Below are 99,461 nucleotides of genomic sequence, written 5' to 3'. Positions count from 1 at the left end.
CTGTCGCGTGAAGATCAACTTCCAGATCAAGGGCGTCTGCCTAACGGCAGACTGTTTCGCCTTCGGCGAGTTACTTGGAAAAGCACCCCAAGTAATCAAGGGTGCCTGCTCCTGGTTGGGCTCCTCCTTCGTCGGAGTACCTTCACTCCGGTCTCGCTCCGTTCAGCCTGCACCCAAGTCGCGATTGGCGGTGTCTGGACCTTCTGCGCAGGAAGATCAAAAGCAGATCAAAAGCCCCCCGGCTATGCGGGTCCTACAGACTGCACGCACTGCTTTTCGTGGGACTGGCTTTAGCCGGGAAGAGGCCGGCCTGATCACCCCCAATTTTGCTGAATGCACATGCTGCTCTTAGTGGGACCGGCTTCAGCCGGGAAGAGTCCAGTGAATGCACCATCAATCTTGGCCGTTGAAACCGTCTCCAGACTCCACGCGCTGATCGTTCCCACGCTCCGCGTGGGAATGAATCCTGTGACGCTCCGCGTCCACCCAGCCAGCTACGCCGCCCTGCTTTCACTCACCCGCGTTATAGACCGGGTAGTCGATATACCCCTTTTCCGTCCCGCCATACAACGTGGCCGGGTTGACGGGGTTGAGGGGCCAGCCGTTGGCGATGCGTGCCGGCAGGTCGGGGTTGGCGATGAAGGGGCGGCCGAAGGCGATGAGGTCGGCGAGGCCGGCGTCGATCAGGCGGTTGCCGCGTTCGGCGGTGTAGCGTCCGGCGTAGATGATGCGTCCGCTGAAGGCTTCGCGGATGGCTCTGCGGAAGGTTTCCGGCAGTTCGGGGGCGTTGTCCCAGTCGGCTTCGGCGATGGAGACGTAGGCGACGCCGGCGTTCTCCAGGACTTTGATGGCTTCGACGTAGGTGTGGTGCGGGTCGCTTTCCACCAGACCGATGTAGACGCGTTCTTCATCGGTGCTGGCAAACAGCGGCGAGAAGCGCACACCCAGCCGGTCCGCGCCCACGGCCTCGGCGACGGCAGTCACGATCTCGCGCAGGAACCGCAGACGGTTTTCCAGCGAGCCGCCGTATTCGTCGTCGCGGTGGTTGGCGTGTTCGGAGATGAACTGGTTGACCAGATAGCCGTTCGCCGCGTGGATTTCCACGCCGTCAAAACCCGCTTCGATCGCGTTTTTCGCCGCCTGGGCGTACAGCTTCACCAGCTCGCGGATTTCTTCGACGGTCAGGGCGCGAGGCGTCGGCGGCACCACGAGTTGCCCTGCGCCCGGCGCAGTTTCGATGAACGCCTTGGCGTTGGCCGCCGGGATCGCCGAAGGGGCAACCGGCGCTTCGCCATTGGGCTGCAACGCGTGGTGGGACACGCGACCCACGTGCCAGAGCTGAGCAAAGATCACGCCCTCTTCCGCGTGTACCGCGTCGGTCACCTTGCGCCAGCCTTCGACCTGCTCGGCGCTGTACATGCCCGGCGTCCACGCATAACCCTGGCCGCGCGGCTCGATCTGCGTGCCTTCGGTGATCATGAAACCGGCGGACACCCGCTGCTGGTAGTAGGTCGCCATCAGGTCCGAAGCGATATCCCCCGGTTGCATGCTTCTCTGGCGGGTCAGCGGCGGGAACGCAATGCGGTTTTTAAGTACGTGCCGACCGAGGTTAACCTGGGTGAGCAAGGGTTGAGGGGACATCGGTGATACTCCGTTCAAGTCGTTGAAAGTTATGACCAGATCGGCTGGCGTAGACCAGTCGTCTAGTAGATGGCCGGGAGTCTAAAGCGCGCTTGCAGACCCGGCAATGTCAGATCCGCAATGATTACGGACATCACCCCCGAGACAGAGCCACTTGCAGAATCTTGCGCTTTTGACCCCTCCCACCCTGGCGATCCGTTGCACTCGGCAATCGCGCGCTTATGATTCCGGGCATAGACGTTGGGCAACCTGACACCGCAACAACGCGGTTCATCGGTCGCCAACCCATACTCTGAACAGGCACCCCATGAACATCATCCGCAGCAAAGACTTCACCGGTGACCGCGCGTGGGCCGCGCTGGACATTGCCAACATGAACGGCATCACCACGCGACTGCACTGGACGGATCAGCCGTACAAATGGCACGTCAATGACGGTCAGGAGGTGTTTGTGGTACTGGACGGGCAAGTGGAGATGCGCTTCAAGCAGGACGGCGTCGAGCAGAAAACCGTGCTGCACACAGGCGATATTTTCTACGCCTCCATCGGCACGGCCCACGTCGCCCATCCGCTGGGTGAAGCGCGCATTCTGGTGATTGAAAGCGAGGGCAGCGTTTGAGACCGGCCGCGTGACACCGCATGTCCCCCGTAGGACCGGATATCTCCAGTAGGACCGGCTTTAGCCGGGAAGGCGTCAGGGGTCACACCGCAACATCGAGGCGCTCGTACCGGCCCCTTCCCGGCTGAAGCCGGTCCCACATGAACAACGCATGCATCCAGTGGGACCGCGCCCCCCCTGTGGGACCGGCTTTAGCCGGGAAAGCGTCAGAGGCCACACCGCAAGAAATGACGGCGTACGCACCGGGCCCTTCCCGGCTGAAGCCGGTCCTACAAAAACAACGCATGTATCCAGCAGGACCGCGTACCCCCGTAGGACCGGCTTTAGCCGGGAAGGCATCGGATATCACACCGCTAAACCCAGGGTGTTCGAAATGGCCCCTTCCCGGCTACCAGCCACAAGCTCGATCAATCAAGGCTTCCACGCACCGCCTTCAACGATCACCGCCGACGGATCGGTGTCCGCCGCCAATTGATCCCGCACGTACTGGTTGTACAGCGTGAGCAGGTACTTCTGCTGGCCGAGGCTGGCCAATTCCGTGTTCACCCAATCGCGCAGCTCGATATTGCCCTTCTTCACCGCCGGGGCGATCGGCGCTTCGTCACCGAGTTTCTGCGCGAGCACGCGGTAGCCCGGGTTTTGCTTGGCCCAGCTGAACAGCACCAGGTTGTCCTGGGCATAGGCATCGCCCCGTCCGTTGGCCAGCGCCTGCAACGACTCGGAATTCTTCTCGAACTTGAGCAGCTTCCAGTCCGGGTGATTCCTGGTCAGCCAGATATCCGCCGTGGTGCCGGTGGTGACGATGACGGTCTTGCTCGCCAGATCGTCCAGCGTCTTCACCGGGCTGCTGTCCGGTACCAGCGCCTGCACTGCGACGCGCAGGTTGGGGTGGGTGAAGTCGACCACTTGCGCGCGTTCCGGCGTCACGGTCATGTTGGCGAGGATCAGGTCAACCTTGTCGCTTTGCAGAAACGGAATGCGGCTGGCGGGCTCGACCACCACGAACTCGATCTTCTTCTCGTCGCCGAGCAGGTCCCTGGCGAAGCGCCGGCCCAGGTCGGTGTCGAAGCCGACGTAGTCGCCTTGCTCGTTGACGAACCCGAACGGCGGTTTGTCGCTGAAAACGCCGACAATCAGCTTGTCGCGCGCCTTGATTTTGTCCAGTGAGCCTTCGGCATGGGCGACGGCGGAGCCGACCAGCAATCCGAGGGCGAGCAGTGGCAGTACGAGGGCAGATTTAAGGGTCACGATGTTTTCCTTTTTGGCATGTTTTCTACGTAAGAGAATTTCTCCAGGAACTGCTGCGCGCGTGCGGTCTGCGGGGCGCTGAAGAAGGATTCGGGGGCGCTCTGTTCGGCGATACGGCCGCCGTCCATGAACAGGATTCGATCGGCCACCGCGCGGGCAAAGGCCATTTCGTGGGTGACGATCAACAGGGTCATGCCGCTGCGGGCCAGGTCGAGGATGACTTCCAGCACCTCCTTGACCATCTCCGGATCAAGCGCAGCCGTGACTTCGTCGAACAGCATGACCTTCGGATTCATGCACAGCGCGCGCACGATGGCGATGCGTTGCTGCTGGCCACCGGAAAGCTCGCGCGGGTACGCGTCGCGCTTGTCCAGCAGGCCGACGCGTGTCAAAAGACTCTCGGCCTGTTGCTGCGCGTCGACGCGTTTGCGCTTCTGCACGCTCAGCGGCCCGAGCAAAATGTTCTCCAGCACGGTCATGTGCGGGAACAGGTGATAGCTCTGAAACACCATGCCGATCTGTTGCCGCACCTGGCGCCAATCGGTAGTGGCCGGCAACTCCTGGCCGGCAAAGCGGTACTGCCCGGCATGGCCGAGTTCGAGACCGTTGAGACAGCGCAGCAAGGTGCTTTTGCCGCAGCCACTGGGGCCGAGAATCACCACCACTTCGCCTTCGCGAACGCTCAGGTCAACGTCTTGCAACACCGGCACCGAACCGAAGTTTTTGCTGAAGCGGGTCAGTTCTATCAATGCGCTCATGAATGATTCCAACGCCGCTCGAGCACCCGCGAAGCGGCCGACAGCGGATAACAGGCGAGAAAGAAAAACACGAACAGGAAGCCGTAGATCAGCACCGACTCATAGGTCCGTTCGATGATTTGCTGGCCGATCTTGATCACGTCGACGACGCCGATCAGCACAGCCAGGGAGCTGGTTTTGATCAGCCGGGTGAAGACGTTGATCAGCGGCGGCGTCATCCGCCGCAACGCCTGGGGCAGCAGCACCCGGCCGTAAAGCTGCAACTGGCGCAGGCCGATGGCCAGGCCGGCTTCGCGCTGACCACCTGGAATCGAGCGCAGCGCGCCGCGCACCACTTCGCCGGTTTCACTGGCGCCCCACAATGACAACACCAGCACCGCGCACCAGAAGCCAGGGATGCTCCAGCCGATAAAAATCGGCAAACCGAAAAAGAACAGGTACAGCCAGACCAGCACCGGAATCGCCCGGAACAGCTCCAGGTACACCCGCAGCACCCCGTCGATCCAGCGCACGCCAAGATTGCGCAGCACGCCATAGATAAAACCGCCGACGCTGCTGAAGACGATCGCCAGCAGCGAAATACCCAGCGTGCGACCGATGCCCTGGGCCAGTTGCGGCGCGGACACCCACAGCAATTCAAGACCCGAACTGGCCATGCTGGAGCCTCCTTTCAATCAGCCGCAGCAGCAGCGACATCGGCACGAACAGCAGCACGCACAGGCCGGTCATGACGGCGAGCATTTCGTAGGTTTTGTAATACAGCGCGATGTAGCTCTTGGTGGTGTAGAGAATTTCCGGCACCGCCACCGCCGAAACCACGGTGGTTTCCTTGAGCAGAAAGATGAAATTGGCGAACAGCGCCGGCAGGCTGAGAATCCCGGCCTGGGGCAGGATGACGTGACGCAGCAGTTGCCAGCGCGACAGGCCGATGGACAGCCCCGACTCGATCTGCGATCTGGGCACCGCGTCGATGCCTGCGCGCAGGATCTCGGTCAGGTAAGCGCCGCCCATGAACGTCATGGCAATGATCGCCGAGGCAAACCCGGAGAGGCGGATCCCCAGCGCCGGCAATGCGAAGTAGATGAAAAACAGCTGGATCAGCAACGGCGTATTGCGCGCCAGCTCCACGTAGACGCGCACCAACGGGCGCAAGATTGGCCAGCCGAACGCGGTAATCGCGGCATTGATCAGCGCCACGCACAGCGACGTGCCGATGGCGATGAAGCCCACCTGCAACGTGACCCCGACGGCGCTGACGAACGCGGGCAATGTGGACAGGGCGAATTCAACATCGAACGCCATATCAACCCAGGCCCTGTGCGATGCGGTGCTCGCCATCGACGGGCTGATCGGTGCTGGCCGGTCCCGACGCTGCAAGGCTGCGCGGGTTGGAGGATGGGGCTGTAGACACATTAACTCCTGGCAATGACTGCAAAACGCGCCCCCATGGGCGGGTCGACGCGCGGGTTGGTTTTCGGTGATTGCAGGCTTTATGCCATGCAGCGAAACCTCCGTATCGGGGGCTGCTGACACGCACGACGAGGCGTAACTGTTTGTTTTCCATCGCAAGTGATGGAGGGGTGTTGCCTGAGCAACAGTGCAGGCAGCGGCTGTGGAGCCCGCGCAGTCGGGCAAGGCAGGCTCCGGCCGTTCGGGCCATAAGCCAAGGCATTGTCACGGCTGCTTTTTATGCGCTCCTCGCATCACGGTTCGCCGGATCCCGCGCCATGGGCATACGCCTTGCTATCTCCAGAGCATTCCGCGCTGCAGAGGCCTCCCGCCGACTGAGCCGTGCCGCGCGTCGCGTCCGTCCCGAACCGATTCAGGAGCCTCCCCATGACCCAACGCACTGAAACCCTCAAGCTCGGCCTGTTCCTGCGGGCCACCGGGCATCACATCGCCGCGTGGCGCGACAGCGGTTCCCAGGCCGACGCCGGCATTCGGCTGGAGCACTTCGTCGATCTGGCGCGCAAGGCCGAGGCGGCCGGGTTCGACACGCTGTTCCTCGCGGACAGTGTTTCCGTCAGGGGCATCGATGCGCCGACCTTCGACCGGGTCATCGCGCCGAGCCTGAGCTTCGAGCCGCTGACGCTGTTGTCGGCACTGGCCACTGTCACCTCGCGCATCGGTCTGATCGCCACGGCCAGCACCAGCTACAGCGAGCCGTTCAACCTGGCGCGCCAGTTCGCCTCGCTGGACCAGATCAGCGGCGGTCGCGTGGGCTGGAACCTGGTAACCAGCAGCGACCCCGACGCGGCGAAGAACTTCGGCGGCGGGCATCAGGGCGAGCAGGCGGCGCACGCTGACCGCTACAGCCGGGCGCGGGAATTTCATGAGGTGGTCGACAAATTGTGGGACAGCTGGGAGGACGACACGCTGCTGCTGGACAAGGACAGCGGCGTGTTTCTGGACCGCAGCAAGCTGCACCGGGCCGACCACCAGGGCGAGCACTTTCATGTGCGCGGACCGCTGAACGTGCTGCGCTCGCCCCAGGGCAAACCGGTGCTGGTGCAGGCGGGGGCATCGGATGATGGGCGCGCGCTGGCGGCCGCGACCGCTGAAGCGATCTTCGCCGCGCACCAGAATCTCGGCGACGCCCAAGCCTTCTACAGCGACGTCAAATCCTGCGCAGCGGTACTGGGGCGCAAACCGGAGCACATCAAGATTCTGCCGGGGGTGACGATCTTCACCGCGCCGACCTCAGCCGAAGCCCACGCCAAACATCAGCGCCTGCAGAATCTGGTGCACCCGGAAGTCGGCCTGAGTTTGCTGTCCGGACTGCTCGGCGGCGTCGACCTCTCGCATCTGCCACTGGACGGGCCGCTGCCGCAAGACCTGCCTGCCACCAACGCCTCGAAAAGCCGCCAGCAGTTGATCCTGCAACTGGCCGCCGAGGGGCTGAGCATTCGCGAGCTGTATCTGCGGCTGGCCGGCGCGCGGGGTCACTGGACACTGGTCGGCTCACCCGAGGAAGTGGTCGATCAGCTGCAAGCGTGGTTTGAGGGGTATGGCGCCGACGGCTTCAACATCCTGCCGCCGACCTACCCCGAGGGGCTGGACGATTTCATTGCTCTGATACTGCCGGAGCTCAAACGCCGCGGCCTGGTGCCCGCCGATGGCCCGACCGGCAAGACCCTGCGCGAACGGCTGGGCCTGCCCTACCCGGCGCACCCGGCGACGCTCACGCGTGGAGTTCTGCTTGCGGTGTGACGCATGACGCCTTCCCGGCTAAAGCCGGTCCTACAAATGTGACCGCGCTCATTCCGTGGGACCGGCTTCAGCCGGGAAGAGGCCAGTATGTACACCATCAGTTTGCGGTGTGACAACTGACGCCTTCCCGGCTAAAGCCAGTCCCACTATGTGATCGCGCTCATTCCGTGGGACCGGCTTTAGCCGGGAAGAGGCCGGTATGTACACCATCAGTTTTGCGGTGTGACGACTGACGCCTTCCCGGCTAAAGCCAGTCCCACTATGTGATCGCGCTCATTCCGTGGGACAGGCTTCAGCCGGGAAGAGGCCAGTATGTACACCATCAGTTTTGCGGTGTGACAACTGACGCCTTCCCGGCTAAAGCCAGTCCCACTATGTGATCGCGGTCATTCAGTCGGACAGGCTTCAGCCGGGAAGAGGCCGGTATGTACACCATCAGTTTTGCGGTGTGACAACTGACGCCTTCCCGGCTAAAGCCGGTCCTACAATGTGATCGCGGTCATTCCGTGGGACCGGCTTTAGCCGGGAAGAGGCCAATGTGGGCACCCTCGATTTATGCACTGTGCACACCGACGCCTTCCCGGCTAAAGCCGGTCCCACTGGGCCGTTGAGGTGGGGACCCTGACAGACATCGGGGTGCCCGTTCCTGCCAAAGCGGCCTCGCCGCCGTTTCAAGCCGGACACGCTGCGTATACTCAAGCGCGACGAAGCACAGGACTTCGAACCGCCGGGGGCTACGATGCTGGACGAACATCAATCTCCTCTCTATAGCCGCTTCCCGCAGCCGGCGGAACAACACTGGCCGGACGCGATTCGGCACCCTTCTCTGCACCCCCTTGCGCACCCGACAGCGCGTCTCACTGCCCTCTGCGATCAGGACGCCGCCGCGCAAAGCGATTACGCCCAAAGCCTTCATGCCCGGAAGATGGCCGAGTTCAGCGCCTCCATCGCCCATGAAATCTGCCAGCCCCTTCTGGGCATCGCCGCCAACGCCGCCGCAAGCCTGCGCTGGCTGCAGCGCGACGTGCCGGATGTCGAAGAAGCCATCGCCGGTCTGAAGGACATCCGCGCCGGCTGCGAACGCGCCGCCAACATCGTCAAGGCCCTCGGCGCGCTGGCCCGTCAGGCGCCATTGCAGCTGCAGGCCCTGAAGATTGACGACGTCATTCGCGAGGCCATTCGCCTTACCCAGCCTGCGCTCACGGCCCAGCGGGTGCGGCTCGAAACCGGTTTGTTCGTCGATCAATCCATCGTCGCCGACGCCGTGCAGTTGCAGCAACTGCTGGTCAACCTCATCACCAATGCCGTGGAAGCCATGGCCGGTCCTGGCCGCGACGCCGCTGTTCTGCGCATCAACTCGTTTACCCTCAACGACGGCGTCGAAGTGTGCATTGAGGACAATGGCCCGGGCATCCCGGCAGACCGTCGCGAGCAGATCTTCAGCGCGTTCTACACCACCAAGAGCAGCGGCCTCGGCGTCGGGCTGGCGATCTGTCGCTCGGTGGTCGACGCGCACCACGGGCGTATCTGGGCACAAGCCTCGGCCAGCGGCGGCGCACGCATCCGTGTTCAGCTGCCGACGTGCTGTTACTGAAAGGCTGCCGTCAAGCGAGCCACGCCCTCGATCACGCCTCATCAAGCCCTTTTCGATCAACCGCGATGACGGGTCGCACTCCTCCAAACGCCAATCATTCACATTCATTCGCGCAATCCTCTAGAATGCCGCCTGGATTCAGGCTCGTGCCCCCTGCGCTGGCAGTGGCGGTATCAGAAAGGCGATCAAGGCATGCGCGACATTCCAAAGCAGAAAACGGTGGCGGTGGTGCTGTTCAACGACGTGCTCATGCTCGACGTGACCGGCCCCATGGACGTTTTTTCGATTTCCAATCGACTGCTGGCGCCGGAAAAGCAGTACCGACTGATCACTGTGGCCGAACCCCCGCTGCTCATCCGCAGCTCTTGCGGGCTCAAGGTTCAGGCGGACCTGACGCTGGACGATCTGCCGGCCGACATCGACCTGCTGCTGGTCCCCGGCGGACCGGGCGCCTACGGCGTCAGCCACCCTCAGATTACCGCCTGGCTGCCCGCCGCTGCTCAGGGCGCCCGACGTTTCGGGGCGATCTGTACTGGCGCGTTTTTGCTGGGTGACGCCGGCCTGCTCGACGGTTACCGCTGCACCACCCACTGGAACTACGTCGAGCGCCTGGCCCGGCGCTTCCCCGCTTCCCGCGTCGAAACCGAGCAGATCTATGTCGTCGACCGCAACCTGATCACCTCCGGCGGTATTACCGCCGGGATCGACATGGCCCTGGCGATCGTTGCGCAAGACCACGGAAAAGAGGTCGCTCTGGAAGTCGCCAAAGTGCTGCTGGTGGTGATGAAGCGTCAGGGCGGGCAAACGCCCTATGGCCCGCTGCTGGCGGCGGTGCCCCGGGATGACAGCGCGATCGCCCGGGTGCAGGCCTACATCGTCGACCACATCGATGAGGCGTACACCGTGCAACGCATGGCCGACCTGGCAGCGATGAGTCCGCGCAATTTCGCCCGGGCGTTCCAGCGCGAAGTCAGCCTGACGCCCATGCAATTCCTGCTCAACGCGCGCATCGATCATTCACGCAAACTGCTCGAAGGCAGCGACCTGCCGCTCAAGGTCGTGGCGAGTCGCTGCGGCTTCGGCAGCGCACGGCACATGCGCAAGGCGTTCGGTGAGCGCATTGGTGTGACGCCCGGCCAATACCGGCAACAGTTCGGCGGCGACTGAACGAGTGCGCACGTCAATCATCAGATGTTCAAGGGTGGCCGTTGCGCCGCCCACTCGCAAACACGCTCGCAGGCATGCACACTGCAGTGCTTATCCGACACACACCGTTCACTCGCTGGAAGGACTTGCCCATGACCACCCATACCGAAACCGCGCTGCTTGCCGGAGGCTGCTTCTGGGGCATGCAGGACTTGTTGCGCCGCTACCCCGGCGTGCTGTCGACCCGGGTCGGCTACTCCGGTGGCGACGTTGACAACGCCACCTATCGCAACCACGGCACCCACGCCGAAGCCATCGAAATCGTCTTCGATCCCGAGAAAATCAGCTACCGCGACATTCTCGAATTCTTCTTTCAGATTCACGACCCATCGACCCCGAACCGTCAGGGCAATGACAAGGGCGTGAGCTATCGCTCGGCGATTTTCTACCTCGACGAACAGCAGAAAGCCGTGGCGCTGGACACCGTGGCCGATGTCGATGCCTCAGGCCTGTGGCCGGGCAAAGTCGTCACCGAAATCGCCCCGGCCGGGCCGTTCTGGGAAGCCGAACCCGAGCATCAGGATTACCTGGAGCGAATTCCAAATGGCTACACCTGCCATTTCGTTCGCGCTGGCTGGAAACTGCCTGTGCGCGACAAGGCCACCACGTCCTGATTGAGCGCCATCTGCCGGGGACCGCTGTGCCAGAGCAGTCCCTCAATTGGCCCCCGGCAGGCGCACGCCGCCGGACCACGCGTCACAGTGCATAAACTAATAACCAAACGATATTTAGCCAATTCTTTTTAGAACCTTATGATTCGTGGCTTGCGCCCTCGCGCCTCATTCACGCCACGAGTCCGCCATGCTCACTCCTCGCACAGCCGCTGGCACCATCCTTCGACACACATTACTCAGCGGACTGATCGCTGCGATGGCGAGTGGTGTCGCGCTGTCGGCGAGTGCTCGAGAAACGGTGCGCATTGGCTACCAGAAGTCTTCCACTCTGATCACCCTGCTCAAGACCCAAGGCACCCTTGAAGAGGCGTTGGGCAAAGACAACATCGACATCACCTGGCACGAGTTCCCCAGTGGCCTGCCCCTGCTTGAAGCCTTGAACGTCGGCAACGTCGACATCAGCGCGGACGTCGCCGATACCGTGCCGATCTTCGCCCAGGCCGCGAAAGCCAAGCTCACCTATTTCGCCCAGGAGTCGCCCTCGCCGGCCGCCCAGGCCATCGTCGTGCGCAATGACTCGCCGATCCGCCAGTTGTCGGACTTGAACGGCAAGAAGGTCGCCGTGACCAAGGCTGCCGGCACCCATTACCTGCTGATCGCCGCGCTGAACAAGGCCGGGCTGTCGTTCTCCGACATCCAGCCGGCGTACCTGTCCCCGGCAGACGGCAGGGCGGCGTTCGAGAATGACAAGGTCGACGCCTGGGTGACCTGGGAACCCTTCCTCACCAGCGTGCAGCGGCAGTTGCCGACACGCACGTTGACTGACGGGGTCGGCCTGGCCAGTTACAAGCGCTATTACCTGACCAGCACGCCCTACGCCAAGGCCCATCCCGAAGTGCTGAAGCGGGTTTATGAACAATTGCAACAGGCGGGCGGCTGGATCAAAAGCCACCCCCGCGACGCCGCGCAAGTGCTTGGCCCGCTGTGGGGCAATCTGGACGTGGAAACCGTTGAAGCCGCCAACGCCCATCGCAGTTATCAGGTCGAGCCGGTGAAGGCAGACCAACTGGGCGAGCAACAGAAGATCGCTGACGCCTTTTTCAAGGCCGGGCTATTGCCCACTGCTGTGGATGCCAAGGACGTGGACATCTGGACGCCATGAACGGAGCACCTGGCGTTGCCAACCGCTGCACCTGACCCTTCATTCCCACTCTTGAGCGCACTTGATGAAAGGCTTAAAACCGCTGTCGCTGTCTGCCGTACTCGGCTCCGCCCTGCTGCTGAATGCCGTGTTTTCGTTCTCCGCCGTCGCCGGTCTGCTGGACAAGGGCCGCAGCCAGGGCCTGACCGCCGGCATCGCCAACGAGCAACCCTATGCGTACGTGGGCACTGACGGGAAAATCGTCGGCGCCAACGTCGAAATCCTCCGGGCCATTCTGGAACCCTTGGGCATCACCAAGGTTGAACTGCCGATCACCGAGTTCGGCTCGCTGGTGCCGGGTCTTGCGGCAGGTCGTTTCGATCTGATTGGCGCCGGCCTGTTCATCAACCCGGCGCGCTGCAAAGTGATCGGTTATTCCAACCCGGTCACCCGCTCCGGCGGCGCGTTTCTGGTCAAGGCCGGCAACCCGCTGAACCTGCACAGCCTCAAGGACGTCGCGGCCAACGGCAAGGCGCGGCTGGCGACCCAGCCCGGCAGCAATCAGGTGCAGGAAGCCAAGGACAGCGGCATCAGCAATGGCAACGTCGTGCTCTTCGACAAGGACACCGAAGCCCTCGCCGCGTTGCAGGCCGATCGCGTCGACGTGGTGTACTTCCCCGATGCCGAGATCATCGGCCTGCTGAAAAAAGCCGAAGGCACGCCGGTTGAACGCGCGCTGCCGTTCGAGCAGATCCCGGACGCCGATGGCAAACCGACCTGGAATTACCACGCCTACGGCCTGCCGAAAAACGATCCGGCGTTCACCCAGGCGTTCAACGAGCAACTGGCGAAACTGCGCGCTTCCGGCGACCTGCTGAAGATCCTGCAGAAATACGGCTACACCGAGAACGAACTGCCACCCGCAGACGTCACCGCCGAGCAACGCTGCAACCGCTGATGCCGATGCCGACGATGATGCAGGTGCTGATGCCTGCGCCATTGTAGGACCGGCTTTAGCCGGGAAGGCGTCGGTGGGCACACGGCAAAATCGAGGGCGCCAGCACGGGCCTCTTCCCGGCTAAAGCCGGTCCTACAGACCGCACGCATTCAGTGGGACCGGCTTCAGCCGGGAAGCTTCTCAATCCTTCATCCGCGACATGACGGCCCCAGCCCATACGAGTACGGCCCATGCTTTTTGATGCTTCCACCCTGGACACCGCGCGCTTCATCGCCCGCCAACTGGCCAACGGCGCACTGGTCACCCTTGAAATCACCTTCTTCGCCCAAGTCGTCGTGGTGGTGATGTCGTTTGTCATCGCGCTGATGCGCCTGTCGCCGTGGCGCGCGCTGCGCTGGATCGCGACGGTCTACGTCGAAATTCTGCGCGGTATTTCCGCCCTGGTGCTGCTGTTTTACCTGTTCTTCATCCTGCCGCTGTTCGGCATCACCCTGGCGCCGATGACCACCGGGATTCTCGGCCTGGGCTTGACCTTCTCCGCCTACGGGTCGGAAATCGTACGCTCGGCCCTGAGCAATGTCGCCCGGGGCCAACGCGACGCGATCAAGGCCCTGGACTTCGATGCGATCACAGCGTTTCGCCGGATCATCCTGCCCCAGGCGCTGCCGTTCATGCTGCCGCCGATGGGCAATCAACTGGTCGAATTGCTGAAGACCACCTCACTGGTGTCATTGATCACCCTCAGCGACCTGACCTTTTCCGGCGGTCAACTGATCACCACCCTGGGCCAGCAGACGCTGATCTGGAGCATAGTGCTGGTGTGTTATTTCGTCATGGCCTGGCCCCTCAGCTGGCTGGTCAAACGCTACGAGCGACGGGTCACCCACTGGCGTCGCGGGGTGGCGCCATGAACTTCGATTACGCCTTCGCCTGGTCCATCGTCCCCGATCTGTTTCAGGGACTGCTGGTGACGCTGCAAGTGGTGATCCTCGGCTTTCTGCTGGCCGTATTACTCGGCCTGCTGCTGGCCATCGCCCAGCGCTCGAAAAGCGCGCTGGTCCAACGACTGAGCGCCGGCTACCTGAGTTTCTTTCGGCACACGCCGCTGATGGTTCAGCTGTACGTGCTGTTCTTCGCCCTGCCCCTGGCCGGCCTGACCCTGCCGGCGATTTCCACCGGAGTGATCGGGCTCGGGCTGTATTACGCGGCCTACATTGCCGAAGCCTTTCGCGGTGCCATCGACGGCGTACCGGCCGGTCAATGGGAGGCGGCCAGGGCTCTGGATTTCGACAGCGCAACCACGTGGCGGCGGATCGTCCTGCCCCAGGCGCTCAAGCCGATGCTGCCGGTGCTCGGCAATTACCTGATCGGCATGTTCAAGGAAACCCCGCTGCTGGCGGTGATCACCATTCCCGAGCTGTTCCAGGCGGCCAAACAGATCGCCGGCATGACCTACCGCTACAACGAGCCCTACACGGTGATGGCGCTGATGTTTCTGGCGATCAGCGTGCCAACCTCCCTGTTGTTCAAATATTTCGAGAGGCGCAGCCATGTCTGATCTCGCACACGCTCTGCCCGGCGCTTCGCCGCAGATCATCCTCAAACAAGTGGTGAAAAACTTTGGCGCGTCCCGGGTCATCGATCACCTCGACCTGAGCATTCCCGCCGGCCAGAAAGTCGCGCTGATCGGCCCCAGCGGGTCGGGCAAATCCACGGTGCTGCGCCTGATCAAGGGCCTTGAGGCCTATCAGCACGGCAGCATCGAGGTGGCTGGCACTGGCCGGGCGCGAAAAAGCCACCGGTGGTGCACCGGGTGGGCATGGTGTTTCAGCAGTTCAACCTGTTTCCGCACCTGACCGTGCAGGAGAACGTCACCGAGGCGCCGCTTCAGGTGCTCAAGCTGAGCCGCGAAGAAGCCCTGGAGCGCGCCCATCAATACCTCGGGCTGGTCGGTTTGAGCCACAAGGCCGATGCCTATCCCGCGCAACTTTCCGGCGGCCAGCAACAGCGCGTGGCGATCGCCCGGGCGCTGGCGATGCGGCCCCAGGTGATGCTGTTCGACGAGGTCACCTCCGCGCTGGACCCCGAACTGGTCGGTGAAGTGCTGGCGGTGATTCGGGCCATCGCCCACGAGCAGCAGATGACCATGCTGCTGGTGACCCACGAAATGAAGTTCGCCCAGGACATCGCCGACCGAGTGCTGTTCATGGAGGCCGGGCGCATCGTCGCCGATGGCTCGCCCACCGAGGTGCTGGTCGATCCGGACAACGAGCGCACTCGCCGCTTTCTCAATCTGGTGGAGCAACGTTGACCGGTTTCGGATGAGGCTCGCGCGACATCGAAAAAAACCCGAACTCGCCGACCGTCGACACATCCAACCTTCATACCCCACAGCGAGGATGAATCCATGAGCAACGACACCCCGGTCGACCCACGCAACGTCGTGCAGCCTGACGCGCCAACCCTCGACAGCGCTGGCAAACCTGTCAACGTCGTACAGCGAGACCTCAACGACCCGGACGACGACACCCGCGCGGTGGACGACGTCATCACCCCGACATCCGTTCGGGAAAAGGAACAGGACGCCGAAGAGCTGAACAAGAAATCAGCTGAAATCGAGCGCAAGGTCGCTGACGGCCGTTGATTCGCCCCAGGGCGGTCCCATGGCCGCCCTATTCCCCTCCCGCACCTTGATTCCCCGCCGTAATTTCCCCTTCATCGATTCAGCTAACTGGCAGCGAAATTATTAGCTGCTAGCGTTGCTTGAGCACCCTCCGTTGCACTGCCACCTGCGCGAGAGTCCGGACGTCGCGCACAAGGCTTTGCGTCAGAGTGGGCTGCCTGCCGCACCCCGCGCCGGGCATACAGATGGACACAGCGAAGGGAGTCACACCATGAAAATGCCGGTGCTCAAGGCACTGATCTGCTGCGCCATTCTGGGGGTCGGCGGTTGCGCCAGCTCCCAGGTTGACCCCAGTCAGTATTCAGGTTTTCTCAAGGATTACAGCCGACTCAAGCCGGCGGAAAGTGCCACGGGCGCGCCGGTCATGCGCTGGATCGACCCTGACGTGAAGCTGAGCACGTACAGCCAGGTGTATATCGAACCCAGTCAGTTTTTTCCCAGGCCGCAGCCAACCGCGGTGATCTCGGCGCAGACCCTGCAGTCCATCACCCGGTACTTTGATACCGCGCTGCAACGCGAACTCGGCAAAACCCTGCGCCTGGCCAGCGGTCCGGGCCCTGACACCCTCGTATTGCGCCCCGCGATTACCGCCGTGTCGACCCGTACCGAAGGCCTCAAGCCCTACGAAGTGATACCCATCGCGCTGATGGCAGCTGCCGTGAACACCGCAGCCGGCGGACGTGACCAGAACGTGGAAATCGCCACCGAGGCGGCGTTTCTTGATGCCGACACCAACAAGGTGTTGGCACAAGTGGTGCGCAAAGGCAGCGGCACGCCCCTTGAAAACGACAAGACGCAGCTGACCCTGGATGCCGTCAAACCGGTGCTCGACGGGTGGGCCAACGACCTGCGCCTGAGTGTCGAGGCGCTCAAGGCGAAGCAGTGACTGCTTCCGATTGAACGCTCTCGCCGGTGCTCAGCAGCGCCCGCACCGCCTCAAGCACGGCGCTGATCTCGAACGGCTTGTCGAAGACCTTGCTGAACAAATCCGGTCTGGCAATCCCCAGATAAGACTGCGCACCGCTCATCAGCACAATAGGGATTTGCCCCAGGCTCTGATTCACGCGCACCGCTTCCGCCAGCTCGATGCCGTTCATCCCGGGCATCATGTAATCGGTGATGATCAGCTGCGGGCGCTCGCGTTCGAGAATGCCCAGGGCCTTCTGCCCGCTGCCAGCGGTGACGGTCAGGTAGCCTTCGTCTTCCAGCGCGAAGCTCAGTATGTCGGCGATGAGGTACTCATCATCGACAATCAGAATTGTGGTCGTGCAGCCCTCCGCGCTGTCGAGCGATCATCGGCTCGAAGACAACCGTCACGCCGTCGCATTGCCTGAATCGTCGAGGGCATGGAACACAGCCTTTTTCACAGTCAGCCCTTGCTCGCCGATCAAGACGTCCAGCAGGGCCGGGTCGTAGGGGTTATCGCGGATTTTGAGGATCGACAGTTGCCGCGTCAGCCCCGCAGTCGATTGCGCGAAGCGGATGAGCATGAGGTTGTCGACGATCCCTGACAGGTCCGGCGCCGGGGCGTCGATCTTGCCGCCGAGCAGGCCGCGGATTTCCCAGCTCGCTACCACCGTGACACCATTGGCACGCAGCTCGCTCATCAGGGCGTTGTAGAGGTCGAGAATCCGCGCCTGATCAGCCGAGGCGCGGGCCATACCGCCGAGACTGTCCAGAAAAACCCGCTTGATGCCTTGTTGCTCGACGATCCGCAGCAGGTCGAGGGCGAGCTTGTCGATCAGTTCGGTGGTCACTGACCTCCAGACGATGTGCAGCGCACCGGAACGTTCCAGCGCCTCGAAATCCAGCCCCAGCGCCGCCGCTTTCAGGCGCAGGCGCTGCGGCGACTCGTAGAAACCGAACAGCAGGCCCGGTTCCTCGGGCGTCGAGCGGGCGAGAAAATTGAGGCCGAACGTGGTTTTGCCGGTGCCCGAAGGGCCGAGGAGCAAGGTCACGGACGACTCCACCAGACCGCCGCCGATCAAGGGATCGAGCGCGTCGATACCGCTTGGGACAACGCTGAATTCTGCACTGTCGCGCAGCGCTGAGTGGGTGATGGTACTTTCAAGGCGAGGGTAGACGACCAGGCCGTTCTCGGTGATTTCGCATTCGTGGGCGCCGGGGATGGCGCCGCTGCCACGGGTCTTGCGCGCCTTGATGCGGCGCACGGAACGGTTGCACACCAGCTCTTCACCCATTTCCAGCACGCCGTCGACCATGGTGTGTTCGGGGCTGCCGTCGTCCAGCTGTGAGCTGGTCAGGAAGAACACCGTGCAACCGGCGAAGGCGGCGTGGCCCTGCAGTTCGGAGATGAAGCGTTTGGTGTTGATCGTGGATTCGGCCTTGGAGCGGGCATTGAGCAGTCCGTCGAGGATCAACACGGTGGACTTCTGGCGGACGATCTCCCGACGCAGCAGTTTGACGACTTCATCGAGGCCGTCGTTTTCCATGGTGTCGAACGCGCTGACGAACTGGATCTGGTCGCCAACGCGGTCCTTGTCGAAGAAGCTCATGGTGGAGAGGAACTGAAACAGCCGTTCGTGGGGCTCGGCGAGCAGGGTCGCGAACAGCACCCGGCCGCCATCGCGGATGTGATTAAAACCGATCTGGTTGGCCAGAATCGTTTTTCCGGAGCCCGGTCGGCCCTGAATGATGTACGAGGATCCGGCAACGAAGCCGCCCATTAGCAGCTCATCAAGCCCTTCAATTCCGCTCTGAAGGCGTTTTAGCTGATTCAAATTTGCTTCCTCCGCCAAGCATTGGCGTCGTGAACGTTGCGGGTTAAGTGCGCGACTCATCACGCATTCTTCCGTTTTTGAGGAAGCTTTCCAAGCGCAATCATCAATTCGCATGACAGTTTCACACGCATTTGCCGACAGATGCGACGGAGAGTCTAGTCGAACGAGTGATTGTCATCCGGCTGAACTGGCTTCGCCTTCCGGGGCGCACCCGTCGGTCTCGGCCCGGGACTGCTCGCTGCGACGCTCGGGATCGTCAGGCTTGATGGGTGCAGACAACGGGTATTCAGGCGTGTCGTCACGGTCTGTTGGCTGATCGTCAGCAGTCCCGCAAACGAGTGAGGGGCTAATGGGGCACATGGTCGCAGGTCCATTGAGGGAGGCACGGCGTTGGAGCCCAGCGGCGGGCACTCGTGCGGTTGATCGGACCAGTGGAGTGAGTGATGTCGCGTGCACTTAGTGGGACTGGCTTCAGCCGGGAAGGCGTCGGGCTAATGGCTGATTTCGGCGCTGGGGGTCGTGGCCTGGAAGATGTCGTGGGTCGGCGTCAACAACACCGTAAAGCAGCATCCCCCGTCATCACGGCTGGTCAGGGTGACTGTCCAGTGCTGGTTGGCGCAGATACGCTGGACCAGCGATAACCCCAGGCCCAGCCCTTCCCCGCGCTGTTCGTCGCCACGCACGAAGGGCTGGAACATGGCCTGCTGTTTTTCCAGCGGAATGCCAATGCCGCTGTCCTCGACACTGAAACCATCGCTGCGCAGGGTCAACTGGATGAACCCCTGATCGGTGTAATGCCAGGCGTTGCGCAGCAGATTGCCCATCACCGAGCGCAGCAAGGGCGCGTTGTGGGTTTCGCCGTCGGTCTGCACCTGCTGGTACATGAACCGAAGATCCTTTGCCTCGATGGGGGGACGCCAGGCCTCGACCAGTTCATCGGCAATCTGCTTCATTGATGAGCGCTGACCCTGGGGAACATGCTTGCCCTCGGTACGGGCCAGCAGCAGAAAGGTTTCGACCAGTTGGTTCATACCCGCCGTGGCCTTGCCGATGCGCTTCACCTGCGTGCGGGAGCGGTCGTCCAGCGCCGGGTATTCCATCAGTAATTCGCAGGACGTCGCCAGCACCATCAGCGGCGTGCGCAGTTCATGGCTGACGTCGCTGGTGAACAGCTTCTCGCGACCCAGCGCGGCCCGCAGCCGGCCCAGGGTTTCGTCGAAGGATTTGGCCAGCGCGCCGACTTCGTCGTTGGCGTAGTCGCTGGCGAGCACCGGCGCCAGTTCCAGCAATTGATCGCGATGGCGCACCTGGCTTGCCAGGCGCGACACCGGCGTGATCACCCGGGACGCGAGCAGCCGACCCAGCAGCACCGCCAACAGCACGCTGAGGAAGAAACCGACCAGCACGACACCGAACAGAATGCGCTCGCGCTTTTCAAACTTGCGCTGATCACGCAGCAGCACGTAGTGGCGCCCGTTCACCTCGGAGACCATGGCGTAATAGGCCTTCTTGCCGCGGAAGAATTCCTGAAACCCCGGATGCAGGTCCTTGAGGTCGTCGCTCATGGCGAGGTCGCCGACGCCCTCGTCGGCGTAGAACAACTCGTCCTTTTCCGGGCGGTGGCGCCAATCGTTGACGCTGTCCACGGCCAGCAGACGGTGCAGATTACCGCCCATGCTCATGGTCGTCAGGCGCTTTTCGACCAGGTGCACGGTGGCGATGATGCCGACGGCGAATACCCCGGCGACCAGCGTGCTCATCAACGCAAATACGATGACAATCCGTTGCTTAAGGCTGTGTTTGATGTCCATGAATGTCCGTGCATGGCGGTACTCGAATCCGGGGCGTTGCCCCACCGGCGGCGATTATCCAGTGCGGGATGTCATGGTTTTGTCAAACGCCGCGCTCTTCCCGGCTGAAGCCGGTCCCGCTGAAAATCAGAGGCCGCATCAGCAACATCCCGACCGCGCACCCGCTCATCAGCAGGCAGGTGACGATAAAGACCACCGGCATGCCGAAATGCCCGCCCAGATACCCGCCGGTCAGCGGCCCCAGCACCTGGCCGATGTACTGGCAGGACGTGGAATAGCCGAGCATGCGCCCGGCCACGGCGTCGGGCACCGAATGGCGAATGATCGCCGCGATGCACGGCAACAGGCCGCCCAGGGCAATTCCCATGAGAAAACGCAGCAGCACCAATTGCCAGGCATGACTGACGAACGCCTGGGGGATCAGCACAATGGCCGCCGCGCTCAAACAGCCGATGACCACCTTCCAGTGACCCACGCGGTCGGCCAGTTTGCCGATGCGCGAGGCCGACAACACGCTGGCCAGTGCAGTGGCCGACATCACCAGCCCGGCCATCAGCGTGACGTTTTCGCTGTGCAACTGGGTCAGGTACACGGTGATGATCGGCTCGATGGACATGATCGAAAACATCACCAGGCAGGCCACGACCAGCATGGTCAGCACCGGCTTTTTGTCCGCGATGACGTCCCACGCCCGTACAGCGGGCGCTTTCGGCATGCCAGCCTGACGTTTGGGGCGGGGCGTTTCCTTCATCAGAAACAGCGTGGCAAGGAAGGTCAGAAAGATCACCCCCCCTGCCAGGAAGAATGTGTTGCGGATGCCGATCAGCGGCGGCAACAGCCCGCCAATCAACGGCCCGGTCAGATTACCGGCCATGATCCCCGACGAGAGCATGCCCAGTGCCCAGCCGGTGCGCGCCTTGGGCGTCTGCGTCGCCACCAGAATGGTCGCGCCGGAGGCATAGCCGCCGAGCAACCCCGCCAGCAAACGCAGCCCGACCAGCTGATAAATGTTCTCTGCCAGCCCGATCAGCGACATCGCAACCGCCATGCCCAGGCTGGCGCGAATCAGCATGAGCTTGCGGCCGTAACGATCACCCAGCCGCCCCCACAGCGGCGCGGTCAGCGCGGCAGACAGAAAGGTCGCGCCAAACGCGACCCCCGACCACTGCACGATGGCGGCCTGATCGCTGACGCCCAGGTGCTCCACGTACAGCGGCAGGAACGGCAGCAGCAGGGTCATGGCAACGATGGTGGTGAATGCGCCGAACACACAGACGGCCAGATTGCGCTGCCAGTGTTTTTCGACGATGGACGGCGGGGGCTGGGCCTGGAATCGGGATCGAGGTTGCGCGGTCATGACGGCTCTACCGTGAACGGAATCCGCTTACGGTAGATCGCTGAAGACCATAAATAAAATTCATGTTTTTCATGCGGGGATTCCAGGCAGGAATAGCCCCTGCCGCTCCTGCCATTTCATCCGGGGTCAGGGCATCAGGGCGACGCGCGGGACCGTGAAACGGAATTCACTGCCGACGCCCTGCTGGCTGGTGGCGGTCAATTCGCCGCCGTGGGCTTTGACGATCCCTTGGGAGATGTAGAGCCCCAACCCCGTGCCGCTCGGGTTGCCTTCGCGTTTGCGCCAGTAGCGCTCGAACACGTGGGGCAGTTGATCGGCAGCAATGCCGTCGCCGGAGTCAACCACACTGACCACCACATCGTCGCCTTCCGCCGCCGCCGTCACGCTGACAGTGCCGGCCTTGGGCGTGAATTTGATTGCATTGCCAACCAGATTGGAGAGCACCTGAAACATCCGCTCGGGGTCGGCGACAATCTTCAGGTCGGGTTCGGCGCTGAACGTCAGGTCGATGAATTTATGCAGCGCCAGCGGTGTGAGCAGTGACCAGGCGTCTTCGAACAACTGGCTTATGTCCAGCGGCTCGGCATCAATGGAGTAGCGGCCCGCCTCGATCCTGGAAGTGTCGAGCAAGTCCTCGAGCAGGCGGGTCATCCGCGCCGAGGCGCGCTGCAGGGTGTCGATGGCCGAGTTAAGGCGTTTCGAGGACGGGCCGATGTCAGCGGCGATTACCCGCTGCATCATGCCGCACTGCATGACAATCACCGTCAGTGGGCTGCGCAGGTCATGGGACACCACGGCCACTAACTCATCGCGAGCGCGCACGGCGTCTTTCTCGCGCAGCACCTGACGCGACAGGTCTGCCTCCAGTGCCGAGCGACGCAAGTCGGACACCGCGTAGACCTCGCCGGCGTTCCAGGTCCTCGCTGTGCCGTCGACCTGCTGTTCCCACGCGGCAAAGGATCCCCGTGGTTGCAGGCGGTCATTGACGCCTCGTTTGGACTGCTGCGGATTGCCGCTCCATTCCACGCTGACCTTGACCTCGGCGCGAAACCACAGCACCGCATTGGCAACCGGCTTGGGCAAGCTGAAGGCCAGCAAGCCGCTCGCCACGTGGGAATAGGCCTGCGCCTCAGGGAACACTGCACCGAGGCTGGCCGTCTCGAACACCGGCCTGGCCCGAGTCTGCAGCCATTGCTGCAACGCGTTCACTTGCTCAGCGCTCGGGCACTGCCCGATCAGATGCACCTGACCGTCGATGACCACCGCCACACCACTGGCGTCGACCAGGGTCAGCAGCGCCTGGGAATGTTCGAGCAGGCCGTGGTAAACGTCGTCAGACGCCTCGTTCATTGCCCGGGACAAGCGGTCGAGCATGTGATGCTTGGCCAGCCGCTGACGCTGGATCTGCTGGTCTTCGAGCAGGCTGATCTGCATCGACAGCACTTGTCCGATGGTTTGGCAGGCCGAGCGCAGCGTGTGCGGAACCTGCAACGGTTCGCGATTGCCGCAGCTGATCAGACCCCACAGGCGGTCGTCCTTGAGCAGCGAAATGCTCATGGACGAGCGCACGCCCATGTTGTGCATGTACTGACAGTGGATCGGCGAAACGCTGCGCAGCACCGCGTAGCTCATGTCCAGCGGCGCACCGTTATCCGGGCGCAGGGCGGGAACCAGGGGCGCCGCCACATACGTGGCGTCGGGGATGATGCGCAGCCAGTTCAGCCGATACAGCTCGCGGGCCTGCTGCGGAATGTCGGTGGCAGGGAAGAAGAGTCCCAGGTAGGCATCCAGTTCGGCGGTGGCGGATTCGGCAATGACCTGCCCGTGGCCTTGTTCCTGAAAGCGGTAGATCAGCACGCGGTCATAGCCGGTCAGTGCGCGGATTTCGGCGACGCTGATGGCGTACAGCTCATCCAGTGACTTGGCTGACTGCAAGCGGCGCAAGGTGCGGGTGAGACGCGGGCCCAGTCCGTACATCGACGCTTGCGTGGCGACGGGTTCCAGTTCCAGAAACAGCAGGCCGTCGTGGCGGTGCAGCAAGCCATCGAAAGCCTGCCCACCGAACGCCATCGGCAACGGATCGAGGCTGTCCAGGTCAGCGTTTTCCTGCACGGCGGCGCGCAAGGCGTCTGCCAGCGACGGGCCCAGCCAGCGCGCCAGCGAGTCGCCCGGCTGCACGTCGCGGGCGATGCCCAACATCTGCCAGGCATTGGCGCTGGCCTGTTGCACGGTCCAGTCGGTTTCGAGGAGGGTCAGCAGGGCGCCGTGGGGCTGAATGGCGCCGGGGATACGAATGGGTTCATTGGCGCAGTTGTCCAGCAGGTCGTCCAGCAGGTGTTCTGTGATCTGAGGGTCGTTAAGCGTCATTCAGCACTCCTGCTTGCTCCAGCCAGGTTTGAAAGCAGTCGAAGGTGGCGCAGCCCGCCTGCACCACCTCGGCGTTGTGCAGCGGCGTATCGAACTCGGCCAGTTGCTTGAGGAAGGCCTTCCACAAGCGCCCGGTGTCGCGACCGTACACGTCCAGAAACTCGCCGCCGCTGTCGGCATCGACGCCCAGCCTGTCGGCGATGATCCGGCGCAGCACCTGCCCCCCGAGCGTAGCCCCCTCCATGACATACATCACGCCCAGCAACTCAGCGATGCTGTCGATGGCAGGCAGCGCGCTGCACCGGGGCAAGGCGTGGATCTGCGTATCGCTCAGCCCGAGGGCGTGCAGATCCTTGATCAGCGCCGGGATTTTCTGCCGCGCAGGGTCAATGGCCTGGGGGGCAAGAAAGCGCTCCATCGCCTGTTGCAGGGGCAGATGGAAGCCGTAATAGGCCTTGATGATCCGTGTGTAGGTGTCGAGATCGAGTCGGGAATGGGTCAGTGGCAGTCTGGCTTCGAGGGCCAGATGCCGGGCAGCGGTCGCCGAGCGCAATTGCTGCAGCACGGTGGTCAGGGGCGATGGGGCGTCTGCGCAGGGCAACTCGGGGGTGATTTCAACCAAGGGCGAAAGTGTCCGGTCTGAGCGGACGTGCCTGAACATGCGGCAGCCGCGGTGTGAAGGCAGGTGATGCGCGCACACTAAAGGAGGCAATGCCCGGCTGTAAATATAGCGGACGGGTAAATGCCGAGGATCGGCCGGGCGGTACGTTCTCCTGTAGGAGCGCGCTTGCCCGCGAAAGGGCCGGTACCTCGGCTGGAGATGCGTCGACTGCCCGACCGGCGCCGTGGGGAATTGCGATGGCAGAGCACATTAACGCCTTGGGGCCAGAGCGAGGATCAGGCCGAACAGTGCGGCGGCGAGCCATCCGATCCACAACGCTCGGCGCTTCTTGATGCGGGGACTGTGGTGCGCAACGGTCGGCGGCGTGCGGCCCGGACAGCTCTGCGATGGAGAGTGCAATGCAGAGTGCGATGATGAACGTTGCCTGCCGTCGGGCGCGACCAGCACCACGGCTTGAGCCTCGCGCTCGAGACGTGACGCCCGCTGCCCGATCTGCTGGAGCAACCCTTCCAGCGCCATGATGGACGCCGGGTTTTGATCGACCAGCGTGCTCCGCAGCTGCTCAAGCTGCGCCTTCAACAAGCCGAGGCCCGCCAGATCGCAGATGTTGATCTCCATTTCCCGCAGCACCGCTTGCCACGAGCCGAACAGTCCGCTGAGGATTTCCGCCCGCGCCGACACCCCTCGGGGCCAGGGTTTGGCGTCTCCCCGCGAAAGGGTTTCCAGCACCGCCACGCCCTCGGACATCCCGTCCATCCCGGCCAGGTGACTGCGCGCCAGGGCATAGGCAGCCGCCGTTTGCAGGTCCGCGCCGTTGCCGGCAAACAAGGCGAGGCAGCACTGCTCGATGGATTGCCAATCAACATCAGGGCAGGCCGGATGACCGAGTCGGGCCATCTCAGTGCACAACGTCCGGTAGTCAGGCAACGCGCGTGGATCACCGCCGGCCCTGATCCCCATGGCAACGCCCTTGGTCATCGGGCTCTCTCTCAGCCTCAAGCAAGGGCCCGCACATCATGGCGCTTGAGATGACGCACCACCGCCCTTCCCTCCGGGCTCAACGTCGTGCCGAACGTCGCGGTGCGCTCGCCTTCCAGCCTCGCGTCGAGGGCGTAGACCAGATGGCCCGGCTGGGTCTGCGGCAACAGCTCGATGTGCAGCGACAACAGCCGCGGCTCGTACTTGAGCAGCGTGTCGGCGATGGTCCGCATCAGCCCATGGGCGGCAGACGGCAACCCTTCGAGCACGGCGCCCATGTCCGGCAGGCCGTAATCGGGCAAGTGCGCGAGGGTGCCTGCGCGGCTGTTGAGAATGCGCTGCAGGTTGTCCAGTACCGAGAGCACGTATTGATCGTCCTCAGGGACCCGGGACAGGTCGAGCTCGCCGCTGAAATTCTGCAGCAGGGTTTCGTACAGCGATGGGTTGAGCTCGCTCATGGCTCAACCCTCGACCAGGGGGCGCAGCGTCAGCCGGCTTTCGCCCAGCTCGATGACCCGGGGCCGGTCGGGGTCGAGGTCATCACGGTTGAGCAGCAAGCGCCAGTCATTGAGCTGCAGATCGGGCTCGCGGAATAACCCGACGACGGCGATCACCCCGGCGTTTTCGTTCAGCGGCACATCCAGCTGCGCGCCCTCCCCCGGCTTGATCACCAGCGACCGCTGATCCAGCAGCTCAGCACCAAGCAGGCGATCGGCGTCCCGCAGCAGGTCGTCATAGGTGGCTTTGTTCACCAACGTGCCATCGCGCAGCTGGTACACCCGCACCATTACCGGTACCGACAACGCGCGCATGTCCGTGCCTTCGGTGTTGAGGGCCACGCGGCCGTCGAAGTCCAGACGCAGCGTTCTGACCTGTTTGTAGAAGATCGCCCTGGTCATCGACGCGGTGGATTCCGACACGCTTTGCGTCACCCCGCACCCGCTGGCGAGGAGCCCGAGGGCGAAGAGGGTCAACGCTCTAAAAATCATACGCGACATGGGTGGTTTCTCTTTCCTGAGGGTTGACGTGGAGCCCTTGATAACGGCCCAGATGAATGATGATGGTGTCGTTTTTCCCGGAAGCACGGCCTTTCAACCCGAGTCCCGCGGTCATGCCCAGCAGCACGCCGCGTCCGCTCAGCGCTGACACCGGCAGGCAATCGATTGGCAACGACAGGCGCAACCGTGCCGTACAGCGCCAGCCCAGATACACCTGCAACAGCACCAGCAGGTCGCTGTGCAAGCCGCCGCCGGGCAGCCATGCCCGCGCCTCGTCGTGGTCGGCGGTGAACAGCGTCAGCATCAGTTCGCTGTTGACGTCGCGGCCGACGCTGCCCAGCGGCGTGCCTTGGGACAGGCTCACCGGCCGCGCGGAGGCCAGGCTGGCCGGCGCGTCGAGGACGATGTTTCGCGGCCAGTGCGGCGCGATCGACGCCTGGGTGTGAGACGCGAGCAAATGCACCAGCGCCGAAATGCCCTCGGCATTGCGGGTTGGCAAACGCATCACGCCAAGCAATGCCAGAAAACGCGAAAGCGGCGTGGCGATGCGTTTCGCTGTGCCGGGGATGCCCAGCCCGATCAGCCCGAACAGGCACTGCGAGGTCGGGTCGGCCCCGGCGGGCGCAAACGAGGCCGGGTAGGAATACTTGCGCCAGATCCGGTAGAACTGGGTGAAGACCCGATGGTTGAAGATGTCGAGAAACCCCTCCAGCGCCTCGTGGCCTTCCCGCCGTTGGGCGATGTCGTCGAGGTAGCGCGTGGGCAGCGGCGAGTCCACGCCATAGAGACCGAGCAAACGGGTGCGCACGGTCGCCGGCAACGGCTGATCCTCGGATGACCACTCCACGGCCTTCAACTCACTGGCCGGAAAGCCCATGCCGGGGTCGGGGCGAAAACGCACCAGATCATCCTTCGGGTTTTCCGTGCTGCCCAACGGCGGCTGATCTGGCGCAACGTTTTCCAGCAACTGGCAGAAGCGGTAGACGCTCGCCTGCGCCACCCGCCCCTGCACCGCATCGAGCCATTCGGCGAGCCTTAACCGGGAATCCGCTGGCTGTGGTTTTCGCTCCATCGCAATCTCCTCCCGGTTGGTTGCAGGATCAGGGTGATCTGGGTGAACAAATGGATGTCGGCGTATAGCGCGAAGAACTTGTTGAGCATTTCGCCGAACAGGCAGATATCGCCCTCGCCGGCAAAACCGTTGGCATCGAGGGTCGCTTCGATGTCCACGCCGCGCAGGAGAAAGCCTTTTTCGAAGCGCTGAATGAGGTGATGACGTACGTCGACGATGGCGTCCAGACGCCGGCGATTAAGCTCGCTGCCGGTCCAGTCGTACAGCGCCAGGGTGCCGCGCAGCACTTCGGCGCTGTCGAGCATCGGCAGGAAGTTCGAGCCCAGATGGCTCAACACCCGCCAGTGAAAACGGTCGCGGCTCGGTGGATAGCACGGCAGGGTCGGCGCACACAGATTGCGCACCCGCAGGCCGGCCTGGGTCGCATGCAACGGCGTGTCGAGGATCGTGCTTTGCAGCGCTTTTCTCGGCAACTGGCCGTTGGTGCCGGTGAGCCGCAGGGACAGGCATGCGCGCTCGGTCAGCCGATCGACGTCCGCGCCCTCGCCGCCCAGTATCAGCCAGGTGTCATGCAGCCCGCTCGCTCCGCGCTTGAGGCGGGTGTGAAAATAACGCTCGGGTGCCTCGTCGCGGAGCATGCCGCCCTTGTGCCGGAAGCTGGAAAACGGCACGTATTCTTCCCGCCCGGAATCCCGGGACGCCGTCACCCGGTCGACGGAGTAGATCTCGGTGTGACCGTCCTGCAAGCGCATCGGCCGCAGCAGGTAGTCGGTCTGCAAAGGGTCAAGCGACAGCGGGTCGGCCTCCAGCGGAAACAGATTGATCACCGGCACGGCGTGCAGGCGAATGTGCTCGCTGCTCAGCGCAAATGCATGGGGCCAAGGCACATTCAGGACGGCCTCGACTTCAAACCACGGCGCGTCGGGCGCGATGCTTATGTGCTCGAGCCCGTGCAGTGTGACGAACATGAATTTCTCGCGAAAACTGAAGTACTCCAGCAGCAACTGATAGCCACTGAACGCGCTGTCGCCCTTGGGCCAGAGCCGGTCGTCGTCCCTGAAACCCTTGGGCGCAAAGCGTCCTTGCAGCGGCTGACGCTGCGCGTCCCCGGGCTGACGCACATAGAGCGCCTGGGTGCCCAGTGTCAGCGCGTGATGCAGCGCATTGGCCACCGCCGGCGTGGCGTTGAGGTACAGCGGGATGCGGCGCAAGTCCAACTGACCCCAGTCACTCAGCGCACCACAGGAAAAACGCAGGCGGATCACCGAGCGACCGTCCGGCTCCTGGGCCAGGCGCACCGAATCCAGGGCCAGCGGACGCAGGGTCAAGTCCTGGGTGGTGGTGTAACTGCAGCGCGTGCGCTGGGGGCCGATGGGTTGCGACTGAATTTCAAAGCCGGTCGCAACCTGCTCGCTCTGCTTCATCTGGTGCACGTCGGGCTGCAGCTCGACGATCGACAGCGACGGAATCGTGCGCAGGTAATGGGGCCACAGCAGGCTGACCAGGCCTTCGGTCAGCTCCGGCAGGTCATCGTCGAGTTTCTCTCGCAGCCGTCCCATGAGGAACGCGAAGCCTTCGAACAGTCGCTCGACGTAGGGATCGTGGGCGCCGGGCTTGTCCAGATTCAACGAGGCGGCGCGGTCGGGAAACGCCTGGGCGAACTCCTTGCCAGCCTCGCGCAGGTAGCGCATTTCCGCATCGAAATACCGCAGGGTCAGATTGTCCGTGTTCAAAAAAACCTCCTGTTAGAAAGTGTCAGCCGCACAGCACTGCTGCGCGCACCGGGTCCATGGCCACCAGAGCCGCCAGCAGCGGCTCCATGCGTTTACCCAGCGCGGCCTTGTCAGCGTCGCTGCGCTGGGCTTTCATGCGCAGCAACTTGAGCAACCGCGCCTTGACTTCAAACACCCGCGCGGGCTCCCACTGGGTGAGCACATGGCCCTGGGCCGTGGCGTCCAGTTCACCAAGCAGGTGCAGCGCCAGCTCGCTTTTGCCGTACTGCTCGGCGACCCGCGCCATCAGCAGGCGCAGCAACCAGCGCTGGCGGCCGTTGTGGATCTCGGGGCGCGTGTCGAGCCAGGCCAGCGCCACCTCAACGCCGTCGCGGTCGGCCTGGGCCAACGCCTCGCTTTCGAGGGCCAGAATGTCGGCCTCGTCCGGCTGGGCGGCCGCCGGCGCAGGCAGCCATGCAGCAGCGCCCTGGGTGCTCACGTGCTGGTCGATCCACTCGCGGGTGGTCTCGTCGGCAAAGGCCGAGCCGTCGTCCCAGCAAAGGGTTTCGAGCCCCGGCAGGCGTTCGAGGAGCATGCCCAGATCCTCCTTGACGATGCGCGCCCAGCCTTCCGACGGCGCGGGTTGCCGGCTCAGCGCCTGATACAGAAACCACTGCAGGTCGAGCCAGAAATGGTTCACGCCTTCGGCGAACATGCGTTCCACTTGATCGAGCAACTCGTTCCAGCTCTGTTGCAGGTACAGCCGTTTGAGCTGCGCGCGGTATTCGCCCCGGGGCGGCGCCAGCCGTGTTCGACCGCTCGCGTCCTGGGGCGGCGACTGGTGCACAGTGTCCCAGCGCAGGCTTTTCATCAGCCGATGGGCCGCCAGCCAGCCCTGGGGTTGCTCGCGCAGATAACTCGCGAGTGCGCGGCCGTTGTCCAGCAGATCGCGGCCCGAGCGAATGGCGCCCAATGCAGGGCCAGCACCGTGGCTGGCGGCTTGCCGGCTGCCTGATTCGCGGCCAGTGGATTCGTGGCTGGCACTGAATTGCGGCACCACGGCATCCAGTCCGCCCGACTGGGCCAGCCGCGCCGACAGCGCCGAGTACAGCGCGGCCAGGTCCGGACGCTGCTCGGCGGGCCAGCCTTCCAGCACATGATCCAGCCAGGCGAGCGCGGCGACCGTGCGTTCGGCCTCGGCCTTCACCACTTCCGGGTACAGCGTCAGGCTGTCCAGCACCTTGGCGCTGGCCAGCCACTCCAGCGCCACCTTGCGACTGTTTAGCCGCGCCGGCAGCACTTCGGTGGTATAGCGCTCAACGATGGCCGCCAGCAGATTCAAGCCTTCCGCCAACCCGGCTTCGCCATCCCGCTGCAGACGCGCCCACAGGTAATAGGTGAGCACGCGCAGGTCCTTGCACGTGCCTTTGAGCAGTTTTTCCGCCAGCACGATGACCCGATCGGCGTCCGCTCCGGAGAGTTTGTTGACCTCCTCGCGCATGCTCTGGAAATCATCGTCATAGCCAGGGTCCTGGCCGGCCGCAGACTCATCGCTGATCGGCGTCAGCCACGATGCCCACTCCGCAGCGTGGGCCTTGGCGAGGCCCACCGCGTCGCGCTCACCCAGTGTCGTGGCGATCAACGCTGGCAGACTCATTCGATCACCTCGGCCCGCGATGACGTTTGTGCGCTGGCGATGCCGTTGAGGAAGATCTGTCGCGGCAGTCTGAAATTGCGCAGTGCGAGCAGGCTCATTGGACCCGCGCCCAGTTCGGTGCGCATGTGCCAGGTCAGGTCCAGGCCATCCGGCGCCGGCACGCTGATGCGGTAGCGGCTGTCGCTGTCGTCCAGTGCGGTAACGGTGGCAGTGTCCAGGAGGCGGATCAGCCCCCAGGCGCCCTGAAAATCCCCATACAAACGCTCGCCGCTGCGCACGCTGGTCCACGTGAGGCTGGCGCCGGGGTAGTCGGTCGTGCCGGGCCAGCTGAAGCGCTGCCAGCTCTCTTTCTGATTGAAGTACTGATGCCGCGCGCCATTGAGCACGAAGGTGGTCTGCACCACGTCGCGCACCGCCTTGCCCTGCAGCTCGAAATTGATGCCCATGCCGCCGTCGGTGTAGAGCACGTCGGCCAGGTGGCTGAGCTGATTGACCGCCGCGAGAAATCTCGGATTGATCATCAGGCCCTGACCGTGGGTCGGGTCCACCCCCCAGCGGCCGCCGTCCTTGCGCAACACGCCGGTCAGCTCCCGCTGCAGGAACTGCTCGATGCGCCCGGAATCGGCGCGGATCATCTTGCCCAGCATCGTCAACGAGGCGTCACTGCCGGTGGCGGCGAAGGGGTAACGGCCGAGAAACGCCGTGTCCCAATGATCGACCACCGCCTGCTGCCACTGCCGGTTCAGCGCCGCCGCCGAGGGATCGAGCACCTTGCCCCATGCCTGATCCAGCGGCTGGACGAACAGCGCGTGGGCCACGCCGTCCCACTCCTCGCCCAGACTGGCCGCCAACAGCTCGCCGTAGGCCCGGGTGTCCGTGAGGTCGATGTTCTTGCCCTGAAACACCGTCTGCGCCATGGCCTGGGTCATGCCTTGGGGATCGGCGGCGTGGCTGACCTGCTGCAACTTCAGGCGCACCCGGGTCACGCGGGTTAGAAAGGCCTGCAGGCTGAGGTCGTCATCGCCGCCCTTGCCTTCCGGGTCCTTGCCCAACAACCCCAGCAGCGGGCCGAAGGTCGGATCCAGCGGCCCGGCCGGCGTGTCGAACTGCTGGCTGATGGCAGGCACCCGCGCCGGACGTTCGCTGCCCATCAACTTCTGCGCCGACTGCACCAGCGAGTCCTTGAGCCCCTGACTGCGATTGCCCGCCTGGCCTTGCCACGCCAGGGTGTTCATGAAGGCAATCAGCGGTGACTGGCGGATGTCGCTCATCAATGTCAGTTGGTCGATGACGTCGGCCAGGCTGTCGGCACGTCGCCACTGCACGCTGTTGAGAAACTCAAGCCAGGCACCGGAGTAATCATGAAAGTAGCGCTCGGTCAGGCGCGCTCTGAGCTGCTCCGGCGAAGTGTCGGCGACGCCGCTGCTCTCACGATCACTCAGCACCCAGTCGATCTGCTCGCGGCGGGCCTCGACGATGTCATCGATCGCCTGACGCACTTGCCCTTCCCACGCCTGCCGGGTGAACACACCCGGCACACGCGCCTCGGTGAAAAACAGAGGCCATGCCTCTTTGTCATCGACCATTTGCTCAACCCCGAGATCGGGAGAGTGGGTCGCGGCGGCCTCCAGCACTTGCTGATAAAGGCTGGCTTCGCCATTGCGCTGGCCCAGTTGCACCAGCAGCACCCGCCGCGCCTGTGCCACCAATGCGTTGTCCGCCTCGATGCGCCACTGCGGATTGGCCGCCAACTGCTCGGCGTAAAACTGCCACAGTGTCGGCGACAGCCCTTTCCACAACCCCGGCGACACGCCCATGCGCGTCGGTTCGGCATGACCGAGGGCCGTGACCAGAAACGCGGCGTCAACCTTCTCCGGGCGGGCCATCATCAGGTAGGCCTTCAACTGCACGTACGCGTTGTGCGCGCCCTTGGCCCGCCGCGGACTGTCGGCGGGCGACGCCACCAGGGCGGCGAGTTGGCGCTTCAAATTTTCCGCCGCCGGGTCCCGCATCAGCCGGTCATTGGCCTCCACGTAACGCGGCCACATGACCGCGAGCAGCGCATCGTTCTGGCTCAGCCCGAAGCGCTGGTACCACGGTTCGCCACGCCGCGCGCGGTCCTTCAGCCGATCCATTTCGAGGATCAGCGCGTTGAGGGCCAGCAACGGCGCATCGCCGTTGCCCGAAGGCTCCACGGCCACGAGCGATGACTGAATATCGAGGATTTGCGCGCGGTGGGTGGAAAACGACAGCGCGAGGCCCGTCAACCAGATCAGCATGGCGCCGAGGGCCAGTGCGTAGCTGACGCGAGTGACCGGCCAGCCGAGGCGGCGGGTTTGCCGCGATTTTTCTGTGAGTACGCCAGCCCACGCCGGCCCCGGCAGCCACAGGTTGCCGACGGACTCGGTCGATAGCGCCGGCAAACTGAACCACAGCCCGCGCAACGGCACGCCCCGCGCGAACTTGCCCAGCAACGGCATCAATGCCTGCCGCCAGCGGGCGATGCCCTCTGCTTTCAGGTTGGAGGACAACCGTGAGAGAAAGTCATGGTCAGGATGGACTGTCAGCTCGGCCAGGCCCATCTGATGCAACGGGTAGTGAATGGGGGCCAACATCGTCTCCAGCTGTAAGCCGTCAAGACGCGGGGGCAACAACAACCCGGCGGGCCCGCGTGCGCGCTTTTGCTGCGTCCATTCGCTCTCGCAGACCTCCCACAGGTGCAGCGGCAACTGCCAGCCCAGGGTCCGCGCCAGTTGTTGCAAACCGGCGACGCCACTGGCCATTGTCGCGGCGTTGGCGCTTTGCTGCTTATCGAGGGCCCAGACCACGCCGTCCAGGCCGCGCCGCTGGGTTACGGCGTGCCAGCGGGTGGCGGCTTCGGCGAGCTGGGATTGCGGGCTGCCGCCCCACAGCAACACGGTGTTCTGGCCTTCGAGCCACTGGGCGTCGGCCAGGCCTGGAGCGATGGCCTCGATCTGTTCGGGCTCCCCGACGACCAGGAGGAAGCGGGTGCGGGTGCGCTGGAAGGCGGTGTATTGGTGGTCGAGGTGCTCCTGGAGTTCAGCGACGCCCGGGAGTTTTTTGGTGTCAGGCGTGGATGACGACTCCTCCGGCGGAAACACGCCGTCGCCCTGCCGCCGCTCGACGCTCAGGCGGCTTTTCATCAGCGCCAGGGCACGAGGGAGGGTTTGCACCAACAGCGCGATCACCATCAGCAACAGAAAGGCCGTGATTTGCTGATGTCTCTCCGTCAGTCCGACCCTTACGCCATAGGTGTAAACAAGCCAGCCCAGCGCCGCTGCGAAGGCGACCAGCCATACCGCGCCACCCGCGCGACGCCAGCCATTGCCGATCAAGTATTTCATGCCATATCTCCCGGTGTGACGGTATTGATCCAGCGGCCTGAGTGTTCGCTGGCCAGTAGCAACAAGGGCTCCTTCGCGAGCCTGGTCATCTCGATGCCCAGCGCTGCCAGCAGCCAGTGACCGCAGGGGCCCGGCACGCCGTTTACGGGTTCCAGAATCCAGCGGTGGTCCACCGCCAGCGCTGCACCCTCACGCGCCGCTGCCGCCAGTAATGTGGTGGTTTCCGGCTGCCAGTCGGCGCGGTCAGCCAGCAGGCCATTGGCTTGGCGAGCTGTGGCCTGAATCTGAAGAAAGCTGGTGAAGTCGGTTTCCAGCGAATCGATGTCGAGGGGCATCGGGCGCAACAGGCGCGCGGCGATGGGCAGCTTGTGGGCTTTGGCGACTGCGTCGGGGCACAGCAGTAGGGCAGCGAGCCCGTCGGAGTAAGCATCTTTGCCGTGGGCCTGGATAACGAGGATGAGCTCAACGGCTTCGCCTGGGGTTTTAAGTGTTTCTTCCATCCAGGCGAAGGAAAGCTGGCTTGTTACGTGAACGCCGGTGGGGGTGGATGACGGGGTGAGATCGGACAGGTGCTGCCGACAGGCGTCGGCCAATGCTGCATGCTCATCCTGTGGCGCATCGGTCAGGACAGTGACACTGAGCTTTTCACTCGGTGGCAGCGGCGCCAGTACTGTCGACAGCGAACCCATCAATTGAGCAAGACCCGCCAGGGCCCGGCCCTTTTGGCCCTTCGGCAGGCCAACGATGCGGCGGGCTTTGCCTGAGTGTGGGACAGGCGTATGTCGCGGTTTCATCATCGCCACCGCAGACAAATGCTCCGGCAAAAGAACCAGACCGGCCATGGCCGCCATGTAACGCTGACCCCATTCCGCCCAGGCGACCTGTGCCAGCCGGGACCGCTCCTGCAGCAGCGTGTACTCATTTAGAGCGCCACCATAGGCGTGCATCCGCGCCGCCAGAGCGAGAATCGCCACCACCACCGGCGACGCGGTGAACGCCCATACGTTTAACGTCTGCAATTCAGGCAGCACCGCGTAGAGCAGGAACATCAGCACAGCCGCTGCCGCCGCTAAAACCACGATCAGCAGCCAGCGAACCGGTGAAGGCGGTTTGGGTGCGAGCCCTGCTTGCACGTATTCACGTTGCCACGCCATCTTCAATCCTTCGCCCAGTCAGGCGCGCTGGAAATGACCTGGCAACCGCACAGTGAGTGACAGCCGTCGACCACCAAGGCACGGCCATCTTCGAAGTAGTCGTCACAGCCCTCCATAATGGGATTAACGCCATGTCCCGGTATGGGACACATGACCATATCCCCCACCAGAGCGACTGCTTTGCCCTGAGTGATATGAGTGGACGACGCGGAAATTACCGCTCCTCCATGGGTGGTCTTGTCACCCAACAATACGAATCCTTGTGACATTAAAAGATCCTTTGCTAATGAATTGATGAAGCCGTGGATTTATTCCGCGCGAGCGGATGCCTGGGCGAGCTCATGCGCTGCGCGTGCTTGTTATACGTGCCGGGTTTTAACCATACGGACCTGAAATCACCGATCTGATGGCCGATATAACGATCAGGCGTGGCAACTGAAGTCGCTTGATATCCTCATCGGTTGGCTTCAGCCTTTAAACGAATGGCCTCAAGCGTGGGAAAATCTGGCGTATCGCTGTCATCAGGGCCCGAAGCCCCGTCTGGATATATAAAGGCAGGGTGAATTCCCATACCTTTGAACTCCGGCTGTTTTGATGTCACGACATACTTGGCGTGAAGCACTGCCTCAACGTTTATGTTTCGCACCTGGGGAGCCAGGTAAGTCTGGTAAGGCACCGCTTCACCCACCAGATTAAGCCTCTTGACGTAATCCTTCTTTGAGACATCTTTTAACCATGGGTAGTAATTATTCTTTATATCAAGATGGGTGCCCACCACGTTTTTAACCCCTTCAGACGGAAAATCCGGATTGTTATGCTGAAACACGACCAGGACATCACCTCCCGTTCCCACTACCGCACCTTCGCCAATGCGCTCAGGCCATTGAGGACGTACCCCAAAATTCACGTAAGCCACGCGCCACCTACACATCCCGCCACTGTCAACAGCGAAATCGGCGTCATAGAAATTGCCCTCCCCACGCCGTTTGAACGCTACACGCTGCTCCCTGATATTGCCGAATACATCAGGCCCCTCATAAACGTTTTCGCAGATCGTCGATAGATAACCCACGGCCATGGGCGGCGGGAATAACCCTTCCGATACTTTAATCGTCATCGTGACTCTCTCCCCCTCCGTGTCCGGATGGAGTTCGTAGTCAAGTGCGCAACCACTGAGTGATGCAAACAGCGAGATGATTATGAGTAAAAACCTGAAGCCTGACGCTTTCTGATTCGGTTGATTGCCCTGAAGATATCTCACAGCGCTGAGAAATTTCATTATTTCGCCTCCGCCTTCAAGCGAATTTTCTGCATTTTTTTAAAGTCCGGCTCAAGTTCCCTGTTGGATTCTTCCGTCCCGTCGGGGTAGCGAAATGTTGTAGTTACGATTTCGTCAGCGCCGCGTTTCTTCGGGGAAGTCGAGGTCACTACAAGATCTGAATGCAGCACTGGCTCAAAATATATGTTTCTTGCATCCCGAGCCCTGTAGATACGATAACTTTCATACTCTTTGGCCAGATTTACACTCTTATCATAGTAACCGAATTCATAGGCTTCGCGTACCCATGGATAGAAGTCCTTTACGATTGACAGGTCCGGCCCTTCGATAAACTGATCAACAGTATTGAAGGGCGCATGCTGCCCGTCGAACTTAACTATAACTGTCCCACCATAATAAGCCGTTACTTTTTTTGCAAAACGATTAGGAATACGATACACGACTCCAAACTCGACGTTATCTAGTTGCCATTCACATTCACCGCCGCCATCAACGAATACCTCCGCCTCGTACAAATCTGTTTCTCCCCGCCTCGTGAACTTCGAATTTTGAAAGTTTGATCCTGGAAACGGCACACGGCCTACACCGGGAAAGTCGACAAACATTCGGCATCTAGCAGACGTGTACTTGACACGCAACGTTTTGGGCTCCAGTTCTGCAGGCACCTTAATAATTATTTTGACCTTTTCACTGTCGGGCGGTGACGTTAGAACGTCGTAGTCCTTTACGCAACCACTTGTGAGAGCGAGCAGTGCAAGGCATAAGAGCGTAGTTTTTGCCGATATCATCGTATGTTTCATATAAGACTCCCTAAAACGAGGTGCAGCACAGCGAGCGGTTTCATTTTTTCGATTCAGCTGCCAAGCGTATTTTTTGCATTTTAGTAAAATTGGGTACTGGCTGCCCGTTGGACTCTACTGTCCCATCGGGGTAGTAAAACTTTATGAAATCGCCTATGACGTGTTTCTTTGGCGAAACGGATGTCACGACCACGTCCGAATGCAAAACCGGCTCAATATATATGCGCCTCGCCTCCCGAGCCTTATAAGTAAGATAACCGCCACCTTCGCTAGAAAGATTTACACGCCTGGCATAACCGCCGATAAATTTTTCGCTTAGCCATGGATAGTAATCTTTGACCACCATTAAGTCTGGACCCACCGCATTCCTTGTTCTTCCGACACTGAGCTGCGCATCGTTACCATCAAACTCTATGATGACCGTGCCGCCTATGCCCTGCGTTACACTTTCCCCGAAGCGACTAGGAATACGGTATTTGATGCTAAATACGATATTACTAAGCCGCCACTTGCAGCGACCGCCTCCATCGATGAACAACCTCGTCTCATAGAACTCTGTGGCCCCACGCTTCGTTAGCTCCGAACCATAACCGTTATATCCTTCCAGGGATTCAGGCCTACCATCACCGTCATGCACAACTTTTCGGCATACAGACGAGCGATACATGACTCGCAGAGGCTGTGGCTCCAGCTCTTCAGGCATCTTTATAACGATTTCGACTTTCTCACCATCTGGCGGCGGATTCATCCTGTAGTCTTTCGCGCAGCCGCTGAGGAAGGTGAGCAATACAAAGCACAAAACCGAAGCCTTCAAGAATGATTTAGCGTTATTCATGGAATGTTTCCCACTACAGGGGGTGGTGCGGTAAGCGATTTCATTTACTTGCTTCCGCCTTCAGGCGGATTTCCTGCATTTTTTTAAAGTCAGCCTCCGATCGCCAATGGGACTGAACGGTTCCATCCGGATAATAAAACTTAGGAAAGTCGCCTTTTACATTCTTCTTAGGGGCAATTGACCTCACTACGTAATCCCCATGCAGCACTGGCTCAAAATAGACTATCCGGGCATCCGGCGCGGTGTACGTCAAATCGCCTCCATCGACGCCGACAAGACTAACCTGCTTGGCGTAGCCATTGATGAAGCGCTCGCTCACCAGTGGATAGTAATCTTCTATAACATTCAACACTGCTTCTTTCACGGTAATTGGGCTGGAGATTTGACGCTGAGGGTTATTGGAATCAAATACCACTATCAATCCACCGCCCACCCAGGTGTCGCATCAACTCCGAATGGAGTGGGTACGCTATATTGAACGCCGAGATCCACATTGCTCAGACGCCATCTGCAAGGGCCACCGCCGTCGACATATAGTTCAGCCTCATACAGATCATTCTTAATTCGCCTTAACATTAGATCGAATCCGTTATAACCATCCAAAGTTTCACGACGCCCGTGTGCATCATGGGTTACGTGCCGACATATGGCAGACCGATACATTACGCGCATAGGCGTCGCCTCCAAGCCTTCGGGAAGTTTAATACTAAAGGAGACCTTTTCACCCTTTGGCGCTGGTGACATGGTGCGGTCCGTTGCACAGCCGCTCATCGAAAGCATTAGAATCATGACTCCCACTAAAAACTTCAAATTGGTCATCCTACCCTTCCGACACATGCTATGAGCAACAGTGAGCCGCTTCATTTTTTTGCTTCCGCTCTCAGTCGGATTTCCTGCATTTTTTTAAAGTTGGGCCTTCCTTCCGGATCGGACTCGACTGTTCCATCCGGATAAAAAAACTTAATGAAATCTCCGACCGCATGTTTTTTGGGCGCTACGGACGTCACGACAAACTCTGGATGAAACATCGGTTCAAAATAAACATTTCTTGCTTGCCGCGCCTCATATGTAAGATAACCGCTGCCGTATCCCGATAAGCTGGCACGCTTTACATAACCTCCGGTATATCTCTCGTTTACCCAAAGATAGTAATCCTTGACGATTCTCAGTTGTGAGCCCTCTACCCTCACAGCTCCCCCCACACGAAGCTGTGGATTATTATGATCGAATACGACAATTACTCCGCCTCCCCCGCCAACTAGAACATTTTCGCCAAAGCGACTGGGGTCACGGTAGGTCACTCCGAACATCACATTACTTAAACGCCATTCGCACGGACCGCCACCATTAACAAAAAGCGTCGCTTTATACATATTTTCTGGTTGACCGCGCTGGAAGACGGTCTCAAAGGAACTGTGTCCGTCGAGCATTTCAGGTCTGCCGCTTGCATCATGACTAACACGCTGGCACTTCGCCGATCGATACATAACACGCATGGCATATGGCTTTAATTCAGCTGGGGCCTTGATGGTAAACGTCACCTTTTCCCCGTCCGGTGGTGGTGAGAGGCTACGGTCCGTTGCACAGCCGCTCACTGAGATCGACAGTGCTATACACAGCAAAGAACCTTTAAGTTGAACCGTTAATTTGCTCATTTGCTCATGCCCGAACACGTGCGATGGAATCAAGACGTTCGAGCGCTTCGACTCCACCATCCAACTCCTGTGTCACCTTCAATGCCGCATCGACTTCCTCGTGCATCGACAGAAACCAACCATTACGCTTATTTTCATCTTTCGGCGAAGTGCTGCCATGTTTTTCCATCTGTTCCTTGAAACGCTCGATCTCAGACGGTACACCAAGCACCGGCTTCCAATCAGGTTTAATCGCTGTAAGTAGTCGGCGGGTTATATGCGACATGTATTCGCCCATCATGTGGTTACCTATACCTAACAGTCCTCCCGGCTTGGGGTTTTTATACGGTGGAAAATATTTTTCAAGCATCTCAGCATTCATACTTTTAATGAACTGGAGTTGGGATTGCCCGCTATTTTCACTTACTGTCATGTTAAGACTTGGCACAAGATATAAGGTTGGCCGCTCGGGCAGTCGGGTTTTTATGGTGTTGTAATAAGGCGCGCCGAGACCATCTTTGCTTCGATATGCGGGGTAGGAAGAGCCACGCCTTTGCGTGTGCTGCTCTACGCGATAAAGCATGGCAATCTCGCCGTGGTGGCCGTACGGATCGCCGGATTTGATGAGATTGTTTATGAGGGTCTGGCCCATCGACCATGTGAAACCCAACGTTGTGCCTAAGGGGCCGTATAGGTTGTAAAGTTGGTTATCGAGGTCCGCCTCAGGTGGAACACTGGGAATGGTGTCAGTGTCATTCACATGACGGTAGTGCCAAAGTTCGTCTAGACCACGTATCGCATTGAGGGTGAACGTACGGGGCATTCCGTAGGTGTACAACAGCGGATTCTGGTCCTTAAGTGTCGCTGAGTGGATCAATCCCAAAGCGCCGCCAAGACTATGCCCACAAACGTATAACTTCCTGCCTTCGAGACGGCTCGGGAGATCGTCCTTAAAGCGGAAGGGAAAGAGTCTCGGCACTACCCTGTATGCCTCGCTGAATCCGAGATGGATACGACCGTCTAGTGCGAGATCCGCGCATGGAACCGAAGGCGCGCATGCAGGCGTCAGCTCAGGCTTGACGGGGCGGAAGGTCAGGTCCGTGCGTAAGTCAGGGACGCTTATCCGATCAAAGTCAGTCCCCCGCCACGCGACCATCATCTGAGTGGAATTTCTGACGTAGAAAAGTTGGGTATCGCCTTCAGGGACGTCTGCTGTTGCGGTGTTAAATACTTCGCAAGGCTGGTAACGATCATCGAACGGTACGTCAGTCACCAGACAGGGCCAATTTTTCCCCCCGTCCCATACCTTGGGAGTTCGCGACAGATCAAGGCACTGCTGTGCAAAAAATTCCTCAGGCGAGCCGTACAAATTTTCCGCGCGATTGCTGTACGACAGAATACTCATCAGTCCCAGGTTGTAGGCATTCGCCAAGCAGTACCCTTTCTCATGATGCAGCACCAACGACCAAGCACGCAGCGGGCAGACTTCCAATACATGCCGGCAGTTCAGCGCTTCGTATTGCACCGTAAACCCTGAAAACTCAGCGTCCGGAAAATGATAAGCCGGTGGCGAATCCTGCTCTGGCCACGGCGGGTTGAACGCCGGCAGCTCATCACACAGTTGCCCTATTCGCAGGTAGTGATAGGCATGCCCCTGCTCAAGTGCCTGTTTTTCCACCGGCGAAAACCCGGGACGCTGCTTTCCGTACAGAGGTTTGCTGTCACTTGCACCCGGCCGCTCGGGCTCCGGGCGCACCGCGCGCAACCGCCGCTGCTGCAGGACTTCGGCCAACGGCGCCGCCGGCATTAGCAGTGTCACGTCGAGTGGATGAAGCTCCTCAAGCCGAATGACACCCTGGGCATCGGTGCTCCCCGAGTACTCAGCAACGCAGCCATCCCGCACTGCCTGATTGGTCGCCCGCCACGGCAGATTAGCCAGCGGCTCGCCGAGTTCGTCCACCAGTTGAAATTCAACCCAATGGGTTTTCTGCGGGCCGATAGCCACGGGTTTGTAGGTGCAAAAAATATCCGTCTGGTGCTGTCTGTCTTTCATGCCGGGTCCTTCCTGATTGAAGATTTGATGCGGTGATAAATGGTCGCGAGCGGCCGCTTGGCATCGGGCGCTGTGTCGATAGCTGGCGCGATGCAGATCGCAACCCATCCGGGCGACGGGGCCCCTGAGCGGTGGTCACTGCTCATCGTGCTTGTCATTGGGAAACTCGATCACCACGTTCCCGGGCAACAGCGTGTGGACCGGAATGGTCTTGCCGTCCTTATCGGTCACGCCGGGGAACCGCTCGCCCTCCTGGGTGGTGATCAGGTAACGGGCGAAGGGCGCGTAACCCTTATCCGGTTCGCTGAGGGTGTAGCCCGCGGAATAGCCCGGCGGTATCGGCGTTGCCGGGGTGGTCAGCGTGGTGGCACCGCCCTTTAGCACGTAAGCGGCCCGGTGATGGATGTTCCCTGGCGCGCCCAGCTCGATTTCGCCATCCTTGATGCGGATGAATGCGCCGCCGCAGCTGAAGACGATTTCTTCGGGCGCACTGATCTCGACACGGCCGGCCAGGCTTTCAATTTTTATCTGGTCATTCGCCAACGCGTGCATCGCGCCGCAGTAGGCATGGAGCTGCATATCCCCATCCACGGCTTTTAGGTCGAAACCTTTGGTCACAGCGCACAGGCTGATCGCCCCCTCGGCCGTGCCGGTGATGTCATGTCCCGCACTGACGTTGGTCGAGCGCGACGACGTGATGGCGACGCTGTCACGGCCGGAGGACAGCAAAACAGCCTCGGGACTGACCACGCCGATGCCGGCCGGTGCATGCAGTAAAAGCCCTGGCTCGGTCAGGTTGGTAAGCGCCGCGGTGAGTTGCTCATGGCCGCTCGTATCGGCGGCAATGGCCTGGGCACTCCGCGCGGCTTGAGCCATGGACCGGGCCAACGACAACGCGCTTTCAAGCTGCTCGATCGCAGCGTCCATATCGAGCTGCTGACCGTGGGCCTTGGTCTGTTCATCCGCACTGATAAACACCCCATGCCCCGCGCGAAGCGCGCCCCAGCCGTCCGTGCGCAACTCAAACCCTTCGCCGCGCTTATCCTTCTCGTTGTCGACCAGATGCCCAAGGTTCAGCTGGCTCTTGCCGCAGTGCTCGGTGCTGAGTTTGATGTGCTCTTTCCCGCGATCATCCTCCATGCGCAGCTTGTTATTCGCCGGCGTGCGCAGGACATTGCGTTTGTAATCGCTGCGCAGCAGCGTCACATGATCGGGATGGCGGCTGTCGTGAAGGGCATGGGCGATGTACGGCCGGTCCGGGTCGCCTTGCTCGAAGGCAATCGCCACTTCGGTCCCGCAGATCAGCGGCAGGTGCAGGCCGTGGGTATCGCCCGCATAAGGTCGGGCCAACCTCAACCACAGGCTTTCCTCACCCAGCTCCCAACTGTCGCGGTCAAACAGAAAGCTGACCTTGTAGCGGCCTTCGCGGTCGATGTGGCTATAGGGATCGTTGGCCAGCGAACTGGTGACCCGCGCCGGAACAGTGCCGGTTATCGCAGGTTTAGCCAGCAACGGCGGCCGAAAACACACGCTCTCGGAATACGGAAGCGCTTCAAAGCTCAACTCAAAACTGCGATCCCGCGCCGCACGCAACCGTAGCCTTGTGAGCACCGCTCCCGGCTCAAACGCCTGCGGTGCCCCACCGGAAATCGTCAGCACCTGCGCCAATCCCAACGAAGCACTGCTGCTCACGCCACTTAAGCGAGTCTGATTATTCAGATATCGCTCATGCCGCAACCGCCCATAGAAAAACCCGCTTTCCCCCAGCAGATCTTCATCCTGATCCAGCTTGTCGCCCAATACGCGATACGGCTCGGCATAGTGATACGCCTCGCCATAAGTGGTCGAGTCACCCCGCGTCTGATCCACATCCCCATCCAGCCAGGCGTTCGCATCCCGATGGTGATACGCCCGAAAATGTACGCTCTGCTCTACCACCTCATGACTGACCTGCAGCCCCCAAACCCCATCCTGGCCGCTGCTGCCCAACCCGGACTGAGGCCGATACGGCAAGCCAACCCGAGGCTTAGCGTAATGATGCTGATCGTCATGAAACTCGACAACCGCAATGCCCAGTCGCTCGTCATTGGTAAACCGATACCAGATCCCCACCTCGGCCAAAAGCCGCGAAATAAACGCCAGATCGCTCTCGCCGTACTGCATCACCTGCTCGCGCGTCGGATACTCCCGCACCAGCGTGAACAGAAAATCCTGCCCCTCAAAGTCATGGCGCGTCCGCAAGATGCTCTCGACAATCTGCGGCACCGACTGATGCTGATAAATCCGAAACTGCCGCCCACGACCCAGCAACGCCAGGCGCGGTTCCAGCGTCACTTCATAGCGCGCCTCGTCAGCCGAACCCGACAACCGCTTGAGCCCGGTAATCACCCCATGCAGCGTCCGCAGTGCTTTAACAGCCGGCACCGGCAACCCAGGAATCGCAATCGGCAACGTATGCGCCGCCGCATGCAAACTGAAATGCGCCTCCTGCCCCAGCATCCGCTCAGCGCCGATATCCTGCTCGGCCGAGGTAAATTCCACGCGGTAATGAAACGGCTGACTCAACCGCTCCTCACCCTCAAAGGCCAGCACATCCAGCGCCAAAGGCAGGTTATGAACGGTAAGCTTGTGACGGCTATGGTCGAAAAACACCCCGATGGCATCGTTCATCATTCGCCCTCCACCGACGCCTGGGCCCCGACAAACTCAAGGGTGATGCCGTCTTCCTCGCAGTGCCCCACCACCACGCCCCGGGTTGCCAATCGCGCGGCCTGGCGCTGCAAAAGCTGCTGACTCAGCACCGGCAAAATCTGCTGATTGAGCAGGCTGTCGATGTTCCGCGCGCCGCTGTCGGGCAGCAGGCACGCCTCCACCAGCGCATCGTGCAGGCGTTCGTCGATCCGGCAGTCCAGTCCGTAATGCCGGCGCAACCGCTCCGCCACTTTGCCCAGCTTGAGTGCGACGATGCGTTTGAGCGCCGGCGTCTGCAGCGGCCGGTAAATCAGCGTCTGAAAACGCGCCAGCAGCGCGGGCTGGAAGTGTTCGCGCAGGACCGGTCGCAGTTGCTCGTGCACTTCACCGTCGAGCGCTTCGGGGTTCGCCAGCAGGTAGTCCTGCAACAGGTCGCTGCCCAGGTTGGAAGTCATGACGATGACGGTGTTGCGGAAGTCGATTTCGCGCCCTTCGCCGTCGCGCATCAAGCCCCGATCGAAGACCTGATAAAACAGGTTGAGCACGTCGCGATGGGCCTTTTCCACTTCGTCGAGCAGCACGACGCTGTAGGGTCGCTGGCGCACCGCTTCGGTGAGCACCCCGCCCTGTCCGTAGCCGACGTAACCCGGCGGCGCGCCTTTCAGTTGGCTGACAGTGTGGGCTTCCTGGTACTCGGACAGGTTCAGGGTGATCAGCGATTTCTCGCCGTCAAACAGGGTGTCGGCCAGCGCCAGGGCAGTTTCGGTCTTGCCGATGCCGCTGCTGCCGACCAGCAGGAACACGCCCAGCGGGGAGTCTTCTTCGGTGAGGCCGGTTTTCGCGGCGCGCAGACGCTGGGCCATTGCCGTCAACGCGCGGTCCTGTCCGATTACGCGGGCGGCCAGGGACTGTTCCAGCGTCAGCAGGCTGGCCTGTTCATCTTTCAGCAGGCTGCTCAGGGGCACGCCGGTCCAGTCGGCGATCACCTGGGCGACGCTGCGATCGTCGACGTCCAGCGACAGCAGCGGCGCATCGCCCTGAACCGCCTTGAGCTGGGCCTGTAGAGCCGCGCAGGTCTCGGCGTCGAAGACCTCGGCATGGCGGGCAGCGAGCAACGTCTGCGCCAGGTCGAGTTCGTTGGCGTGCTGCAACTGCAGTTGCAACAGCTCATTACTCAGGGATACAAGCTGCGCGGCGATGACCGCCAGACGCTCGTCTGCGTTGTGTCCGTTGATGCGCTGATCGTCTTGCAGCGCCTGGCGTTCCTGCTCCAGCGCCGACTGCCGGGCCTTGCTCGCGATCAGCGCCTGGGGTTCGCAATCCAGGCTCATGCGCACCCGGGCGCTGGCGGTGTCGAGCAGGTCGACGGCTTTGTCCGGCAACTGGCGGCCGGGCAGATAGCGGCGCGACAGCACGACTGCGGCCTGTATCGCGGCGTCCTCGATGTGTACGCCATGATGGCTGGCATAGCGGGCCTTCAACCCGCGCAGCATGACCATCGCGGTGGCGTCATCCGGCTCGTCGACCTTGACCGTCTGGAAGCGCCGCTCCAGCGCGGGATCACGCTCGAAGTATTGCTTGTATTCACTCCAGGTGGTCGCGGCGATGGTGCGCAGTTCACCTCGGGCCAGGGCGGGCTTGAGCAGATTGGCAGCGTCGGCGCCTCCCGCCTGATTGCCCGCGCCGATTAGCGTATGGGCCTCGTCGATGAACAGCAGCACCGGGTGCTCGGCCTGCTGCACGGCCTCGATCACGTCTTTCAGACGTTGTTCGAACTCACCCTTGACCCCGGCGCCCGCCTGCAACAGCCCCAGATCCAGCGTGCGCACGCTGACCGGTTTGAGGCTGGCGGGCACGTTGCCCTCGACGATGCGCAGGGCCAGCCCTTCGACCAGCGCGGTTTTGCCGACGCCCGGCTCGCCCACCAGAATCGGGTTGTTCTTGCGACGGCGGCTGAGGATGTCGATGACCTGACGAATCTCGTCGTCACGGCCCAGCACCGGATCGATCTCACCCTTGCGCGCCTTGTCGGTGATGTCCTGGGTGAACTTCGCCAGCACAGGATTTTCCGCAGCACTCATCACCGAATCCACAGGCGCAGCATCGGGAACAAAATCCAGCCCTTGCCCAGTCTGAGGACGCTCATCGGAATGCTCGTCAAGAAACGGCAGCAAATGGCGCAACTGCACCTCGCTCAGGCTGAGCAACGGCCAGGCTTCCACGCACGCCAGCAGGGCGGGGGTTTCGATCAGCGCCGCCAGCACGTGGGCCGAGCGCAGTTGCTCGTTGTCCTCGTCCATCGAAGCGCGCACCCAGGCGTTCTTGATCAGCCGCTGCAGCTTGTCACACAGCTGCGGCTTGGCCTGGACGCTGCGCGGCAGGCGGTCGAGGTGGCCGAGCAAGCCTGTCCACAGCGCTTCGATGTCCCACTCGTAACGCCGGCCGATCAGCACCAGATCACCGTCGCCCTGCCCCAGCAGTTTCAGCAGCCAGTGCTCGATGGTGATGTGGCCGTGGCCGCGGCTCTGGCACAGCGTTGCCGCCGCGCTGAGGGACTGGGCGCAGAAAGGGTTGAGGCGGCGAAGCAAACGGGAGGAGCTCTGTGCCATGGGTCATCGTCCTTGAACGGAAGGAGTAAGGAGCGGCGACGAGACCGTTGAGCGGTCGGCGCCTCGCTGTTTTTTCTGGGGAAATGTGCCGTGCCGATGTGCTTGGCGGAGCGCCCGCGCGCGGACGCTCAACCCAACACACCGCAGCCGGCAGACACGCAAAAGCTGCCTGCCGGCCTTGCAGCGTCAGGCGGTCTGTCGTTCGTTCCACGAGTCGGAGTGGATGATGTTGCCGTCCTTGTAGGTCCAGGTGACCTTCTCGTAGCGCAGCTCGACCATCTCCAGGTGGTTGTACTTCTCCTTGGCCGGGTCTTTGACGTCGTGCATTTTCGGCGCGACGCGGACGACCTTGACGTTCTCCAGCAGGGTGTTGAAGTACTCGACTTCCTGGCCGGCGTCGTCGATGCGGTACCACTTGAACTCGGCGCTTTTCAGGGTCTGGCCGGTGCCGACCGCCTTGTACAGGTACGGGCTGCTGGCATCGATTTCCTTGGTGAACAGGAACGGCGTGTGGACGCGGGCGCCGGTCAATTTTCCGGTGTTGTTGTCGGTGGGGATGTAGACGCTGTGGTCCTGGGCGACCACTTCGACGCTGCCTTCCCGGGACTGCACGTTGACCGAGCCTTTGATGTCAGCGCCGCCGTCATCTTTGAGCCAGAGGTAAACGGGAATTGCCATGTGAAACTCCTTGCTTGGGTTATCGAGTGCCGCGAAATGCGACGGGGGTAGCCGGTCCGGCCCCGGCAGAAAGCGACCCGCAGGCCCCCTCTTCCGGCACCAGACGGATGTCGACGCGGCGGTTGGCCCTGCGCCCTTGTTCGGTGTCATTGCTGGCGATCGGCTGACTGGCGCCATAGCCCTGCACGGCAAAGCAACTGCCGGGAATGCCGCCCATGCGTTGCATCCAGTCGCGCACCGAAGCGGCGCGGTCGCGGGACAGGCGCAGGTTCTGCTCGGCGCTGCCGGTGGCGTCGGTGTGGCCGGTGACGACGATCAGCCAGCCGGGTCTGGCCTTGATGCCGACCAGTGCGTTGATCAGCACCTGGGTCGACTCGGCCTTGAGTTCGGCGCTGCCGATGTTGAACAGCGACAGCGTGTCCAGACGCACCGGCCCGGGCGCCTGCGCCATCTCGGTGGGTGCCCGGTAACGGCCGATGGCGTGCCAGACCCTGATGCGCAGCTGTTCGGCGCGGTACAGGCCCAGGCCCAGCGACCGAGGCTCGCCGTAGCGGTAGTAGTCATCCAGCCGCCGGGCGTGGTCGTGCAGGACGGTCAACGCCGTTTCGCGCAGCGCCACGGCCTGCTGATCCTCGCGGGCGGTTTCGTTGATCGAGGCGTAGCGGCGCAGGTCGTCACCGACCTGACGGATCAGCAAAGTGTTCTGCCGGGCCGAGCTCGACATCGCGACGACGGCGGCGAACGCCGTCAGCCATATGCCGATGACAGCGGCGCGCCTCGCAGCGCTGTTGCCGGTGTGCCGGGGCAACAGCTCAAGTAAAGAATCCGGCACCGGTAAAACACCGCCCGTGCCCCCCGTCAAATGGGTCGGCACCAGCGCAGTCTTCCCCTGTATCGACTGCTGCCAGACGCTGCCCGGAACCTGTTCAGGCAAGCGAGGCACGCGGCAGATCGCGTAAGCCACCGGCAACGGCGTGCGATGCCGGCCGATCCGCGCGAAGTGTGGCGCGAAGTACTGCGCCAGCCAGGCGGCGTGGGTGTTCATTTGAACGGCGATGTGCAGGCGGTCAGTGAGAGCAGCGGCGTTTTGTCTTTGCCAGTCCTCGACGCTGACGCAGGTGCCGTTGTTTCGTACCCGCGCCGATGGCTCGCCATTTTCCCAACTGAACCAAACGGATTCGGTGCTGGAGCCGCCCTCTTCCCCGCTAAAGCCGGTCCCACGAATATCGCACCCATTCAGGGACGCTGGCTGATAGCTCACCACCCACAACGGCAACGTCAGCGCACGCCTGCGGATGAGCGAAAGCTGGTGACTCAGGGCACGGATCTGGCCGGCCAGCACCGCGTTGTCAGCGTGTTGGGCTGGATTGAGCACGAACATGACGCTGAGCTGCGCACGCCATTGCGGACGGACCGCCAGCAGCGCAGCGGCCACACCGGGCAATCGTTCAATGTTCGGCACCCCGACGTAACACCCGCTCGCCGTTGTCCGCACAGCACGTTGCTCTGCAGCATCGACGTCGGCATCCGCATCGCCAGCAAAAAGCGCCGCCGATCCCTCCCCGCACACCAGCACCACGGGCAGGCGGTAGTTACTGCCGGGCAAGGCTCGAAACTCATCCAGCCCCAGAGAGCCACCAAGACGGACCGAGCGTCGACCCGCCAGCAGCCAGCCCCCGGTCACCAGAGTCAGGGCGCCAAAGGCGGCCGAAGCTTGAACGACCAGGCTCAGCGGCAACACGCTGATGACCATCAGCGCCAGGCATCCCGTCCACAGGGCAAGTGCGCGCATCAACTTGAGTGTCATGGGCGCGTCACACCCGCTCGGTCACAAGGGAGGCGACCAGAGCCGCCAGATGAGAATCCAGCAACCACCAGATGCCCGCCAGCAGCAAACCGGCCGCCAGCAGGTGCAGCAACGGTGCGCGCAGCCATGCCGGCAAGGGCTGACGCCCCCTGGCGTCGATCCACGTCGGCAGCGGCTGATCCAGGGTCAACGGCGCGACTCGGGCGGTCAACTCGGCCATCAACTGCTGCCGCTCGGGGTGGTCTGGCTCCTTGTAGCGACCAAGAAAGCCCAGCATCAGGACGCGGTGATACACCCTCAGCACGCTCGGGTCCGCAGACGGCTCGTGCAGCACTTCACGCATTTCTTCGTAGAGAAACTGCCCCGCCTGATGACGTCCGAAGTAATGCGCCTGAAGCGGTTCGTGGGTCCATTTCGCGCGGGCACTGGCATCGGCGTGGGCGAGCACGGTTTCATCCAGCAGCGCGCATTGAGCGTGGCTGATGAAATCGACATTGCGCTGACTGACACCGGCTTGCGTCAGCGCATCGCGAACCTCCACCACCTGCCGGGTGCACAGGTTCCAGAGCGCGTCGCTGTCCGGAGCCGACGCGCCATGGCGCAACTCGACCACCAGCATGTAACTGTCCTGCAGCAGTTGGTCGACGTCGACGGAACGGGGAGCCATTTGGCTTTTCATCGGCCGGCTCATGAGCGCAACACCGCAAACAGCTCAAGCTTGACGTCCGGCAGCGTCGCCGGCACGTAAAACGCGCAGACGCCTTCGGCGAGTACCGCCTGACCGCTCGGATGGGCAAAATCGAGGGCGAAATACTGGTTCTCGAGCCGCAGCGGGATCGCCGCTGGCACGTGACTCAGCGGCTGCAGCGGCACGCCGTCCAGCGCGGCATTGATCAACTGATCAACGTCGTCCGGCGTACCGACTTTGCACAACCGTGGAAACTGCGCCTGCAATTGCGCCGGGGTCTCACGGCAGCGCACCGACAGGTAAAAGTCAGCGGCATCCGCCTCACGCAGACGCGGGTCGTTGAACGTCACTTGCCAGCGACCCGGGATCACCCGCTCCAGCTCCAGGGCAATCACCCGCGACGGCAGACTGGCTTCAAGCAACGTCGAGATCATCTGCATCAGCGGCGGGAACACCGTTTCCAGGTCTTCGTGGCGGTAGGCCGGAATGGCGTCAACGTCGTGTTCGAGGGAGAACGTCAGCAGAGCGCCCGCCAGCTTTACCAGCTCCTGATAGACCTGCTCGGGATGGCGCGCCGGGCTGGCCTTGAAATCGGCGAGCACGGGCTGATAAGTGTTGAGCGCATTGAGCAGCCAGAACAGCGAGACATCGGCGACGGCGAAGTCGGCCATGCGCTGATTGCTCTCGCGGCGCATGCCCATCAAGCGTTGACGCTTGGACGCCAGCTGGGTCAGCAGATTGTCGAGTTGGACCAGCAAACCCGGGTGCCCGGCAAAGCTCAACAGCGGCGGCACGAACGCCTGGTCCAGGCACGCGCGGCCTTGCCCGTCACGCATCAGCCGGGCGACGGGACAGGTCAGGTAATTAGCGTTGTCATCGCTGGCAAGACGCAGGCTGAGCATGTGCTCGAGTACACCGATCGACTGTTGGTCGTCGCCGTAGAGATCCTGCACCTCGCGCCAATCCTGGCGGTAACGCACGGGCCGGTCGGCGCGGGCGTCTTCGAACAGGCAATTGCCGCCGTTGGCCTGCTCCAGCGGCAGGCACAACAGCACTGTCGCGCCCTGCCCCGGTTCGATCCGGATCTGTTCGAGGGCCAGCGCGGCGGGCAGCCGATCAACGCTGTCGGTGTCGATCAGCGTGCCGTCCGGCAACCGCACGCGCAAGGCGGACGCCTTGAGTTTGCCCAGCCGCAGCGCCTCAAGATCAAAGGTCGCCGTCTGCACCCCCCACGGGTGAACCCGCGACAGATGAGCGATGCATTCGTTTGTCCAGGCTTCCCAGCGCGCTTGCTGCTGGAATTGTTGCTGGGACAACAGCGCCCCGGCAGCCCAGAGAGGTCGGTCGATTTTCATGTTGTGCGCACCTATGGCCGACGTCAGGTTTTGGCTTTGGGCATCTGGGAAACCAGCGAAAGGTCCACGTCCATGCCTTCCACCTGAAAATGCGGCACGGCGTACAACTTCACGCGGAAGAAACCGGGGTTGTCGTCGATGTCCTCCACCGTTACCCGGGCGTCGCGCAACGGATGCGAGGCCTGCAAATCGTCCCCCGGGTCGGTCATTTCGGTGACCAGCCCGCTGATCCACTTATTCAGTTCCAGTTCCAGCAGACGCCGGTCCTTGGTGGTGCCGATGTTCTCGCGCTGAATCAATTTCAAATAATGCGCAATGCGCGACAGCAGGAAGATATAAGGCAGCCGCGAGTTGATCCGGCTGTTGGCCGTGGCATCGGCGGTGTCATACAACGCGGGCTTTTGTGTCGAGTTGGCGGAAAAGAAACAGGCGTAGTCGCGATTCTTGTAATACGAGAGCGGAATAAACCCCAGGTTAGCGAATTCAAACTCCCGGGTTTCCGGAATCATCACTTCCGAGGGGATCTTCACCTGACTGCCCGTACCAAGGTCATATAAATGAATCGGCAGATCCGTCACCGCACCACCGGATTGCGGCCCGCGAATTTGCACACACCAGCCATTGGTGACAAAACTCTTCACCATGTTTGCGGCAAACGCAAAAGACGCATTGGTCCACAGATATTTGCTGTGATCGGTGCCTTTGACACTTTCCACATAATTGAAACTGCGCACCGGAATGGTGTCCGGGCCATAGGGCAACCGTCCCAGCACCCGTGGCATGGTCAAACCGATATAACGGGAATCGTCGGTGTCGCGGAATGACTTCCACTTGATGTATTCCGCGCGATCAAAATAATTGCCGATGTCTTTGATGGCGGCAACTTCTTCCATGGTGTCCTTGCCGAAGAATGCCGGCCCCACCGAACCAATGAACGGCATGTGCGCTGCTGCCGCGACCTTCGATATATTGCGCAACAGCGCGATATCTTGCGGACTGCGGTCAAACTCGTAATTGGAAACAGCCGCGGCAATGGGTTCTCCGCCGGGGGTGTCGTACTCCTGGGTATAGGTGTGCATATACAGACCGCTCTGGGCGATTTCGGGAGCATCTTCGAAATCCTGGACCAGATGGTCCTTGCTGATGTCCAGCAACTCGATGCGCACGTTCTGCCGGAAGTCCGTCTGATCGATCAGCGACTTCACCCCGCGCCACGTCGACTCGACCCGCTGGAACTCCGGATGGTGCATGACGGCGTCGAGCTGGCGGCTGATCTGCGCGTCGAGCGAGGCGATGTGTTCGTCGAGCAGGTTTTTGTCGAGGCGCTGGACCTTGCGCGACGAGCCCTTGAGCAGGTTGAGGAACACGCTGACCGCCGCGGTCACGCGCTCATCGGCGGAGATTTCCGACAGCGCTTCATTGTTCTGAAACGCCTCGATGTCGCCCAGGGCTGAAACCGGGTTGAGGTTTATTTTTGAAAACAGCGTGCTATAGACGCCGGTGCTTTCTTCGGACAAAACGGTGCCACCGCCTGATACTGCGGGAGAGTGTTTCGAGGACATATTTGATACCTGCTATCAGAAACCCGAGTGATTAACGCTCTGTGGGTGCGGCGAGCATCGCCAGTTCGGCGCGCAACTCATCACTCAGCGTGTCGTCTTTTACGATGCGTTCAAGTTCATGACGGAACGTCGCGTTGTCGAGCAAGTTTGATTTGAGATCGCGCAGCAGATTGCGGGTCGCCAGCAGCGCGCGCAATGAAGGTATTTGTCTGGCCACGTGTTCCGGCTCGAAGTCTTTCATTTTTTCGAAATTCAAATCCACTGAAGCATCGGAACCGTCGTCGGCAAACGTGTTTTCAACCGTGAGTGTCAATGCAGGGGAAAATTCCGCCAGCACACTGTCGATATTATTTTTATTGATATTGATCTTGGTGCGTTCGGACAAGGGCCGGTCTTCCCGGCCATTGCTGTAATCCCCGAGGACCATCAATTTAAGCGGCAATTCGACTTTTTTCTGCGCACCGCCCGTGTGCAAATCGAGTTTTATATTGACCCGCGCTTTGGGCACTTCATTTTGAAAGCTGTTTGAAGCCATAACTCCTCCGTCGAAAATGCCACACGTCACAATGGGGAATATCTGGATTGCAGGGCCTTTTTATCAGCCGAACGTCCGTGACCCAAGCGGTCAAGTTTTAACAAGTGTGAGCAGCGAATGGGCTGATGAAGTTTTCATCGAATTCGGGAAGCGGCAAGGCTAATTCCCTACGAATAAAAACTCTACCCACCAAAGACAGGAAGAGAGGGGTCCTACGGAAGTCTAGAATCCTTCCTACAAAATGATCCCAGACAGTGGAACGGCTGCAGCATTAAAAAGCGCGGGGAATACAGTGGCGGCGGGTTTTAAAGTACAGATATAAAAAACCGCAACCGGTTGAACAGCATCAGCTGTGCAACACGCCTGCGGCTATTTCGAGCAATTGAATCAGAAAATGTAATCAGTGGTCAGGAACGTCGACTCACGGTTGTGAATGATGTCGCTGATCAGCGCCTTGTTGCTCTCCTGGAACTTGGTCGCCACCAGGGTGCGGATCGAGAACACCCGCAACGCATCGTGCACCGACAACGTGCCCTCGGCGGAATTCTTGCGGCCGTTAAACGGGAAGCTGTCAGGACCGCGCTGGCACTGCGCGTTGATGTTGATCCGCCCCACCTGATTGGCGAACGCATCGACCAGACGCCCGACCTGCTTGGAGTCGTTGCCGAAAATGCTCAACTGCTGGCCGAAATCGGAATCCAGCACGTAGTCGATCACCGTTTCCAGATCGCGGTAGGCCACCACCGGCACCACGGGCCCGAACTGTTCCTCGTGATAAACGCGCATGTCCGGCGTGACCGGGTAAAGCACAGCCGGGTAGAAGAACTGCCCGTGGGTCGTGCCGCCGCCTTCGTTGACCACTTTGGCGCCCTTGCTCACGGCATCGTCCACCAATCCTTGCAGGTAGTCGGTCTTGCCCGGCTCCGGCAGTGGCGTCAGCGAGACGCCCGGTTCCCATGGCATGCCGGGTTTGAGCTGAGCGAGTTTTTCCTCGAACTTTTCGAGGAAACTGCCGACCACGTTTTCGTGCACGAACAGAATCTTCAGGGCGGTGCAACGCTGCCCGTTGAACGACAGCGAGCCGGTAATGGCTTCCGTCACTGCGTTGTCCAGGTTCACATCCGGCAGCACGATCCCCGGGTTCTTCGCGTCCAGACCCAGCGCGGCGCGCAGACGGTGCGGCTTGGGGTGGAGCTTTTTCAGGGCGCTGGCAGCCTTGTTGGTGCCGATGAACGCGAACACGTCGATCTTGCCGCTGGCCATCAGCGCACTGACCGTTTCGCGGCCGCTGCCGTAGATCACGTTGATGACCCCGGCGGGGAAGCTGTCGCGGAACGCTTCCAGCAGTGGACGAATCAGCAGCACGCCGAACTTGGCCGGTTTGAACACCACGGTATTGCCCATGATCAGGGCCGGAATCAGCGTGGTGAAGGTCTCGTTCAGCGGATAGTTGTAAGGGCCCATGCACAGGGTCACGCCCAGGGGCACGCGGCGAATCTGGCCGAGGGTGTCCTGTTCCAGCTCGAAGCGGCTGGAACGGCGGTCGAGTTCTTTGAGAGCGTTGATGGTGTCGACGATGTAATCGCAGGTGCGGTCGAATTCTTTCTGCGAATCCTTGAGGTTCTTGCCGATTTCCCACATCAGCAGCGTGACCACGGCGTCGCGCTGCTCGCGCATCAGTTTGAGAAAGGTCTCGACGTGATGAATGCGGTCGGCGACGCGCATCGTCGGCCAGGCGCCCTGGCCCCGGTCGTAGGCTTTGACGGCGGCGTCCAGCGCGGTCATGGCGGTGTCGGCGTCCATCAGCGGCGTGCTGCCCAGCACCACGGACTCCAGGCCCGAATCGGTCTTCAGCGAGACCGGGCTCAACACCGGCGCCAACGGCCCGTGCCATTGGTGCAGTTCGCCGTTGACCAGGTAATCGCGCTGCTCGATGGCGGGTCCTGCGCGAAACTGCTCAGGGATCTCGTCGGCGCGCGGGTACAGGTTGTCCAGGCGGTTTTGCAGGGTCATCTCATTCACCTCTTCCAGTCGGTCATCGTGCCAAACAGGCTTGACACACTACGCCACAGCCGCCCCCGAATGAAGAGTCGAGACACATGTCACATTCGGGTGACATGCATCTGCACCGGCCGCCGCGCCAGACCGCCCGCTTACGCCACCGCCGTCTGGTTGCGCCCCATCGCTTTGGCCCGGAACAGCGCCTTGTCCGCCAGGCCGAGCAGCCCGTGCACATCCTGACCGGTGTTGCTCAGCGCGGCGACACCGAGGCTGGCGGTGACGCCCTCGTCATGCTGGCAGGTGATGTCGGCGATCGCCTGACGCAGCTGCTCGGCGATGACATGGGCCGCGTCGAGCGACGTATTGGCCAGCAGCAGCGCGAACTCTTCGCCGCCCAGCCGACCGCAGACGTCGCCTTCCCGCACGGACTGACAGATGACCCGGCCGATTTGCCGCAACACTTCATCGCCGGCCTGATGGCCGTGGCAGTCGTTAATGCGTTTGAAGTGATCGATGTCCAGCATCAGCGCGCACAGCGGCAGCCGGCTGCGCTTGCAGGTGTCGTAGGCGCGTTCGGCCTGATGGAAAAAAGCCCGGCGGTTTTTCACCCCGGTCAGCTCGTCGGTCTGTGCGGCGTGGTCGGCGATGCGATGGGCATGTTCCATTTCGCGGCTCAGGCGAAAGGCCCGTTCCATGGCCTGGCACAGTTTGCGCGTCGCGCTGACCACAAATCCGGCAAAGATCAGCGACGCAACCGCCATCCCCTGTTGTGCGGTCTGGGGCTGAAACAGCAGCCAGATCGAGCACGGCAGCAGCACCAGCGCAATTGACACCAGGGTCATCGAGCGGTACGCCGAATAGCAGGACACCGCACTCACTGACATGCCCACGGTGAACAACAGCACCAGCGTCTGGATCAACAGATCCCCGGCCTGCATCAGCGCCAGCGCGCCGCTGCCCCAAATGCCGGCCGACACCACCAGCGTGACCCAGTAAGTGGTTTCCCAGCGCTCGGGGGTTCGGGCGGATTCCGGCACCCGAAAATAAGTGGTCAACATGATCAGGCGAAGGGTGGTGGAGGCGCCCAGCAGCCCTAGCCACCCGAGAATCAGCGATTGCTCCAGGCGCCCCCAACAGATCCACGAGAGCATCACAGCCGCCAGAGCGCTGCCGGACACCGAGAAAAAACTCTGACGGAAGAGCAGCTGCAAACGATCGTTACGCACTTGGGCCCGTATCAGGGCCTCGCACGCCGGTTGAGAATCATGGAGGTACATCGAATTAGGCCGACCCTGGCATTGGATGGGCGCGATTGTGGCATCGCGCTATGACGCTTAACAACTCGCGCGCCAACTAACTGCTGCACCCGTCGACAAGCGCGGCAAATCGCCGGAAAAATGACAGATCGAGCCTGACGGAATCAGCCCTTTAACCCTTTAACCAGAGCACCGACGGCTAGCGGCCAAGCAGTTCCATCAGTCTCAAGGCGTCCCCCGTCGCAGCGCCACTGGCGGTGTTGTCGAAAATACACCACGTCGGCACGCCGCTTTGCGCTTTAGCTTTCAGCTCGGCGGCCAGACGGATCAGACAGTCCTCTTCATAGGCGCTGTAATAAATCCGCGGCGCGCCGTGCAGTCGCCAGTAACGCAACCCCGGCCAGCCTGACGGTTGGCTGTCGTTGCTGAGCCTCGACGGATCGACCGTTGCTTGCGCGATGCGGTAGTGAGCAAGCATAGGCTCGCCCTGCACCCAGCTTTCATGGCGCGGCTCGATGACCACATGCCCTGCAAATCGCTCGCGCAGCCGGGTAAAAAACACTTCCGCCACACCTGGCTCGAACGCCAACGACGGCGGCAACTGCAGAAGCAGGCAACCGAGCCGTTCGCCCAGTTCACCGCATTGCCCGAGGAATTCGTCCAGCGCCTGGGCGCTGCCCTGCAAGCATTGTTCGTGGGAAATGAGCTTGGGGATTTTCACCGAAAAGCGGAAATCCGGCGGCACTGCGTCGGCCCATCGCGCGTAGGTCTGCGGTCGATGGGGGCGGTAGAACGAACTGTTGATTTCTGCCGTGTTGAATTGCCGGGCGTAGCGCTGCAAGTGGGTGCCGTCCCCCGGAAACGCCGGCGCATGCTCGCGGCCCAGACTCCAGCCGGCACAGCCCACGAAGATTTTGTAAGGCGCATTTGAAAGAGCATCGTTCAAAACAGCACCTCCCCGGCTTCGCCCAGGAAGATCTCTGCAGTCTTCGGCCCGATGCCGTTGAAATCCTGCAAGCGCTTTTCAAATTCGCGGCGGTCGGCGCTGGCTTCTGCCATGGCGCTGACCGTGCCGTCGTACTCATCCATCAGCTTGGCCGCCAATGCCAGCAGGCGCACGGCCGTGGATTCGTCGTACCGCGCGTAACCGCCCTCGCCCAGCATCCTGACCAGTTCCCGGTGCGTGCACGCGGCCAGTTTGCCCGGCGTGTCGCGCCCGTGCCGGTCGACGATGACGTGATAGGTCTGCACCGCCGCTTGCGCCCGAATCCGCTTGCCCATCAGGAAACTCGCCAACAACCATTGGAACAGGGCATTTTCACCCCCCTGCACAAGGTCGATACCCAGTTCCTTCGCCGTGACGTTCTTGCCCATGACCGCTCCTCGGTTTTCACCCTTTGAGTGACTTCCAGGAGGGCCGCTGAGTTCGATGTTTTGCCCGGTGCCTGGATCGACAACCCTTAAGCGTTGGAGATCCGGTTGATGCCGATGACCTCGCCGCTCCAGATCATCTCGTAGTGGGCGCTCTGCACGATGGTCGTGACGTGGCGTGGGGTCAGCAGCGCCCAGCAGTGATTGCCTGGCGAGCGCACCGAGCGATAGCGCAGCCCGGCCATCCCGGCCTGCTTGGCGGCCATGCCCAGCACGTGGGATTGCGCGTAGTCGTCAGGCGCATAAACGGGGTCGGAGAGCGGGATTGCGGTGGCGTCAACGCTGCCCTCCTCACTGAAGCTGCAACTCAGGCAGCGGAACACGAAGCGCTCGTACTTCAGCGCCGCGACACGCGACCAGTACAGCTGCTGATGGTGGCGCACTTCGGCGATCGCCGTGTCGACCGTATCGGCCAGGTACAGCACGCCGAACTCGCCGTTGCTAAAGCGCGAGCCCGCAGGATTGACATGGGTGAACGGCGCGACTGCGTAGGAACAACCGGGGATGCCGAACGGGATTTCGGCCAGGGGAATCAGCTCGATCCGGCCGACTTCGTTCTGCAGGCGCGGATTGGTCAGCGCCTGAATCCGGTACAGGGTCTCGAACTCGGCGGCATCGGCGACGTCGCTGAACAGCTCGATCGGCGGGAATTTGGAATTGACCAGGCGATAAGCCTGTTGCGTCTCACCGGCGAGCGCGGGGAGCCCGTCCGGCGTCACCATTGGGCGCCCCGGAGGGTATCGATGCGACGGAACGTTTCGTACAGCGAGATCATGTCGCCCTGTGCCATGACGTCCAGGGGTTTTCGGCCGTTGAAGAACTCGTTGTGGTTTTCCATCGACGGGAAGCCGTAGGCATTGTCGGGGTTATCAAACAGGGTTCGCAGGGCGGCGTGGATGTTCAGCACGAAGCTGACCCGCTGCATCTGGTCCTGATCCAGCGCCACCGACCACTGTGCGTCGTCCTGGCGGGCGCGGGTGTAAGTGCTTCGGGAAATGCGCAGAATCTGACAGGCCTGCTCGCTGGTGGCCTTCCACTTGTCCAGAACCCGCAACGCCGCCCGCAAACCGACCACGCACTCGGACTTCGAAAGTTGCCGCGCTGGAATGGCGATGGTCATGGAATTACCTCTTGATCACAGCAGATGCCTTATCTGTAGACGCAACACTACTTCATTTGCGTCCATGGACGCAATGTCAAGTTTCAGCAGCATTGATTTGCAGCACGATAAACCTGCGTGGCCGCTTCATCTATGCCCACGACAAGGGCAACTCGTGGATGGACCGCTACAGCCACGAGAAGAACGTCGCCGCCGGCCTGCTCGCCTTCTACCTGTCCGATGCGAACACGCTGACGGTGGGCTTCACCCAGCACAACAGCGATTCCAACGGCAGCACCTGGGGCAACCCGCCGCTGGTCGACAGCAACAACAACCCGATTCACTGCAGCAGGCGCTCGTCCAATGTGGGACAACCGTAGCAACTGGAGCACCGCCCTGAACTTCAACAACGTCACCGACCGCAAATACCTGACCTCGCTGTACAGCGGCACGGCAAGCAGCTACGGCGCACCGCGCAACCTGCCAGCGTCGTTGACCTGGCGGTACTGATCCGCGCCGGTGTCCGGTGCTGGCGGCAATGATGAATATTGCCGCCAGCACCGGCCCTGTAGGAGCGCGCTTGCCCGCGAATGCGTCGGCACAGTCAACATCGCTGCCAACTGACACACCGCGATGGCGGGCAAGCGCGCTCCTGCACTGATTGGGGTCGGGCGCAATATTGTCGTCTACACTGGACCAGGACCGGAGACACCCGACACCCGCATGGCAATTTTTTTAACCTGCTCGCTTGACTTCCCTTTTCCAATCAGTAAGATAGCGCGCATTCCGCGATAGCTCAGTTGGTAGAGCAAGTGACTGTTAATCACTGGGTCCCTGGTTCGAGTCCAGGTCGTGGAGCCAGACAGAAGTAAAGAAAAAGGCCAGCGCTTAGCTGGCCTTTTTCGTTTCCGATCGCTTTTCCCTGCGCGCTCCTGACATGAAGCATGCAGCATCAAGCGAGGCTGAATCAGCCCCGCTCCGCGCCTGAGTCAGGCTTTGGTGTAGCGCAGCCAGACCGCGCCGCCGTCCTGAACCTCTGCCGACGTCAATTTCAAGTGAGCCGGTTGTTTCCACGCCTCGGCCGGCACCTCGAACGACGCCGGATGCTCGCCTCGCCCGTCGATCAGCGGCAGGATCAGCACACTGACTTCATCGACCAGCCCGGCGTTGACGAACGAGCCACTGACATGGGGGCCGCCTTCGACGATCAGGCGCTTGCAGCCCAGCTCGCTCGACAGGATCTGCACCACCTGCTGCAGATCAATCTCGCTCTTCCCGGCAAAAATGTAAGACACTTGAATCGACTGCAGGTAGGCGAGGTAGTCATCCGACACGCCCTCGGTCAGCACCTCCACGACGTGGGAGTCCAGCGCCTGATTCTTCTTCCAGCCCACCTTGCCCTGAGGGTCGATGGACACGGCGTAGGCCTTGGCGTTGCGGTCGGCGAAGTAATGACTGCGCTCGATGGGTCCTGTGGCGAGGCCCTTGGGATAGCCTTCGTCGTGGGCGATTTCCTGCATCGTCACGCGCCCGCAGATCCAGGCGTCAAACTCGAACGTCTGGGCGAGCTTTTCGTACAGATCACCGGCGTCTTTCTTGAACGCGCGATCCCAGCCGTCGGTGAGCGCGTGGCCGTCGAGGGAGGACATCATGTGGCAAATGACATAAGGCTGCATGGCAGGCTCCAGGCTGATAAGTGTGTAGAGCCGACCCGGATCCTGCGGCGATAGTTCACCCCTTTACCCGCTTTCGCCTTTCACGAACCCGCCTCATCATTGCCGGTGATGTAGACCATGAAGCCTATTGTCTTCAGCTTCGGCAGGGCTCGCGTAACATCGCGTCATCCCAGACCCGACACGGACTTAATCCCATGACCCTGCACATCATCAATGCCGTCGCCCTCGCCGCCGTTACCGTTTTCCTGGTTAACCGCGCGTTTGCCTTGTACGACCTGGTCAATGCAGCGACGGTGTCCGAGCATCACTGAGGCCCTGAAAGCCTGACGTGACAACGATTCAAGCAAGGCACCGAAATGCCAGGCCGCACTGGCCTGGCGGTCCCGCGATCATGTGCGGGTTAAATGATCAGTGGCTCGTATGGGCGGGTCAAAAATTGGCCTTCAGCGCCTCAAGACCCCCCTCGTAAATCCCCTTGAACAATTCCTCGACTTCCCCATCGGAAACACCGTTGGCGGTGAAAACGCCTGACCATTCCACCAACGCCCCATCGGCGCCGTCTTCTTTGACTTTCAGCGTCGCCAGATACGCGCTGATCGGAAACGGCCCCTTTTCGATGGAGTAGCTGTAGGTACGCGCCTTGTTGTCGTAAGTCACGAGACGCTCGCTGATTTCAGCGCCGTCATCGGTGGTCAGGTGACGCACGCGACCGCCTTCCTGCGACTCGCTTGTCTTGATGAAGGGAAGCCAGTCGTTCAGTGACAGGAAGCCACCGGTCAGCGCCCAGACCTTATCGGCCGAGACCGGGATGCGAACGGATGCAGATGCTTGAGCCATGATGTTCTCCAGAAGTGGGGGCAGCGGCCGATCAGCCAGCGCTGGATGGCGTGGCGGGGCCGCGCCCTCTCTAATAAGCGGTAACCGCGAGCAATCTTGTCACGGTTACCGCTGATTCGGGAGGGTGTGCGCCGCAAAAAAGACGGCGCAGAGGGTGTTACTTGGCAGTGAACGCCGAGTAGCTGTTCATCAGGTTGCGGTAGTTCGGAATGCGCTGGGACAGCAGGTTCGCCAGGCCTTCCATGTCGTTGCGCCAGTCGCCCTGCAGCTCGCAGGCCACCGAGAACCAGTTCATCAATTGCGCACCGGCTGCGGTCATGCGCGCCCACGCGGCTTTTTGCACCACGTCGTTGAACGTGCCCGAGGCATCGGTGACCACGAACACGTCGAAGCCTTCTTCCAGCGCACACAGGGTCGGGAACGCCACGCAGACGTCAGTCACGACGCCGGCGATGATGATCTGCTTGCGGCCGGTGGCCTTGATCGCTTTGACGAAGTCTTCGTTATCCCAGGCGTTGATCTGGCCAGGTCGGGCGATGTACGGCGCGTCCGGGAACATGGCTTTGAGCTCGGGCACCAGCGGGCCGTTCGGGCCGGTCTCGAAGCTGGTGGTGAGGATGGTCGGGAGTTTGAAGAACTTGGCGCAGTCGGCCAGGGCCAGCACGTTGTTCTTGAACTCGTTTGGCGTGAAGTCCTGCACCAGCGAGATCAGACCGGTCTGGTGATCGACCAGCAGAACGACGGCATCATCTTTGTTCAAGCGCTTGTAGGGAACGGTCATGATTGACTCCATTGAGTGGGTGACGGATGAGTACGGGGCCAGCGCATCACACTGGCAGATTGCCCCGTCGGTGAGTGCCGACGAGGCCTTTCATGCTCTTTTCAGTGGTTCTTTTGAATCCAGGATCAGAAAGCGAAACACGAGCAGCCAAACGCGCCCCAGAAACCCTGAAAGTCGCTGACCGGCACTTTCGACTGGCGCGCCTTATCGTGGCTGTGGGCGTGGACGCCGCAGGGTCCGCTGCACTGGTGAACCGCCGCTGCCATCGGTGCGCCCTGGCGCCAATGGCCCGGGACCTTGGAGACCGGCGACCAGTCCGGCAGCACCGGCACACTCGGCGGCGCCAGATCGTCGAACTCGCCGGCGCCGTAAACCACCTTGCCGTCGACGATGGTCAGCACCGATTCGATCCACTTGATCGACTCCTCCGGCACGCTGAAGAAGTCCTGGGACAACGCCACCACATCCGCCAGCTGGCCGACCTTGATCTGGCCTTTCTTGCCCTGCTCGGAGGAAAACCAGGCGCTGCCACGGGTGAACAGCTCCAGCGCGGTTTCCCGGGACAAGCCTTCCGGGTACAGCTCCAGGCCGCCGACGGTGCGACCGCTGACCATCCAGTACAGCGAGGTCCACGGGTTATAGCTCGACACGCGAGTGGCGTCGGTCCCGGCGCCCACTGGTACGCCTTCGGCCAGCATGCGTTTGATCGGCGGCGTGTGCTCGCCGGCCTTGGCACCGTAGCGCTCGACGAAGTATTCGCCCTGGAACGCCATGCGGTCCTGAATCGCGATGCCGCCGCCGAGCGCCTTGACCCGCTCGATGTTCTTCGGCGTGATGGTTTCACAGTGGTCGAAGAACCACGGAATGCCGTTGAACGGAATGTCGCGATTGACCTTTTCGAACACGTCGAGCATGCGCGAAATGGACTCGTCATAGGTGGCGTGCAGGCGGAACGGCCAGCGGTGTTCGACCAGATGACGCACCACCGGTTCGAGGTCTTGCTCCATGCCCGCCGGTAAGTCGGGGCGCGGCTCGAGGAAGTCTTCGAAATCCGCTGCCGAGAAGGTCAGCATCTCGCCGGCGCCGTTATGGCGCAGGAAGTCATCACCCTGGTGCAGCATGACGGTGTTGGTCCAGTGCTTGAAGTCTTCCAGCTCTTCCTTGGGCTTCTGGGTGAACAGGTTGTAGGCGATGCGCACGGTCAGCTGTTTGGCCTCGGCCAGTTGCGTGATGACGGCGTAATCGTCCGGGTAATTCTGATAGCCGCCGCCGGCGTCGATGGCGCTGGTCAGGCCCAGGCGGTTCAGCTCGCGCATGAACTGGCGCGTCGAGTTGATCTGGTACTCCAGCGGCAGCTTCGGCCCCTTGGCCAGGGTCGAGTAGAGAATCATCGCGTTGGGCTTGGCCACCAGCATGCCGGTCGGATCGCCGTTGCTGTCGCGGACGATCTCGCCACCCGGCGGGTTCGGCGTGTCGCGGGTGTAACCGGCCACACGCAGCGCGGCGCGGTTGAGCAGCGCGCGGTCGTACAAGTGCAGGACGAACACCGGGGTGTCGGGCGCGGCCTGGTTGAGTTCTTCAAGGGTCGGCATGCGTTTTTCGGCGAACTGGAATTCGTTCCAGCCACCCACCACGCGCACCCACTGCGGCGTTGGCGTGCGGTCGGCCTGGGCCTTGAGCATGCGAAGCGCGTCGGCCAGCGACGGCACGCCTTCCCAGCGCAGTTCGAGGTTGTAGTTCAGGCCGCCACGAATCAGGTGCAAGTGCGAGTCGTTGAGCCCCGGGATCACCGTGCGCTTGTGCATGTCGATGACCTGCGTGGCCGGGCCGCGCTGGGCCATGATCTCGGCGTCGGAGCCCACGGCGACGAATTTTCCGCCGCTGATAGCCACTGCACTGGCCTTGGGTTTTTCCTGGTCAACCGTGTGGAAATTACCGTTGAAGAGAATCAGATCGACGTTCATCGCGCCTCCGTTGGCAGAAGAGTTGGACGCCCCGACGGCAAGGCCGGTGGCAGGCATGGAAGAAAACAGTGCAGCGGCCGCGCCGAGCAACGAGCCTTTGGCGACGAAACGGCGGCGGTCGCTGGAAGACGGTTGATCGGCGTCGTCATCCTTCATGATCGGCTCCCGCCACCGGCGCTGGCCGGGCATTCAGCCAGGGGGCAAACAGCCGAGTGGCGCGTGGCATCAGCACGTACACCACCAACAGGACGATGGTCACGGTGACCAGGGCGGTGCTGATGATGTAATTGGCCAGCAGCGGGTACAGGCGAAACACCGGCCCCCAGACCAGCGGGATCAGCAGGGTCAGCGGGCAGATCACCAGGAAGGTCACGCAGGCCTGTTTCCAGCGCGGCGGCGGGTTTTCTGTGGCGGGGACAAACCAGAATTCGTTATGCGGGTTGACCTCGGTGAGATCGCCGTCGGCCAGCATGGGCGACGCTTCGGCCACCAGTTCGCGGCGATGGGACGAGTCGAGCCAGCTGTGCATGGCGTCGGTCGAGCAGAAGCGCAGCACGCAGGTGAACATGTGCAAGCCGTCGGCCTTGCCGCGTATGACGTCGACGCCCAGATGCCCGGGATAACTTGCCGCCATCGCCACGATGCGCCGCAGCCAGGCTTCGTATTGGGCTTCGAGGCCGGCCTTGATCCGGTGCTTGACCACCAGGGTGACGATCTCGTCGGCGGACAGTTTCGACGTCGGGACGATGTCGGCGGTCGTGGCGTAATCAGGCATAGCGAAGCGCTCCAGGCAAACCACGGTTGAGCGCCAGACGACCGGGTCCGGCGATCAGCACACTGGTGAAGATAATCAGTAATAACCAGCCGAACTGGCCCTGTTCGACGCTCCACTCTCTGTGCACTACGACCAGCGCGACAAGCAGCAGGATGAGAATAGGCAGGCACGCCAAACGCGCCAGTACGCCGGTCAGAATCAGCAGCGGGCAAAGGACTTCGGCGAAGATGGCCATGCTCAGGGTCAGGGTGGCGCCGAGGTGAAATGGGTCTTCGATGAGGGTCAGCTGGGTGTTGAAGTCGAGGAGCTTGGGCAGGCCGTGGACGAACAGCAGGAACAGCGCACCGGCGGATCTGAGGAATAGCAGTCCGAGGTCTTGTGCGTGGTCGTTGCAGGTTGAATAGGTCATTGTCCACCCTTGATCTCTTGGGCCACGACTCCCGGGTGCGGGTGTAGGTGGCCGATGGGTTCAGTGTGGCGAGGCGAAGGGGATGGGTATTGAACAGACGTGCTTTTGAGGGTCACGCTTTTTAAGATCAACGGCATCTGCCTAACGGCAGATCGTTTCGCCTTCGGCGAGTTACTTGGAAAAGCACCCCAAGTAACCAAAGGTGCCTGCTCCTGGCTGGGCCCTTCCTTCGTCAGGGTTCCTTCACTCCGGTCCCGCTCCGTGGGCCCGCCGCCATCCGCCATCCATGGCGGGGGGCGGCTCTCGCGGCATCCATGCCGCTCGGCCCACTCCGCGAAACCTGCGTTCAGCCTGCACCCAAGTCGCGATTAGCGTCGTCTGGGCTTTTTGCGTATTAAAACCAAAGGCAGATCTCAGGCAGATCAACAGCTTCCCGGCTAAAGCCGGTCCTACAAGTGCGCGCGGTGTCAGTAGGACCGGCTTCAGCCGGGAAGCTTCTGCTTTTGCTGCTGATCGTTCCCACGCTCCGCGTGGGAATGCATCCTGTGACGCTCCGCGTCACGCCCCCTGGCTTGATGCGCATCGTCTACAGGACGCGGAGCGTCCGAGGCGGCGTTACCACGCGGAGCGTGGGAACGATCAGAAAGAGTCGCGGCGCCTCCGACTGTAGGACCGGCTTCAGCCGGGAAGCCGTTGATCTGCTTTTGATCTTGATCTTCAAACACAAAAGGTCCAGACACCGCAAATCGCGACTTGGGTGCAGGCTGAACGCAGGTCTCGCGCAGTGGGCCGAGCCGCAGGGATGCGGCGAGAGCGCCGTCAGGACATGGATGTCCGTTCGGCGCGGGCCCACGGAGCGAGACCGGAGTGAAGGAACCCGACGAAGTCGGGCCCAACCAGGAGCACAAGCCCTTGGTTACTTGGGGCTTTATCAAGTAACTCGCCGAAGGCGAAACAGTCTGCCCCCAGGCAGACGCCCTTGATCTTAAAGATCTTAATCTTGATCTTAAAAATCGCGATCACGGCAAAGGCCGCGTCTCCTGAGACATAAATTCAGTAATCCGCGAGCGCAGCCAACGTTCGGCGGGGTCGTTGTCGTGGACGCCGGCCCACACCATCGACAGCTCGGCAGGCTCGATCGGGAATGGCGGGTCTTCGGCGCGCAACGCGCAGCCTTCTATCAGGGCGCAGGCAGCGTAATCGGGGACGGTCGCGATCAGCTCGGTGCCGGCCAGCAGCGCGCGCAACCCGCTGAATTGCGGCACCGCCACCACCACCCTCCTCGCCCGCCCGACTTTCGCCAGGTCGATATCGATGTTGCCGCTCAGGTCACCGGAGAACGACACCATGGTGTGCGGCCGCTGGCAGAACTCGTCCAGCGTCAACGGCTCGGGGCGCTTGTCGCCGCGCAGGACCTTCACGCCAATGTCACGCAGCTTCTTGCGCTTGGCGTTGGCCGGCAGTTCGGTGGTGTAGCTGATGCCCACGGAAATTTCGCCGGACGCCAGCAGCGCCGGCATCAGCAGGAAGTTGGCGCGACGCACCACGACGATAATGCCCGGCGCCTCTTCACGCAGACGATTGAGCAAGGGTGGAAACAGGCCAAACTCGGCGTCGTCCGACAAGCCGATGCGGAAGATGTCGCAGCTGGTCGCCGGATCAAATTCCTTGGCCCGGCTCACGGCGCCGGAAATGGTGTCCAGCGCCGGCTGCAACTCTTTGAGAATCGCCAGCGCCCGGGCGGTCGGCTCCATGGCGCGACCGTTGCGCAGCAGCAAGGGGTCGTCGAACAGGTCGCGCAACCGCGCCAGTGCCGCACTGATCGCCGGCTGGCCCATGAACAGCTTCTCCGCCACCCGCGTCAGGTTGCGCTCGAACATCAACGCTTCGAAGATCACCAGCAGGTTCATGTCGACGCGGCGCAGGTCGTTGCGGTTCATTCAGCGGTTCCAGTTGGGAGATCACGGTTGAGCGATTTCGGGAGGCCTGACTATGCCAGACCGGCGCAGGTATACACAGCCGCCGAAGGCGTGTCTTGAACATTGGTGCTGTCACCCGTCAAACGCTGTTGCAGCGACAGCCGCCCTCAACAGGCATGCACGCTCTGCGCCACACACCCTTTGGGCGGCAACAGGGTCATGGTCCGACGCCAGCTGAACGGGGTCAGCCCCACCACGCGAGTGAACACCCGGGTGAAATGGGACTGATCGGCAAAGCCACAATCCAGGCTGATCTGCGAGATGGTCAGCACTGACTCGCCAAGCAACGCCCGGGCCTTGTCCAGACGCATCTGCAAGAACCAGTCGCGGGGCGAGAGCCCGGTGTTCTTTTTGAACGCGCGGGAGAAGTGACTGCGCGAGAGCGAACACTCGGCAGCGATACGGGCGATGGACAGTCCTTTGTCCATCTGGCTGGACATCAAGTCCTTGGCCCGGCGCTCCTGCCACGGCGACAGCGCGACGCGCGCGAGAATGGATTCATGGTTCAGCGAGGGGTTGAATGCAGTCATGCCAGGCGCTCCAGCTTCACAGTCAGCGGTGAATGAAGTCTGCTCAGCACGGTTCTTAAAATCCTTCTCGGGGTATTAAACGTTCTGAACGTCGTACGACGACGTGCCTCGCTGCGGTGCGCCTAGCCACTCTTCAGAACATTTAAGACCGCACCAAGGACCGCCATTGGCCAGCGCATTACCGTGTTCGCTCCAAAGGTTCGGTTCGCGGCGAGGGACGGCATGTGAGCACCCGATACGTGGCGGGGATTGTGATTCCCGACGGCGCGATGGCCCGCGCGGCGACCGACCTGATGCGCGATCACCAGCCCGACCTGCTGCTGAACGCGGCCTGGCGCACCTTCGTCTTCGCCAGCCTGCTGGGGCACAGTCACGGGCTGCGTTTCGATGCCGACCTGCTGTATACCGCCGCACTGTTCCTGCGCATCGGCATCACCCGGCTGTACGCCCAGTCGCAATTACGGTTCGAAGTCGACAGCGCCAACGCCGCTGCCCAGTTCCTGCGCGGGCACGGGCGGTCATGGGATGACATCGCCCAGGTCTGGGACGCCATCGCGCTGCACACCACACCGGGCATCCCGCAGCACAAACCGCCGTTGACCGCCTTGCTCTGCGCCGCGGTCGAAACCGACCTGACCGGCGCGCACTGCCAGTGCTTCAGCCCCGCCGCCCAGGCACGGGTGTTGAGCGCATACCCGCGCGAACCCGGTTTCAAATTCAAGTTTCTGCACGTCATGGCGCTGGGGCAGGTGCATCGCCCGCAAACCACGCTGGGCACGACCAACGCCGACGTGCTGTCGTTTCACGCCCATCGTCTGAACGCTGAGGGCTTCTGCGAACGACTGCTTGCCTCGACGTGGCCTTATTGAACAGCGCGCCCGTCGATGAGCCGTCGGCGTTACTCGACGAGGGGCAACGTGAACACGAACGTCGCACCGCCGTAGCGCGCCGGCATGGCGTAGAGGTGGCCGCCGTGGGCGCTGATGATCGACTGACAGATCGCCAGCCCCATGCCCATGCCTTTGTCCTTGGTGGTGAAGAAGGCATTGAACAGCTGATTCATGTCCCCCGGCTCGATGCCGCGCCCGCTGTCTTCAACGCTGACCACCATAGAGTCGCGACCCACCACTTCGCTGGTGATCGACAGCCGCCGCAGCACGTGATCCCCCGCGCTCATGGCGTCCAGCGCGTTGAGGATCAGGTTCAGCACCACTTGCTGCAATTGCACGCTGGAGGCGCTGACACGCAACGGTGAACGCGTGAGATGGGTCGTCATCAAGACCCGCTGTTGTTCGACCTCGACGCCGGTCAGCGCCACCACATGGCGAATCACGTCGTTGACCAGCAGCCGGCGCCGGTGATGCGGGCCTTGCCGCGCCAGGCTCTGCAGCGCGTTGACGATTTCCCCGGCGCGTCGGCCTTCGGCAACGATGTCGCGCAGCCCGGACAAGGCTTCGTCCACCTGCGGGTTTTCGCGATTGAGCCAGCGAATCCCGGCGGCAGCGTTGGACACCATCGACGCCAGCGGCTGATTGATTTCGTGGGCAATGGACGCCGCCAGTTCACCCATTACCGTGGCCTGGGTGACGCTGGCCAGCCGGGCCCGGGCGATGCGCAGGGCGATTTCCACATCCCGACGGCGCGCGTTCTCCTGCTCCAATGCCTGGTGCAGGCGCGCGGTTTCCAGGGAAATCGCCGCCTGGCTGGCGAGCAGCTCCAGCACTTCGGTGCGGCAAATCGTGAACACGCCCGGCGCGAGGTTGTTTTCCAGGTACAGCACGCCGAGCACCCTGCCCTGTTTGACCAGCGGCACGCACAGCGCCGAGCGCACCGGGTGTTGTCGCACGTATTCGTCGGCGGCGAAGTAGGCGTCGGCGCAGACATCGTCCAGCACCAGGCGCTGGCGGGTGCGCATCACCCGGTACAGGATCGACAGCGGCAGGTGGTGTTTGTCGGGCACCGTGTCCGTCAGCTCGATGCGCAAGCCATCGTCGCCGCTCTGGCCGATTGCGCACATCACCGGAGCCCCGTCCTTCACCAGCAACAGCAAGGCCCGTTGCGCACCGGCATGGACGATGGTGTTGCGCAGCAGCGTTTCGATCAGCCGGTCCTGCTCGCTTTCGTCGCGCAGGGCGTGGGCCGATTTCATGACGGAGGACAGGTCGAGGGCGTCGCGTCCAGCCAGGGTGATCGATGTGCGCGCCGACGACACGTTCTCCAGCCCCGGCGCAGGGTTCGGACCGGGACTGAGCGGGATGGCGGACGCGTCATGTCGCCCGTCAGGCAGGTCGGACTGCAGATCCGGAATGTCCCGGAATTGCTGCCACTGCTGGAGCATCTCGCCCAGGTGTCCCAGTAGATCGGCAGCGCTCTGATAACGGTCATCCGGGTTTTTTGCGATCAGCCGATGCACGAGACCGGCCAGCGGCGCAGGGATATCACCGCGATGCTGGCTCAGGGGCGGCGGAATGCGCGCCACATGGCAATACACCCAATCCACTGCATCGGCAGCCTCGAACGGCAATCGGCCGGCCAGCCATTCATAAAAAGTCATGCCCAGCGCATAGAGGTCGCTGCGTTGATCAGCCTGACGCTGCACCCGCCGCGACCGTTCGGGCGCCATGTAGCCGAGCGCGCCGCAAAGGGCGTCGGACAACGGCAGTTGCGGTGCCGATTGCACATCAACGCTGAGGCCGAAACCGCTGAGTCGGACCACGCCGTTTGTGTCTTCGATCAGGTTGCACGGCTTGATATCGCGGTGCAGCAGGCCTGCCTGGTGAGCACCTGTTACAGCGGCAGCGGCAGCGATGGCCCGCCGCAAAAAACCCTGGATGGACAGCGGCGCGTCGGGTTGATCATGCAATGGCACGCCGCTGGCATCCTCCAGCACCAACAAGGTACCTTCTGGCCCCGACAGGAGCGCCACTGGCTGCACGGCCCATTGCGGCATCAGCCGGGGGGCCAGTGAAAATTCGTGTTCCAGACGGCGTGTTGCGCTGATCGAGGCGTCGGATGCAGGACGAACGATGCGCCAGTGGCGATCTTCCTGCGTCAGCGTGACCCGGTAATGAGCGAGTTCTCCATCGACAAACAGCAACTGCCAGACGAGCTGCTCCAGCCACTGGGGCCCGAATGCCCCGGCGCTGGAGATAGCCGTGTAAGGCCCGTTGAAAATGCTGCTCATGATGATCCTTTGTTGGAATGCGGCTGCTGGCGTCGTCCCGGCCGCTTCCCCGCTAAAGCCAGTCCTACAATCACCGCGTATCCCGTAGGACCGGCTTCAGCCGGGAAAGCGTCGGACGTCACACCGAAAATCTGAGGTAGCTCAATCCGGCGTCTTCCCGGCTAAAGCCGGTCCTACAAGAGCAACGCATATCCCTGTGGGACCGGCTTTAGCCGGGAAAGCGTCAGACATCACACCGCAAATTTGAGGTCGCTCAATCCGACCTCTTCCCGGCTAAAGCCGATCCCACTAACAGCACCGCCTATCTCAAGGGGTCATTTCACCAGGCAACCCAGCCGGTCACTCATTTTCAGCAGCTCGATGACGTTGCGCGCATTCATCTTGGTCAATACGTGTCTTTTATGGACCTTGGCGGTGACTTCGCTGGTGCCCAGTTCCACAGCAATCTGCTTATTCATCTTGCCGGTGATCAGCAGTGCCATGACTTGCCGCTCCCTCGGCGTGAGGCTGTCGAAACGTGCTTTGACGCAGGCGGTCAGGCAGCGCTCGTCCATGCTCGCCGCGTCGCTGGTCAGCGCTTCGCGCACCAGATCCAGCAGCTGCTCCGGCTCGAAGGGTTTGGTCAAGAACTCACGGGCGCCGGCCTTGATCGCGCGCACGGACATTGCGATGGTGCCGTAGCCGGTCATGAAAATGATCGGGAAGGTCTGGCCGCGATCCAGCAACGTTTGCTGCAGATCAAAGCCGGTGCCCTGGGCCAGATTGACGTCCAGCAACAGGCAGATGGGACCCTGGTTCAGCGGCCGGCCAAGAAACGCCTGGGCGCTGTCGAACACTTCGCAGACGATGTCCGCCGAATGCAACAGGCGCTGCAAGGAAGTGCGGATGGCAGCGTCGTCGTCCACCACATAGACCTTGGGATTCACGCTCATAACACGCTCATGAAGGGTTCCGTCGCATCAACGGCCAACCGCCAGTGCTCTCTGATGCCGCGCATGATACCCGTCGGGCCCGGCCGGCACAGCCCTGATGCTTTGCAGCGTCGCCAGTGCCGACGGTGCGTCGCAATCCTGCGCACGCGGCGCGCTGCCCTCCGTGGCGGTGGTGTGGTGGGCGTTGGCCGTCAGCAGGCAGGCGCGGGTTGTGCCGAGCATCCGATAGAAACGGAAGGGCCCCTGAGCGCTGACCATCAGCAACGACTTGGTCGCCAGCCGCACAATGCAATCCATGATGCAGGCGCGCGGCAAACGGGTGCGTTGCAAGGCATCGCAGGCACGTTCCAGAGTGAAGCGACCGTCCAGCTCGGCCAGCCGCCGCAGCACCGTGCGCTCTTCGCGACCGAGCAAGCGCAGGCTCCACGCCAGCGAAGCCTGCAGCGTTTGCTGACGCGGCGGCGCGGTGCGCAGTGACGCCGAGAGCATGTGCAGGCTGCCGTCGAGGCTCGCCACCAATTGATACAGCCCAAGGGCGCAGGCCCGGGCGGCGGCCATTTCCAGCGCCAGCGGCATGCCGTCGAGCCGGCGGCAGATTTCACCCACCAGCTCGACGCTGTAATCGTCAAGCTGGGCATTGCTGTCAGCCGCCAGATGGCTGTCCAGCGCACGCCACTGGCGCAGGAACAGTTGCGCCGACGCACTGCACAGAATGGTCTCTCGGGCGGCGCTCTGTTCAGGAATATCAAGGGGCGGCACTTGCAGGCTGCGCTCGCCGGCAATGCGTAACGGCTCTCGGCTGGTCGCGACCGCGCGCACTGCCGGGGCGCCACGCAGGATCACTTCCAGCAGGCTGGCGACGCTTTCGACCAGATGCTCGCAGTTGTCCAGAATGATCAGCCCCGGCTGCTGCTGGAGGTAGCGAATCAGTCCTTGAAGGTCAGGATCGCCGCCGCTGCAGTCGACGCCCACCGCGCTGGAAAACGCCTCCAGCAGCAGCTCGGCGCATTGCAATTGCGCAATCGGCACGAAATACACGGGCGTGGCGCCAGCGTCCAGCAGCGTCTGGCCGAGTTCCGCGGCCAGCGCGGTTTTGCCGACGCCGCCCGGGCCGATCAGCGTGACCAGCGCGCAGCCCTCAGCAAAGGTGTTGCTCACCTCATCCAGCAACGCCTGACGCCCGAGCAAGGCGACGCGGGCGGGCAGTCGGTGATGACAACTCACGCCGTGCAACATGGCTGGCGTGGGGGGCTGGTTTCCGAGGCTTTCCCCGCCCAGCAGCACGTAGCCACGGCCCGGCACGGTGCGGATCTGCTCGCGGTCGGTGCCCAACGCCTTGCGCAGCGCGGAGATATGCACTTGCAGGTTATTCTCTTCAACCACGGTGTCCGGCCAGACACTCTGAAGGATCAACTCCTTGCTCACCAACTGCCCTTGATGACGCAGCAGCACGTCGAGAATGTCGAAGGCGCGGGTGCCAATGCGCATGGCGACGCCGTCCTTGAACACGTCTCTGTGCTCGCGGGAAATCATCGTCTGACCGAGACTTATCATTTCATGCAGTCCTTGGAAGTGGAGTCGCAGGCCCTGATTCGCCGACCATCGTCCGGGCGAGATTGAATCCCGAAGACGCTCAGCGCAGCTATCCATTTTTAACAAGCACTCATCTAATCAGTTAAAACCGAACACCGATATTAGCTGTAGGGATAGTTACCCTGGGGTTGTGCCTTGCGCGGCAAGCTGAAGCGGTTACGGCTGATACCCGGGACGATACCCGGATCGTCCCTGGCCCTTGGGACGCCCGAGTATAAGCCGCGTATTCGTCATAAACATGACCGCAGCTTTGCGCTGTACGCAAAAGCGTTTTGCGTCCAGCGCACGTTGTGTCAGAGGCGGCTCGATCCTATTTCAGCAACGGCACATGGGCCGCACGCTGATACGGGCCGTACTCGACCGGCACCCACTGAAAATGCTTGTCGATGGCCACGATGTGCCCGGTGCCGGGGAATGGCAGGTGCGCGGCGGCGACCCAGATCTTCTTGCTGGCCGCCTCGGTGAACACTTGATCACGGCTGGCGATGGCCTTCTGGCTGTTTTCGTCGAAGGCGATGCTGACCGCCGGGTGATCGAACTGCACGGCGAGGCTGTGGATCAGGTCGCCAATAAACAGAATGGTCTGGCCCCTGGAGCTGAATTGATACGTCGTGCTGCCCGGTGTATGCCCCGCTTCCAGCGTCGTGCTCACTTCCGGCACCGGCGACTGGCCCGGGGCGAAGGTCTTGAACCGTCCGGCCGCGACGTAAGGCGCCGTGGAATCCTGGGCAATCTTGAAGTAAGCCCTGGCCTGTTCCGGGACGCGGCCGATGGCGGTCGGGTCCAGCCAATAATCCGCTTCGGGCTTGGCGGCATAGACCGTGGCGTTGGCAAACACCGGTTTCTTGTCGGCGTCGACCAGGCCGCAGACATGGTCCAGATGCATGTGGGTGAGCAGGATAGTGTCGACCTGATCCGGCTGATACCCGGCGGCCTTGATGTTCTGCGAGAGCATGCCGGCCGTCTCGCCGATGCACTGGCCGGCGCCAGTGTCGACGAGGATCAGGTGCTCGCCGGTGTTGATGAGGAAGGCGTTGAACGCGGTTTGCACGCCCGGTGTTTCGATGGCACGGCGGGCCAGCAAGGCGCGGATCGCTTCGGGCTTCATGCCCTTGAGCAACGTGGGTGACAGGTCGTTGTAGCCATCGAACAGCGCCGTGACTTCGTAGTCGCCGACGGCCAGACGGAAATACCCGGGCACCTGGGTTTTCTGCTGGGCCGGCGCTTGGGCCAGAGCGACGCCGGAGCACAAAGCGACTCCGAGCGCAACGGAGCGGGCGAGCGGGATAACGGATGTGCGCATGGAGATGCCTCGAATCGAAGGAAAGAGAGGCATCCGATCCTGCCCTGTTCATGGGCGACGGGCTTGAAGCAATGTGCTTCTTTGCCGAACGCCTGGCCGCATCGGTTATAGACATCGATCGTGGCCGTGCCTACATTGTTCGCGCGCATTCGCGCGGGCCCGTTCGGCCCTGCACTTTTCCTGCGGATATCTTCCATGTCGACCGTCGTCCCTCATTACTCGCTGGCGTGGAGCCTGCTCCTGCTGCTCGCCGACCTTCTGGCCTGGCACGTGCTGGCCGACCGCAACCGGCTGGCGCGCATCGCCACGCGGCTGGCGGCATTCGTCGCCTACAGCCTGGTGATCATCAATGCCGGCGTGAGCCCGCTGGAAGCGCCGACCTGGCCCGACGACAGCGCACTGCAATTCGGCGCCACCGTGCTGGCGATCGTCTGGTGGATCTACGCCGCGCGCACCCTCACCGTGGTCCTCGGGCTGGCGCTGACCAGTCGCGTCGGCCACAGCGGTCGGCTGTTGCAGGAAGTGATTGGCGCGATGATCTTCCTCATCGCCATTGTTGCGGCGGCGGGCTATGTCCTGCAGCTGCCGGTCAAGGGTTTGCTGGCGACATCCGGGGCGATGGCGATCATCGTTGGCCTGGCCCTGCAAAGCACGCTGAGCGACGTGTTCTCCGGGATCATCCTCAACACCACCAAGCCGTATCAGGTCGACGACTCGATCTCCATCGACGGCATGGAAGGCAAAGTGATGGACATAGACTGGCGCGCCACGCACCTGCTGACGGGCGTTGGCACCATGGTGGTCATCCCCAATTCCGTGGCAGCCAAGGCGAAGATCGTCAATTTGAGCCGACCGGTCCATATTCATGGCGTGTCGATCAACATCATGATGTCGCCGCACATTCGGCCGCGCCGGGTGCTCGATGCCCTGGAGCGTGCGCTGCAGGGTTGCAGCGCGCTGTTGCAGACGCCCAAGCCCCGCGCGGTGGTCAAGGAAACCAGCCCGACCACCATCGAATACGCGGTCACCGGGTTCATCAGCGACCTGAATAACAAGAGCGACGTGCGCAATCTGCTGTTTGACCTGGCTTATCGGCACCTCGAAGCAGCCGGCATCGCGTGGCAATCGGAAACCACCGCCGAAGCGATGTCTCGGCCCCGCGCGCTGCTCGATGAGGTCAAAGTGTTCCGCACCAGCACCGCCGAGGAGAAGAACCAGCTGGCCCAGAGCATGGTGGCGCGGGAATACACGGCCGGGCAGACGATTATCGAGGTCGATGACGTCACGGACGGTTTGCTGGTGATTGCCACCGGCGTGGTGTCAGCGAGCGTCAAGGATGGGAATGACAGGGTGGAAGCCGGGCGCATGGGCCCCGGCGAAGTGATGGGTGAGCAGAGCGTGCTGGCCGACACGCCGTCGCAGGCACGCTTCACCGCCCTCACCTCCTGCGTCGTTTACCGCATCGACAAAGCCGCCACGCGCCAGGCCATGGAACAGCGCGTCGAAATCGTGACGGCGTTGAACAAGCTGCAAGCAGTCCGCCAGCAAGGCACCCAGCACGTGCTGATGCGCAAACCGGTGGTGATCAAGAAGAACAATTTTCTGGGGTGGTTGCAGAAGCGCTAATGATCGCGGTGGTAGGACCGGCTTCAGCCGGGAATTGACCAGCGTGAACGACATCGATTTCTGCGCTGTAACGCCTGACGTCTTCCCGGCTAAAGCCGGTCCCACAATTGACCGCGGTCCGACGATGGATCGCGGTGTCTTAGTGGGACCGGCTTTAGCCGGGAAGAGGCCGGTTTGTACACCATAAATTTTGCGGTGTAACACCTGACGCCTTCCCGGCTGAAGCCGGTCCTACAATGAATTGCCTTCAGCCGCGACGCAGATGTCACCCAACGAACCCGTCACCTTCCAGCAGCGAGCGCAGCATCCAGGCGGCTTTTTCGTGGACTTGCATGCGCTGGGTCAGCAGGTCGGCCGTCGGCTCGTCGCTGACTTTCTCCAGCAGCGGGAACAGTTCGCGCGCGGTGCGTACCACCGCCTCTTGCCCTTCGACCAGTTGCTGAATCATGTCAGTGGCAGCAGGCACGCCCGGCTCTTCCTTGATCGACGACAACCGCGCATAGGTGGAGTAAGTGCCCGGCGCCGGGAAGCCCAGGGCGCGGATCCGTTCGGCGACGGAGTCCACCGCCGTGGCCAGTTCGGTGTATTGCTCTTCGAACAGCAGGTGCAGCGTGCGGAACATCGGGCCGGTGACGTTCCAGTGGAAGTTGTGGGTTTTCAGGTACAGCACGTAGGTATCGGAAAGCAGCCGCGACAGTCCTTCAACGATCTCTGCACGGTCCTGCTCGTTGATTCCGATTTCAATAGCCATGAGTTGCTCCCTAAGGTCTGTTGATTGCTGAAGCTGACCATTCTAAGGAGCACGGCCTGGCGAGGGAAATCAGCCATGGCAATCGCTGCCATCGACGCTGCCTATGAAACGGCCTCGGCCAAAGACATTCAGCGTTGACACAAAAGGGCTGTTCAGGCGACGGTACTGGCACCCGTCTTTTTGATCCCTGACCCCTCCGAACAGGCACCGCCATGAACGAACTGCAGCAGCTGAATGAAAGCCACGGGCTGTTGCTGGTGTTCGTCAACGTGCTGCTGGAGCAGATCGGCTTGCCGGTGCCGGCGTACCCGACGCTGATCGTCACCGGTGCGCTGGCCATGCAGAGCAAGCCGCTACTGGGCGCCGGGGTGCTGGTGGCGATGGTCGCCTGCCTGATCGCCGATGCGCTGTGGTACTGGGCCGGCAAGCGTTATGGCGGCGTGCTGCTGAAGACCATCTGCAAGATTTCCCTGTCCCAGGACTCCTGCGTTCGTCAGGGGCTGACCGTTTATGAGCGCGTGGGGCCAAGGGCGATGCTGCTGTCGAAATTCCTGCCCGGCGCGGGTGCGCTGGTGACCACCGTGGCCGGCATGAACGGCACGCCGATCTGGGTGTTCGTGCGTTATTCCCTGGCCGGTTCGTTTATCTGGGCGGGCTCGGCGCTGCTGTTGGGCATGCTCTTCAGTGACGCGCTGATCCCCATGCTCGACTGGTTGAGCGGCTACCTACCGATCGCCATCGTCAGCGTGCTGGCGGTGTTGGCGCTGTTCATTGGCTGGAAGTACGCCAAGCGGCGTCGGCTCAAGGCGCGCACGGCGCGGGTGCCACGCATCACCGTTCCCGAGCTGCTGGCCCTGCGCGACACCGACGATGCGCCGGTGGTCATCGACGTGCGGCCGAGTTTTCATGCGGCCGTTATCGAAGGCATTCCGGGTGCAGTGTCGATCAGCCTTGAGGAGCCGATTGCGCCATGGATCGAGCGCTTGGGCGATGTTGACATGGTGTTCTATTGCGCCTGCCCGAATGAGCTGTCGGCGGCATTGCTGGCGGAAAAGCTCAACGCCCACGGCCTGACCCGGGGCAAGGCGCTGATCGGGGGGCTGGATGCCTGGCAGGCGGCGCATGTACAACCTGAGTCACCGGACAGAACGGCGGCGTGAGGGCGACGCCAGTAACACCCACCTGAGTCTGGTTGGAGACAGATCCGTAGGAGCCGGCCTGCTGGCGAACCCTGTCGATCAGCACCGAACTCGGTGGCTGACACCCTGCATTCGCCAGCAAGCCGGCGCCTACAGATGACCGCGATTATTCAGCCACATCGCGGGTGAATGACAGATCGGATTCGCCAGCAAGCCGGCGCCTACGGGATTTCGCTCCATCAGAGGAAAGGGCAATCCGACCCTCAAGCTGAAGAAGCCGGAAATCAGATCCCGCTCAGCGCCAGGTCCATCGCGAAGTACGTGAAGATCAGGTCCGCACCCGCGCGCTTGATGGCGCCGAGGGTTTCACGCACCACGCGGTCTTCGTCGATGGCCCCGGCCTGTGCGCCGAACTTGATCATCGCGTACTCACCACTGACCTGATAGGCCGCCAGCGGCAGGTTCGACGCTTCGCGGATGTCACGGATGATGTCCAGGTACGCGCCGGCCGGCTTGACCATCAGCGCATCGGCGCCTTCGGCCTCGTCCAGCAGCGATTCGCGCAACGCCTCGCGGCGGTTCATCGGGTTCATTTGGTAGGTTTTGCGGTCACCCTTGAGCGCGGAGCCGCCGGCTTCGCGGAACGGACCGTACAGCGCCGAAGCGAACTTGGTCGAGTACGCCATGATCGGCGTCTGGGTGAAACCGGCGGCGTCGAGGGCAGCACGAATCGCTTTCACCTGCCCGTCCATCGCGGCTGACGGGGCAATCACGTCAGCACCGGCACGCGCTGCCATGACGGCCTGCTTGCCGAGGTTTTCAATGGTTGCGTCGTTGTCGACATGGCCGCCGTGCATCACGCCGCAATGACCGTGGTCGGTGTACTCGCAGAAGCAGGTGTCGGACATCACGATCATTTCCGGCACGGCGGACTTGATGGTGCGCGAGATCCGCGAAACAAGGCCGTTTTCCTGCCATGTGTCGCTGCCGGTGGCGTCCAGGTGGTGGGACACGCCAAAGGTCATCACCGACTTGATGCCGGCACGGGCATAACGCTCGACTTCCTGCGCCAGTTTCGACTCGGGGATACGCTGCACGCCGGGCATGCTGTTGATCGGTACGAAGTCGTCGATTTCTTCTTCGACGAAGATCGGCAGCACCAGATCGTTCAGGGTGAATTCGCTCTCCTGAAACAGCGCGCGGAAGTTTTCGTTGCTGCGCAGACGGCGTGGACGGGCAGCGGGAAACAGACTGGACATGGCGGTTCCTGAGCTAAGAATATCCGGAAGCTCGCCGGACCCAACACGTCCGGCGATATCAATGGCGCGAAGCTTATGCCTGCGCCGGTTTCGATTCAAACGCCGTGACAAGAAAGTCCCTTGCATCAGCTGCAACAGTGCGCAGAAGCGGTGTGCAGAAACAGGGTGCAGAACCAACGCAACGGCGCCGGGTCATTTAGCAATGCCGCAGCCTTTTCGCTTGCGCATCGCCAGAGTGAGGCCGACCTTGAGCAACCCGTCCGATCAGCGCAACAACCGTTCTCTGGACGGCCTCAACTTCTTTCTGGCGGACGTGCGCGACGGTCTTGGGCCTTATCTCGCGATCTATTTATTGGCGGTGCACAAGTGGGACCCGGCGAGTATCGGACTGGTCATGACCCTCGCCGGCATCGCTGCGCTGGTCACGCAAACGCCGGCGGGTGCGCTGATTGACCGCACCCGCAGCAAGCGGCTCTTTGTAATTGTTTCGGCATTAGCGGTGACTGCCGGGTGTCTGGTGCTGCCGTTCATTCACTCGTTCACCTGGGTGGCGATCACCCAGAGCATCAGCGCCATTGCCGGCTCGGTATTCGCCCCGGCCATCGCCGCCATCTCCCTGGGCATCACCGGGCCCAAGGCGTTTACCCGCCGGACCGGACGCAACGAAACCTGGAACCACGCCGGCAACGCCTGCGCAGCGCTGTTGGCCGGCGTCTTTTCATGGATGTTCGGGCCGATTGCGGTGTTTTACCTGATGGCGTTCATGGCGCTGGCGAGCATCGTCGCTGTCGCATTTGTCGATGCCTCGGCGATTGACCATGATATCGCGCGCGGCTTCGACCCCAACCATGACCAGGGCGATGACCAGCCCAGTGGCTGGGCGGTATTGCTGCACAATCGACCGTTGCTGGTGTTCGCCATCTGCTGCGGCCTGTTTCACCTGGCCAATGCGGCGATGCTGCCGCTGGTGAGTCAGAAGCTCTCGCAGATCGACGTCAACCTTGCCACGCCGCTGACCTCCGCCTGCATCGTCGCGGCGCAGCTGGTGATGGTGCCGGTGGCCTGGCTGGTGGGCGCCAAAGCCGACGTGTGGGGACGCAAACCCTTGTTGCTGGCGGGCTTCATTTTTCTGCCGCTGCGGGGCGTGCTGTATGTCATGTCCGACAACCCGTACTGGCTGGTCGGTGTGCAATTGCTGGACGGTATCGGCGCCGGGGTGTTTGGCGCGTTGCTGCCCTTGGTGGTCAAGGACCTGACGCGCGGCACCGGGCGCTTCAACGTCAGTCTGGGCGCCATCTCGACGGTGTTTGGCCTGGGCGCGGCGCTGAGCAACGGCCTGGCCGGGCTGGTCGTCCGCGAGGCCGGCTACAGCGCAGCGTTCTTGACGTTGGCGGCAATTGCGGCGGTGGCGTTTGTGCTGCTGTGGCTGGCGGTGCCGGAAACCGGCGAACGGGTGACCTACGATCAGCCCCACGGCGCGCCGGCGACCTGATCGGCCGGGTCAACGGTCGGGAGTGGTACTCGCGCCCTCCCCCAGTTCGCGCTGCATGATCACCGTGTCCAGCCAGCGGCCATGCTTGAAGCCAACGGACTCGAACACGCCGACCTGGCGAAAGCCCAGTCGCGCGTGCAGCCGGATAGACGCGCTGTTTTCGCTGTTGCCGATGATCGCCACCATCTGCCGGCGGCCGGATTCCATGCAGTGCTGGATGACCGCCGCCAGCAACGCGTGGCCAATCCCGAACCCGGCCATGCCCTCGCGCACGTAAACCGAATCTTCCACGGTGAAGCGATAGGCCGGGCGCGGCCGGTACAGGGTCGCGTAACCGTAACCGACCACTTCACCGTCGCGCTCGGCGACCAGATAGGGCAAACCGTTGGCGCAGATGTCGGCGCGGCGCTGCAGCATGTGCTCAACGGTAGGCGGCTCCAGCTCAAAGCTGGCGGTGCCGTGGATCACATGATGGGCGTAGATCGCCTGCACGGCGGGCATATCGGAATCGCGGGCGTCACGCAGGATCAGTTCGTCGGCCATGGCATTTCCTTTCCAGATCAGAATTCGCAGGAAGCAGAGCTTGCCCGTGAAACAAGCGGCCTGTCCAACCCGGTTGTGGCCTGTGCCCAGGGGTTTCGCGGTACCTGCAGGCTCGACGAACGCTGGCGCCGCGATTGGTCTAGAATGCCGCCCTTTCCCACTGCCGACCCGCTGCCCACCGATGAATGCCGACGCCCTCGACCTGCTCGACACCCACCTTCAGAACGCCCTCGCCGACGCACCCGCCGAGACCCGCCGGCTGTTTCACGGCCGTGGCCGACGCTGGCCGGGGCTGGAACAACTGACCGTCGACTGGATGCAGGGCGTGGTGCTGGTGTCGTTGTTCAAGGCGCCGGCCGCTGATGAGCTGGAAGCACTGAAGCAGCGCCTGTTCAGACTGATCGAGTCACCGACGTGGCAGCAATCCCGCGCCCATACGCTGTTGTTGCAGCACCGTTATCTGCCCGACAGCGACACCGATGCACTGCTGGGCGAGGTGCTGGAGGAGTGGACGCTGACCGAGGGCGGCCTGCGCTATCTCGTGGATTTCGGCAAAAAACAGAACACCGGGCTGTTCCTCGACATGCGCTATGGCCGCGACTGGGTGCGGGCCAATGCGGTGGGCAAGCGAGTGCTGAACCTGTTTGCCTACACCTGCGGGTTTTCGGTGGCAGCGATCGAGGGGGGCGCGGATTTCGTGGTCAATCTGGACATGTCCCGGGCGGCGCTGAGTCGCGGTCGCGACAACCACAGGCTGAATGGCCATGACCTGAGCAAGGTCACCTTTCTCGGCCACGAGCTGTTCAAGTCCTGGGGAAAAGTGAAGAGCACCGGACCGTATGACTTGGTGATCATCGACCCGCCGTCGTTTCAGAAAGGCAGTTTTTTGCTGACCAAGGATTATCAACGGGTGCTGCGCAAATTGCCGGAGCTGTTGACCCCTGAGGGCACGGTGCTGGCCTGCATGAACGACCCGTTGCTGGGCGCGGACTTCCTCATCGAAGGCGTGACCCGCGAAGCGCCAGGGTTGCGGTTTGAACAACGCCTGGAAAACCCACCGGAATTTGCCGATGCAGAGGCAGAAGGTGGGTTGAAAGCGCTGGTGTTTCGCCAAGGATGATCGCGCTGCAGGCGCTGCTTTCGTGGGACCGGCCTCAGCCGGAAACAGATCGTTCCCACGCTCCGCGTGGGAATGCCTGCCCGGACGCTCCGCGTCATGCATATGGCCCTCACACCAGGCGACGCGGAGCGTCGCGGGCTGCATACCCACGCGGAGCGTGGGCACGATCGAAGTAATCGCAGTGCATCAGTGGGACCGGCTTCAGCCGGGAATGGGCCGGTATCAACGCCGTAGTGTTACGCACTCAACCGCGAGATCACGTCATTCAACCCCACCGACAACACATGCAAATCCTGACTCGCGGTTTGCGTGCGCTGGACGTTGCTCTGGTTGGTGGTGGCGATGGCGGTGATTTCGGTCAGGTTGCGGGAGATGTCCTCTGCCACTGACGTCTGCTCTTCCGCAGCCGTGGCAATCTGGCGGTTCATGTCGCGGATGGCTTCCACCGCCGAGGTAATGCGTTCCAGCGAGGAGCCTGCCAGCGCCACTTGATCAACGCTTTCCTGGCTGCGTGCCTGCCCGCTTTCAATGGCCTGGGCAGCATCGACGGCGCCGGTCTGCACCGAGCTGATGATCTGGTTGATTTCCGCCGTCGACGCCGCCGTGCGCTGGGCCAGCGTGCGCACTTCGTCAGCGACCACCGCAAAACCGCGCCCGGCATCGCCGGCACGGGCCGCTTCGATGGCCGCGTTCAGCGCCAGCAGGTTGGTCTGCTCGGCGATGCCGCGAATCACTTCCAGCACCTTGCCAATCCGCCCGCTGTCGGTTTCCAGACGACGAATGACATTGGCGGTGTTGCTGATCTCGGTGCGCATCTGGGTGATCGCCGTGATGGTCGCGCCCATCACCTGGCTGCCTTCCTGGGAGCTGCGATCCGCTTCGTCAGCGGCCTGGGCGGCCTGAGCCGCATGACGGGCGACTTCCTGGGCAGTGGCGGACATTTCAGTCATCGCCGTCGCCACCTGGTCGGTGCGCTCGAACTGCTCGTGAGTGCCCTGAGCCATTAACGCGGCAATCGCCTTCAGCTCCCCGCCGGCACTGTCCAGGTCGGTGGTGCTGCGCTTGAGGCGGGTAAAAGTGTCCGCGAGGAAATCCCGAAGGGTATTGGCAGCAACGGCCAGACGCCCCAACTCATCCTGACGGGTGATGCTGACGCGGTCACTGAACCGGCCCTGACTCAGTTGCGCAACGTATTCGATGAGCATGCGGATCGGGTCGACGATGTTGCGGTTGACCACCCACAGGGTCAACACCCCCACCAGCAGCGCCGAGGCGAGCATGACCAGCGTGCCGATAAGGATGGTCTGGTCGGCCGTACTGCTGAGGATTTTCGACTGCTCGTCACTCTGTTTGCGCAGGCCAGCCACCAAGCCGGTCATCTGCTCGCTGGCGGCACGGTCGACGCCTTTCACGGCCATGTCACCGGCGACCGGATCACCGCCGGCGGCGATGTAAGCATCACGGCCCTTGCGATAAGCCACACCGAGGCTGCGGTGCTCGTTGCGCAGCGCATCGATCTGGGTTTTGGTCGTCGGATCCAGCCCGTCCATTGCACTCAGGCTGCCGAGGATGTCCTGCACCTGACGCTCCTGATCTTCGAACTGCGCCCAGAATTTATCGCGATCGGCCGGCTGCTTGCCGCGCAACAGCACGTTCTTCCACTCCTGCACCTGAACCTTGAATTGCAGGTTGGCCTGATCGACCAGTTGCGAAGCGTGCAACGGCCCTTCAAGCAGACCGCGATAAGCGTGTACGTTGCTGGACAGGAACTGGAAACACGCGAGGGCAATCAGCACGACCAGCACGAGGCTGCCGATGAGCAGCGCGAGGATCTGCAATCTGAGGGATTTCGACATACGAGGATCTCAAAAGGGAGGACAACCTGCTCCGAGGATCACCCGGAGTTTTTGCGGCTTGCCACATCCCTGTGCCATCGCGTCGGATCGATCCGAAAACGAGGCGCCTACAGAGAGTGATTCGACTCCATGCAGGGGTTCTTGAAGACCGGCCCGACGGATCCGACGAGCGGCTGAAAAGCGTCAAGAGTACGCCATTCAGCCCCGTCAAGCGGTTGTCGAAACGTGCTGAACGGGATTCAGATGAGTGCGTACGAAGCAGCGATCACTCCCGCTGACCGAACACGTGGGAAGGCCGGCGCAATACCGGGTCGAAAGGGTTGATCTTCTGGCTGATTGCCGTCGCCTCGCGCTTGAGCATGTCCACCACCGTGGGCATGCGGTCTGCACTGAGGCGGTCGCTGATGGTGGCCACGCTCAAGGCCGCCACCGCCCGGCCATCCCGATCGAGAATAGGCACCGCCAGACCCGCCATGCCTTCCAGCACGCCGGTGTTGCGCGCGGCATAGCCGGTACGCCGCACCGTGTCGATTTCCGAGCGCAGCATCACCTCGTCGTACAGGTGGAAATCCCGCAGGCGCGGCAGGTTGTAGCGGATCACCGTCTCGCGTTCTTCTTCCGGCAGAAACGCCAGGATGGCCAGACTGCCCTGCCCCACGCCCAGCGCCACGCGGCCGCCGATATCACCGGTGAAGGTTCGGATCGGGTACGGCCCTTCGCTGCGGTCCAGGCACACCGCATCGAAACCACTGCGGGCGAGCAGAAACAACGAGTCCCCCAACGAGGCCGACAGGCGTAGCAAACTCGGACGCACCAAGTCGCGCAGGTTGCCGGACTGCCCGGCGCGCGCTGCCAGGGCGAAGAATTCAAGACTCAGGCGGTAACGCTTGCTGCGCACGTCCTGCTCGACCATGCCCTCGTCCATCAGGCTGCGCAGCAAGCGGTGGGTCGTCGGTTGCGACAGCCCAATCTGTTGCGCCAACTGCGTCACACGTTCACTGCCATCGGGGCAATCGCCCAGCGCCCGCAGCACCGCAAACAGCCGCGAGACCGCGCCAACGCCTGTTTCCCTCTCAACATTATTCCGATCAGTGGAATTCATATGACACGACTTCCCGTTTCTTTTCGCTGAATGAATGAATCTGAAAAAACTACTCACTCAATGAAATTGCTCGTTGAGCGCATCCTAGTCTTGGGCCTAGGATCAGTCCACAGGGCGATTTGAATAACAGCGGCAGCCGACATTGATCGAGCGCCAGCGTCCCCGGCCACACGCAGCACTTCTCTTCGCATCTGCCCATAAAAAACGCGCGCCTTCGGTGCGCACGAAAAAAGGTGGAACGTAGCCATGGCTTTTCTTCAACTCCAGGCACTGTGCAAGCGCTACGGCCCTGTCGATGCAGTCGTCGCCACTGACCTTTCCGTGGAGCAAGGCGAATTCGTCTCCCTGCTCGGTCCCTCCGGCTGCGGCAAAACCACCACCCTGCAAATGATCGCCGGCTTCGTTGACGTCAGCGCCGGCCGCATCCTGCTGGATGGCCGCGACATTACCCACGCCAAACCGGCCAGTCGCGGCCTCGGCGTGGTGTTCCAGTCCTACGCGCTGTTCCCGCACATGAGCGTGCGCGACAACGTGGCTTTCGGCCTGAAAATGCGCAAAGTCTCTGCCGCCGACATCGAGCGCCGCGTCTCCCGGGTGCTGGAGCTGGTGCGCCTCACGCCCCATGCCGAGCGTTACCCGCGCGAGCTGTCCGGCGGGCAGCGTCAGCGCGTGGCCCTGGCCCGGGCGCTGGTGATCGAGCCGCCGGTGCTGCTGCTGGATGAGCCCCTGTCCAACCTCGACGCCAACCTGCGCGAAGAGATGCAGTTCGAAATCCGCCGCATCCAGCGCGAAGTCGGCATCACCACCCTGATGGTCACCCACGACCAGGCCGAAGCGCTGTCCATCAGCGACCGCGTCGTGGTCATGCAGGCCGGGCGTATCACCCAGATCGACGAGCCCTACAACCTCTACGAACACCCGCGTACGCGTTTCATCTCCGGCTTCGTCGGCAAGGCCAATCTGCTGCGCGGCGATCGCGATGCCAGCGGCGCGGCCCAGGTGCGCCATGAGCCAGGCGACGGCGAACTGGTGCTGAGCCTGCGCCCCGAGAAAATCGATCTGGTGCCTGCCGGGACTGGCCGTCTGCAAGGGCGCGTCGTCATGCGTTACTTCCTCGGCAGCCAGTGGCTGTACCGCATCGAAACGCCCATCGGCGAAATCACCGTGGTGCGCCGCAACGATGGCGACGCGCCGATGAACGAAGGCTTCGCGGTGGGGCTGGACTGGCCTTCGGAGCTGCTGCGCGTGTTGAGCGTCGACGAGGTGCCGGCATGAGTGTGCTGCGCGACACCGGACGCGGGTACCTGCTGTCGGCGCCGGCCCTGGCGCTGTTCTTCGGGCTGCTGGTGCTGCCCCTGATGCTGACGCTGGTGCTGTCGTTCAACGTGTTCGACTACGAAGTCGGGGTCAAGGGCGGTGAATGGACGCTGGCGCAGTACGCCAATCTGGTCACCGATTCTTACTTCTACGAGATCTTCCTGCGCACCTTCTGGATCAGCGCGCTAGTGACCCTGTTGTGCGTAGTGATCGGCGTTCCCGAGGCCTACATTCTCAGCCGCATGGGCACCCCGTGGCGCTCGATTTTCCTGATCCTGATCCTCACGCCGCTGCTGATTTCGGTGGTGGTGCGGGCGTTTGGCTGGAGCCTGTTGCTGGGCGCCGACGGCTTGATCAATCAGGCGATCCAGGCCCTCGGCGGTCGCCCGATCAAGATGCTCTACACCCCGTTCGCAGTGATTCTCGCGCTGGTCCACGTGATGCTGCCGTTCATGATCATCCCGGTGTGGACCTCGCTGCAGAAACTCGACGCCTCCGCCGAACAGGCCGCGTTGTCCCTGGGCGCCACTCAGGCGCAAGTGATGCGCATGGTGGTGTTGCCCCAGGTCATGCCCGGCGTGCTGTCGGGGACGTTGATCGTCTTCGGCCTGTCAGCGAGCTCGTTTGCCATCCCCGGATTACTCGGCGGGAGGCGGCTGAAGATGGTCGCCACCGTCGTCTACGACCAATACCTCTCGGAACTCAACTGGCCCATGGGCGCGGCGATTGCCGTGGCGCTGCTGCTGATCAACCTGTTGGTCATGCTGTCGTGGAACCGGCTGGTCGAAGGCCGTTATAAAAAATCCCTGGGGGAATGAGCGATGCCCAGAAACGGTCCTCTGGCCCTTTCGTTTCACGCCCTGGTGGTGATGTTTATGCTGGCGCCGCTGGTGGTGGTGTGCCTGGTGGCGTTCACCCCGGAAAACACCCTCAGTCTGCCGTGGCACGGGTTTTCCCTGCGCTGGTTCAGGGCGGTGTTCGAGCGCGCCGACTTCATTCAGTCGTTCTACAACAGCCTGATTCTGGCGGTGGTCGCGGCCACCCTGGCGACGTTGATTGCGGTGCCGGCGGCATTGGCGATCACCCGCTACCGCTTTCCCGGCCGCGACTTTCTCAACGGCCTGTTCCTGTCGCCGATCATCATTCCCCATCTGGTGCTGGGGGTGGCGATGCTGCGCCTGTTCGCGCTGATGGGCGTGAACGGCAGTTTCGTCTGGCTGATGTTCGCCCACGTGGTGGTGATCACGCCGTACGTCTTGCGTCTTGTTATTGCCGCGTCTATCGGCATGGACCGCAGCGCCGAGCAGGCCGCCGAATCCCTCGGTGCCAGTCGCTTCACCCTGTTTCGCCTGATCACCTTGCCGATGATCCTGCCCGGTGTGGCCGGTGGCTGGCTGCTGGCGTTCATCAACAGCTTCGACGAGGTCACGCTGTCGATTTTCGTCACCTCGCCGTCGACCCAGACCCTGCCGGTGCGCATGTACGTGTACGCCACCGAATCCATCGACCCGATGATGGCCGCCGTGTCCGCGCTGGTCATTGCCCTGACGGCGGCGACCATGATCATCCTCGACCGGGTGTATGGGCTGGACCGTGTGCTGGTGGGGAGGCATTGATGACTGTTCAGTTCACCGATCAGTTCACCGATCAGCTCACCGATCTGCCCACCGAAGATTGCCTGAAGGAGCGCGCGCCATGGCATTGCTGAAACGACTGGCCGAACGCGATCGCGCCGTGCTGCCCTTCACCCTCGACGGCCAGCCGGCGAGCGGTTTGCAGGGCGATACATTGCTCACGGCGGTGCTGACGGCGAAGGATTCGTTGCGCGGCAGCGACTTCAGCGGCGAACCTCGCGCGGGCTTCTGCCTGATGGGCGCGTGCCAGGATTGCTGGGTGAAACTGGGCGACGGTCGCCGGGTGCGCGCTTGCTCGACGATGCTGGAAGCCGATGTTTTCGTGAGTCGCGAGCCGGGGCGCAGCGTATGAACGAGGCGAAAAACGGGATTTTGAACGAGCCTTTTGAAGTGCAAGCCGGCCCCGTTGCGAGTACGGTCATCGTCGGCGCCGGGCCGGCCGGGATTCGCGCGGCGCAGACGCTGCTCGCCCACGGTCTGCGCCCTTGTCTGCTGGATGAAAGCCTGCGCGGCGGCGGTCAGGTCTATCGTCGCCAGCCGGAGCATTTCAAGCGTTCGGCCAAGGCGCTGTACGGTTTCGAAGCGGGCAAAGCCGAGTCGGTTCACGCCACCCTCGATCAGTTGCAGCACGAGATCGACTACCGCCCCGAAACGCTGGTGTGGAACGCCGAAGCACGCACCCTCGACACGCTGCGCAATGGCCGCGCGGCGCAGGTGCCGTTCAAGCATCTGATCGTTGCCACCGGCGCCACCGATCGCATCCTGCCGGTGCCAGGCTGGACGTTGCCCGGCGTCTACAGCCTCGGCGCGGCACAGATCGCGCTGAAGTTTCAGGGCTGCGCCATCGGTGAGCGCGTGGTCTTCGCCGGCAGCGGGCCGCTGTTGTATCTGGTGGCGTATCAGTACGCCAAAGCCGGCGCGACAGTGGCGGCAGTGCTCGACAGCTCGCCGTTTTCCGCCCAGGCCCGCGCCCTGCCCGCGCTGCTCGGGCAGCCGTCGACGCTGGCAAAAGGGCTGTATTACCGCGCCTGGCTGACCGCCCACGGTATTCCGGTGCATCAAGGGGTTCATCTGCACGATATTCAGGGCGAGCGGCGGGTCAGCGGGGTCAGCTGGCAACAGGGCAATCAACGGAAAAACCTCGCCTGTGACGCCGTCGCATTCGCCCATGCGCTGCGCAGCGAAACCCAGTTGGCCGATCTGCTCGGTTGCGAGTTCAGCTGGAGCGCGCTGAATCGCGCTTGGCTGCCCACCCGTGACGCCGCCGGACGCAGTAGCGTCGAGGGCGTTTATCTGGCCGGCGATGGCGCTGGCATCATGGGCGCCGACGCCGCCGAAATGGCCGGTGAACTGGCGGCGCTGACCTTGCTCGGCGACATCGGTTACCGCATCGACCGCGCCCGCAGCATCGAACTGCAGCGGCAACTGGAAGCGATCCAGCGGTTTCGCCAGGGGTTGGAAACCGCGTTCCCGTTCCCCGAAGACTGGGCGGCCAAGGCGCCGGACCGCCTGACCGTTTGCCGCTGCGAGGAAGTCAGCGCCGGCGACATCCGTCAGACCGTCGCCGAGGGTCACTGGGAGATCAACCGGGTCAAGGCCATGTGCCGGGTCGGCATGGGCCGCTGTCAGGGGCGCATGTGCGGATTGGCCGCGACGGAAATCGTCGCTCACGCCTCGGGGCGCGACATTGCCAGCGTCGGACGATTGCGCGGACAGGCGCCGATCAAGCCGCTGCCGTTTGGCGTGGAGGCAGAGCAATGAGCCAGCCCTTTGAAGTGGATGCGGTGGTGATCGGCGGCGGGATTGTCGGTGCGTCGGCGGCGCTGTTTCTCGCCCTGAGCGGCAAACGCGTGGCGTTGCTGGAGCGGGATTTTTTCGGATCGCATTCAAGCGGTGTGAACTACGGCGGCGTGAGGCGTCAGGGCCGTCCGTTGTCGCAACTGCCGCTGTCCCGGCGCGCCCATGAAATCTGGGGGGACCTGCGCGCGTTCATCGGCACTGACGGCGAATACGTGCGCTCGGGGCATCTCAAGCTGGCCCGCAGTGACAAGGACATGGCCGCGCTGGTCGCCTATGAGCAAGCGTCACGTGGGTTCGGGATGGAGCTGCAGTTGCTCGATCACGCTCAGTTGCGCGCGCGCTTCCCCTGGGCTGGCGACGTGGCGGTGGGCGCTTCGCTGTGCGCTGAGGACGGCCATGCCAATCCGCGCCTCGTCTCCCCGGCGTTCGCCTCTGCCGCACGCCGCGCTGGTGCGCAGACGTTCGAGCAGGCCCACGTCAGTGAAGTCGCCCATGACGGGCAGTCGTTTCTGGTGCGGACCGCCAGCGGCCTGAGCTTTCGAGCGCCGTGGCTGCTCAATTGCGCCGGCGCCTGGGCAGCTCAGTTGGCCCGGCAGTTCGGCGAACCGGTGCCGATGCGTGCGGGCCATCCGGCGATGCTGGTGACCGAGCCGCTGCCGATGTTCATGGACGTCAGCACCGGCGTCGAAGGCGGCGGGATTTATGCGCGGCAGGTGGCGCGGGGCAATTGCGTGCTGGGCGGCGGCCAGGGTTTTCCGCTGGACCCGGCCACCGCGCGTCCCGGTCAGGCGGCGATTCTGGAGATCCTGCGCAACGCCGTTGAACTGTACCCGCCGCTGGCCGGTGCCCAGGCCATTCGCACCTGGAGCGGCACCGAAGGTTATTTGCCCGACCGCGAGCCGGTCCTGGGGGCCAGTTCGACGCAACCCGGTTTGCTGCACGGCTTCGGCTTTGCCGGATCGGGCTTTCAGATTGGCCCGGCGGCGGGCGAGGCCCTGGCGCAGATGGTCTGTGCCGGGGCGTCGAACATCGATCTGGGCGCGTTCTCGATCAATCGTTTTCAAACACATCCGCCACTGCAGCTGCAATCACACCCCCCAACGCCCGCCATCGTCGTGCCGTCCGGCACCGATAACGTCACTCCATTGTTCAGAGGAAGGTCGAACCCATGACTCACATGAAACGTGTTGCCCTGACTGGCTTGTCTTGCCTGCCGCTTGCCGTGTTGCTGGCATCGATGCCCGCACAGGCTGAACCGACGCTGTACCTGGGCATGAACGGCGGCACCATGGAGCGTTTGTACGCCGACCATGTGCTGCCGGCGTTCGAGAAGGCCAACAACGTCAAGGTGGTGATCGTGCCGGGCACCTCCTCGGACATCCTCGCCAAGGCCCAGGCCAGCAAGGACAACCCGCAGATGCACGTGATGTTCCTCGACGACGGCATCATGTACCGCGCCATTTCCATGGGCCTGTGCGGCAAGCTGAACCCGAGCGCGAGCCTGGCGGACATTCCGGCCAAGGGCAGGATCAAGGAAGAAGCAGTGGCCGTGAGCCTTGGTGTCACCGGGCTGGCCTACAACACCAAAATGTTCAAGGACAACGGCTGGAGCGCGCCGACGTCCTGGGCCGACATGACGGACCCTCGCTACAAGGAGAAGTTGGTGTTCCAGTCGCTGGCCTCCTCCACGTTCGGGCTGCACGGCTTTCTGATGTTCAACCGGTTGCAGGGCGGCAACGAAACCAACGTCGAGCCGGGTTTCAAGGCATGGCCGAAGACCGTCGGGCCGAACGTGCTTGAGTACATCGCCAGTTCGGCAAAGATCTCGGAAATGGTGCAGACCGGCGAAGCGGCGCTGTTCCCGCTGACGCCGACCCAGGTGACCGCGCTCAAGCTCAAGGGCGTGCCGGTGGAATACGCGCCGCCGAAGGAAGGCGGTGTGGTGCTGAACGTGGCCGAATGCACCATCGCCAACAACGACCAGCCGGAACTGGCGCAGAAACTCGCGGCCTTCCTGCTGACCCCGGAAGCCCAGGCGCCGGCCCTGGAAATGGGCGACCAGATCCCGTCCAACCCGAAAACCCCGACCACCGACAAGACCCGTGGCCAGGTTGAAGCCATGAATAAATACCTGGAAACCGCCGTGACCATCGACTGGGATCAGGTCAACCAGGTCCGTCCGGAATGGAACGCCCGCTGGAGCCGCACGATCGAGCGGTAGGTGCAGCCGGCAGGTCGAGCGCATCAGTCAATGGCAGATACCAAACTGTGTAGGAGCGCGCTTGCCCGCGAAGGCGGTATTCCAGACGCTAAAGATGTAGCGGATGCACCGGCCTCTTCGCGGGCAAGCGCGCTCCTACAGGTGTCCGCGTAGTGTCAGGGGGGACCGCACGCCTTGAGTGGGACCGGCTTTAGCAGGGAAGGCGTCGGCAGTCGCGCTGCAAGATTGTGGGTATACACGCTGGCCTCTTCCCGGCTAAAGCCAGTCCCACTAAAGCGCCGCGTGTCCTGTGGGACCGGCTTTAGCCGGGAAAGCGTCGCAGGCCATACCGCAAAATGGAGGGCGCGCACGCTGGGCTCTTCCCGGCTAAAGCCGGTCCCACTAATCGACCGCGATCCCATAGTAGGACCGGCTTTAGCCGGGAAAGCGTCGCAGGCCATACCGCAGAATGGATGGCGCACACGCTGGCCTCTTCCCGGCTAAAGCCGGTCCCACTAATCGAGCGCGATCCAATAGTAAGACCGGTTTTAGCCGGTCTCTGAACCGGAACGCCGCAACTCACACCACATATGCACCTTCGAGACGTACTGTTCCCCTACCGCCACCGCATACGGCTCGACCCCGAACGCCTCAAATCCCATCCTTTCATACAAGCCCTGCGCGCCGCGATTGCCGTCGGTCACCGTCAACTGGACGAGCAACAGCTGCGGCTGGCTCCGGGCATAGGCCAACACACTGCGGATCAGGTCATGCCCAACGCCTTTCCCCCGATGCGCGTGGGGAACGTACATCCCAAACAGCGTGGATTTGTGACGCGCCTTTTTTCGGGTTTCAAGAGAGAGGCCGGCAACCCCCAGCAAGTGCCTTCCTTCAACGGCGCCGAACACCACCTCCGTCGCGTCAGGCCCGACCACAAGCCGCTTTTCCCACCAACTGATCGGCAAGGCTTCGCGCTCGCCGACGTCGGACGTAAACGCATCAGGATGGAGGGCGTACGCTTCGAGCATCAGGGCTCGATAAGCCGGGGCATATTCAGGGGTCAGTCGCTTAATGGTTGTGGTCATCGAAGTCACACGGCAGGGTCGAGCGTTGATTATGTGGCTCAGCCCGCGTAACGACTACCGACTGGGCGCAGAATAAACAAACGCTCTCTCCCGTTGTGCCCGTTCGTTCATGCATCAACGTGCACCACACGGCGAAACACCTGGTTTTTACGCTGGCTATTGCAAAAACCCTGCTCATCGCTGCAACCTCCACGGTTTGTGCGGCTCAGACTATTTCGCGACAGGTAAAATCGCGCACCGTGGGCGCGTCAGTTCGAGGGAGATTTTCATGCGTTTCAGATCATTCATCCAGTGTCTCGCTGTTATGCCCCTGGCGCTGCTGATGGCAGGGACGGCCGTGGCCGGCGAAGAAACGCAGCTGATTCAGTCAATCAATATCTACCGCAGCCAGGCCCAGCCTTGCGCCAATGTGGCGTCGAGCGAGCTGCCGCCGCTCAACAGCGACCCGCGCCTGAACCTGCCCGCCAGTGGCACGGTCGATCTGCAGCCGATGCTCGCGCGGGCGTCGTATCCGATGGTCAGCGTCCAGGCGATCACCCTCTCGGGCCCGCGCGACGCGCAAGCGGCCATGGCGGCGATTCAGGAGAGTTTTTGTCAGGTCGTGCTCAATCCGCAGTTTGTCGACATCGGCGTCAGCCGCAACGACCGTGACTGGCGCATCGTGCTGGCGCGTCCACTGCTCGCAGGCGGGTTGGGTAATGCGCAGGCCGAGGGCCAGAAACTGCTTGGCCTGATCAATGAAGCGCGCAAGCAACCGCAGCAATGTGGCGCTCAGTCGTTCTCCGCTGCTGCCCCGCTGGTGTGGAACGACACCCTGATGAGCGCAGCCGAAAGCCACTCGCGCTCCATGGCCAACAACAACTATTTTGATCACAAGGGTCGCAACGGCGGGACACCGGGGGATCGTGCGGAGCTGGCCGGGTATATCGGCCAGCAGATCGGCGAGAACATTGCCGCCGGGCAGGACAACGCGCGCAAGGTGGTCGAAGGCTGGCTCGCCAGCCCCGGCCATTGCGCCAACCTCATGAACCCGCAGTTTCATGATCTGGGCGCTGCTTACGCCACCGACCCGAAGAGCGACGCCGGCATCTACTGGACGGCGCTGTTCGGGGTGCAGTAAGCGCTGATGGGCGCGCGAGCCGCCTTATCAAGCGGCTCGGCGATTACAGCCCGTCCGCTGCATGCAGCGTGCGCAGGTCGACATCCGCCGCGCTTTTCTTCTGCCAGACCGGCCAGTATTCAACGCGCTTGGACTCGACCGACGCCTTGTTGCTCTCAAACCAGCTCAGGGATTTCGGCGAGTTGGTCACCAGCTTGGTGTCGGCAATCCAGTCCTTGAAGTCGCTGGACTGCGAGCTGTATTCCGCTTTCGGATCGCGGGCGACCGGCCATGGCGAGAAGCGCGCTTTCCACATGCCCATGCGCGGGATGACCATCGAATAGTAGGTCTTGCCCGGGGCCAGATCGGCTTCCATGAAGTCCGCCGCTTCCGAGACCACCATGAAGGTGTGGTGGCCCGGCGTCGTCGGGTAGGCGACCTTGGTGCCGTTGGACAGAATGCCGATGAACTGGGTCTTGCCGCCGGTCACGTCATAAACGGACGCATCGATGGCCTTGGCCATGAACGCACTGCGCATGAAAACGACTTGGGTGCTGTCTTGGGGACTGGCTTCGATGACCTGATTGTCGGCAGGTTTCATCATGGACGAACAGCCGGTCAGCACCAGTGTGCCAACCAACGCCAGAATGTGGGTAATGCGCATTTACAGCTCCTTGGGGAAAATATCCGGCCCGAAAACGGATCGGGCCCAGGGCTGTATCGGCGCTCTCACTGTTCTCTTAAATAAAAAATCACGGAAAAGGCTCTGGGACGGCCGTTCCAGGACGGATTGATAAATCGCGCAGCGGATTATCCCGCCTGGATGGCCGATTCGGAAACCTGCCCACCCCCCACGCTCGCCTCGGTGTAATGCCGCCGGTGCGCCAGCGCCTGACCCTGTTCATCGAACAGATGGCAGCGATGGCCCTGCACACCGACGCGCAGCAATTGCCCCGCCTTGACCGCCGACATCCCTTCCCCCTTGACCATCAGATCATGACCTTCGTCGGTTTGCGCGTGGGTAAACGTCTCGCCGCCCAAATGCTCGACCACCAGGGTTTTTACCGGAATCTGCGCATCGCCCTCGCCCCGGTCCGACAGATGCTCGGGACGCAGGCCCAGGGTCAATGCGTCGCCCGCTTTCACCTGCTCGCCATTCACCGGAACCCACAACAACTCGCCACCGGGCAGGCTGACCTGGACGCCGTCGGCACTGATGGCGACCGCCGTCACCGGCAGAAAACTCATCTGCGGCGAGCCGATAAAGCCCGCGACGAAGCGGTTGCGCGGATGGTGATACAGCTCCAGCGGCGAGCCCACCTGCTCGATGCAGCCCTTGTTGAGCACCACGATTTTGTCAGCCAGGGTCATGGCTTCGACCTGGTCATGGGTGACGTAGACCATGGTCGCCTGCAGGTCAGCGTGCAGCTTGGCAATCTCGATGCGCATCTGCACGCGCAGGGAGGCATCAAGGTTGGAAAGCGGTTCGTCGAACAGAAACACTTCCGGCTCATGGACGATGGCGCGGCCGATGGCGACGCGCTGACGCTGCCCGCCAGACAGGGCCTTGGGCTTGCGGTCGAGCAGAGGTTCGAGCTGCAGGATGCGTGCGGCGTTGCGCACCTTGGCTTCGATCTGGTCTTTGGGGGTCTTTTGCATTTTCAGCCCGAAGGCGATGTTGTCGTAGACCGACATGTGCGGGTACAGCGCGTAGGACTGGAACACCATGGCCACGCCGCGATCGGCCGGTTCAAGGTAGGTCACGTCCCGGGCGCCGATACGAATCTGCCCCTGGGTGATGCTCTCCAGGCCAGCGATGCAGCGCAGCAAGGTTGACTTGCCGCAGCCCGAAGGCCCGACGAAGACCACGAACTCGCGGCTCTCGATACTCAGGTGGATGTCATGCAAGACCTTGATCTCGCCATAAGCTTTCTCGACGCCACTCAAACTGAGCTCAGTCAAAATCGTATCCCCTGAATTATTGTTGTTTGGGCATTCCTGTCACAGGCAGCAACGGCGACGGCACGCTGACTTGACAGCCATGCATTTCGTCCTACGATCATTTGTAATTCGTAAATTACAAATGTCAAGGAACTCGCCAGAACGGGCTTACCTGCCCCGCATTCCGGCCAGGGAAGACCATCAGTACCCTGCATGCATCGCTAAGCACATGTCCCGCGTAACCCTCACCCACAACAATAATGAGGTCACGTCAATGAAGAAGCTGGTATGGAATGCCCTCGCCCTGTCGATCGCGCTAGGTTCCGGCGCCGCGCAGGCCTGGACGCTGGAAGAGGCCGCCGCGCCGTACAAGGGCACCGAAATCAAGGCAATTTTCCTCGACCGCCCTGGTTACGCCGCCGCCATCAAACTGCTGCCGGAGTTCGAAAAGAAAACCGGCATCAAAGTCAGCTACGAAACCGTCCCCTATGAGAATAGCCGCGAACGCGAGGTCTTGAGTTTCACCTCCGGTGAGCAGCTCGACGTCGTGCTGACGGACGTGGTGTGGATCGGCGAATTCGCCGGCAACGGCTGGCTTGAACCGGTCACCACCTTCACCCAGGACGCCAAGCTCGCCGACCCGGACCTCAAGCTGGAAGGGTTCTTCCCGATCCTGCTGGAGTCGTTCGGCAGTTGGGACAAACAGACCTACGGCCTGCCGTTCGATAACTACTCCGGCCTGCTGTTCTACAACAAGTGCATGCTCAAGGACGCCGGCTTCGAAAAGCCGCCGGCCACGTGGGACGAGCTGCTCAAGGACTACGCGCCCAAACTCACCGACAAGGCCAAGGGCCGGTACGCCTACGCCCTGCAATCGCGGCGCGGTGAAACGCAATCGGCGGACAGCTTCATGCGGTTCCTCTGGCCGTTCGGCGGCTCGCTGCTGGACGACAAATTCAAGTCCAACCTCAATTCCAAGGCGTCCCAGCAAGGCCTGCAATTTCGTCAGGACCTGATGAAATACATGCCGCCGGGCATCGTCGATTACGACCACAACGAAGCGGTCAACGCCCTCGCCCAGGGTAAAGTGGCGATGATCACCGAATGGTCGGCGTTCTACGGCACCCTGGCCGACCCGACAAAATCCAAGATCACCGATTGCCTCGCCGTGGCCACCGAACCCAAAGGCCCGGCCGGTCTGAAGCCGGCCCTGGGCGGTTTCTCTCTGGGCGTAAACGCCAAGTCCGACGAAAAACAGAAGGGGGCAGCGTGGCTGTTCATTCAGTGGGTCACGTCCGAAGCCATGGCCCGGCCGTATCTGGACGCCGGTGGCGTGAGCGGGCGGATGTCGGTGTACAAGGACGCCGACGTGCAGAAGAAATACCCGTTCGTGCAGCCGATGGTGACCTCGTGGGAAGGCGGCGTGCCTGACTACCGCCCTCGCTTCCCGCAATGGCCGGAGATTTCCGAAGTGGTCGGCGAAAACGGCACCGCGATCATGCTCGGCAAAACCAGCGTGGAGGCCGGCGCCAAGGCGATTGGCAGCAGGATGGAGGAGATCCTGAAGAAGGCGGGGTATTACGACGGCAAAGCTAAGCTATTGAAGTAATACCCCACCTGTAGGAGCGCGCTTGCCCGCGATTGCAATGTGTCTGCGACATGTCCAGTTCTGACATACCGCAATCGCGGGCAAGCGCGCTCCTACAGGGGCTCGG

86 protein-coding genes, 1 tRNA gene and 2 pseudogenes are annotated in these 99,461 nt (G+C 62.1%); 29 read left to right on the top strand and 60 right to left on the bottom strand.

The genetic code is table 11. The annotated features are described in order from the left end of the window. Positions 1-510: 510 nt before the first annotated feature. Complete coding sequence (locus L4G42_RS18845; protein ID WP_237250989.1) at positions 511-1,641, bottom strand: alkene reductase; 1,131 nt, start codon at positions 1,639-1,641, stop codon at positions 511-513. Positions 1,642-1,948: 307 nt separating this feature from the next. On the opposite strand from L4G42_RS18845, the gene L4G42_RS18840 reads away from it, so the two are divergent. Further along, positions 1,949-2,260, top strand: a complete 312-nt coding sequence (locus L4G42_RS18840) for a cupin domain-containing protein (RefSeq protein WP_237250988.1) — start codon at positions 1,949-1,951, stop codon at positions 2,258-2,260. A gap of 411 nt (positions 2,261-2,671) precedes the next feature. Here L4G42_RS18840 and L4G42_RS18835 read toward each other — a convergent pair whose 3' ends face one another. Genes L4G42_RS18835 through L4G42_RS18820 form a run of 4 tightly spaced genes read right to left on the bottom strand, consistent with a single transcriptional unit; the run spans position 2,672 to position 5,568 of the window. Continuing rightward, a complete protein-coding gene (locus tag L4G42_RS18835) occupies positions 2,672-3,511 on the bottom strand; it encodes a transporter substrate-binding domain-containing protein (protein WP_237259475.1) in 840 nt (279 codons plus the stop codon). After that, complete coding sequence (locus L4G42_RS18830) at positions 3,505-4,266, bottom strand: amino acid ABC transporter ATP-binding protein (RefSeq protein WP_237250987.1); 762 nt, start codon at positions 4,264-4,266, stop codon at positions 3,505-3,507. The genes L4G42_RS18835 and L4G42_RS18830 overlap by 7 nt, the downstream gene beginning before the upstream one ends. After that, positions 4,263-4,922, bottom strand: a complete 660-nt coding sequence (locus L4G42_RS18825) for an amino acid ABC transporter permease (RefSeq protein ID WP_237250986.1) — start codon at positions 4,920-4,922, stop codon at positions 4,263-4,265. Before L4G42_RS18825 ends, L4G42_RS18830 begins: the two co-directional genes overlap by 4 nt. Beyond that, positions 4,903-5,568, bottom strand: a complete 666-nt coding sequence (locus L4G42_RS18820) for an amino acid ABC transporter permease (protein WP_237259438.1) — start codon at positions 5,566-5,568, stop codon at positions 4,903-4,905. The genes L4G42_RS18825 and L4G42_RS18820 overlap by 20 nt, the downstream gene beginning before the upstream one ends. Positions 5,569-6,102: 534 nt before the next feature. On the opposite strand from L4G42_RS18820, the gene L4G42_RS18815 reads away from it, so the two are divergent. The 11 genes and pseudogenes from L4G42_RS18815 (at position 6,103) to L4G42_RS18765 (ending at position 16,558) form a co-directional block, all read left to right on the top strand. Continuing rightward, entirely contained in the window at positions 6,103-7,476 is a 1,374-nt protein-coding gene (locus tag L4G42_RS18815; protein WP_237250985.1) for an LLM class flavin-dependent oxidoreductase, read from the top strand. A gap of 739 nt (positions 7,477-8,215) precedes the next feature. After that, complete coding sequence (locus L4G42_RS18810; RefSeq protein WP_237250984.1) at positions 8,216-9,070, top strand: sensor histidine kinase; 855 nt, start codon at positions 8,216-8,218, stop codon at positions 9,068-9,070. Positions 9,071-9,262: 192 nt separating this feature from the next. Further along, positions 9,263-10,237, top strand: a complete 975-nt coding sequence (locus L4G42_RS18805) for a GlxA family transcriptional regulator (protein WP_237261018.1) — start codon at positions 9,263-9,265, stop codon at positions 10,235-10,237. Positions 10,238-10,368: 131 nt separating this feature from the next. Then, positions 10,369-10,890: a peptide-methionine (S)-S-oxide reductase MsrA gene (msrA, locus tag L4G42_RS18800; RefSeq protein ID WP_237250982.1), complete on the top strand. Its 522-nt coding sequence runs from the start codon at positions 10,369-10,371 to the stop codon at positions 10,888-10,890. Between the two features lie 256 nt (positions 10,891-11,146). After that, a complete protein-coding gene (locus L4G42_RS18795) occupies positions 11,147-12,052 on the top strand; it encodes an aliphatic sulfonate ABC transporter substrate-binding protein (protein ID WP_237251043.1) in 906 nt (301 codons plus the stop codon). A 64-nt stretch (positions 12,053-12,116) separates the two neighbouring features. Next, a complete protein-coding gene (gene ehuB, locus L4G42_RS18790) occupies positions 12,117-12,989 on the top strand; it encodes an ectoine/hydroxyectoine ABC transporter substrate-binding protein EhuB (protein WP_237250981.1) in 873 nt (290 codons plus the stop codon). 230 nt (positions 12,990-13,219) lie between these two features. Next, complete coding sequence (gene ehuC / locus L4G42_RS18785) at positions 13,220-13,900, top strand: ectoine/hydroxyectoine ABC transporter permease subunit EhuC (RefSeq protein ID WP_065991599.1); 681 nt, start codon at positions 13,220-13,222, stop codon at positions 13,898-13,900. Next, complete coding sequence (gene ehuD / locus L4G42_RS18780) at positions 13,897-14,547, top strand: ectoine/hydroxyectoine ABC transporter permease subunit EhuD (protein ID WP_237250980.1); 651 nt, start codon at positions 13,897-13,899, stop codon at positions 14,545-14,547. The genes ehuC and ehuD overlap by 4 nt, the downstream gene beginning before the upstream one ends. After that, positions 14,540-15,300: pseudogene (locus L4G42_RS18775) on the top strand (amino acid ABC transporter ATP-binding protein). The gene ehuD and the pseudogene L4G42_RS18775 overlap by 8 nt, the downstream one beginning before the upstream one ends. 96 nt (positions 15,301-15,396) lie before the next feature. Beyond that, entirely contained in the window at positions 15,397-15,633 is a 237-nt protein-coding gene (locus L4G42_RS18770; protein ID WP_237250978.1) for a hypothetical protein, read from the top strand. Between the two features lie 250 nt (positions 15,634-15,883). Continuing rightward, positions 15,884-16,558 carry a DUF3313 domain-containing protein gene (locus L4G42_RS18765; protein WP_237250977.1) on the top strand — a complete coding sequence of 225 codons (675 nt, stop codon included), beginning with the start codon at positions 15,884-15,886 and terminating at the stop codon, positions 16,556-16,558. Here L4G42_RS18765 and L4G42_RS18760 read toward each other — a convergent pair. The 35 genes from L4G42_RS18760 to L4G42_RS18590 all read right to left on the bottom strand — a co-directional run bounded on the left by L4G42_RS18760 (position 16,542) and on the right by L4G42_RS18590 (position 59,840). Further along, positions 16,542-16,925: a response regulator gene (locus L4G42_RS18760; RefSeq protein ID WP_336886207.1), complete on the bottom strand. Its 384-nt coding sequence runs from the start codon at positions 16,923-16,925 to the stop codon at positions 16,542-16,544. The two genes, L4G42_RS18765 and L4G42_RS18760, sit on opposite strands and share 17 nt — an antisense overlap. Positions 16,926-16,985: 60 nt before the next feature. Further along, positions 16,986-18,413, bottom strand: coding sequence for an ATPase domain-containing protein (locus L4G42_RS18755; RefSeq protein WP_237250976.1), 1,428 nt, complete (start codon positions 18,411-18,413; stop codon positions 16,986-16,988). 491 nt (positions 18,414-18,904) lie between these two features. After that, complete coding sequence (locus L4G42_RS18750; protein WP_237259440.1) at positions 18,905-20,224, bottom strand: sensor histidine kinase; 1,320 nt, start codon at positions 20,222-20,224, stop codon at positions 18,905-18,907. 82 nt (positions 20,225-20,306) lie between these two features. Next, entirely contained in the window at positions 20,307-21,581 is a 1,275-nt protein-coding gene (locus L4G42_RS18745) for an MFS transporter (RefSeq protein ID WP_237250974.1), read from the bottom strand. Positions 21,582-21,707: 126 nt separating this feature from the next. Beyond that, positions 21,708-23,948, bottom strand: coding sequence for an ATP-binding protein (locus L4G42_RS18740; RefSeq protein ID WP_237261014.1), 2,241 nt, complete (start codon positions 23,946-23,948; stop codon positions 21,708-21,710). After that, entirely contained in the window at positions 23,938-24,570 is a 633-nt protein-coding gene (locus L4G42_RS18735) for a biliverdin-producing heme oxygenase (protein ID WP_237250972.1), read from the bottom strand. Before L4G42_RS18735 ends, L4G42_RS18740 begins: the two co-directional genes overlap by 11 nt. Before the next feature lie 249 nt (positions 24,571-24,819). Beyond that, entirely contained in the window at positions 24,820-25,548 is a 729-nt protein-coding gene (locus tag L4G42_RS18730) for a type VI secretion system ImpA family N-terminal domain-containing protein (RefSeq protein ID WP_237250971.1), read from the bottom strand. Positions 25,549-25,565: 17 nt separating this feature from the next. Continuing rightward, the gene (gene tssE / locus L4G42_RS18725) at positions 25,566-26,006 is read right to left on the bottom strand and encodes a type VI secretion system baseplate subunit TssE (RefSeq protein WP_237250970.1); all 441 of its coding nucleotides are present in this window, start codon (positions 26,004-26,006) and stop codon (positions 25,566-25,568) included. A 3-nt stretch (positions 26,007-26,009) separates the two neighbouring features. Then, a complete protein-coding gene (gene tssJ / locus L4G42_RS18720) occupies positions 26,010-26,546 on the bottom strand; it encodes a type VI secretion system lipoprotein TssJ (protein WP_237250969.1) in 537 nt (178 codons plus the stop codon). Continuing rightward, positions 26,527-27,618: a type VI secretion system baseplate subunit TssG gene (tssG, locus tag L4G42_RS18715; protein ID WP_237250967.1), complete on the bottom strand. Its 1,092-nt coding sequence runs from the start codon at positions 27,616-27,618 to the stop codon at positions 26,527-26,529. Before tssG ends, tssJ begins: the two co-directional genes overlap by 20 nt. Beyond that, complete coding sequence (gene tssF / locus L4G42_RS18710; protein ID WP_237259443.1) at positions 27,582-29,351, bottom strand: type VI secretion system baseplate subunit TssF; 1,770 nt, start codon at positions 29,349-29,351, stop codon at positions 27,582-27,584. The genes tssG and tssF overlap by 37 nt, the downstream gene beginning before the upstream one ends. A 22-nt stretch (positions 29,352-29,373) precedes the next feature. Further along, positions 29,374-30,987, bottom strand: coding sequence for a type VI secretion system protein TssA (gene tssA / locus L4G42_RS18705; protein ID WP_237261012.1), 1,614 nt, complete (start codon positions 30,985-30,987; stop codon positions 29,374-29,376). Beyond that, complete coding sequence (locus L4G42_RS18700) at positions 30,984-34,151, bottom strand: ImcF-related family protein (protein ID WP_419789387.1); 3,168 nt, start codon at positions 34,149-34,151, stop codon at positions 30,984-30,986. The genes tssA and L4G42_RS18700 overlap by 4 nt, the downstream gene beginning before the upstream one ends. A gap of 197 nt (positions 34,152-34,348) precedes the next feature. Then, on the bottom strand, positions 34,349-35,506 hold the full coding sequence (locus L4G42_RS18695; RefSeq protein WP_237250962.1) for a hypothetical protein: 1,158 nt from the start codon (positions 35,504-35,506) through the stop codon (positions 34,349-34,351). A 2-nt stretch (positions 35,507-35,508) separates the two neighbouring features. Beyond that, the gene (locus L4G42_RS18690; protein ID WP_237250960.1) at positions 35,509-35,775 is read right to left on the bottom strand and encodes a PAAR domain-containing protein; all 267 of its coding nucleotides are present in this window, start codon (positions 35,773-35,775) and stop codon (positions 35,509-35,511) included. A gap of 185 nt (positions 35,776-35,960) precedes the next feature. After that, positions 35,961-36,785: a hypothetical protein gene (locus L4G42_RS18685; RefSeq protein WP_237259447.1), complete on the bottom strand. Its 825-nt coding sequence runs from the start codon at positions 36,783-36,785 to the stop codon at positions 35,961-35,963. Then, positions 36,785-37,585: a hypothetical protein gene (locus L4G42_RS18680; RefSeq protein ID WP_237261008.1), complete on the bottom strand. Its 801-nt coding sequence runs from the start codon at positions 37,583-37,585 to the stop codon at positions 36,785-36,787. The genes L4G42_RS18685 and L4G42_RS18680 overlap by 1 nt, the downstream gene beginning before the upstream one ends. A 40-nt stretch (positions 37,586-37,625) precedes the next feature. Next, positions 37,626-38,420, bottom strand: a complete 795-nt coding sequence (locus tag L4G42_RS18675) for a hypothetical protein (RefSeq protein WP_237250955.1) — start codon at positions 38,418-38,420, stop codon at positions 37,626-37,628. A gap of 40 nt (positions 38,421-38,460) precedes the next feature. After that, positions 38,461-38,835 (bottom strand): hypothetical protein, encoded by a 375-nt coding sequence (locus L4G42_RS18670; protein WP_237250954.1) that lies wholly within the window; start codon positions 38,833-38,835, stop codon positions 38,461-38,463. Between the two features lie 445 nt (positions 38,836-39,280). Next, entirely contained in the window at positions 39,281-40,075 is a 795-nt protein-coding gene (locus L4G42_RS18665; protein WP_237250952.1) for a hypothetical protein, read from the bottom strand. Positions 40,076-40,079: 4 nt separating this feature from the next. Beyond that, positions 40,080-42,107 (bottom strand): lipase family protein, encoded by a 2,028-nt coding sequence (locus tag L4G42_RS18660; RefSeq protein WP_237250950.1) that lies wholly within the window; start codon positions 42,105-42,107, stop codon positions 40,080-40,082. Positions 42,108-42,242: 135 nt separating this feature from the next. Continuing rightward, the gene (locus L4G42_RS18655) at positions 42,243-44,777 is read right to left on the bottom strand and encodes a type VI secretion system Vgr family protein (protein ID WP_237259476.1); all 2,535 of its coding nucleotides are present in this window, start codon (positions 44,775-44,777) and stop codon (positions 42,243-42,245) included. Further along, complete coding sequence (gene tssH / locus L4G42_RS18650; protein WP_237250948.1) at positions 44,777-47,407, bottom strand: type VI secretion system ATPase TssH; 2,631 nt, start codon at positions 47,405-47,407, stop codon at positions 44,777-44,779. Before tssH ends, L4G42_RS18655 begins: the two co-directional genes overlap by 1 nt. Before the next feature lie 186 nt (positions 47,408-47,593). Further along, complete coding sequence (locus L4G42_RS18645; RefSeq protein ID WP_237261006.1) at positions 47,594-48,085, bottom strand: Hcp family type VI secretion system effector; 492 nt, start codon at positions 48,083-48,085, stop codon at positions 47,594-47,596. Positions 48,086-48,104: 19 nt separating this feature from the next. After that, positions 48,105-49,892: an OmpA family protein gene (locus L4G42_RS18640; RefSeq protein ID WP_237250946.1), complete on the bottom strand. Its 1,788-nt coding sequence runs from the start codon at positions 49,890-49,892 to the stop codon at positions 48,105-48,107. Between the two features lie 7 nt (positions 49,893-49,899). Next, entirely contained in the window at positions 49,900-50,559 is a 660-nt protein-coding gene (tssL, locus tag L4G42_RS18635) for a type VI secretion system protein TssL, short form (protein WP_237250945.1), read from the bottom strand. 20 nt (positions 50,560-50,579) lie between these two features. Further along, on the bottom strand, positions 50,580-51,935 hold the full coding sequence (gene tssK, locus L4G42_RS18630; RefSeq protein ID WP_237250938.1) for a type VI secretion system baseplate subunit TssK: 1,356 nt from the start codon (positions 51,933-51,935) through the stop codon (positions 50,580-50,582). Positions 51,936-51,958: 23 nt separating this feature from the next. Further along, positions 51,959-53,497 (bottom strand): type VI secretion system contractile sheath large subunit, encoded by a 1,539-nt coding sequence (gene tssC, locus L4G42_RS18625; protein ID WP_237261004.1) that lies wholly within the window; start codon positions 53,495-53,497, stop codon positions 51,959-51,961. Positions 53,498-53,528: 31 nt separating this feature from the next. Beyond that, a complete protein-coding gene (gene tssB / locus L4G42_RS18620; RefSeq protein ID WP_237250932.1) occupies positions 53,529-54,032 on the bottom strand; it encodes a type VI secretion system contractile sheath small subunit in 504 nt (167 codons plus the stop codon). A 387-nt stretch (positions 54,033-54,419) separates the two neighbouring features. Next, positions 54,420-56,045, bottom strand: coding sequence for an NADP-dependent glyceraldehyde-3-phosphate dehydrogenase (locus tag L4G42_RS18615; protein ID WP_237250931.1), 1,626 nt, complete (start codon positions 56,043-56,045; stop codon positions 54,420-54,422). Between the two features lie 140 nt (positions 56,046-56,185). Beyond that, positions 56,186-57,310 carry a GGDEF domain-containing protein gene (locus tag L4G42_RS18610; protein ID WP_237250930.1) on the bottom strand — a complete coding sequence of 375 codons (1,125 nt, stop codon included), beginning with the start codon at positions 57,308-57,310 and terminating at the stop codon, positions 56,186-56,188. Positions 57,311-57,488: 178 nt separating this feature from the next. Further along, positions 57,489-58,235: a DUF72 domain-containing protein gene (locus L4G42_RS18605; protein WP_237250929.1), complete on the bottom strand. Its 747-nt coding sequence runs from the start codon at positions 58,233-58,235 to the stop codon at positions 57,489-57,491. Beyond that, positions 58,232-58,663 carry an HhH-GDP family DNA glycosylase gene (locus L4G42_RS18600; RefSeq protein ID WP_237261002.1) on the bottom strand — a complete coding sequence of 144 codons (432 nt, stop codon included), beginning with the start codon at positions 58,661-58,663 and terminating at the stop codon, positions 58,232-58,234. The genes L4G42_RS18605 and L4G42_RS18600 overlap by 4 nt, the downstream gene beginning before the upstream one ends. A gap of 86 nt (positions 58,664-58,749) precedes the next feature. Then, positions 58,750-59,442, bottom strand: coding sequence for an RES family NAD+ phosphorylase (locus L4G42_RS18595; protein WP_237250927.1), 693 nt, complete (start codon positions 59,440-59,442; stop codon positions 58,750-58,752). Continuing rightward, positions 59,436-59,840, bottom strand: a complete 405-nt coding sequence (locus tag L4G42_RS18590) for an antitoxin Xre-like helix-turn-helix domain-containing protein (protein WP_237250926.1) — start codon at positions 59,838-59,840, stop codon at positions 59,436-59,438. The genes L4G42_RS18595 and L4G42_RS18590 overlap by 7 nt, the downstream gene beginning before the upstream one ends. Before the next feature lie 110 nt (positions 59,841-59,950). On the opposite strand from L4G42_RS18590, the pseudogene L4G42_RS18585 reads away from it, so the two are divergent. The 3 genes and pseudogenes from L4G42_RS18585 to L4G42_RS18580 all read left to right on the top strand — a co-directional run. Continuing rightward, positions 59,951-60,196: pseudogene (locus L4G42_RS18585) on the top strand (TonB-dependent siderophore receptor); the annotation flags it as partial. After that, positions 60,183-60,329: a hypothetical protein gene (locus L4G42_RS26425; protein ID WP_419789384.1), complete on the top strand. Its 147-nt coding sequence runs from the start codon at positions 60,183-60,185 to the stop codon at positions 60,327-60,329. The pseudogene L4G42_RS18585 and the gene L4G42_RS26425, both read left to right, overlap by 14 nt. A gap of 275 nt (positions 60,330-60,604) precedes the next feature. Next, a tRNA-Asn gene (locus L4G42_RS18580) sits at positions 60,605-60,680 on the top strand. A 128-nt stretch (positions 60,681-60,808) separates the two neighbouring features. Here the strand turns inward: L4G42_RS18580 and L4G42_RS18575 are convergent. The 8 genes from L4G42_RS18575 to L4G42_RS18540 all read right to left on the bottom strand — a co-directional run bounded on the left by L4G42_RS18575 (position 60,809) and on the right by L4G42_RS18540 (position 68,770). Beyond that, complete coding sequence (locus L4G42_RS18575; RefSeq protein ID WP_237250924.1) at positions 60,809-61,495, bottom strand: RibD family protein; 687 nt, start codon at positions 61,493-61,495, stop codon at positions 60,809-60,811. A gap of 429 nt (positions 61,496-61,924) precedes the next feature. Further along, a complete protein-coding gene (locus L4G42_RS18570) occupies positions 61,925-62,332 on the bottom strand; it encodes an SRPBCC family protein (protein WP_237260999.1) in 408 nt (135 codons plus the stop codon). Positions 62,333-62,489: 157 nt separating this feature from the next. Next, positions 62,490-63,113 carry an isochorismate family cysteine hydrolase YcaC gene (gene ycaC / locus L4G42_RS18565; RefSeq protein WP_192171900.1) on the bottom strand — a complete coding sequence of 208 codons (624 nt, stop codon included), beginning with the start codon at positions 63,111-63,113 and terminating at the stop codon, positions 62,490-62,492. Between the two features lie 125 nt (positions 63,114-63,238). Beyond that, entirely contained in the window at positions 63,239-65,077 is a 1,839-nt protein-coding gene (locus tag L4G42_RS18560; protein ID WP_237251040.1) for an amidohydrolase, read from the bottom strand. Positions 65,078-65,222: 145 nt separating this feature from the next. Further along, the gene (locus L4G42_RS18555) at positions 65,223-65,852 is read right to left on the bottom strand and encodes an antibiotic biosynthesis monooxygenase (protein WP_237250922.1); all 630 of its coding nucleotides are present in this window, start codon (positions 65,850-65,852) and stop codon (positions 65,223-65,225) included. Beyond that, the gene (locus tag L4G42_RS18550; protein ID WP_237250921.1) at positions 65,845-66,261 is read right to left on the bottom strand and encodes a DoxX family protein; all 417 of its coding nucleotides are present in this window, start codon (positions 66,259-66,261) and stop codon (positions 65,845-65,847) included. Before L4G42_RS18550 ends, L4G42_RS18555 begins: the two co-directional genes overlap by 8 nt. Positions 66,262-67,280: 1,019 nt before the next feature. Then, entirely contained in the window at positions 67,281-68,201 is a 921-nt protein-coding gene (locus L4G42_RS18545) for a LysR family transcriptional regulator (protein WP_122535825.1), read from the bottom strand. 146 nt (positions 68,202-68,347) lie between these two features. Continuing rightward, complete coding sequence (locus L4G42_RS18540; RefSeq protein ID WP_237250920.1) at positions 68,348-68,770, bottom strand: helix-turn-helix domain-containing protein; 423 nt, start codon at positions 68,768-68,770, stop codon at positions 68,348-68,350. A gap of 224 nt (positions 68,771-68,994) precedes the next feature. Here L4G42_RS18540 and L4G42_RS18535 point away from each other — a divergent pair, with 224 nt between their 5' ends. Beyond that, positions 68,995-69,639, top strand: coding sequence for a phosphohydrolase (locus tag L4G42_RS18535; RefSeq protein ID WP_237250919.1), 645 nt, complete (start codon positions 68,995-68,997; stop codon positions 69,637-69,639). Positions 69,640-69,668: 29 nt separating this feature from the next. On the opposite strand, the gene L4G42_RS18530 is transcribed toward L4G42_RS18535, so the two are convergent. The 4 genes from L4G42_RS18530 to L4G42_RS18515 all read right to left on the bottom strand — a co-directional run bounded on the left by L4G42_RS18530 (position 69,669) and on the right by L4G42_RS18515 (position 75,782). Further along, on the bottom strand, positions 69,669-71,954 hold the full coding sequence (locus L4G42_RS18530; RefSeq protein ID WP_237250918.1) for an ATP-binding protein: 2,286 nt from the start codon (positions 71,952-71,954) through the stop codon (positions 69,669-69,671). Between the two features lie 314 nt (positions 71,955-72,268). Then, complete coding sequence (locus L4G42_RS18525) at positions 72,269-72,886, bottom strand: response regulator transcription factor (protein ID WP_237250917.1); 618 nt, start codon at positions 72,884-72,886, stop codon at positions 72,269-72,271. Between the two features lie 27 nt (positions 72,887-72,913). Beyond that, complete coding sequence (locus L4G42_RS18520; RefSeq protein ID WP_237259451.1) at positions 72,914-74,440, bottom strand: ATP-binding protein; 1,527 nt, start codon at positions 74,438-74,440, stop codon at positions 72,914-72,916. A 349-nt stretch (positions 74,441-74,789) separates the two neighbouring features. Continuing rightward, entirely contained in the window at positions 74,790-75,782 is a 993-nt protein-coding gene (locus L4G42_RS18515) for an MBL fold metallo-hydrolase (RefSeq protein ID WP_237250915.1), read from the bottom strand. 195 nt (positions 75,783-75,977) lie between these two features. On the opposite strand from L4G42_RS18515, the gene L4G42_RS18510 reads away from it, so the two are divergent. After that, positions 75,978-77,408, top strand: a complete 1,431-nt coding sequence (locus L4G42_RS18510; RefSeq protein WP_237250914.1) for a mechanosensitive ion channel family protein — start codon at positions 75,978-75,980, stop codon at positions 77,406-77,408. A 265-nt stretch (positions 77,409-77,673) separates the two neighbouring features. On the opposite strand, the gene L4G42_RS18505 is transcribed toward L4G42_RS18510, so the two are convergent. After that, a complete protein-coding gene (locus L4G42_RS18505; protein ID WP_237250913.1) occupies positions 77,674-78,159 on the bottom strand; it encodes a Dps family protein in 486 nt (161 codons plus the stop codon). A gap of 212 nt (positions 78,160-78,371) precedes the next feature. Between L4G42_RS18505 and L4G42_RS18500 the strand changes: the two genes are divergently transcribed. Next, a complete protein-coding gene (locus tag L4G42_RS18500) occupies positions 78,372-79,319 on the top strand; it encodes a VTT domain-containing protein (RefSeq protein ID WP_237250912.1) in 948 nt (315 codons plus the stop codon). Between the two features lie 263 nt (positions 79,320-79,582). Here the strand turns inward: L4G42_RS18500 and hemB are convergent, their stop codons facing one another. Continuing rightward, a complete protein-coding gene (gene hemB, locus L4G42_RS18495; RefSeq protein WP_237250911.1) occupies positions 79,583-80,557 on the bottom strand; it encodes a porphobilinogen synthase in 975 nt (324 codons plus the stop codon). 247 nt (positions 80,558-80,804) lie between these two features. Here hemB and L4G42_RS18490 point away from each other — a divergent pair, with 247 nt between their 5' ends. Then, positions 80,805-82,049, top strand: coding sequence for an MFS transporter (locus L4G42_RS18490; protein ID WP_237250910.1), 1,245 nt, complete (start codon positions 80,805-80,807; stop codon positions 82,047-82,049). Between the two features lie 9 nt (positions 82,050-82,058). Here L4G42_RS18490 and L4G42_RS18485 read toward each other — a convergent pair whose 3' ends face one another. Then, positions 82,059-82,592: a GNAT family N-acetyltransferase gene (locus L4G42_RS18485; protein WP_237250909.1), complete on the bottom strand. Its 534-nt coding sequence runs from the start codon at positions 82,590-82,592 to the stop codon at positions 82,059-82,061. A 181-nt stretch (positions 82,593-82,773) separates the two neighbouring features. Here L4G42_RS18485 and L4G42_RS18480 point away from each other — a divergent pair, with 181 nt between their 5' ends. Then, positions 82,774-83,712, top strand: a complete 939-nt coding sequence (locus L4G42_RS18480) for a class I SAM-dependent methyltransferase (RefSeq protein WP_237250908.1) — start codon at positions 82,774-82,776, stop codon at positions 83,710-83,712. Positions 83,713-83,948: 236 nt separating this feature from the next. Here L4G42_RS18480 and L4G42_RS26420 read toward each other — a convergent pair whose 3' ends face one another. Both L4G42_RS26420 and L4G42_RS18470 read right to left on the bottom strand, forming a co-directional pair. Further along, entirely contained in the window at positions 83,949-84,653 is a 705-nt protein-coding gene (locus L4G42_RS26420) for a methyl-accepting chemotaxis protein (protein WP_419789386.1), read from the bottom strand. A gap of 1,180 nt (positions 84,654-85,833) precedes the next feature. Continuing rightward, positions 85,834-86,670: an IclR family transcriptional regulator gene (locus tag L4G42_RS18470; RefSeq protein ID WP_237250906.1), complete on the bottom strand. Its 837-nt coding sequence runs from the start codon at positions 86,668-86,670 to the stop codon at positions 85,834-85,836. A gap of 246 nt (positions 86,671-86,916) precedes the next feature. On the opposite strand from L4G42_RS18470, the gene L4G42_RS18465 reads away from it, so the two are divergent. From L4G42_RS18465 to L4G42_RS18435, 7 genes are all read left to right on the top strand, one after another. Further along, a complete protein-coding gene (locus L4G42_RS18465; RefSeq protein WP_237250905.1) occupies positions 86,917-87,945 on the top strand; it encodes an ABC transporter ATP-binding protein in 1,029 nt (342 codons plus the stop codon). After that, positions 87,942-88,805, top strand: a complete 864-nt coding sequence (locus L4G42_RS18460) for an ABC transporter permease (RefSeq protein ID WP_237250904.1) — start codon at positions 87,942-87,944, stop codon at positions 88,803-88,805. Before L4G42_RS18465 ends, L4G42_RS18460 begins: the two co-directional genes overlap by 4 nt. Positions 88,806-88,808: 3 nt before the next feature. Continuing rightward, positions 88,809-89,603 (top strand): ABC transporter permease, encoded by a 795-nt coding sequence (locus L4G42_RS18455; RefSeq protein WP_237250903.1) that lies wholly within the window; start codon positions 88,809-88,811, stop codon positions 89,601-89,603. 79 nt (positions 89,604-89,682) lie between these two features. Continuing rightward, complete coding sequence (locus tag L4G42_RS18450) at positions 89,683-89,973, top strand: (2Fe-2S)-binding protein (protein WP_237250902.1); 291 nt, start codon at positions 89,683-89,685, stop codon at positions 89,971-89,973. Between the two features lie 38 nt (positions 89,974-90,011). Further along, the gene (locus L4G42_RS18445) at positions 90,012-91,382 is read left to right on the top strand and encodes an FAD/NAD(P)-dependent oxidoreductase (RefSeq protein ID WP_237251039.1); all 1,371 of its coding nucleotides are present in this window, start codon (positions 90,012-90,014) and stop codon (positions 91,380-91,382) included. Beyond that, entirely contained in the window at positions 91,379-92,593 is a 1,215-nt protein-coding gene (locus L4G42_RS18440; RefSeq protein WP_237250901.1) for an NAD(P)/FAD-dependent oxidoreductase, read from the top strand. Before L4G42_RS18445 ends, L4G42_RS18440 begins: the two co-directional genes overlap by 4 nt. Further along, positions 92,590-93,642 (top strand): ABC transporter substrate-binding protein, encoded by a 1,053-nt coding sequence (locus tag L4G42_RS18435; protein ID WP_237250900.1) that lies wholly within the window; start codon positions 92,590-92,592, stop codon positions 93,640-93,642. Before L4G42_RS18440 ends, L4G42_RS18435 begins: the two co-directional genes overlap by 4 nt. A gap of 527 nt (positions 93,643-94,169) precedes the next feature. Here L4G42_RS18435 and L4G42_RS18430 read toward each other — a convergent pair. Then, a complete protein-coding gene (locus L4G42_RS18430) occupies positions 94,170-94,706 on the bottom strand; it encodes a GNAT family N-acetyltransferase (RefSeq protein WP_237250899.1) in 537 nt (178 codons plus the stop codon). Between the two features lie 304 nt (positions 94,707-95,010). Here L4G42_RS18430 and L4G42_RS18425 point away from each other — a divergent pair, with 304 nt between their 5' ends. Then, a complete protein-coding gene (locus L4G42_RS18425; protein ID WP_419789385.1) occupies positions 95,011-95,826 on the top strand; it encodes a CAP domain-containing protein in 816 nt (271 codons plus the stop codon). A gap of 43 nt (positions 95,827-95,869) precedes the next feature. Here the strand turns inward: L4G42_RS18425 and L4G42_RS18420 are convergent, their stop codons facing one another. Together L4G42_RS18420 and L4G42_RS18415 are read right to left on the bottom strand one after the other, a co-directional pair. Next, positions 95,870-96,469 (bottom strand): hypothetical protein, encoded by a 600-nt coding sequence (locus L4G42_RS18420; protein WP_237250897.1) that lies wholly within the window; start codon positions 96,467-96,469, stop codon positions 95,870-95,872. A gap of 146 nt (positions 96,470-96,615) precedes the next feature. Beyond that, positions 96,616-97,767 (bottom strand): ABC transporter ATP-binding protein, encoded by a 1,152-nt coding sequence (locus tag L4G42_RS18415; RefSeq protein WP_272903903.1) that lies wholly within the window; start codon positions 97,765-97,767, stop codon positions 96,616-96,618. 253 nt (positions 97,768-98,020) lie between these two features. Between L4G42_RS18415 and L4G42_RS18410 the strand changes: the two genes are divergently transcribed. Then, on the top strand, positions 98,021-99,355 hold the full coding sequence (locus tag L4G42_RS18410; protein ID WP_237250896.1) for an ABC transporter substrate-binding protein: 1,335 nt from the start codon (positions 98,021-98,023) through the stop codon (positions 99,353-99,355). Positions 99,356-99,461: the final 106 nt, after the last annotated feature.

The organism is Pseudomonas petrae (genome assembly GCF_021728295.1).
GTDB lineage: Bacteria > Pseudomonadota > Gammaproteobacteria > Pseudomonadales > Pseudomonadaceae > Aquipseudomonas > Aquipseudomonas petrae.
Note: the sequence above shows the minus strand (reverse complement) of the source record. Positions and strands in the feature narration are given on the sequence as shown.

Bases quoted from the DNA above. Each gene is read 5' to 3' on its own strand.
- L4G42_RS18845 (WP_237250989.1), bottom strand. From the start codon at position 1,641: ATGTCCCCTCAACCCTTGCTCACCCAGGTTAACCTCGGTCGGCACGTA.
- L4G42_RS18840 (WP_237250988.1), top strand. From the start codon at position 1,949: ATGAACATCATCCGCAGCAAAGACTTCACCGGTGACCGCGCGTGGGCC.
- L4G42_RS18830 (WP_237250987.1), bottom strand. From the start codon at position 4,266: ATGAGCGCATTGATAGAACTGACCCGCTTCAGCAAAAACTTCGGTTCG.
- L4G42_RS18825 (WP_237250986.1), bottom strand. From the start codon at position 4,922: ATGGCCAGTTCGGGTCTTGAATTGCTGTGGGTGTCCGCGCCGCAACTG.
- L4G42_RS18820 (WP_237259438.1), bottom strand. From the start codon at position 5,568: ATGGCGTTCGATGTTGAATTCGCCCTGTCCACATTGCCCGCGTTCGTC.
- L4G42_RS18815 (WP_237250985.1), top strand. From the start codon at position 6,103: ATGACCCAACGCACTGAAACCCTCAAGCTCGGCCTGTTCCTGCGGGCC.
- L4G42_RS18810 (WP_237250984.1), top strand. From the start codon at position 8,216: ATGCTGGACGAACATCAATCTCCTCTCTATAGCCGCTTCCCGCAGCCG.
- L4G42_RS18805 (WP_237261018.1), top strand. From the start codon at position 9,263: ATGCGCGACATTCCAAAGCAGAAAACGGTGGCGGTGGTGCTGTTCAAC.
- msrA (WP_237250982.1), top strand. From the start codon at position 10,369: ATGACCACCCATACCGAAACCGCGCTGCTTGCCGGAGGCTGCTTCTGG.
- L4G42_RS18795 (WP_237251043.1), top strand. From the start codon at position 11,147: ATGGCGAGTGGTGTCGCGCTGTCGGCGAGTGCTCGAGAAACGGTGCGC.
- ehuB (WP_237250981.1), top strand. From the start codon at position 12,117: ATGAAAGGCTTAAAACCGCTGTCGCTGTCTGCCGTACTCGGCTCCGCC.
- ehuC (WP_065991599.1), top strand. From the start codon at position 13,220: ATGCTTTTTGATGCTTCCACCCTGGACACCGCGCGCTTCATCGCCCGC.
- ehuD (WP_237250980.1), top strand. From the start codon at position 13,897: ATGAACTTCGATTACGCCTTCGCCTGGTCCATCGTCCCCGATCTGTTT.
- L4G42_RS18770 (WP_237250978.1), top strand. From the start codon at position 15,397: ATGAGCAACGACACCCCGGTCGACCCACGCAACGTCGTGCAGCCTGAC.
- L4G42_RS18765 (WP_237250977.1), top strand. From the start codon at position 15,884: ATGAAAATGCCGGTGCTCAAGGCACTGATCTGCTGCGCCATTCTGGGG.
- L4G42_RS18750 (WP_237259440.1), bottom strand. From the start codon at position 20,224: ATGGACATCAAACACAGCCTTAAGCAACGGATTGTCATCGTATTTGCG.
- L4G42_RS18745 (WP_237250974.1), bottom strand. From the start codon at position 21,581: ATGACCGCGCAACCTCGATCCCGATTCCAGGCCCAGCCCCCGCCGTCC.
- L4G42_RS18740 (WP_237261014.1), bottom strand. From the start codon at position 23,948: ATGACGCTTAACGACCCTCAGATCACAGAACACCTGCTGGACGACCTG.
- L4G42_RS18730 (WP_237250971.1), bottom strand. From the start codon at position 25,548: ATGACCAAGGGCGTTGCCATGGGGATCAGGGCCGGCGGTGATCCACGC.
- tssE (WP_237250970.1), bottom strand. From the start codon at position 26,006: ATGAGCGAGCTCAACCCATCGCTGTACGAAACCCTGCTGCAGAATTTC.
- tssJ (WP_237250969.1), bottom strand. From the start codon at position 26,546: ATGTCGCGTATGATTTTTAGAGCGTTGACCCTCTTCGCCCTCGGGCTC.
- tssG (WP_237250967.1), bottom strand. From the start codon at position 27,618: ATGGAGCGAAAACCACAGCCAGCGGATTCCCGGTTAAGGCTCGCCGAA.
- tssA (WP_237261012.1), bottom strand. From the start codon at position 30,987: ATGAGTCTGCCAGCGTTGATCGCCACGACACTGGGTGAGCGCGACGCG.
- L4G42_RS18700 (WP_419789387.1), bottom strand. From the start codon at position 34,151: ATGAAAAGCCGCCTGAGCGTCGAGCGGCGGCAGGGCGACGGCGTGTTT.
- L4G42_RS18695 (WP_237250962.1), bottom strand. From the start codon at position 35,506: ATGGCGTGGCAACGTGAATACGTGCAAGCAGGGCTCGCACCCAAACCG.
- L4G42_RS18690 (WP_237250960.1), bottom strand. From the start codon at position 35,775: ATGTCACAAGGATTCGTATTGTTGGGTGACAAGACCACCCATGGAGGA.
- L4G42_RS18685 (WP_237259447.1), bottom strand. From the start codon at position 36,785: ATGAAATTTCTCAGCGCTGTGAGATATCTTCAGGGCAATCAACCGAAT.
- L4G42_RS18680 (WP_237261008.1), bottom strand. From the start codon at position 37,585: ATGAAACATACGATGATATCGGCAAAAACTACGCTCTTATGCCTTGCA.
- L4G42_RS18675 (WP_237250955.1), bottom strand. From the start codon at position 38,420: ATGAATAACGCTAAATCATTCTTGAAGGCTTCGGTTTTGTGCTTTGTA.
- L4G42_RS18665 (WP_237250952.1), bottom strand. From the start codon at position 40,075: ATGAGCAAATTAACGGTTCAACTTAAAGGTTCTTTGCTGTGTATAGCA.
- L4G42_RS18660 (WP_237250950.1), bottom strand. From the start codon at position 42,107: ATGAAAGACAGACAGCACCAGACGGATATTTTTTGCACCTACAAACCC.
- L4G42_RS18655 (WP_237259476.1), bottom strand. From the start codon at position 44,777: ATGAACGATGCCATCGGGGTGTTTTTCGACCATAGCCGTCACAAGCTT.
- tssH (WP_237250948.1), bottom strand. From the start codon at position 47,407: ATGGCACAGAGCTCCTCCCGTTTGCTTCGCCGCCTCAACCCTTTCTGC.
- L4G42_RS18645 (WP_237261006.1), bottom strand. From the start codon at position 48,085: ATGGCAATTCCCGTTTACCTCTGGCTCAAAGATGACGGCGGCGCTGAC.
- L4G42_RS18640 (WP_237250946.1), bottom strand. From the start codon at position 49,892: ATGACACTCAAGTTGATGCGCGCACTTGCCCTGTGGACGGGATGCCTG.
- tssL (WP_237250945.1), bottom strand. From the start codon at position 50,559: ATGGCTCCCCGTTCCGTCGACGTCGACCAACTGCTGCAGGACAGTTAC.
- tssK (WP_237250938.1), bottom strand. From the start codon at position 51,935: ATGAAAATCGACCGACCTCTCTGGGCTGCCGGGGCGCTGTTGTCCCAG.
- tssC (WP_237261004.1), bottom strand. From the start codon at position 53,497: ATGTCCTCGAAACACTCTCCCGCAGTATCAGGCGGTGGCACCGTTTTG.
- tssB (WP_237250932.1), bottom strand. From the start codon at position 54,032: ATGGCTTCAAACAGCTTTCAAAATGAAGTGCCCAAAGCGCGGGTCAAT.
- L4G42_RS18615 (WP_237250931.1), bottom strand. From the start codon at position 56,045: ATGACCCTGCAAAACCGCCTGGACAACCTGTACCCGCGCGCCGACGAG.
- L4G42_RS18610 (WP_237250930.1), bottom strand. From the start codon at position 57,310: ATGTACCTCCATGATTCTCAACCGGCGTGCGAGGCCCTGATACGGGCC.
- L4G42_RS18600 (WP_237261002.1), bottom strand. From the start codon at position 58,663: ATGGGCAAGAACGTCACGGCGAAGGAACTGGGTATCGACCTTGTGCAG.
- L4G42_RS18595 (WP_237250927.1), bottom strand. From the start codon at position 59,442: ATGGTGACGCCGGACGGGCTCCCCGCGCTCGCCGGTGAGACGCAACAG.
- L4G42_RS18590 (WP_237250926.1), bottom strand. From the start codon at position 59,840: ATGACCATCGCCATTCCAGCGCGGCAACTTTCGAAGTCCGAGTGCGTG.
- L4G42_RS26425 (WP_419789384.1), top strand. From the start codon at position 60,183: ATGTGGGACAACCGTAGCAACTGGAGCACCGCCCTGAACTTCAACAAC.
- L4G42_RS18575 (WP_237250924.1), bottom strand. From the start codon at position 61,495: ATGCAGCCTTATGTCATTTGCCACATGATGTCCTCCCTCGACGGCCAC.
- L4G42_RS18570 (WP_237260999.1), bottom strand. From the start codon at position 62,332: ATGGCTCAAGCATCTGCATCCGTTCGCATCCCGGTCTCGGCCGATAAG.
- ycaC (WP_192171900.1), bottom strand. From the start codon at position 63,113: ATGACCGTTCCCTACAAGCGCTTGAACAAAGATGATGCCGTCGTTCTG.
- L4G42_RS18560 (WP_237251040.1), bottom strand. From the start codon at position 65,077: ATGAACGTCGATCTGATTCTCTTCAACGGTAATTTCCACACGGTTGAC.
- L4G42_RS18555 (WP_237250922.1), bottom strand. From the start codon at position 65,852: ATGCCTGATTACGCCACGACCGCCGACATCGTCCCGACGTCGAAACTG.
- L4G42_RS18550 (WP_237250921.1), bottom strand. From the start codon at position 66,261: ATGACCTATTCAACCTGCAACGACCACGCACAAGACCTCGGACTGCTA.
- L4G42_RS18545 (WP_122535825.1), bottom strand. From the start codon at position 68,201: ATGAACCGCAACGACCTGCGCCGCGTCGACATGAACCTGCTGGTGATC.
- L4G42_RS18540 (WP_237250920.1), bottom strand. From the start codon at position 68,770: ATGACTGCATTCAACCCCTCGCTGAACCATGAATCCATTCTCGCGCGC.
- L4G42_RS18530 (WP_237250918.1), bottom strand. From the start codon at position 71,954: ATGAGCAGCATTTTCAACGGGCCTTACACGGCTATCTCCAGCGCCGGG.
- L4G42_RS18525 (WP_237250917.1), bottom strand. From the start codon at position 72,886: ATGAGCGTGAATCCCAAGGTCTATGTGGTGGACGACGACGCTGCCATC.
- L4G42_RS18520 (WP_237259451.1), bottom strand. From the start codon at position 74,440: ATGATAAGTCTCGGTCAGACGATGATTTCCCGCGAGCACAGAGACGTG.
- L4G42_RS18515 (WP_237250915.1), bottom strand. From the start codon at position 75,782: ATGCGCACATCCGTTATCCCGCTCGCCCGCTCCGTTGCGCTCGGAGTC.
- L4G42_RS18510 (WP_237250914.1), top strand. From the start codon at position 75,978: ATGTCGACCGTCGTCCCTCATTACTCGCTGGCGTGGAGCCTGCTCCTG.
- L4G42_RS18505 (WP_237250913.1), bottom strand. From the start codon at position 78,159: ATGGCTATTGAAATCGGAATCAACGAGCAGGACCGTGCAGAGATCGTT.
- L4G42_RS18500 (WP_237250912.1), top strand. From the start codon at position 78,372: ATGAACGAACTGCAGCAGCTGAATGAAAGCCACGGGCTGTTGCTGGTG.
- hemB (WP_237250911.1), bottom strand. From the start codon at position 80,557: ATGTCCAGTCTGTTTCCCGCTGCCCGTCCACGCCGTCTGCGCAGCAAC.
- L4G42_RS18485 (WP_237250909.1), bottom strand. From the start codon at position 82,592: ATGGCCGACGAACTGATCCTGCGTGACGCCCGCGATTCCGATATGCCC.
- L4G42_RS18480 (WP_237250908.1), top strand. From the start codon at position 82,774: ATGAATGCCGACGCCCTCGACCTGCTCGACACCCACCTTCAGAACGCC.
- L4G42_RS26420 (WP_419789386.1), bottom strand. From the start codon at position 84,653: ATGTCCGCCACTGCCCAGGAAGTCGCCCGTCATGCGGCTCAGGCCGCC.
- L4G42_RS18470 (WP_237250906.1), bottom strand. From the start codon at position 86,670: ATGAATTCCACTGATCGGAATAATGTTGAGAGGGAAACAGGCGTTGGC.
- L4G42_RS18465 (WP_237250905.1), top strand. From the start codon at position 86,917: ATGGCTTTTCTTCAACTCCAGGCACTGTGCAAGCGCTACGGCCCTGTC.
- L4G42_RS18460 (WP_237250904.1), top strand. From the start codon at position 87,942: ATGAGTGTGCTGCGCGACACCGGACGCGGGTACCTGCTGTCGGCGCCG.
- L4G42_RS18455 (WP_237250903.1), top strand. From the start codon at position 88,809: ATGCCCAGAAACGGTCCTCTGGCCCTTTCGTTTCACGCCCTGGTGGTG.
- L4G42_RS18450 (WP_237250902.1), top strand. From the start codon at position 89,683: ATGGCATTGCTGAAACGACTGGCCGAACGCGATCGCGCCGTGCTGCCC.
- L4G42_RS18440 (WP_237250901.1), top strand. From the start codon at position 91,379: ATGAGCCAGCCCTTTGAAGTGGATGCGGTGGTGATCGGCGGCGGGATT.
- L4G42_RS18435 (WP_237250900.1), top strand. From the start codon at position 92,590: ATGACTCACATGAAACGTGTTGCCCTGACTGGCTTGTCTTGCCTGCCG.
- L4G42_RS18430 (WP_237250899.1), bottom strand. From the start codon at position 94,706: ATGACCACAACCATTAAGCGACTGACCCCTGAATATGCCCCGGCTTAT.
- L4G42_RS18425 (WP_419789385.1), top strand. From the start codon at position 95,011: ATGCCCCTGGCGCTGCTGATGGCAGGGACGGCCGTGGCCGGCGAAGAA.
- L4G42_RS18420 (WP_237250897.1), bottom strand. From the start codon at position 96,469: ATGCGCATTACCCACATTCTGGCGTTGGTTGGCACACTGGTGCTGACC.
- L4G42_RS18410 (WP_237250896.1), top strand. From the start codon at position 98,021: ATGAAGAAGCTGGTATGGAATGCCCTCGCCCTGTCGATCGCGCTAGGT.